The following is a 115,343-nucleotide window of genomic DNA, read 5'->3' on the forward strand; positions in this document are numbered from 1 at the left end:
ACAACCCGAACTGTTCGCTCACTGGACCATTGGCGCATTGCCATCGGTTGGATAATAGGAGCCGGATGATGCGTGAGCATCACGTCCGGTTCTGTGAGAACTTCAGGCTGAAATACCTGGATTTACTCGTTGAGTTCGTCACGCTTACCCTTTGAATTTGTCGCGTGCCGAACTCAATACGCTATGCGTTGCGGAACAGCCGGAAATGATGGGACCATGCGCCTATTTAAAATTTGTCGCACCGGGATAGGCATCACGATTAGTAAAACAAATATAAAAGCAAAACGGATTACGAATTAGTAAAGACAAAATTTATGAAGATGAAAAAAATGATTGTTAGCGTAGCCATGATGATGGCGGTGTTTGGCCTGCATGCGCAGGCAGGCAAGAAGACAGGAAAGGTCGTGATCGAAGGCACGATGACAGGAGATTTGAAAGGACATAATCTCATGTATACCTATAACCGCATGGGCCAGGATTCCGCCGTAATCAAGGACGGGCATTACCGTTTTGAATTTCCATTTAACGGGATCGTCCAGAAAATGCTATTGCCGGAATATATAACGAAGGAAGGGCAAATGTACCGCCCTTTCGGTATCCTGATCGACGGGCCCGGTACCTACTATATCACTTCGGATATCAGCAAAGGAATGCATGAATCCATTTTGAAAGGACAGGAGGGGATGATGTTGTTTAGTAATTATGAAAATGAGCAGGATGCCGCCAATCTTAAAATAAACAAGGTCCTGGGAGAACGCTTCGGGCAGGATTGGTGGCAGATGGAAGAAAAAGATCCCCGCTATGCAAAGAAACAGGAATTGAATGATTCCCTGCAGGAAGCTTTTGTGCTACCCCTCCTTGAAACCCTGCTGAGAGAACACCCGGATGCAAATGCAAGTGTTTATGTATTGTCGGTCAATGCCCGGGGCATTAATTCCGTAGATCGGCAGCTACAGCTATACAATATGCTCTCCGAGGGTATGAAGAAATCCGATGAGGGGATGAAATTCTATAATTTCATTCAGGGGGAGAAAAACTCCGGTATCGGGAAAATGGTTGCCAATTTCATCTTGCCCGATCCCCAGGACAAGCCGGTCTCCTTTGATCAGTTCAAGGGCAAATATGTCATGATCGATTTCTGGGCGAGCTGGTGTGTTCCCTGTCGCGCATCATTCCCGACCATGCGGAAGATCTACCATCAATACAAGAACAAGGGCTTTGAGATCTATAGCATTTCTATCGATGAGAATAAAAAATCCTGGCTGAAAGCGGTCAAGGAAGAAAATAATCCCTGGTCACAGGCCTTGGATACAAAGGACATTAATCATATCGGTTTTGCCGTAACAGGGGTGCCTACCACCTATTTGATAGATCCGCAGGGTAGGATCGTAGCCAAGCAGGTTGGTTTTGACGAGGGTAGCAAAGGACCGGTAGAAGAGAAATTGGCATCGATGTTCGGCGAGTTAAGCAATGCATTAACACCAGGTGCCGGGAAACCAGGAGAGAAAAACGTGATCCCGGCCGCCACGATGGTGCCGATGGTGCCGATGCAATAAGGAAGAAGCAATTCATCATTAAAATCAAACATTATTAATCAGACGATGAAAAGAAGAAACGTTTTCTCAAGAATTTGGGCTCCGACTATACTATTAGTCTTGGGACCTATCCTGCTGCATGCACAAACTGCGGCCCTTCCAAAGACGATTACGGTAAAAGGAAGCCTCCAATTTATCGACCCAAAAGGAGACAAGAAGGTCCGGCTTTTTAAAGAAATGATGTCCGGAAAGCCCAAACTCATTGATTCGGTCACGGTCAGTGAGGATAAAAAATCATTCCGGTTCGTTCTCAAACAGGACCACCCAGGTATCTATCACGTGGAAGCCTTACAAGGCTGGGATCGGGCCAGTTTCTGGAGCGATGCGGATGTGAATATGGAGATGCGCGGGTATGATACCTCTTTGTATAAAGTAAAGATCCCTCATTATAATTTTGTGGATGGCTCCATGGATAATAATTTTATCAACCTGTTCGAACATATCGAACAGCTCAGCTATCTCCGGATGATCGATGAATACAATGAGGAATATTATGCGCAGGAATATAAGGCAAAAGACTCCACCTGGATAACCCACTTGAAAATCACGCCAAGGTACGACTCCATGACCAGGGACCTGCATGAGCGGACCGACCTGTTATTCAAGGTATATAAGGATCGCCCGGTAGTTTTGTATGGATTAAGGAGCATGACTGGTGCGGAAAGCACCGGTAAATACGATTATGCCCTGCAGTCATTGGATAGACTGATCGGAAAATATCCCTGGCTGACAGAAGCTAAAGAGGCCAAACAAACCATTATTACCAATCGCGAATTGGCCCGGAAAGTGAAACCGGGAAAGCCGATCCCTTCCATTTCTTATCCTGACGGTAATGGAAAAATGCAGGGGTTGAAAAAATATAAAGGCAAATACCTGCTGATCGATTTCTGGGCAAGCTGGTGCGGTCCCTGCCGGCAGGCGATCCCCAAGGTCAAGGAATTATATGGCAAGCAGCATCCCGATGGGTTTGAAATTGTGAGCATTTCCATCGATGCCGATAAAAATGCATGGAGAAAGGCCGTTGGTGAAGAGAAAATGCCCTGGGAGCAATTGTTAAGTCCTAATATGGACGAGACTATGAAGCAGTTCCAGTTCAGCGGGGTGCCTACCTTCTATATCGTTGATCCGAATGGGAAAATCATACGGACGTTTACCGGTTATGGCCCGGATTCGGAGGCAGACATCGAGGCCATCCTTAAGAACAAAACAATGGCCCCGTCGGAGGAGTCCATAGCCATGCCTGCCATGGGTTTTTAAAGGAATAGCGCGGGATCCTTCCAGATAATTTTTAATGCATAATCTTTAATCGGAAAAAATGAAACAATTTATTTTTTGTTTTGTCTGTTTTTTTACTATTACCGGCGCTAAAGCGCAGATGGGCTCGGCCCAGGTAATAGTTTACGCCGTAGAAAAAGCGGTTGTCGTTAACGGAACCATGGATAAGGTATGGGCGCAGATGAGTAATTTGAAAGAGTTGCCGAAATATGCGAATGGGTATGTCACTGCTGTATCATTAGGTAGTGAGGGATCCGGCGGATACCACGAATTTGTACTTACCCTGAAAGACGGGTCAGAACGGAAAGGAAAAGTTCAATTGCTTAACCCGGCGGGCGAGACGCCAGGGGTCTGTGTTATCGAACTGGCGGCTCCTTTTCCTGCCGGTATAGAAGGAATTCTCCTGGTAATGAAAACAACGAATGGGGAAAGCCCCAATACGATAAAGGTAAGTTGGAACGCTTCCATTGGTGGAACTCCTGAAGCAAAGGCCAAACTGGTGAAACAATTTGAGGAAGAATTCGATGGATATCTGAAAGGAATAACGGAGCTGTTCAAATCATAACCAGGGATGAAAGAGCTCTTCAAAGGAAGGGCTCTTTCATCTTATTTCCTTATACCTCTTAATATCGCGAAGAGCATATTCTACATCGATCTTATCTTTCAGGCGACAAAGGAGAATGCCAATTGAAGGATTGTCTATGGGCTTTTTTAATTGGGTATCTACTGCGGAAAGGTAATAATTTAGTTTGCCAGCATATTCAGGTTTGAATTTACCTGCTTTCAGTTCAATAACAACATAGCATCGGAGATGGAGATGATAAAACAGTAAATCGAGAAAGTAGTCTGATTCACTTATTTCCAATTTGTACTGCCTGCCGACGAACGCAAATCCCTTTCCAAGCTCCAGCATAAACTCCGTAATTCTTTGGGTCAACTCATTCTCAATTTCTCTTTCCTTAGATTGATCATTAAGTCCTAGAAAATCAAAGTGATAAGGATCCTTAATTGTTTCTACCGCCAAATCAGATTGAGGCTTTGGCAAGGTTAATTGGAAATTATGGTCCGCCTTCCCGGCCCTTAAATGGTACCCATTTTTAATATTTACTTCGAGTGAATCTCGTGACCAGCTATTTTTGTGGACAGCATTGGCATATAATAAAATGATTTCCAGTTCTTTAAATTTCTGAATCAGCAATAACTGGTGCCTCCATGGAAGTTGTGCAACGGGCTGGTGCACAACTTCTCCAAAGTTGGAAAAGAACAAATACCATTGTCGGATCGCATAAAGATTTCTTCGGGAAAAACCTTTTATTCCAGGGAATTCACGTTTCAAATCAGTAGCAACCTGCCCAATAAAATTTTCACCAAAAGAGAAATCTTTTTCCCTTAAAGTTATCTCCTTTCCCAGATCCCAATATATTTCAATTAAGACATTATTAACGCTTGCTGCAGCTTTTAATTGGGCCTGTTGCACTTTCCTCTTTATCTCTAGTAGCCAATACCGATATTCATTATCGGTGAGCACCTTACTCGATTCCATTATCTTCAATTTTAATAAAATAATCCTAGGAAAATGAGTATTTAATTACGAAAGCGGGATGCCTAAAAACGGCATGCGAGAAGAAGGTTAAGACTTTGCAAATTTTAGCTATTGCAGGTGGCAAAGCTAAGTAAAATAATCATCCAATGAAATTTAAATAATCAGATTCGCTACCCGACAAAAGGCAAGATGGTTCGGTCATGGGGTAGGGGATCTCATTTTTTTTCTCGAAAAGCCGCGTAAAAGAATTTGACTGCCTACCTGGATTTTTCTTTTTCTTTTAAAAGCTCCTTAAAAATATTTGCGTAACTCAGAAGTTACTTATATATTTGCGTAACTATAAAGTTACTCATCATGAAACGATCAATTAACCAGCAATTGTCCTCAGCAACGCTTGAAACAATCCGGATGATCGGAGATAAATCACCATCAAAAAAATAGAACAATGACAGCAATCAAAACAGCAATGACAACACAACAGGTAGCAACGCGATTCAATGAACTTGCACAGCAGGAAAAATGGTTCGACATACAGGATGAGCTTTTTGCAGATAATGTAAAAAGCATCGATCCGCCCAACTCTCCTTATTTCGGTAATGCGGAAGGCAAAGCTGCGGTTCGAAAAAAAGGTGAGGATTTTGTAAAAAAGATCGAAGGCGCTCACAAATTGTATACGTCCGAACCCCTTGTAACCGGCAATCATTTTACGGTGGCAAGGGAGAAAGATATTACTGTGAAAGGATTCGGAAGAATACTGATCAAGGAGATCATGCTGTATGAAGTGAAAGATGGCCAGATCGTATTGGAACAGTTCTTCTATTAGAATGTGTTGACAACAAACTACTCAGAAACAATTTCGAGGCAGTCAGAAAATTCAGGAGACATAATACCAAAAGTCAATTCTGGCTTTAAAAAACAACCTCTGTTATTATCAACCGGAACAGGTCCGCATTTTTTGCGGACCTGTTCCTTTCTATAACCATTCAACAACCCGTTAAAAGCTATCTTTGCCCCTGATTTAAATGGGAGGGCGATAATTTTTAACCTCCAAAAATGTATATAAATTGAATCGTTTAGAAAAGAGAGATTTTGACGCAGTGGTAGTAGGATCGGGACCAAACGGTCTGGCTGCCGCCATCACGCTTCAACGCGCCGGTCTTTCGGTCCTGTTGCTGGAGGCAAAAACAACTATCGGAGGAGGCATGCGCACCGAAGAGCTGACCTTGCCCGGTTTTCGGCATGATGTGTGTTCGGCGATCCATCCCATGGCGGCCGTTTCTCCTTTCCTGCGCACCCTGCCCCTTGACAAACACGGTCTGCAGTTCGTCCTTCCGCCTGTTTGTGCCGCACATCCTTTGGATAACGGTCACGCTGCCTGTCTGTATCCTTCGTTGGAAAAGACGGCTTTATCCCTGGGGGACGATGAATCTGCCTGGCTCAACTTATTCCGCCCGCTCCTAAAAGACTGGCCCGGGCTGGAAACCGATGCCCTTGGGCCGCTTCGGTTTCCCCGTCACCCCCTGGACATGGCCAGATTCGGTCTGAAAGCCTTATCCCCGGCGCTCACCCTTGCCCGTCGTTTCGGTACACCCGAAGCGAGGGCTCTTTGGAGTGGCATGGCGGCGCATTCCATTCTCCCGTTGTCCAAATTGGGGACTTCTGCGATAGGCCTGGTGCTCTCCATTGCCGGACATCTTCATGGATGGCCCATGGCAAAAGGTGGTTCTGCCTCCATCGCCGGGGCTATGGCCAGCTATTTTTTATCGCTGGGAGGAAAAATCGAAACGAATTTTCCTGTTACCAGCCTGGCGCAGCTACCTTCCAGTCAATGTGTCCTCTTTGACACAAGTCCCCGGCAGTTGCTGAATATAGCGGGTCATCGGTTTTCGGCGCTGTATAAGGCACAATTACAACGATTCCGGTATGGAATGGGCATTTTCAAAGTCGATTGGGCCCTGGATGGCCCCATCCCTTTTACCAACGAAGATTGCAGACAGGCTGCAACGATTCACCTCGGCGGCACGCTGGAGGAGATTGCCGAAAGCGAGGCACAAACCTGGAAAGGGAGGCACCCGGAGAAACCCTTTGTCCTGCTGGCCCAGCAAAGCCAGTTCGATCCGACAAGGGTGCCGCTCGGAAAACATACCGCCTGGGCTTACTGTCATGTACCGAACGGATCAGAGACCGACTGCACGCAAATTATCGAAGCGCAGGTAGAGCGTTTCGCTCCCGGTTTCCGGGACAGGATCCTTGCCCGGCATGTTTTCGATACTGTAGGATTGGAGGCCTATAATGCCAATTATATAGGAGGTGATATCAACGGAGGTGCTATTGATATCAGTCAACTTTTCACCAGGCCGGCACTGAGAGCCAGCCCTTACCGCACCTCTGCAAAAGGGATATATATCTGTTCATCCTCTACTCCCCCGGGCGGCGGAGTACATGGCTTGTGCGGGTATCATGCGGCAAAACGGGCGGTTAAAGATATTTTCCCCTCAAATTCAAATCATTTTCGCCAGAGTTCCCAGTTGTTTTAATTTAAACCTTATTTCCTCTGACCAGGGCAGGCCAATACAAAGTCTCATACAATTTTCAAATTGATTTTGCAGGGTAAACATTCGCCCCGGCGCAATGCTGATACCTTGTTTAATCGCCAGATCATAAAGTTCCACCGTATCGGTTCCTTTGCTGAATTCAACCCAAAGAGCGAGACCGCCCTGAGGTCTGCTTGTTTTGGTTCCCTCCGGAAAATATTGGGCTATGGCATGGACATAATTTTGATAATTTTCCATCAAGGTCCGGCGTAACTGTCGCAAATGATTATCATACTTACCCATTTTCAGAAAATTGCCAACCGCTTCCTGTACGATAGTAGCGGAAGATATGGAATGGACCAGTTTCAGCTTTAGCAGCTTTTCTTTGTATTTGCCCGGTGCGACCCAGCCCACCCGATAACCTGGCGCCAGGGTTTTTGAGACGGAACCGCACCATAAAACATTGCCACCTTTATCAAATGATTTGCAGCATTTTGGACGTATCGTACCGAAATAGAGGTCGCCATATATGTCATCTTCAATCAGTGGAATATTATGTTTGGACAAAAGGTCAACGACTTCCTTTTTATGTTCATCGGGCATACAACTGCCGAGCGGAGTGTTGAAATTAGGAACCAGCAGGCAAAGATCAATTTTGGGAAGGGCTTTTTTTAAGGCATCCATCTCTATGCCCGTGACAGGGTGGGTTGGCAGTTCCAGTATTTTAAGACCGAGACTTCTCGCCAGCTGTAAAATACCGGGATAACAGGGGCTTTCCATGGCGATGGTGTCTCCCGGTTTTCCCAGGGCCATCAGGCAAAAAGAGAGAGCGTTCATACCCCCGTTGGTCGTTATCAGCTCATTTTCCTGCAAGTTTCCTCCCCACCCTATGGAGCGGGCAGCGATCATCCTCCGCAATTTTACATTGCCCTGCAAGGGTTCGTATTCTGTTCCGCCTTCTCTGAGTTCCCGGGTTGCCTGCACTATTTCCTTTTTCAATTTTGCCAATGGCAGCAGATCTCCGGAGGGAACTCCGATGGAAAAAAGGGTGAGATGATCATTGGCCATATTGGCATAGACTTTACTGATCAGTTCATCCGGCTCGTTATTTTTAGCTAAAGAGGATGGCCGGCTTACTGTCGGAAGGGGAAGTTTTAGGTAAGGCAGCCGGTTTACAAAATAACCCGACTGCGGTTTGGAGACGATCAGGGATAAAGCTTCCAGTTCCAGGAACACCCTCTTTGCGGTATTCATACTAATACCATGTTCGGCACATAACCTCCTTACAGAAGGCAATCTGTCTCCGGATTTTAACACCCCACCGGTGATCTGTCCGGCAATTCCCCGGGAAATTTCAGTATACAGATAATCTTTACTCATACTGCAAAATTAACTGTGTCCATTGAAATACACAAAACTGAGACTGTTTTAGTGTCTATTCCTTCTTTATTTTGCATCCATAAAAAAATGATCACCCTATCATGACTGGAAGTAAAATTAATACAGGCAAAACAACAGAGAACAATAACAAAGGTTGGATAAATGGGTTCATCGGCGTATTGATATTCAGCGGCTCCCTACCTGCAACCAGAACGGCTGTCCTGGATTTCGCACCGGTTTTTTTAACGGTTGCCCGGGCAACCATTGCAGGACTGCTTGCTCTTTTCCTCCTTCTGATTTTTAAGGCGAAGCGGCCTGCAAGGGGACAGGTTTTCCCGCTGGCGATTGTTGCTTTAGGTGTCGTTGTTGGATTTCCGATGCTGACAGCGCTGGCCTTGCAGTATGTGACGTCTGCTCATTCCATTGTATTCGTGGGCTTGTTACCGCTTATGACGGCAATATTCGGTGTCATTCGCGGAGCAGAGCGTCCCCGTCCTGCATTCTGGTTATTCTCGGTTTTAGGAAGTTTATTGGTTATAGGTTTTGCCATTGCCCGGGGCCTCTCCGCTTCACCTGTCGGAGATGTCCTGATGTTGCTGGCCATAATTTTGTGCGGCCTCGGTTATGCCGAAGGAGCAAAATTGTCAAAAACACTGGGAGGATGGCAGGTGATCTCCTGGGCATTGGTTCTGTCCTTACCATTTATGGCGCCTATAATGTTATTGCAGCTTCCGGTGTCATTCGCGGCAATTGGTGCGCCGGCCTGGATCGGCCTGGCTTATGTTTCCCTGTTCAGTATGCTGATTGGTTTTATATTCTGGTATCGCGGGTTAGCCCAGGGCGGTATTGCAGCCGTGGGGCAACTGCAGCTCTTGCAGCCATTTTTTGGACTGACCCTGGCCGCTACCATACTTCACGAAAAAGTGAGCATGGGGATGTTAAGTATCACCGTTGGCGTAATTCTTTGTGTGGCCGGTTCAAGGAAATTCGGCTCCTCCCGGAGAATAAAAGAAATGGGCTGAGGATATTTTGAGAACAACGGATGAACCATACATGCTGCAGCTTTCCGTTGATCATCCGATCCTGTTGGCTGACGGACGGGACCTCACCTTTGTCACTGTACGGGTGGCTGATAAGAATGGGTTAACCGTGCCGGATGCAAAAAATTCCCTTAAATTTTCGATGGAAGGTCCGGGGAGGATCGTCGCAACAGATAACGGCAATGCAGCGGATCTTGTATCCTTCCTTTCGCCGGAACGTGCGGCATTCAACGGTTTATGCCTCGTGATCGTTAGAAGTAAAGCTGGCCGGCCAGGAACGATCAGATTGAACGCGGAGTCCAAAGGACTTAAAACCGCGAACATCTCATGGGAAAGTGTAAAAGGCTATTAAACCTGGTTAAATTTCTCTATATTAATCAAAATTGATTATTTATGAAGAATAGAAGGAATTTCCTGCATACCGCAGCATTGGGATTTCTGGCCCCCTCCATACTTTCATTCGCTAAATCAAATGTTGAGAATAATTTGCCTGGAAAGGGAATTGTACGGCAAGCTGAAGAAGGAGAAACCTATTTTGTAAGGGAAAATACGCCAATTACCATTACAGTTTCAAAGACAGTTGACAACATTGATACGATTTCCATTTGTACGGAAGAGATATTGCCCGGAAATGGTATATCCATTCACAAACACCTGAATGAAGATGAAATATTCTTTTTTCAAAAGGGTAGTGGCATTTTCCTTTTAGAAGATGAAGAAATCCCTATTAAAGGGGGAGCCACTGCATTTGTACCGAAAGGCACATGGCATGGGCTTAAAAATACCGGTACGGAATCAATGGTATTTACATTCGGTTATACTCCTGCCGGATTTGAAGATTTTTTTAGGCATATCGGGACATTGAAGGGAACAACTTTTAAGGCAAAATCGAAGGATGAAATTTCATTATTAGCCCGTAAATATGGCATGGTATATAAGTGAAAACCTTTATGTTGTTTCAGTCCCGTTTCTGGGCAAACAGCCAATCCCACAAACCTGGTGTGATACTTACCTGGTACCAGATGTTATGGCCTTCATTGGGAAACTCGGTATATTTTGGATTTCCGCCTGCTTTCCGGATCGCGCTTATCATATCCCTTGAGCCCTTGACCGGGACGTGTTTATCCTTTTCGCCATGGAAGGCCCATACAGGTATATTTACAATAGCAGGAGCGCGTTTGGGGTCGACTCCGCCACAGACAGGTATAGCCGCGGCAAATAGATCCGGCCGGGTACAGATAAAATTCCAGGTTCCATACCCGCCTCTTGAAATTCCTGTTACGTATCGTCTTTTTGCATCTATGGCAAACTGGGTATCCAATGAAGCAATAGCTTGATATACCAGGGAATCTACTGACGGATAATTCGGAATACCTCCCCAGCCTGAACCCGGCGGGCAGTTGGGGATAAAAAGAAAGGCAGGGTATGTTTTTCTTTCCATCTCACCGGATAAGATTTCAGCCGCAGCCGCTCCTTCGATTTGTCTTATTTTATCCGTTCCTGGTTGACCTCCATAGGGCAGGGATACGACAAGCGGATATTTTCTGGTGGAATCGTAGTTCAAAGGTTTTAGTAATCGGTAAAGAAGGGTATCACCTTTAGGGTTAACAAATATCCTGGCTTCAAAAAGTGCTGCCAACTCTTTAGTCTTTTCAAAATTCCGTTTATCCCAGTATAAGGACGAATAACTTTCTGAAGTTATCATTATGCCGAAAGTCAGCATTCCTATAAAACCTGCTATTCCCACAAAACCCATTGTATTTTCAAAAGATTCCTGAACAGGCATATCCCTGTTTTCCTTCTTTACCAGTCTGCTTTCACTTATGAAATGGAAGATAAACAGGAGGGGAATCAGGCAAGTGGCCAGGGATGTCCATTGCGAAATCTTTCCCAGGGTATTGTTTATTTGGGAAACGGGGGAAACCAGGCTCCAGATAAAAATTGATCCTAAAATGGACGAAAGAAAGAGGATTAAAAATCCGGATGCCTTTAGCCAGGGTCTTTTTCCTGTGCTCGAAAATATAAGACTTACTCCATATACGATAGAGGCCATTATGAGAAAAACTACCACCGGGGTTCTTAATGTTCCCAGTTTCCCTGATGCGATTATCATATAGGTGACAAAAGCATTACAGGCGTTTGCGATGGCTAAAATTGTTCCGGTAGAAAAGGCAAACCAATACTTTCGGGCGTAATAGTACTTTAAAAGAAGTATTGCTCCTGCGAGGGAGACTACATTTACTAACCAAAACCACGGAACAAAGGAGTCCAGAAAATAAAATTTTGCGCCGATCAACAAACCGGTTATCCCCTGCCATAGGCTACATGCGACAGAAAGCCCTGAAAAAGAAATGATTAATATGTAAATTTTTTTATTCATTCCAAGCATATTTTTACGTTTCCTGATGAAAGGGAACTTTATAGCGGTTCTGCTTTTATCAAATTATTGAAATTTTTTGGATGAAACAATATGATTGAAAGTTAACGCTGGCTTATTCAGCTTTTGAACGCCGCATTGGATCGCTGAACACCAGGAGAACAGTGATCAGCCCAATGACAAAAAAACTCAGGACAAGGGGAGCAACTCCATTGACCATCAAGCGACTAATGACGGATCCCAATGTTGCCCCAATAAAAAAGAAAGAAGTCCCGTAAATAGCTGAGGCCATACCTGCCATATTTCCCATTGGCTCCAGGGCCAAAGCACTGCTGTTTGGCTCGACGGCAATATTAATAGCCATTAGCAGGGCTACGGCAATGAAGAAGGGGAGCATGCCCGGCGGATCACCGAAAAAGAAGGTGAACAGCAGCAGGAGGCTTCCTATAAGGGCATAGACGAGAAGAAGCCCTCTTAAGGTTCGTCGTGCACCATACCTTGATGAAAGACGGGAGTTCAGAAAGGAGCAAAGAGACATCAGCAACCCGATGCCAGCAAAAATCCAGGCAAATAGTTCCGGTCTGCCGTAGATTCCTCCTACAATATGTTCGGAGCTGGCGACATACGAACTTAATGTCGTGAAAAGAAGGGTGGTAATACCGGTATACCGGAGAAAGGTCCGGTTACCCAGGACCTGACGGATAGAATGACTAATATTTTTCCAGTTCAGAGCGATGCGTTTGTCGCTGGGAAGGGATTCCTCGAGTCTGAGGGACCAGAGAAATATGATAACCGCAAACAGAGGAGGAGTGAGGAATACCATCTGCCAGGATGAAACGGACAGAATAGCCAAACCTAAAAAGGGAGCAAGGATTGGAGTGAACAGGAATAGGGTAAAGATCAGGGACATGATACGTGCCATCTGATCACCGACAAAACGATCACGAACACCCGCCATAGTAGTCATAAAGACTGCTGACGCCCCCATCCCGGCCACAAAACGCGCAACAAGCATGAGTTCCAGGCTAGGGGCAAATGCCGCGGTTATCCCACCGGCGATATAGAGGGGGAACCCGACTTTTAAGATCGCCAGTCTTCCGAAACGATCAGAGAATGCACCAAAAATGATCTGTGCAACCTGACCCATGAAAAAGAACGAGATGATCTGTGCTGTTGCAGTTGATCCCGGCCTCAGCCCAAAGTGTTCGCGTAGCTGTCCAAATGCAGGTAGCATGATATCGATTCCCAAAGCCGTCAGGGTCATAGTGCAGGCTGATAGGGCAATAAATTCGGTTGTTTTCATTTTCATCTGCTGATACTTAGTATATTTTTACAGTTGTTCCTTTTTGCAAACAGTTGTTACTTTTCGCATACAGTTGTTCTTTTTCGCAAAGTAATTTAAGGCTTCCCCTCAATGTGGGTTTCATTTTTCATGCCGACCGTCCGCAAAAATTACCATTTAAAGAATAATAAACCAAAAGGCGAACTTATGGCGCTTATTCGGCAATAAATAGTATTTTTAATTTCTGCATTCTGATATACATCCGGGGAGTACCCCGGTTATACTCCTGTATACGTTCAATGGTATTTAATTTTAAAAGATAAACTAACTACGCCGTTTATGAAAAGGATCACTACATCCGTTTTATTCCTTGTTTTTCCAGTCTGTTTGTTGTTTGCCCAGATAGATGAGCAATTAAAAGAGGACATTCGTAATACCGGTTATATACATAGTCCGTTGCGCTTGGATTATACAAAATCCTTTGAATCTTTCGGGCTTACTAAAAAAGTACTGGTTTCCAATATGCTTTGTAATATGGAAGATCTTGGTAAATGGTCTCATAAAGGAATTGGCGGTATGAGCGTGACGACGGAACGAAGCATAGAAGGGAGAAACAGCCTTCGGTTGGTTGCGCCAACCACTTACCCCCAGTTTCTGGACTGGGGCCTGGGTTTTGGTACCTCCCTTGCCAGTTATACTGTGGGAGGGGCCAACTGGGAGAAATACAACCGCATCCGGGTGTTTATATATCCTCATTGTGAAGGAGCCCGTACTATTTATCTTAATTTGATCGTAGAAAATGAGGGTAAAATCAAAGTGCCGGACAGGTATGGCCGTGAGGGGATACATGAAATCAATCTGATCAATGGTCAATGGAATGAATGTTTTGTCGAGATGTCCGAACTCGCCCGGGATAAGGTGACGAAACTTTCGTTTGGTATTGAAGTTTTTGGAAAAGAACGGACCATGGGCGATTCATTGAAATTCGATATCGATGCAGTATCGCTGGAAACGGTCGAAAACCCCGAAGTGGTCAGCGGCTGGGTTCCGGCGGCAAACAGGATCATATACTCTACTACGGGATATGGGGTGGAAAGCGAGAAGTCGGCAATCGTGCGGGTAAATAAACATAACGGGAGTTTCCAGCTATTGGATAATATAACTTCGGGTGTAGTATATCAGGGGAAAATCAATTCCGGAAAAACTGCACTCGGCACTTTTGAAACCATTGATTTCAGTGATTTTAAGAAGGAGGGGCAATACAAGATCAGGGTAGGAGAGGTTACCACCCAACCTTTTTATATCAATCGCAATATCTGGGATAATTCCGCCTGGCGGGTATTGAATTTTATATTTTGTGAACGCTGCGGCTACCCGGTTCCCGGAAAACATGGGGCTTGTCATACTGATCTCAACGGAAAATATAACGGGAAACTGTTTGCCCTGAATGGCGGCTGGCATGATGCCGCCGATATGTCACAGCAGACCGTACAGACCGGCGAAATAGCCTATTCGCTTTTAGAAATGGCCAACAAGGCAAAGGAGAAGGGCAATATCGATCTATCCCTCCGGTTATCCGAGGAAGCGCAATGGGGTATTGATTTTATTCTTAAAACCAGGTTTGATGGCGGTTACCGGATGCAGGACTGGGGCACCAACTTGTGGACCGATGGTTTTATCGGCACTAAGGACGATACCAGCGGATGGCGTCCGGAAGTGGTACATAACAGTGGTTTTGAAAATTTTCTTTACTCGGCAATCGAAGCCTATGCATCTTTGACCATGGATAAGGATCCCATGTTAAAAGCACATCTCGGCAAGGTCGCCAAAGAAGATTTTGCCTTTGCGCTCGAACGGTTCGAAAAATTGGGGTATAATGAACGCATAAACAGGGGAGGGCATGCTTATATGGCCTCTCAGAGCCAATATATGGCAACGGTATCCTGGGCGGCCAGTATGTTGTACAAATTAACCAAAGAGAAATATTACGCAGATAAGGCCGCTGACTTTATAAAGTACACCCTTTCCTGTCAGCGTACGGAGCCCCTGAAGGATCAACACAAAACAAGAGGCTTTTTTTACCGCGATCAGAACAGGAAATCGATCGTGCATTTTACCCATCAGTCCCGCGACTACGCCTACATGCAGGCTTTGACGGCACTTTGTGAAACGCAGCCAGAGAATCCCGACTATAAAAAATGGGAGGAATCCATCCGGATGTATGGCGAATACCTGAAAAATATTATGCATTATGTCGAACCCTATGGATTAGTGCCGAGCGGAGTATATAATGTGGATGAAGTAAAGGATTCGGTTAATTTTTATGCGGTACAGGTTGGGGTCAGAAGCGGGGCTACTCAGGATTATAAAGAGCAATTGGAGAACGGGTTCAAACTGGATGACGAGCATTATCTCCGGGTTTTCCCTGTTTGGTTCTCGTTCCGGGGGAATGCGGCTGTTCATCTTTCTACCGGTAAGGCAGCAGCACTCTGCGGTAAATTCTTAAAGGATAAAGAGCTGATGAATATAGCCGAACAACAACTGTTCTGGATAGTGGGAAAAAACCCATTCGGCCAGTCGTTGATATGGGGAGAGGGCAGCAATTATCCTCAGTTATATACTGCCTTGCCCGGGGAAACGGTGGGTGCAATTCCGGTGGGTATGCAATCCCGGTATAATGAGGATACCCCTTACTGGCCGCAGATCAATACGGCTACCTATAAGGAAGTTTGGGGAGCCTCGGCAGCTCGTTGGCTATCCCTGATCTCCGAATTTTAAAGGGAGGAAAAGGGAAGGTTTGACGCTTGCTTAGATCCGGTTCGTTGCTAAATTCCGGTGTTTACCGCCCCATTCACTTAATTGTTTAAATATTGGTCCGAATGCTAAAGCCATCTCCGTGAGTTCATATTCTACCCGTGGAGGAACTTCTGCAAAGACGGTTCGTTTAACCAGCCCATCTTTTTCCAGGGCCCGTAACTGCAAGGTCAGCATCCGTTCCGTTATATAGGAGAACTCTTTTTTCAGCTCGCTGTACCGGAGTTTTTTGTACTCTTCCAGCTTGCTTATGATAAGTATTTTCCATCTGCCCCCGATTTTGTTGACGGCATACGTAAGATCACATTCAACAATGTGTTTTTCGTTCCGCGTATAAGTCGAATTACTCTTTCTGGCTGCCATTACATACAAATTTGTATGTACCATACAATTGGTGGTACTACCTGTAAAATTAGATGCTGCCTGTTAATTTTGCAAAAAAGAAAAATCATGGATCTCTATTTAAAAGGGCAAACGGCCGTAGTGACAGGGGCCAGCCAGGGAATTGGCCGGGCCATCGTAAAAGAATTGGCTATGGAAGGCGTAAAAGTCTTTGCCACTGCCAGAAACGTAGAATTCCTGAACAGCCTCAAAGATGAAGTTATTGCTGCAGGCGGCGTGGAACCAGTTACGTTTGTCCAGGATTTCGTCGCGCCCGAAGGGCCGCAAAAGATTGCGGCTGCGGCGTTGGCAAGCCTGGGGCATGTGGATATTTTGATTAACAATGCGGGCCGTAGCCAGCCAATGGATGTTGTCGGAAAAGAGGACGGGTGGGTCGGTTCCATGACACTGGATTTTGATCGTCCCCGGCAATTGGCCCAACAGCTTTTGCCCCATTTTATAGCGCGTAGGCAGGGTTCCATTCTGAACCTGGCCAGTACCTATGAGTTACGCATGATCAATGCTTCGGCAGTTGCCAAAGCGGCCCTGGTCTCCTGGTCCAAAGGACTTGCCGGACAGGTGGGACAGTATGGCATCAGGGTCAACTGTCTGCAGCCCGGCCTTATAGATACGGAGAATATCCGCCCTTACTTCCCCGGAGAAGAGCGTAGGAAATTCGCCGAAAGCGAGATCCCTCTGGGTGATTTCGGTGACCCGCAGGACATGGCCAATATGGCCGTTTTCCTGGTGTCGTCCCGGGCGCGGTATATCACTGGCACTGTTGCCGTAGTCGATGGGGGAATGCGCCGCTATGCGTTCTGAACATTACGCCAAAATCCTATACATGTTTCATTAGGCTACTAATGAATATTCCGGATAAATGTGGATAAAAGAATCGCAGATGCCTAGTTCTATTTTACGGCAATAGTGTTTCTATATACTATTATGCCGTTACCCATAAATATAGAAGATTTACTTTCTCCCAGGGCTATTGAATCCGATCGAATCGAATTTAAAGCGGGCTGGAATCCGGATGCCATTTACCGGTCCATTTGTGCTTTTGCAAACGATTTTGATAATACCGGAGGAGGATATATTGTGGTTGGTGTTGAAGAGGAGTATGGACGCCCAAAAAGACCGGTAAAAGGAGTGCCGGCTGCAGAACTTGCGGAAATTCAGAAAAAGATGATTGGGTTTAACAACCTGATAAACCCGGTTTATCACCCCAGGCTCTTCATGGAAGAAATTGACGGTGTGCAACTATTGATCATATGGGTAACAGGAGGGAAAAACAGACCGTATCAGGTGCCGGACCAAGTTACTTCCAAAGAAAAGCGCCATTACTATTTCATCAGGCAATATGCCAATTCAATTAAGGCAAATACGGAACAATCCCAGGAATTGATCAGCCTGACCAATCAGATTCCATTTGATGACAGGCCGAACCGGCAGGCAAAGCCGGATGATATTTCCCCGGTACAACTACAGGATTATTTACGAATTTCTGGAAGCAGATTAGGCCAATGGATCGGTCAGCGTCCGGTTTTGGAAATTTTAGAGCAGATGGCCTTATTGGATGGGCCGCCCGAACATGTTTCATTACGAAATGTAGCCTTGCTATTATTTTCGGAACATCCTGAAAAGTTTTTTCCTTATACCTATATAGACCTTGTACATTTTCCCAAGGGAGTTACGGACAAACAATTCATAGAAAAAAAATTTAAAGGCCCGGTTCAGCAACAGGTTCGGCAGGCATTGGATTATATACAAGGTAATTTGCTGCATCAGTTGATTACCAAGGTAGACGGACGGGCTGAAGCCGTTCGGGTTTGGAATTATCCGTACAAGGCGCTGGAAGAGTTATTGGCCAATTGTATTTATCACCGTAATTATCAGGAAAGAGAACCGGTAACCATTCGTATAGAGCCAGAGTTTATTCTTATTTATAACCTGGGAGGCCCGGACCGATCAATCCGGATGGAAGATTTTCAAAAAGGCCAGGTTTTCCCTAAACGCTACAGAAATAGCCGCCTGGGAGATTTTTTGAAAGAATTGGAACTTACAGAGGGGAGGGCGACAGGAATACGGGTCATTTGGGAGGTATTAAGACATAATGGTTCTCCGGATCCGGTTTTTGAAACGGATGAAGATCGATCCTGGTTCCAGGTCAAATTGCCTATTCATAGTGCTTTTATAGATTTGGTTGATCAAAGCATTGGCAATGATGTTTTTGCGGCTACTTCAGTTATAGAAGAACTGTCCTGTAGGCTTAAGGCCCTCCACTTAAACACCAACTTAGACACTAACTTAGACACTAGCTTGGTCACTGACCAGAAATGGGCTGATTTTGCAAGGGTTCTCATTTTTATCCAAACAGGGCCTCAAAAGCGGGAACATATTCTAAGAAATATAGGTCTAACCAACCATAGTAAAAATTACCTGGCCTATATTGAACCTCTGGAAAAAATGCAGTTGGTGGTCAAAATGATACCTGATAAACCTCAAAGTCCCAGACAAAGATATTGTTTAACGGAAAAGGGTACTGCATTGTTATTCTAAATTGGAAAACGGAAGTTGTGAACCAGCTTGGTGCACGAATTGTTAAAACACTGTCCTACATTTGCGGACTATGAAAAAACCACATTTTTACTTACGTTTGCCTTACTAAGCACCCTCATTTACGCACAAACAGTACCTAATATGAAATGGAACAATAAGCCATCCCAATCAATCGTAGACGGGCAGTCCTTAGAAATGACCGTTGACCCGGGAACCGATTACTGGAGAATTACCCATTACGGATTTATCAGGGACAACGGACCGTTTTATTATACCGAACAAACCGGCGATTTTGAGGCTACAGTGAAGATCACGGGAGCATATCGCGAACTTTTCCACCAGGCGGGTCTTATGATCAGAACAGACGAAAAGAACTGGATCAAAACCGGGATTGAATATGTTGATGGTGTTCAAAATGTCAGCGCGGTGGTAACGCATGAAGTGTCGGACTGGTCGGTTGTTCCCAGACACGATAGCCCAAAATCCGTTTGGCTAAAACTATTGCGGAAAGGAGATTTTGTAGAGATCAGTTATTCATTCGATGGTATTAAGTTCGATATGCTTCGCCTGGCCTATTTTCAGCCTGCCGTTAAGGTTATGATAGGTATGGTGGCGGCAGCGCCGGGTAAAGAAAGTTTCGAGGCGACATTTGACGATTTTAAAATCACTCCGATCTCAACCCATTAACCGGGTTCCTTAGGGCCGCTTTTATCGCCTGAAAACTGACGGTTGCCATGGCAATAAACAGCACGATGCCTCCAGCCAGGGCAAATATCCACCAGCTCATCGTAATCCGGTAGGGATAATTTTCCAGCCATTTGTTGGCTGCTATCCAGGAAATTGGGATAGAAACTGATAGCGCCAAAAGAACCAATTTTAAGAAATCCCCTGACAGGATCGTTACTACACCCCTGACGGAAGCGCCCAGTACCTTCCGGATGCCGATCTCCTTCGCCCTTTTTTCAGCAGACAATACCGATAGACCGAACAGCCCTATACAGGAGATGAAAATAGTAAGCAAAGCGCCGAACAACACTATTTCCTTCCATTTTTTCTCCGCATCATAATTTTTTGCATTCACCTGTTCTTTAAAGTCGTAGGAATAAGGTGCCAGGGGAAAGACCTTTTTGAATACCGTTTCAATAGCAGCCAGGCTTTTCCCTTCAGTATGGGGTGCGATTTTTATATATAACAGACCCACTCCATTTCCGGAATTCATTTTAAATAATTGTGGCGCGATCTTTTCCGTCAGGGCCTTAAAATGATGATCTTTTACAACGCCCTCTACGGTATAAACACCTGCCGGTTCATAAATCCTTACCTTTTGGCCGATAGGGTTTTTCCAGCCTGCTTCTTTAACAAAGGTCTCATTCACCAGGACTGTATGAGAAGGATCAGCCGGGAAATCAGGCGAAAAATTCCTGCCTTGTAAAACAGGGATTTTGAACATGGGTAAGTAAGATTCATCTATGATCTCGAAAGCTACATTAATATTGGCCCCCATTTTTGCCATACCCGGACCCTCATTTACCATGACTGTAGTTCCGGAAGTGCCGGGGTTCTTTGGTGCCACGCCCAGGATAGCCGGGTTCCGGAGTAGCTCTCCTTTGAACAATCCGATTTCCTGCGGGCTCATGCTCCAATTGCTCACCATGACCAGATTGCTGTCATCATACCCTAATTGTTGGGAAGACAGATAATTCAACTGGAAGAAAAGGGTAAGGGTTCCTACTATCAAAAAAGAGGCTAGTACAAACTGAAATACAACCAGGGATTTCTGGAGCCAATTCTTACCGGCTCCCATAAACCGGCCGTAAAGTGTCTGCACAGGCTTATAATTAGACAATACCAGGGCAGGGTACAAACCTGCCAATAAACCGGTAATCACAAAAAGGATGATATAACCCGCAATCAATTTTATATCCAGCAGATAGGAGAAGGCAAGCGCCTTATCCGACAACTGGTTAAATACGGGTAACAGGGAGTAGGCGATTAAGAGAGCAAGAAGAAAGGCCACCAGGCAAAGCAGCAATGACTCGCCCAGGAATTGCAGGATCAATTGGTTTCTCCCGCTGCCGATCACTTTTCGGATGCCGATCTCTTTGGCCCGTTTTAAGGACCTGGCTAAGGTCAGATTGACGAAATTGATACAGGCGATCAATAAGATAAAAAGAGCGATTCCCGACAGGACGTAAGAATAAATGGGGTCGCTGCCATCGGAAAGACCCTCGTTGGCGCCGGCTTCCTTGCTGAGATGAATGTCTGTGAGAGGTTGCAGGAAATAAGAGAGGCCAATATTTTTTAGAGAGTATTTTTCTTTGATTATTTTGATCGTTTCTTTTGCCTCAGTTTCGAATACTGCCTGCATTTTTGCATCGACAGCTTTTGCATTCGCATGAGGATGGAGAACGACGAAAGTATTGAGGAAGAAGCTAAACCAATTTTCCTTATTTTTCCCTTCCTCCGGCGACATAGTAATGGGCAGAAGGACCTGGAATTTGATGGAAGAATTTTCCGGGCAATTGGCGGCAACAGCCTTGACCACATAAGGCACAAAAACATCTTCCTTCAGGTACATTATTTTGCCAACTGCATCCGTGGTCCCGAACTGGGCTTTAGCTACATTTTCCGTGATAACTACTGAGCGCGGTTCCTTTAACGCATTCATGGAGCCTTTTAACAAGGGAAAATTAAACACGGAGAAGAAATTGGTATCGACCCGGCTCACAGCCTGTGATTGAATAGTTGTTCCTCTCCGGATATCTACATACGATTCCTGCACCCGGACAAAGGCGGAGATCTCCGGAACGCTGGCCTTAAAGCGCGGTCCTTGAAAATAGCCCGAATATCCGCCCTTTACTTTGTTGCCATTTTCCCGGGTAATTTCCCTGTCGATCCGGAAGATCTGTCCAACCTGGTGATGGAAACGGTCATAGCTGACCTCATCCTTTACGTATAAAATGATCAGTATAGCACAGGCGAGCCCCAGGCTCAGGCCACCTATATTGATAAAGGCATAGGCCTTATTGCGAAACAGATTCCTTAACGCAGTCTTGAAATAATTGATGAGCATATTGGTATTTCTTTTCTGGCTCTTTCTCTACCAAAAAAATGCCGAAGTGTAATTATGTGAATGTCAATATTTTGTAATAGGGTTGGCAAATGAACCGTTCGTTTTTGATACGGTCACTGTCCGCACCTGCTAACCTTTATATTACATTTACCCCAATAAAAAGGTTAATTCATGAATATCGGGAGATTAACGCAAAAGGACCTGGAAGAAATAAAGGGGTTACAGCCTCAGGACTGGCCGGATATTCATCCGCATTACGCGTTTTATGTGAACGCTCCCTTTTGCACTCCGATAGGGGTGAATATTGATGGCCGTATCGTTGGCATTGGTACATCGATAAGATTCGATGATACGGCCTGGATCGCCCATATCATCGTCGATAGTCATTTTCGAAACAGGGGGATCGGGAATCGAATCGTCAGTGAATTAGTTTCAGCACTTCAAAAAGAGGGTGTCGAAACTTGTTCGCTGATTGCTACAGAGCTGGGGTATTCCGTATACAAAAAGATTGGTTTCAGGGTCGTTTCGGAATATTCTTTCCTGACCAGGATAACCCCTTGGGCGTTTTCTAACGCCAGCACAGACAACAACAAAATATTTCCTTTTGAGGAGAAATATCGCCGGGCTATCTACGCGATGGATCAGCAGGTATCCGGAGAAAACAGGGAAAAAATGATCGAAGGGCACTTGGAAGGGGCACAGGTTTTCTTGGAGAATAATACCGTCAGGGGATATTTATTACCCGCGCTTAATGAAGGTTTGATCATTGCCGACACGGTGGAGGCAGGAACGACATTGATGAAAATGAAATATGTGACAGGAGATAGAGCCGTACTTCCATCGGATAACCTGGCTGGAATGAATTTCCTATTGCAAAATGGCTTTACGATGATAGAAAGGAAAGGGGTAAGAATGGTTCTGGGAAAAGAGATTCATTGGCAGCCATCTGCCATTTATAGCAGGATAGGGGGGAACCTTGGATGAAAATTGCGGAGCGCAAGGATGTATGGCAGCAAATCGGTTTTTAAACTATAGTTTCTTTAGCAATATGTTCCTGTACTCGACTTTCATTGGCGGACCGACATGCACCTGTACGCCAAGTAGCCCTTTAAATTTTTGGTTCACGCTATCATTATCTGTTACATCGCTCATCAAAATGCCATTGATAAAATGTTGCAAATGGTTACCCTTGATAATCAAATGATATTCATTCCAATCTTCGTTTTTTATATGAGCCAGTAAGGAATCCTGGCTTCCAAGGGATCCTGTTAGCTTTGCCCCGGTCCAGGCATTGTTTTTAATATTGGAGGATAATGAGCCGGCAAGGGTCGGTATCATTACTATTTGCCCCCGGTAGGCTAATGTCGTCCGGACCCGTTCTTCATAATTTTGCCCGGTGTATCTGTTCTCCCCGTCGATATCGGCCTGGTATCCTTTTAAGGCATGCGGCAGGTTTTCGACCATGTCACTCCGGTAATTTATGCCGCTGTTTCCGCTCCTGGTAATACGGAACTCCGCTTTCAGCTCGAAGTCTGCGGGTTGCCCTTTCTGCCAGATAATAAACGTGTTTGCCTTCAACAGGGTGGAAGGAGTTACCTGACCTACCAGACAACCGTTCTCCACTTTCCAGTAAGTGGAGTCGCCTTCCCATCCTTGCAGCGTTTTGCCATCGAATATTTGCACAAACCCTTCCTTTTTATTAGGGCTCATGCCGTGTTGGCAACTGCCGGTTATTAATGCGGCAAGTATAATAAGTGTAAACGGCTGTTTCAAATTCTTTACGGTCATTTTTGGGGCGATTAGAAACGATCTCCGATCACAGATCGAATGCCATCCATGATCGAAGATCGTTAAATAAAGGACAGGGCTGCCTGTATATCCTGAAAAATTAAAAGTAAGGGCTGAGGGATCCTTCATCTGCAGGCAAAGGATACCTTGCCGTGATGACCGAAAATGCATTGTTCGGAGGCACTGCTCCGGGTGGATAGTAGTATGCCTGTGGATTTGTTTTAATGCGGTTACCGTAATCGGTAATCACTGTTGAAAAACTGTTCGAACGAACCAGGTCGAACCAGCGTTTGCATTCAAAGGCAAGCTCTACTCTTCTTTCCTGTAGGATGGCTGCGCGCAAATCGGCCTGAGCGGTAGCCGTGGTGCCGCCAAGACCTGCACGTGTCCGGACCTTGTCGATATAGGGGATGGCTTCTGAGCCCTTACCCCCCTCGTTCAACACTTCAGCCAGCATTAACAATACTTCCGAATAACGATAAGCAGGTACATTATTTCCTGTATTGTTCCAGATAGCGTGTGGTTTCGCGTACTTCAAACAGTAAGGATAGGTTTTGTTTGTATTGGCACTTCCACCTGCAAATACATAACCAATAGTCGCATCCTTTCTTTTGTCGCCCACTTCATAGGCAGCGATCAGATCCGGCGTTGGCGCATTGTTGCCCTCACCGGAAAGATCCTGTGGGTTTGAAACCTGTACGATCGGCTCTATTTCCGTGGAGGACAAAGGCATCGGGAGCATATTGTATATCAGGGAGCCGTTCAGCCCATCGGACCCCTCCATAAATTGTATTTCAAAAACCGACTCGGCGTTGTTTTTATTATCTGTAGTTCCTGAAAATACATTGTTGTATTCCGGGATGAGCGAGTAGTCACCACTGGTTACAACATCTTTTAGTACGGGTTCTGCATCCGACCATTTCTTATGTTCCATGTAAGAGTCAGCCAGGAGCGTCTTGGCCGCGCCTGAAGTGGCTCTGCCTGGTTCTTGCGCAGCTTTGTTAGGCAGCAGCTTGCTGGCAGCCAGCGCATCGCTTTCTACCTGCAACAATACTGAATCAGCGGTGGAAAGCGGAAGTGCAGCCTGTTGTCTGGTCAACACGGGTGTGAGATGCAAGGGTACGGAGCCAAAGTATCTTTCGAGCGCGAAATAGGAGAAAGCCCTCATATACAAAGTCTGACCTTTCAGATTGTCTTTCACGCTGGCATCGAAATCGATCGCATCGATCGTCGCGAGAATCTGGTTACAACGCGAAATAATCACATAATAATCCCTATACTGCTGGGTCACATGTCTATTGGTCATAAGATTATTGGACACCGTAATAGCAAAATCCGCCAGGTTTTCCTGTTGTTCGGTAGCGCCGAATTGTGGGTTCCGGTAATAATAAGCATTGTCGGAGTGCATTTCGGTGGTGTAGAAAATCTGGTTATTATAGATTTCCCGGAGCGGATTGTAGGTGGCATTTACAGCCTGTTGGAAGTCCGCCTGCGTTTTAAAGAATGTTTCTGAGGTCAGAGAGGTTTGCGGCGCAATGTCCAAAAATTTATGACATCCCGTTAAGCTGTAACCCGCCAGCACTATTGTCAATATTTTCCTATAGTTCATTGTAATGGATTAAAATGTTTGGAAAGTAGTTTGTTTCATTTTCTGCCTTAGAAATTGATGTTGGCACCAATCGTGTAGGTACGCGGAACCGGATAGTTCGATAGGTCTATGCCCTGATCAAGATTATCCCCCGAACCATTTCCATCTCCCTGGGCACTTGTTTCAGGATTCGGACCACCCCAGTATTTAGTGAACGTATAAACCTGCTGAACAGAAGCATACAATCTGGCAGATTTGAACACCTTATTTTTGACGTTAACATTGTAGCCAAGGGTAATATTCCTGATGGTGAAGTAAGAGGCGTCGGCGATGAAGCGGCTGTTAGGCCAGTCTCTTTCGATACCAGTCACATTCCCACCACCTACGGTCGTTCCGTAAAATCCCTTACCAGGATTTGCCACAGAGCGGAAACGATATTTTACTTCTTCTACCAGGTTGAACACGCCGTCGAGATTGGCAGTACTATATAGGTGGCGAACAAGCAGCGAGTTGCCATGTGAACCGGAACCGGTGATCGAAAAATCCCAGGGGCCCAACTGGAAGTTATTTACTACTCCGTAGGTGAATTTGGGGAAAGGGCTTCCTGTAATCACACGATCATCGTTGTCTCCGCCATAGGTTATTACCCCGTCTTTATTCTTGTCAAGCAGTTTGATGCTGCCCACCGTGGAACGACCGGGGATTTGCGGAGATTTGTCAAGATCCTCCTGATTTTTGTAAACACCATCTGCCACCAATCCATAGAATTGGCCGAAGGGTTTGCCCACCTGTGTAATATGGAGACCGTCGCTGCCGTATACGCGATCAATCCCAGGGGCGAGCTTTTCAACAATATTTTGGTTGAAAGAGATGTTTGCAATGGTGGTCCATTTCAGACGCCCTTCCAGGTTACGGGTATTGACAGCAAACTCATGACCCCAGAATCTGATCTGGCCGATATTGTCGGTATAATTGCTGAACCCCGATTCCTGTGGCACCTGAACACCATACAACAAATTTGTGGTACGTTTTGTATAATAGTCGTAGGTAAACTGGATACGGTCGTTTAAGAGGCCCAGATCGACACCAAAGTCAAACTGTTTGGTTGTTTCCCAGCTCAAAACTCTGTTCTGAAGCGAGGTAACGGCAGCTCCTGTGGCAATCGTATTGCCGAATACGCTGTTTAAACCCGATCCTCCTATATTAACGAGGGCGTAGGGCGTGTAGTTTCCGATATTATTGTTGCCGATCACTCCATAACTTGTGCGCAGTTTAGCGAAAGATATTTTGGCACCCCTTGCAATACCCTCAAAGAAATTTTCGTCGGATACTACCCATCCCAGCGATGCGGAAGGGAATGTTCCATAACGTTTGTCAGCACCGAAGCGTGAAGATCCATCACGACGGAAGGCGGCTGATGCGAGATACTTTCCTTTGTAATTATAAGTTAACCGCGCCAGTTGCGAAGATAGTGCCCATTCCTGCACATCGCTGTAAGTTCCGTTGCGATCGATATTTACGGCGCCCTGTACTGTTAACAGACGGTCATCTGTATAGGTATTTGTCGCAATAATTGAGCCTTCTCCATGAAACTTCTGGTTGGTATAACCACCGAGCAATTCGAAATTGTGGTCTCCAAAGCTCCTGGTATAGGTGGCCAGATTTTCGTTCAGCCAGGTGATCCCTGTACCGTCTATCCGGTAGGAACGGGCTGTTGTCGGTACCGGAACGTTGATGAAATTTGTAGCTGTCGATGGAGAAAAGAAGAAAAACTTTCGGCCATTGTATTCTACATTAATAGTAGACCGGATGTTAAGCCCCTTTATAGGAGTATAAGAAACAAACCCGTTCGCGATCAGGTTGGTCTGTTTGTTCTTATTCACGATTTCCTGAGCCGCCCGGACCCAGTTGGGATAATTAAAGATATTATTGGTACTGGCCGGAAATTTATTGTAAAGGGTGAGCTGGCCTGTGGAATCACGGATAGGCATCACTGGCCAGGTATGCAAGGCATTGAACAGCACGCCGGTGCCTCGATCTCCATCTGTAAGCGGCGTATTGTCTTCAATATACTGTGGAGCAATATTAAAACCCATCTTTACCTTGTCGGAGATATTGAACGAATTGTTCATACGCAGCGAATATCTCGTATAGGCATTGTTAAGTACTACCCCCTGTTGGCTGAAATATCCCGCAACGATCGAGGTGGTTGTCTTTTCGGTATTGGAAGTAATGGTTAAATTATAGGAACTCAGTGGAGCCTTTCTGATTAATGCTCCATACCAATCGTTGTTTTTATTCCTGTAGGATGCAGGGTCCTGAAATTCCACAGGAACCGGCTGGCCTGCGTCCTCATAATATTCCTTTTTGAATTCTGCAAATTCTTCTGCATTCATCATTTTGATACGACCATGCATAGGTAATTGCTGAACGCCTCCATAGACATTCAAACTGGCAGCGGTCTGGCCTTTCTTTCCCTGCTTGGTGGTAATCAGAACAACGCCGTTGGCCGCGCGTGATCCATACAGAGAGGTAGACGCAGCGTCTTTCAACACACTTAGATTTTCGATCTCATCCGGATTCAGGTTGCTGATATTTCCTGTGATTGGGAAGCCGTCGATAACATATAACGGATCACTGCCTGCAGATACCGACAACTGTCCACGGATTCTCACCGACATCCCCTGACCCGGTTTTCCCGTGGTCTGGTTGATTTGCACACCCGCGAGCCGTCCCTGCAGCTTCTGTGTGATCTGGGAGACAGGGATGTCTTTTACTTCTTTTTCCGAAATTGTTTGCACCGAGCCTGTCACCGCTTTTCTGACCTGGCTGCCATAGCCTATTACCACGACTTCGCCCAATCCTTTGGAATCGAGTGCGAGAATAACATTCATGACAGCATGGCCGGAGATGGATAATTCCTGAGAGATATACCCTATAGAAGTTATTACCAATTTCGATTTATTACCGGGCGCCATGATGGAAAAGGAGCCATCTGTATTGGTCGTAGTGGCTGTCTGCGTACCTTTAACCGTGACGGTGACTCCCGCCAGTCCGGCTTGTTTTTCATCTGTGATTTTTCCAGTGACGGAAACTTGTGCCCATGCTCCTGTAGCACTGAATAAAAGAAGATAAAGCATAGCTGCATACCTTACCCTTTTTCGGTTAAATTTTCTCATAAGCTTAATCGTTAATTGTTAGTGTATAGTTTTTATAATCAGAAAATGTTTGCCTTGAATTATTTTGGGATGGGGTGCCGGATAGTAACGAAACCCGGAAATTTTTTGCGTTTTCATCGTCAATAGATGGGTAATAAAAAATAGTAGAGGGGGTAAATACGGAGCCTGTTTGATTGGGATTACGCCGGATGGCAGAATCAGTTTATTCATGTGACAAGCATTTTAAAGTTTTATAAAAATAGATACTCTGTTTTGAACAACCGTCATGCACTGTCCCGTTTGATAAAAGTAAAATGTAAAATATAGTGTCATCTATACGGATATTTTAGAGGCAGGACACTACAGGATGGACAGTCATATTATATTTGATAGGTTTAAAAACTATTAACTTATAAATCTTCCATATGAATAAATATTTTCTAACCTTTCCGTTTTTTATTTTTTCAATTATTGCCGCATTTTGTCAATCGAAGAGTAGTGGTTCTAACCATAAAGTCGGCTTGCTAAAGTTTAGTAAACAACAAATTTCGTCCGAAAGCTTTGAATCGGTCAGCGTGTTCGACGTAAACAATGATAAAATCCCGGACATTGTTTCGGGTGCGTTTTGGTACGAAGGTCCGGCCTACTTCAATCGCCATTACATTGGCCCTGTTAAACAATATGGAGAATACTGGGATGATTTCTCCACCATACCGCTGGATGTTAATGGAGATGGCCGTATAGATTTTATAACCGGAGGATGGTTCGGGAAGAGCCTGATATGGAAAGAAAATCCGGGGAAGGATGTGGAATGGAAGGAGCATATCATTGCGGAGCCCGGTAATATCGAGACTACCCGTGCCTGGGATATCGACGGTGATGGCGTTGCCGAGATAGTACCCAATACCCCAGGGGATCCGTTAATTGTATACCGGCTTGTGCGGGATAGCCAGGGAAAAGGTACCGGAGTATTCGAACGATATAAAATCCTGGACAAACAGGGCCATGATATCATAGCTAAGCAAGGGCATGGTTTGGGGTTTGGCGATATAAATGGTGATGGTCGTGGAGATTTCATTTTAAATAACGGTTGGATTGAGGCTCCGGCAAACCCCTATAAAGATCCCTGGATTTTCCACCGGGAATTTGACCTGGGGACGGCAAGCGTTCCGATCATCGTTGCCGATATCAATAAAGATGGCCTTGCCGATCTGATCGTAGGGCAGGCCCATGATTATGGATTGGATTGGTACGAACAAAAACAAGATAAAGGAACAAAACAAACTACCTGGATCAAACATCCGATCGACCCGTTTAATTCGCAATTTCATACTATGGAATGGATTGATCTGGATGGTGACGGGCAGCAAGAGCTGATTACCGGCAAACGTTACCGGGCTCACAATGGCCATGACCCGGGTGAGAGCGATCCCCTGGGAATTTATTATTATAAATGGAATGGGGAAGGCTTTACCAAACAAATTATCAGCTATGGCCCTTTTGGCGAAGGGAAAGGAGTAGGAATTTATTTCAGCGTCAGCGACCTGACAGGATCCGGAAAAAAAGACATTATCGCGGCGGGAAAAGACGGCCTATATATATATTTCAACAAGGGCTACGAGTAAATCTTTTATTCCTTCAGCAATTTCAACGCTTCCTTACCACCATGCACATGATCCGTTATTGACAATATATATATGCCTCTTGCCAATTTACTCAGGGAAAGAGTCGCATCATTATATCCCTGAAGGAAAGATATTCGGCTAACGAGTAAAACCCTGCCTTGTATATCCATCAACCGTAAGTCAAGATCTTCTGCCTGGTCGGAATATCCATGAATAAATAACTTATCATGCACAGGATTGGGATACATGTCAGGAGATTCCACGAAGGAATGGGAAAGGGTTTTATTGGCGGGGTCCAGCGGGTGGTCGATTTTAAAACTGCCGGCAGCTTTTGACAAGGTACCGCCGACATATACATTGCCACTGAATACCCCGGCCCAGGAATTTGCACCCAATGCTGATCCCATTATTCCATAAGTTCCGGCCCCAAAGCCGACTCCCCAAACTCCTTTGCCGGTTCCTGCGCCGTTTGCTTGTCCCAGAACCCCCACAGAATTCGCATTGGTAGAATTGTTTTGAGCGTATATACATGGTGACTGGCTGTTGGTATTGAGCACGTATACCGACATGGCCGCCGAGTTAAAGCCGGTGGCAGCGCTCTGCACGTATAAGGCAGGTGCATCCGTGGAATTGATCAGGCCAAGGGCTGGAGATGCATTATTAGATGTCCAGTACTGGCCGACATGGTCATGATCGGAACGGGATAAAGTGTTGGAACTACCATCTCCGCCATAATTGGCGGTCAGGCTAACATTGCCTGTCGATCCGCCGCCAGTGAGTCCGTTCCCGGGAGTTACTCCGGTGATCGTACCAGGGGCCCCGGTGATGGTGATGGCATTGCCGGTAATGCTGAGGTTCGTGCCACCGGCCCCAACGAGGACCATATTGTCGGTTAGACCATTGATACTTTTGACGACCTGCCCTGCAGCGATATGTGTGGCCGCAACGGCACCTGACGCGATCTTGGCCGGGGTGACTACTCCGTCCTGGAGATGAGTTGCCTTTTGCAAGCCCGCCACATCTCCCGCGAGGGTACCCGAAAAGGAAGCTGTACTATCGGCTACCAATGCATGAACCGCCTGAACTGCGTAAGGCACAGTTATCAGTTCAACGGTTGCCAGGGAAATATAATTAGCACTCCCAGTGGTATCGATTTCCACCTGGAGGAATTTATTCCCGGTACTCCAGGTGATGGCGGGGAAAGTTCCGGACGCCACCGTGCCTGCGCCTACCTGCAGGTTCACCAAACCATAGGCATTACTGGTAGTCAATTGAGTCTCACTGTATTGCACCGTACCTGTTGCCGAACCATCCCGTATGCTGAATCGGAGGCCCAACGGTTTGTTGGCTATGACCGTTCCGGCATTGCCTCTGACAATCGCCTGATAATTAAATTTTTGCGGTATCTGTGCCCGGATAGATAAGGTGGCGGACAGAACGACCGCCAAAAGGATAAAAAGTTTCATGCAGTTGCTAGGGGGTTAAGAGTAATTCTTCGATTCAAGAATAAATATAGAATTTAATTCTATGGTAAGGATAAAATCCTTTGATAACAAATCCCTCAAAACAAGTAAATTCGTTTTAACGGGTACAGGTAATAAATCCCGGAAAAGGTTAAGGACAAATAATAATAGTATGGGCTTGAAAGCATCAGCGATCATTATCAATGCTCTACGCCGAAAGCAGGGTTAGCAATCAATATATTCCGCATAAGTTTTAAAGGAAGTATGATGAACCAAATATTAAAGGGTGTCAATTTTGACACCCTTTAATATTTTCAATATTTTTGAGAGATATTCTTTAAACAGTCTTAATTTTTGCCTTTTTGAGGTATTCCTTGGCATCTTCCAATTTTTCTGGAAATAAAGCAACGTCTTTAAGTTGATTGGCTACCAAAGCCAGGAGTGCGTTTTCAGGTATAGCTACCATTTTTTTGCTATCTTCTGCATTATTCATATTACAAATTTAAGTTTTTTTTCTTAATGTCTTCCTCCCTGAAACTTTAAGAATGAAAGAATTTATCTTATTTTGCTTCAATGAATTTTCCGGAGATTAAAAATATAACTGGAATGTTAAAAAAGTCAACCTGTTTAGCCCTGTTTCTTTTGTCAGCTTCCCTCTGTTTTGCCCAATTCAACCTCGGTACGATGGACACGACAAGGGCAGCCCGGGAGAATCCCCAGTCACGTAAAGCCATTACGGTAGCTTCGGAATTTATGAAAAAATTGATCGAAGGGGCGCCATCCGATAGTCTGGTCAATCTTTGCGGTATCCCCTTTTGTCACGACGACTCTGTCGTAATAGGAACTCGCGTCGAATTAAAAAAAGCATTGGAAGAAGTTCTCAGCGCAAATGCACCGGGCGCCAAAAAAAATCATCCACGGGTCGATACCGCTTATGTTTTTGGTGTGGAAAAGGGTATCTTGTATAATATAGTGCCGTTAAATATCTATCTGACCATCGTTAATATCAGATTCACTATTAATGGTCAGCAGCCTGTAAAACAAACGTTGTTTGCCATTCAAATGGGTGACGAGCCCAAAATAGTAGGAATGTCAAATTGAACACTTTTATCAAACCGTGATCCTGTCGATACCAGGGGCAAAATGATTTAATAACATGATAACCGTTCAGGAATTGGTTGATAACTATGAAGGAAATTCAAATGAAGAACTCCTGGGTATCCACGGGCAGATCGATAATTACACGGTTGAAGCAAAAGAGGCGCTGGAAATTGTAATTAAGAAAAGAGGAGGCATAGAGAATTTAAGTAAGGAGTTGACAGCGCGGATTGAAATAGATGCAGAGAAGAGTAGGATTCGAAACGAGAGCATGAAGTTCTTTTCGCAAAATCTACAAGCAGAGGAAATAAGCATAAAACTGAGTTCCCGGCTTCTTTCTCAGGAACAAGTTCAACGTATAGTTGAATCGGCCTTACATGATAACAAATTAGAAAAAGAAGATTTGTCCATCAAACCAAGAACGATTTTTGGAAGTGTCGCAGGAGGATTTATCGGAGGTACGATAGGCGGTATTTTTTGGGGTGCACAGATGATTTATATGAAAAGGATGTTTGTTATATATGCCCTTGGATTAGTGATCCTTAATTATGGATTAATACGACTTTTTACAAAACAATCGAAAAAAAACAGGGCCGTTTTTGTAGCCACTATTTTGTCTGTTATTTATGCCTTGTTACTTGGACAGATATTATATGAAATGATTGGCTATCGTGGAACCCAATAAAATAACTTTACAGACGGAGTATTTAAAAAAAAGTCGGTTGTAAAATTTCACAACCGACTTTTTTGTTTTCATTGATACCCACCAAAGTAAAACACCCCGAAATAGCCTTTTCCCTGCTGTCGGAACGAACATTACTAATAAGCTGTCATGCTACCCCCTGTTTAACGGATTTCCTTAATTCCTTCGCAGCGTTGACCATTTCCACCAGGGCTGCCTTTGTTTCCGGCCATTGTCTGGTCTTCAGCCCGCAATCCGGGTTCACCCAAAGCTGGTCCACGGGAATAACGGCTTTCGCTTTTTCCATTAAGGCAATCATTTCCGTTTTTGAAGGGACTCTTGGGGAATGGATATCGTATACGCCCGGTCCGATCTCATTCGGATAATTGAAGTCGGCGAAGGCATCCAGCAGCTCCATTTGGGAACGGGAACATTCGATCGTGATGACATCGGCATCCATATCGGCTATGTTCTGAATGATATCGTTGAATTCGGAATAACACATATGGGTATGGATCTGGGTTTCGTCCTTTACACCACTGGCGGAGATGCGGAATGCCGTCACCGCCCATTTCAGATATTCCGGCCAGTTTTCTTTCCGTAGGGGCAAACCTTCCCGGATAGCCGGCTCATCGATCTGTATGATTTTTATACCAGCCTTTTCAAGATCAACTACTTCATCCCTGATGGCCAGGGCAATTTGTGTACAGGTCTCGCTACGCGGCTGGTCATTGCGTACAAAGGACCATTGAAGGATCGTCACTGGCCCGGTCAGCATTCCTTTTACCCATTTATCGGTTAAGGACTGGGCAAAGGCCGACCATCTGACCGTCATGGGAAATGGCCTGGATACGTCGCCATAGATTACAGGAGGTTTCACGCACCGGCTTCCGTAGCTCTGCACCCATCCGTTTTTGGTAAAGACAAATCCTTCCAGTTGTTCCCCAAAATATTCCACCATGTCATTTCTTTCAAATTCTCCATGAACTAGCACATCGATGCCGGTTTCTTCCTGCCAGCGGATCGCTTCTTCGGTTTCTTTTTCGATGAGCGAATCATATTGTTCAGCAGTCAGGTCTCCTTTTTTAAGCCTGGCTCTTATATTCCGTACTTCCGCGGTTTGCGGGAAGGAACCGATCGTGGTTGTTGGGAACAAGGGTAGATGAAGGGCCTCCCGCTGTTGGATTTTGCGCAGGGAAAAATCATGCTGCCGAATTGCATCCTTTTCGGTAATACCGGCCGTTCTTTTTTTTACGGAAGGTTTGTGGATCAGGGAAGAGGTTTTACGGCTGATATTAGCGCTGATATTACGCTTCCATTTTTCGTTGGCAATAATCTTGTTTTCATCGGAGGCCAGTTGTTTTAACGTAACCACCTCATCGATTTTTTGTTTGGCAAAGGCCAGCCATTGTTTTAATTCCGGGATCAGCACCGTATCGTTCGTTTCCAGATCCAGGTCGCAGGGTGAATGGAGCAGGGAGCAGGAAGGGGCGATCCAGATCCTATCTTTACCGATCTTTTCTACTGCCTTGTCGATATAAGATAACGATTGCTGATAATCATTGATCCAGATATTCCTGCCATCGACAACGCCCAAAGATAGATTGGTTTTTGATTTTTGGAAGCCGCCGCTCAGCACATCCTCCAGTTGCGAAGGGCATCGTACCAGGTCGAGGTGAATGGTTTGTACGGGCAGGCTTAGTACAGTAGGCAGGTTTTTACCGTAACATTCAAAATAACTGGCTAAAATGATATGCAGACCGGGGAATTTACCCTTTATCTCCTGGTAAGTTTTGACAACAACGTCCAGTTCGGCCTTCGTCAGATCAAGAGCCAGGCAGGGTTCGTCGAATTGTATATAATGGGCCTTGCTATCGTCCAATTTTTTCAGCACTTCCAGGTAAACCGGCAGTAGATTTTTCATCAGTTCCAGCCGGTGAAACCCCGGTTCTTTTTCTTTGCCCAATAACAAATAGGATACTGGTCCCAAAAGGACAGGTTTTACATTGAATCCTTCGCGTTTTCCTTCATTGAATTCATGGATGACCTTATTGGAAAAAGAAGTAAAAGTCTGGTTGGCCGTGAACTCCGGGACGATATAATGATAATTGGTATCGAACCATTTGGTCATTTCCATGGCGGTAATATCGAAACCATCTTTCTGGTATCCCCTGGCCATGGCGAAAAGCAGGTCGATATCCGTCAATTGTTTTTTTTCCATCAGGGTATGATATCTTTCCGGGATCGCACCCACCATCAGACTGGTATCCAACACCTGGTCATAAAAAGAGAAGTCATTACAGGGGATCAGGTCAATCCCGGCGCCCCTCTGTAATTGCCAGTTATGGCGCCGGATGTTTTGCCCGGTAAACATTAGTTGTTCCGCGGGAAGGTTGCCGGACCAATACAATTCCGATGCTTTTTTGAGCTCACGTTGACTACCTATCCTCGGATAGCCTAAGTTGTGTGTTTGCATGTTTTTGCTTTTTAAATGATTAATGATCAGTTAAAAGCCTTTGCTAAACCTCACAATGCTTACGTAGGAATAAAATGTAAAAGAAAGAGAAAATGTAAGGATTGGCCTGGGTGTGTACTACATCCCACAAGATCCTGGACTCCGGGAAAATCCGGGAATCCGGTAAAGACCTGTCCATACACCAATCTGACGTTCTGCTTCATTCCACGAAAGCATTGTCAATACGGTAAGGCAGGTCTCCTGGCTTGTAACATTTTTGCCGTCCTTCCCATCCCGGAATTACGGGACAGTGGACAACGTGGGCAAAAATCGTTTACGTTACTTACAGTTGCGGGACAGCTTGTGATTTACACACAATTCCCTTTTAACCCCGGGGCTACCCGGGGACCATTTCCGCTTGATGAAGAAATATAGAAAAGAACTTTAAGGTGCAAAAATACTTGATTTGAGTCCGTATTGCAAATAAATTGACAAACCGGCAGAGATTATTAATTTTTCAGGTAACTTAAGGGGGTATATTACTAATGCCATATTCGAAAACAAGGAAATCAAAACCGCGCTTACCAATACCAGGTAGAACACCCATCTCATTTTAATAATATCAAACTCTAACGACCATGAATCAGTACCTTTTAACGCTTGCTTTTTTGGGGATTCTTTTCACATCCCAAGGCCAGAATCAAGTAAAACATCCATCGGAAGAACCCTTGCCAGCCGGGCTTCAGACCTATCTTCAAACCATTCAATTTGGTTCGATCGGCAGCAACAAACCGACAGTTCATTACCAGGTACAATCAAAAAACCTGGTCCGGGTAAAGGTGCAATGGGAGCTAAGGGATTCGGTCAGACAGGACGATCTTCAGGTCAATCTGACTCCTTCCTTCAAACCGACGTTTAACTGGGCGCCGCATCTCACGCCTACCGATGATCATATCATTGCCCAGCATGTCTTCAGATCGCCGGCACTTATAGTATCATCGGGCCAAAAACAGATCATCCTGATTCCCGATCTGGACCTGTTACAAAAAAAGCATGCCGTGGATTGGTATATGGATATGAATGCCCCCGCCAATAAACTAACGATCGGGTGCAGCAGATCGAAAGTAAAGGAACATGTCTTATTTGTACGGGAAAAAGGTGCAATCTATCCGCCGGGCAAAATTGAATTAGGTTTTTATCTGATGACTGCGGATGATCAGGAGAGCATCTTTGACCCCTGGAAAAATGTCTTATCCTTTTTCTGGAAAAACTGGGGCAATCCTTTATATCAGGCCGGGGAACCCTTACTCAATAAGGATCTGGGAGCATACGTCGGCCAAACCTATAACTGGGCATTTAACTCCTGGAAGAAAAATGTATGGCAGGATTTTACCCTGAACGGAAAAGAGGTAGGAGCGCCGGTCTTTATCGTCAATGTCAGCCAAAGCCCGAATTTCCCGGGCAAACCGGATGAACGGGAATTCCGTTCCATCTGGAACCAGGCCTGGTTTTGTTCTTTACGTTCTGCACAGGGTCTGTACCGGTATGCCCGCAAGAAGGATGACAGCAGCCTGCTTAATTATGCCTTACGGACAAAAGAACTGGCCCTTTCTTTCCCACAGACCAATGGCTTTTTTTACAGCGTGATCGGGACAGAAATGGAAAAGGTGCAGGAGGGAGGCAAAACCTATAACCGTTCAAAGGGTTGGGATACCCATTATTTCGGCAATTCCAACCGTAACCCGTATACGAGAAAGGCGGAAGCGTCTCCTTTCCATATTCTGGATATGAGTGTTACCGCCAACCTCATGCTGAGCTGGTATGATGAACTGGAAAAGGATCAACGTTTATTGGATTATGCTGTCCGCTATGGTGACGCCTTGATCGCCATACAGCAGGAAGATGGTTTTTTCCCCGGCTGGTTGTCCCTGGAAACCCAAAAGCCAATGGATCATCTTAATCAATCCCCCGAATCGGCGATGTCGGTTACCTTTTTATTAAAATTATACGAGCTTACCAAGGACGAAAAATATCTTAAGCCAGCCTTGAAGGCAATAAATGCCTTAATGGATAAAATAATACCGGTGGGTCAATGGGAAGATTTCGAGACCTACTGGTCTTGCAGCAGCTATGGATCGACCGACCTGGTGGGGAAAAAAGTGGTTCGTAATAATATGTTCAAACAAAACAATCTTTCGATGTACTGGACAGCCGAGGCTCTGTTCAATGGATATAAGCTAACGCATACGGACAAATACCTGCAATATGGCAGAAGGGCATTGGATGAAATGCTGATGTCACAGGCTTCCTGGCAACCGCCCTATATTTATGTACATGCACTCGGTGGTTTTGGAGTAATGAATGGGGATGGGGAATGGAACGATTCGAGACAAAGCCTTTTTGCCGAACTGATCGTAAAATATGGACAGGAATGTAAAGAAGTAGAATATATTCAACGGGGCCTGGCCGCGTTACGGGCTTCGTTTGTCATGATGTATAGTCCGCAAAATCCAACGACAAAAGTACAATGGGAGAACAAATGGCCATTCTTTGCCAAAGAGGATTATGGCTTTATGATGGAAAACTATGGTCATGGTGGTGTAACCAGCCCGAAAGGAGTGGGAATAGGAGAATTCACGATCTATGATTGGGGGAATGGAGCGGCCTCCGAAACTTATAGCCGGATGCTGGATCATTATGGGGAGACGTTCATAAATGCAAAATAGTTGTTATATTTAGGCTAAAACCCTTATTTTATGGACACAATTCATGTACAGCTATATTCCCACGAAGAATACAAAAAGGACGAAGCGGCCAATCTCATTTTCGAGGTCAGCAACCCTTCTAAAAAACCGATCCGGTTGTTGAAATGGAACACGCCGTTGGAAGGCCTGCGGAGCGATTGCCTGGATGTCAAAAGAAATGGCAAATCCGTTCATTATGACGGGATCATGGTTAAGAGGGGAGCGCCAACACCTGATGATTTTATTACCATCGAGCCAGGCCAATCCGTGAGCAAAAAGGTAGACCTGGGGGAAGCATATGATATGTCCACTCCTGGTCATGTAAAAGTGGATTACAAAAAAGAAGGCCTGCGGGTGACGGGCGATGCCGATAAAAAAATCCCTGCAAACCAAAAAATGGGCGCAGCCGGAAAAATGACTGCCATGGCTTTTACGGCTTCCCTGAAGCGGCCCGGTAGCCAGGTAAAGGTCGTTACCAAAAAAGCTGATTTCAAAATCACGGGAGGAACAACCAAACGTCTTCCGGCAGGCGCACGTGAGAGGGCCCTGCAGGCCAGCAAAAAACCCCCGTCAGCAAATTTGAAAACAACCTTATCAAAAACAGCCTTATCAAAAAAAGCTAAGGCCGCCGTCACTGGCCCTTATCCCTGCCTGCTCACCGGCGGAACGGCGGCCCAGAAACTGATTGTAAAAAAAGCGCATGAAAATGGTTATCAGCTTGTCCTTGACGTCCTGACAAGCATGAAAAATAACAGGCCCTATAAGACCTGGTTCGGGGCCTATTCAAAAGGCCGTTTCGGAAAGGTAAAAACCGACTACCAGAAGATCCGGTCTGAATATGAGAACAAACAATTCACCTATGACCTGACCGGGACATCCAAGGACTGCCGGGGTAATACCTATGCCTTTACGTATCAGGGGGGAGACACCATTTCGCTTTGCAGCGCCTTCTGGGCGGCTCCTGACACCGGTGATGATTCCCGGGCCGGCACGCTGGTACATGAACGCAGCCATGCCTCGGCCTTTACCGATGACCTGGCCTATGGAAAACCTGATTGTCTCACGCTTGCCAAAAAGACGCCGGCAAAAGCAATAAATAATGCGGATACGCATGAGTATTATGCGAAAGGTTGAATTAACTGCCTTTTATATTTTTTCATTCGTGATACTCGTATCCTGCAAAGGAAATGATGCGGGTCCTTCAAAAGAGGCCATTAATGAAATTCACCTTAAAAGAGGCGGGCTAATTTCCTGCGGAACAGGTGGCAAACAATTCGGTACAGTTGTCTTTGATGTTTCCTGCAGCGAAAAAGAAAAAAAACAATTTAACCTTGCCATAGAACTCCTGCATTCCTTTGAGTATGATGAAGCGGAAAAGGCTTTTTCAAAAATTATTGATGAAGAGCCGGGATGTGCCATGGCATACTGGGGGGTAGCCATGTGTAATTATCATCCATTATGGACAGCCCCTGCCGGGGAAGAATATCAGAAAGGGGCCAAAGTTATTGAAATAGCACGGGCGATCCCCAAAAAATCAAAAAAGGAGGCGGATTATATCGAGGCCATAGCTACGATTTATTCGGCCTGGGATAAAGTAGATCTTCACACCCGGAGTGTTCATTTTGAAAAGGCAATGGAAAAAATCCATGTGGCTTATCCGGACGATCAGGAATCTGCGATATTTTATGCCCTGGCGCTTGACGCAGCAGCCGATCCGGCAGATAAATCGTTTGCGAATCAAAAAAAAGCCGGATCTATTCTAAATGCCCTGGCTCTCCTTGCACCTGATCACCCGGGAATTGCGCACTATATCATTCACACTTACGATTTCCCCGAACTGGCGGAATTAGCCCTGCCTGCCGCAAGAAAATATGCGACCCTGGCTCCTTCATCCGCACATGCCCGGCATATGCCTTCACATATTTTTACCAGACTGGGGCTTTGGGATGAATGTATTACGGCTAATCTGGCTTCTATCGCTTCTGCCCAATGTTATGCGGAAACGGCTGGTATTAAAGGGCATTGGGATGAAGAGCTTCACGGCATGGACTATCTTGTTTATGCCTATCTTCAAAAAGGAGAAAATGATCTTGCCAGGCGGCAATGCGATTCGCTGCTGACCTTTACCCGGGTTTTTCCGGTCAACTTTAAAGTAGCTTATGCCTTTGCTGCCATTCCGGCAAGGTACGCGCTCGAAAATAAAATGTGGAAAGAAGCAGCTGCTCTTCAACTCTATCCGCAAAGGTTTCCCTGGGAAAAATTTCCCTGGCAAAAAGCGATCAACTGTTTTGCCCATGTTCTTGGTTCTGTTCAGATGGGTAAAATGGATTCAGCCCGTTACCTGTATAAAGAACTAAAGGCAATCTTTGATACACTAACCGTACAAAAAGATGCTTATAAAGCAGGGCAGGTACAAATTCAATTATTAACCTCGGAAGCCTGGATCCATTTTAAGGAAGGCCAAAATGAGGAAGCGTTGGAAAAAATGAATTTAGCTGCTGATATGGAAGACAGGACAGAAAAACATCCCGTTACGCCCTGTGAAATAATACCTTCCAGGGAATTGCTGGGAGATATGTTACTACAAATGAATAAGCCTGAAATGGCCTTGAGCTCCTATGAGGCAGACCTGAAAAAACATCCCAACCGGTTTAATGGACTTTATGGTGCGGGTCAGGCCGCGGAAAGATCGGGGAATCCCGAAAAAGCCGTATTATATTACCGGCAATTATTAACTGTTTGCCATTCGTCACCAAATAGCCGCGCAGAACTGGCTATCGCAAAGAAGTACTTAAAAAAACAATAGTAAATGTATCTCCTTTCTTTCTTTTTATTTTTCCTCCCGGTTCAGAGCTATTCTCAGGAGAAAAGGGAACCAGATACCGTTCCGGTAAAAATCCGTGTGGATTTTGCAGTGGAAAAGGGAAGCATGAAACCTATCTGGGCCTGGTTTGGTTATGACGAGCCCAACTACACCTACATGAAAGACGGGAGAAAATTATTGTCTGAATTGGCTGCCCTGAGTCCCGTACCCGTGTTTGTGCGTACTCATAGCTTGTTGGTGACCGGTGATGGAACGCCTGCCTTAAAATGGGGCTCGACCAATGCCTATACCGAAGATGTTCAGGGCAACCCGGTTTATAACTGGCGACTTATAGACAGTATATTCGACACGTATGTTCAGCGGGGTATGAAGCCGCTGGCGCAAATTGGTTTTATGCCCGAAGCCTTATCAACAGGGCCGGCTCCTTACCGGCATGACTGGAAACCGGGAGAACCATATTCCAGGATCTTTACCGGCTGGGCTTATCCGCCGAAAGACTATAATAAATGGCGGGAATTGATATACCAGTGGGTTAAGCATGCTGTTGGACGTTATGGGCAAAAAGAAGTGGAAAGCTGGTATTGGGAAGTATGGAATGAACCGAACGGTTATTGGAAAGGAACCCGGGAAGAATATTTTAAATTGTATGATTATGCGGCCGATGGTTTAAAAAGGGCATTGCCAACTGCAAGAATAGGAGGGCTTGATATTGCGGGGACCTCAAGCGAAGGCGCGGTACAATGGATGAATACCTTTATTCGGCATTGCCTGTACGAAATCAATTATGCTACGGGCAAAAAGGGCTCGCCCCTGGAGGCGCTGCTTTTTCATGCAAAGGGCAACCCAACCTTAAAAGATGGGGTAGTATGGATGAACATGTCGCCGCAGTTACGGGATATTGCTATGGGATTTAAAATAGCCCGCTCGTACCCGGAAACAAAAGATCTTCCGCTTATTGTCGGTGAATCGGATCCTGAAGGCTGTGCCGCCTGTGGCATGGCTACCAACCCTTCCAATGCCTACCGGAATGGTACGATGTATTCCAGTTATACTGCCGCCAGCTTTGCCCGTAAATATCAATTAGGAGATGAAGCGGGTGCCAATCTTGCCGGTGCAGTTTCCTGGTCCTTCGAATTTGAAGATCAACCCTGGTTCTATGGTTTTCGGGATCTGGCTACGAACGGGGTGGACAAACCTGTATTGAATGTTTTCAGGATGTTTGGAAAGATGTCCGGGCAGCGGGTGCAGGTAGAATGCGACCGGATGTACCCGTTAAAGGTGATAATAGATTCTGGCGTCCGGGGGCAAACGGATATTGGAGCACTGGCTTCAATCGATAAAAATACGGCCGCGATCATGGTATGGAATTATCATGACCAGGACAAACAGGCTTCGGGAGATTCCATCGAAATAGAGCTTGCCAACTTACCGGTTATGGGAAACGCGGCAAACCCGGCAAACCCTGCAAACCCTGCAAACCCGGCAAACCCTGCAAACCCTGCAAACCCGGCAAACCCTGCCAGCGCTGTAAATTTGAACAACCTTAGCGTGAAAAATATCCGGGTAACTGAATACCGGATCGATAACCAGCACAGTAATTCCTATGAAGCCTGGAAGAGAATGGGATCACCTCAAAAACCTTCTCCGGAACAGATCTTACTGCTTGAGAAAACAGGCCAATTGCAGGTAATGGAGACCGGTAAAAAGTTAGCCATAAAGGATGGTAAGGCGGTTCTTCATCTGACCCTGCCCCGCCAGGCGGTAAGCTTGTTTACCTTGTATTGGTAAAAAAATCCTGGGTTAAAAATTTCTTTTGAGGCAAACCAATTCCGGTGTGGACAATTATTTTGTTCCCACTTTTGGCAGGCTTTGTAGCATCTCCTTTTCCAAAACGGATTTTCCCCATTATTTTCGAATTATTTACAAGATAATATAATTTATCCTCTGGCTTATTAACAATTATCCCTGGGTTTTCCATGTGGATTACTGTCATAAACATACGATGGTTGTAACAAGAAAAACAGGCAATGAACGATATATCTAAGTTTGGATATTGAAGTTGCCATTATGAATTATGAAAATTACCCAGTTATTGCGAGTAATAATTATCAGAAATATTTATTTTTTAGCGAAGGTCCGCAAGGGATAATCGCAAAGGGTGTTATTTATTCTCAGATTGTAGGAGATTTATTTAATCTTAGTTTCGGAGATTGGAATGAAGGGTTTCAGCAGATGGATGATTTCACGAGAACAAATAATGGAGATCGAAATAAAGTTTTGGCAACGGTAGCATTTACTGTAATCGATTTTTCCAGAATATATCCTGATGCCAGGTTATATATTAGAGGGAGTACTATTGGGAGAACTAGATTATATCAAATAGGAATTAGTGTTAATTTTTTGATAATCAGTGAATTATTTAATATTCTTGGTTTGTTTATGGATAATTGGGAGACCTTTGAAAAAGGAAGGAACTATGAAGCCTTTTTGATTACTAAAAAATAAGTTCTTAAATTTGAAATAAGATCATTATATGAAAAAAGCAAAGTCTAAAATAGCATACGAACACGTTGTTACCATCGATCCGAATATCCCGGATTTTAGTAAATCTCCCTTTGTTATAAAAAAGGTAGAAAATGCAAAAGCATTTTTTGCTAAACACGGATTGCCCAATATAGAGGAGATAATAAAGAAAAGCAAGTAACCTGTTTTTGAGGGTTTTCAAAGTTTATATGAAAATAACCGAACAAAAGAAACATCATCCATCCATTACAGTAGATCCGAATGTACCGGATTTTAGTAAATCTCCTTTTGTCATAAAAAAGGTAGAAAGAGCCCGTGCGCGCATAGCAAAATATGGTTTGCCCAAAATAGAAGGAGACAAGAAAAGCAAGTAATCGATTGCGAGAAAATTTCAAAGCCTATATGAAAAATACTGAACAAAAGAAACATCATCCATCCATTACAGTAGATCCCCATATTCCGGACTTTAGTAAATCTCCTTTTGTCATAAAAAAGGTAGAAAATGCAAAAGCGTTCATTGCTAAACACGGCCTGCCCAATATAGAAGAAATTAAAAAACGTAAATAGCGGATAAGCTACCAGTATAAAAATATTCCAAAAAAAGACGGCGACCTAAAGTCGTTCCGAAGCGTCGTCGGCTTTAAATTTGATCCGAAATATAGGTCAGCACTTTCCTATCCGCTTATATCCAAAATCCCCCTGAACGTCTATCTGCGTTATAGCTTTTTGTTGGGCGGCTGTATCGGGAGTCGCACGTTTAATGGAACCATCAACCACTCTCTGTTCATGGTCGAAAGCCAATTCCTAGTCCTATTTGTATTTATCAAAACTCAGTAAGCATTCAGTGTACCACGTCCTCTTACTCTTGTTTGGCTGGTGTTTTTGACCGCTGATTATTCTACTTTCGCCACTCAATTATTTTAAAGTCTTGAACAATAGTGTCCTGATTAAACTTTAAACTCAATGTTTTGGTATGGTTAAGAGTTCTGTCCTTTCCGAATTCAATTTCAACACCGTAAAGTATTTCTGAAGTGTTATTGAATTTCAATGGTGTTACAACAGGTTGTCCTAGTAGTTCGGCAATTTGACTATATGATTTCCCTTTTAGTTGATAATTATTCAAAAGATCTTCAATCATATATTTGCGATTTGGAAATCTCAAAAGATCAGATTGTTCAGCCCATCCTTTTTTGTCAAACTTATGGTTTGAGTTACAAGATGTTAAAAGAATACTAAATAAAATAAAGAATAAGTATCTCATTTTTTTGTCTTTTTTTAAGTTTATTGTCACATTTTTATAGCAAAACTATCCTAGCCTAAAGGAAGAGCCTGGACGTGGTTGGGTGAATGCTTACAAAACTCAGACCCATTGCGGAGATTAGGTGATTACCTGCCATCTTTCCGGAATATGCTCTTTATTGAAAAGAGCCAGTTTCACTTTACCATCGGGTTCAACGATGTTTACCTGTTCTGCCGTCAGTAGTTTAAAATGAACTTCCCCGGAGGAATGAACCGGTTTCAGTGCCAGCCACATAATGACCAAGGTCAGGGTCAGCGCGTATAGGATAAGCAAACGCACCTGTGTTTTTATGATGCGTAATTCGGCTGTAAGTTGTTGTTCCATTTCTATAAGGTTATTAAAACGCTAAATAAGCGATAATTCTCTATTTTGTAAAGGAAACCCCCATTTAAAAGGCCCATCCCTAATAATAATAACTAATGTCTGAAAACAGGACTTTTACGTTAAAAACCTCCCTTTTCGATCGTCACAGGCAACTGATCATTGATTCTGAATACCTTGAATTTGAGGATACTAACTTAGTTTCCTCCCTCCCAACTAAATTTGTAAAAGAGGAGATCGAGTCAATACGTTACGGTATCAAGGGGATTCGTGGTTACCGATTTTATATTGGAAAAATATTCTGTATTGATATTAAAAGTACTTCAGGGCAGGTCATCAAACTCAGACTTAAATCCCTTTACCGGGTTAGAAGAAAACAATTAAGCAGTAAATATGTGGAAATAGCTAATTCCATCCTTCGCTGTTATTTTGATGAAAAATCGAATCATTATCTTGCTTTATTCAGTGACAATAAAACTTTTGAAATTATTGGGATTCAATTTAACCCTGAAGGAATCATATTCGATGAGAAGGTAGGAATTGTTCCCTGGGAATTTTTGGGAACCAGGCGATATTATCGTTATTATAGCATCTATTCTGAAATGAATACGAATCAGTATAAAATATTTTATTATATCGAACAATGGAATACAGCGGTACTTCAGCATGTGGTGGAAAATATTCTGAAAATGAAATTCCCGCTTAAAAAAATACCTACATGAACAACCGGTTCCACGTCAAATCAAAAATTATAGTACCCATACTGTTAGCATTGCTAACGCTACTTTATGTTTATTGGCATATTGACAGAGCCGATTACCGGTCTCTGGAATTATCCATTGTTATTATTGGAGGTTTGGGATTGTCCGGGCTAATATCCTTGATCCTTTTGTTGGTTTATTTATTCAGGCATGAGTGGTTCCTTTTTTTGACGATTTATGTCACTGCCCTGTTCAGCAGTTTTTTGGCCTCTGCATCGTTTCTGGCGGTATCAGGCGAAATCCCGGTTTGGGCCTTTTGGGGTTTTATCATTCCGGGGCTCTTGTTGATAGGTGCAAACCCCAATCCCATAAACAAAAAAAAGCAGCGACGATCTGCTCAAAATCCGAGCTGTCGCCGCTGCTTACAATTTGATCCCAACTATGGTTTCCACCATTCAGTTTGCAGATCGGTTCCTCCTGTTTTCCCTAGGGTTTTTTCATTCAATGTTATTTTTCGATCGTTACCGCATTTCCCAGTTTTTTCCGGATACTAAGAATGCCTCCCTTATCGAGCGGAAGCCAGTACCAGCCTTCTTTATTCCTGTCTGTCACTTCCGGTAATTTTTTACCGTCGACATTAATGCTCCCGGGTTTGTATGTCAACCTGAATAGGTCTCTGGAAGCCTTGTCGTACGTTTTATAAACGATCTTTCCCGGGGCATATGTAATTTGTTTTACGACCGAAGAAGTCCTCAGCATATGATCGGCATCCGAGGGAGCCAGCTCCGGGGCGGCAGCCATGGCCCTGATATAATGACGGACAAAATCACCATAACCATCCGTCATCCAGACATCGTTCGTAGGGTAATAATTCTTTCCGTCGTTATCGACTGCATAAGTGGCCCAGATCAATTCCCGTACCGCATTACGCGTAAGCGTCGTGTCTCCGGTGAGTGCCCAGTAGAGTAGTTCCATGGAACCCTGACGGGCGGTATGACTGTTACCCGGAACCGGGTAAGCCGTTTGTTCATTGGTGATCGTTACGCCATATTTTGACCAATCCTTATTGTTAAAGGTCCTGTGCACCCAATCGAAAATACCGGTAACTGTTTTTTTCCAATCGGTATACAGCTCCGGGTTTTCCATGACATACATGGCATAGGTAGTGGCATTGATCTGTGTCTTGGAATAGCCGGGTACATCCTCGAAGAAAGGACCCCAGTCATTCGTAACTTCCGGATAGGTCTTCATCCAGTTAAGGGCCACGGCGAATGCTTTTTTATGGGAAACCGTATTCCCTTTTTGCAGTTTGATCAGTTCGCTGAATAACTCCAGCGTACCCACCCAGTTTGTCGTGTAGATCGCTTTGCGGGGGTCTTTGTAGAAATCATTCACGCCCAGATCGGGTATCTCGCCGGTTACCGCGTTTACCTTAAAAGGCCAGGGCGAATGACGGATGTCTCCCGCTTTTACATTGGCCGCCATCGTATTTGCGATCTTTACCGCAGCTTCCAGGTATTTGGTTTCCCCGGTCTTTTTGTACAAACGCACCAGTTCAAAACCCAGGGACCCTGCTTTATCCGGTTGCAGCACGCCAATAGGTGCCTTCATATCCCCATCGTAAATCCCGGATTCCACATGGGTATTATAGGGGTAAGGAATATTCGGCCATTTGGTGGATGGGGCTGCCAGCGAATGCGCCAGGTAATAATCCGCCTGGTATTTCGCATTGTCGATCAGGGCCTGATTCCCGGTATAGTTATAATAAAGATCCCAGGAGGAAAGACCCATGGCTACCTGGTCTCCACCGATCCCGCGGCCATCGTGTTCCGCTTTCCATACCTGGTGGTTCATATAATACTTGACGCCATTGGTATCGATCTCCATATTGTCCCAAAACTTCCATACCAGTTTCAGCATCTGATCGAAAGACTCTCCATAATTGGTGGAATTCCAGGGTAGGAGCGTTCCGGCTCCATTCACACGTACCCGGTGATAGATGATCGTATCGGCTATTGTATGATCGTTGTCCGCCTGAAATATGTCCTTGTTCAATGTCCTGAATTGCGCCGCTGCGGGACCAGCCTGCATGATCAACGCCGAAAGGGACAAGGCCGAAACAAACAAGCGAACCGGGTGTTTATATTTCATATTCATAATCGTTGCAATTTAACGAGATAGCTTTAAAGTGTGATCCTTTTAACAAGCGACTTAATAATTCAACCGCCTTAATAATTAGGATTTTGCACCAGCAAATTATTCTTGTTCATTTCGTCCCGGGTAATAGGGAAAAAATAGGCCTTGTCCAGCCATGCGCTCTTCTGCACGGTATACGGGGTGATCACCGGAACGGTGGCCGTGGTATGATCCGGGTTTAACGTATAAACTACAGTAACACCGCTGAATTGCTGATAGGCAGAAGGAGCGATCAGCCAGCGCCGTACATCATAAAACCGGTTTTCTTCAAAGGCCAGCTCCACACTTCTTTCGTTGCGGTATCTGTCGCGCAGGGCAGTCCCGGATTCAGTGATATCGGGCATACCGGCTCTTTTCCTTACCTGGTTGATCGCGTTTCTCGCATCACCGTCCTGGCCCAATTCCATACAGGCTTCCGCATAATTCAGCAGCACTTCTGCATAACGCATATAACGCCAGGGGGTGCCATTCGTACTGAACTGACCGTCAACGGCAGGATCGATGAACTTACGCAAATAATAGCCGGTATAACAACCGTTAAAACCTTCCACCGGACCTTTTCTGCTATCCAATCCATAAGTCTCTTCCATTTCACCCGTCGTGCTGTTCCAGGTTTGCCAGGTGCCTACCTGTATGGTACCTGTGGGCTCCAGACTGATCAGATCCACGGGTCTTTGTTTGAATTTGGCTCCTTCGTAAAGGATGCTGGCATAAAAACGGGGGTCCCTGTTTTTATAGGGCTCATAGGCCTTGGCCGGATCGGTCCAGCTAAAGGGAGTGCCATCCCTCATTTCAAAACGGTCGACCATTTCACCGGAAGGTGCATCCTGGCCATACAAATGATAACCATTGGAGCCGGATAGGAGCGAAAGTTGATTTTTCTCCGGGGAACCGTATTGGCCAACCTTAAAATACCGTACCCAGATATCTTCTTCCGTTCCATTCACCAGGAACAGATCGGCAAAACTCTTGGCAATGGAATCTCCCGGTGCCGGAGTGGCTTTATACAGGGAATAGGCGTTCATATCGATAACGGCTTTGGCGGCATCTTTTGCGGCCTGCCAACGGGAAGTACGGTCTCCGTTCGTATAACCCAACAGTTCCGGATTGGCATATCCTCCGAATACAGTGGTGTTATGCAGATCGCTGGCAGCAAATAAAAGTGCTCTTGATTTCAGCATAAGCGCAGCTCCCTTGGTAGCTCTTCCCATATTGCTCCCGCTTTGTACAACCGGTAATAAAAGCGCAGCCGAATCACATTCCTTGCTGACAAAACTGATCACGTCGGCATAAGGATCACGCTTAACCGCAAACTCGTCGTTCAGCCCGTATGCTTTGGTGATAATGGGCACACCGCCGTAAAGAGTGGCCAACTGATGATACATATAGGCCCGCAGGAAATGAACCTCACCGATCAGCCTGTTCTTTTGGGTGACATCATCTACTTTGGTGGAGTCGAATGTCGTTGCCTGGTTGATCCGGTCAAAAAAGATGTTACAGGCCCTGATATTCTTATAGAGAATAGCCCATGTCTCATGAGGCCAGGAAGCCATGTCATCCGCAGTGATCAGACAGTTATTGAATTCAAAAAAACTAAACCACTGGTCATGCATCTCATCCACGAACTCCGCCTTCAGCAGACCGCCGCCTCCGTTGGTAGGGTTGTCTATGTTCAGATAAATGCCATTTACAAAAGCCTGGATTAGATTAGGATCATTCCAGGTATCGTCCGGAGAGAACTCCGTCAACGGTTTTTTATTTAAAAAATCTTTATTACAGGATACCGCCAGTACCAGGGCACTGAGCAGGATGGCGGATTTACAGAAAATATTTTTCATGGTGGCTAGTATTAAAAAGTTAAATTAAGACCAACGTTCACGACTTTGTTGGAAGGGTAGGGATTGTCTGAATTGGATTCCGGATCATAATTCTTCAGTTTGGTGACCGTTGCCAGATTCAAACCGCTTACATAAGTCCTTAATCCCTTTATGCCCGCACGGGTCAGGAAGGGAGCCGGGAAATTATAACCGAACTCTATATTCTTCAACCGTAAATAATTATTGTTCCGCAGAAAATACGTGTTGTTGACGTCATACTGGGTCATCCAGTATTCATCCGCAAAATTCCAGGCCCTTGGTTTGGAAGCATCTATATTGGTGGGTGTCCAACGGCCGATGGCATCGGCTTGCAGGTAGTTGCCGCTTTCCCCGGAAAAGGTAAATTGTTTCCGGATCGCGCCGCTGGCTCCCTGTAACAATACCGTGGCATAAAAATTCTTATACTGCAGATCGATGCTGATGCCGCCTGTGAAGGTCGGAACATCATTTTTGTCGTTGCGGACCTGGTCGAGACCATTGATCTGCCCATCCTTATTAACGTCCCTGAAGATAATATCCCCGGGTTTTGCATTGGCCCAATGCGGATACTTGTCGATCGCGTCCTGGTCCCTGAAAATCCCCACCGCTTCATAATAAAGCGTGGTATTCATGGGATGCCCGGTCGATAGCTGATAGGCGGGTGCTCCTGGTACTTCGTCCCAGAACTTAATCTTATTTTTCTGATAACCTCCGTTAACCGACACTGTATACGTCAACTGACCGACTTTTCCGGTCGTTCCGACCTGGAACTCAAAACCCTGGTTGACCACCTTTCCGATATTCTGACGGGGCAGCGTAAGCCCGGTCGAACTTGGAACAGAAGCGTTACGGTAAGCAAGTATATTGGTACGCAGGTTATAAAAATAATCCATGGAAAAGAAAACCTTTCCATCCAGCAGCTGGCCATCCACACCGATATTCGATTGATTGGCGATCTCCCAGGTTACATTGGGATTGGCGATACGGATCTCATTGATCGCCTTATTCTCTTCGTTTACATTAAACACATAGGTCGTTGGAGTAGAGCCATCCCCTGCATAAGCATAACCTTGCAGGTATTGGTAGGGGTCGATACGGTCATTACCCGTCTGGCCCCAGGAACCGCGGATCTTCAGGTTATTGATCACCCGCACATTCTTTTTCCAGAAATCTTCTTCTGAGATCACATAACCGAGGGAAACACCCGGGAAAAAACCGAATTGGTTGCTGCCGGATGGGAAAATATAGGACCCGTCATAGCGGAACACGAACTCAGCCAGGTATTTTTCTTTATAGTTATAATTCAAACGGCCGAAATAATCCAGACGGGCATTGACGCTCGCGCCACCGCCATTGGTCTGGTTCAGTCCATCGCCGCCGGCAAACAACTGATCGGCTGCCGAGGAGATATAATTCCTCCGGGCTGCATAAAAATTCATAGAATCACCGGTGATCCTTTCCATACCGACAAGCGCCTTGATATTGTGTACCCCGGCGATCGTCGTACGGTAATTGATCAACCCGTTAAGCGTTGTCCTGTTCCCGTTATTAAAGTCCTGGCTTAACTGGGGCGTCGCATATCCGCGCAAAGACTTGGTCAGCTGTGGCTCGTTATTGGCATTATAGCTCTGGCCATCCCAGTAGTACAGATACCAGGGCGTTTGCCAGAGTTTGTGATTGTCCACGAATTTATCGATAGAGGCATTACTGGTAACCGACAGCCCTTTTACCCAGGGGATATTGATATCCAGTTTGGTATTGCTTTCCAGCACATAACGGATATCCTTATCGTAACCGGTGGCACTTGTCGCCATGACTACGGGATTGGCTCCGCGTTCGATATCCGGACCGGGCAGACCATTGGGCCATCTGGCCGCGATATTGGGTTTGCCGCGCATGGTGGACGAGTAGATATTATCGGAACTTTGAGTAGGATAATTCCTGTTCTCCTGACGGCCGGACAGATCAAAACTCACCTTGATATTGGAATTGACCTTGGCGTCCAGATTGGCCCTGAAATTCCCCTGCGAATAATTGGTTGCGCTGTTCCGGTAAATCCCGTCCTGGAACCGGTAACCGGCGGACAACAGGTAATGAACGGATTCGTTTCCACCTCTTAATGAAACGTGGGCATTTCGTTGCACGGATACCGGCTTATATACTGCTTTGAACCAGTCGGTATTCGGGTGGCCCCAGGGATCGGAGCCGTCCTGGTATTTCTGAATGTCTTCTTCGGAATAGACCGGGTCCATGCTCCGGTATTCCTTGATCTCGTTGACCATCTTTGCCCAGGTAGCGGCATCTGCCATTTTCGGGATCACGGAAGGACTAACGAAACCCTGATCATAAGACAGGTTCATAGTCGGTTTACCTGAGTTTCCTCTTTTCGTAGTGACCATGATAACGCCGTTGGCGGCACGGGCGCCGTAAATGGCGGCAGAGGCATCTTTGAGTACAGTAACGCTTTCGATGTCGGAAGGATCGATCCTTTCCAATTGACGGCCGGGAACTCCATCGACCACGACTAATGGCGTGTTGTCGTTGAGCGTATTCGAACCGCGGATGAGTAAAGTACTTCCGTCATTGCCCGGTTCACCGCTTCGGGTGACCGCTGTCAGACCGGGGATACGACCCGCCAGACTATTGCTCAGGTTCGTAGCGGGGGACTTGGCCAGATCGGCCCCTTTGACCGAAACTACTGCGCCCGTCAGTGTGGCTTTTTTTGTCGTTCCATAACCGACGACCACTACCTGGCTGAGCGATTCCGCCTCACTGGTCAGCCGTACATCGATATTTTTGTGTCCGCCCACGGGTATTTCCCGGGCGATAAAACCTACCGAGGAAAATACAAGAATGTCGGTCGGACCGGCATTGATCCGGAATTTTCCGTAGTCGTCCGTGGTTGTGGCCACTGCGGTTCCTTTCACGGTAACCGTTACCGCCGAAAGCGCCGAATCACCGGAGGTGACGACGCCTTTCACGCTTTGCTGTGCAAAGACGGCTGTTGTACAACCTAATAAACAAATGATCAAAACAAACTTACCCAATTGAGAAATCATGGCCGTCAGGTTTTGGATGAAAGGAATAAACAAATTTTTTTGTATACAGTAAATTTTCTTCAACTCAGTAATGCCTGAACATTGTATACAGGATTACCAATGCACCAACCATAGGAAGGATTCGATAGGAAAGGTGTAATAAAGGAAAGACTATTGATAGGATAGCGTTCGTACCACTACATACAGCCTAATACTTTTTTATTCGCTTCCAGCGTCCGGCAGATGTCTTCTTCCGTATGCGCAAAACTTACCGAACTTTGTTTGCAGGCGAGCGGGATAAGATAAATACCTTCTTCAATCAGCGCTCTGCGGTAGTTGACATCGAACGTGAAATCATGATTCTTCAGGATATCGTGCAGATCATGCGGCGCTTCCTGCATAAAATAGGAGCAGGAGGCCGATCTGTTGCGCGACACCACGGAGGGAATCCCTTTTTCCATGAAAAGTTTCTCCAGCCCTTCATATAACAGCAGGCTCATCGCATCGATATGTTCATACACCGACGGATCCTGCAGGATCTCCAGTGTGGCGATAGCCGCCGCCGTATTAAAGGGATGGGCATTATAGGTACCGGCAATCAGGACCCGTTGGTCGGGATTGGGAGCATCGAACAACTGCATGATCTCTTTTTTTCCGCCAACCACTCCGAGTGGATAACCGTTGGCGATCGCCTTGCCGAAAACAGATAGGTGAGGGCTTACCCCTGCCACCTCCTGGTATCCTCCCAGACCGGACCGGAAACCGGTCTTAACCTCATCGAAAATGCAGACGGCGCCATATTGTTCGCACAGATCCTTCAAACCCTGCAGGTATCCGGCCAAGGGAAGTACCACCCCAACATTCTGCATGACCGGTTCGGCCAGGATACAAGCCACCGGATAAGTTTTTAAAACATATTCCACCGAGTCCAGATCATTAAAATTGATACAGTGTACTTTTTCTTTGACAGATCGGGGAATTCCTGCAGAAGAAGGCAGGAATTTATATTCACCCGGTGAGACCCGCGGGCCGATATTACCCAGCGTCGGCATCACCTGCCTGGCTACATCATTGTGCCATCCATTATACCCTCCGGTCATTAGAATAATATGTTCCTTGCCGGTGTAGGCCCGGCTCAACCGAATGGCATGAGCAGTGGCCTCGCTTCCGGTATTGGTGATCTGAACCAGGTCGAGGGATGGGATTAGCTGGCACATTAGTTTGGCCAGTTTTACTTCCAGGCAGTTCGTTCCGCTGCCGATCAGGGATAGACCATCCTTAATGACAGCGATCACCGCGTCATTGACCTCATCGTTATTATGGCCCAGGATATGGGGCGCGAAAGCGGCGTGGTAATCTATATATTCCTTGTTGTTGAGATCGTAGATATGGCTTCCTTTGCCTTTATTAAAGACAATATGGGGATTCACTTTCCGGTTCAACGAAACTACTCCGCCGGCAATATACCGGTTTGCTTCCCGGAGTACGGTTTCGAACAGGTCAGTCCTTTGTTCAGCCCTTTGCTCAGCAGTCATATAACAAGTTGAATGATGGAATACTCCATAAATGTAAACAAAATATTCATTTTTTGTTTACAAATTTAAATAAATCTTGTTAACGAAGAATTTGTTTTAATCTAAATCTTCCCTGTCAATGCCAGCCCTGGTTTTTGTCCCGCAAGCTGTCCGCCATCGGCTACAAAGACCTGTCCGGTGATAAAACTGCTTTCCTCGCTGGCCAGAAAAAGGAAAAGGGGAGCAATTTCGTTGGGTTTACCGGCTCTGTTGAGGGGGATGAAAGTCCTGACAAAATTTTCGGTGAATTCCCGGGAATCGATGGCTTCGGAGAGAGGAGTTTGAATATAGCCCGGGCAAACGGCATTGACCCTTATGTTCAGATAGGCGAGTTCCAGCGCCATAGTTTTTGTCAACATGATCACGCCGGCTTTTGAGGCATTATAATGAGCATATCCGAATTCCCCATCCATACCGTTCTTGCTGCTCATATTAACCACGACGCCTTTTTTGCGGGCGGCCATCAGCCGGCAAACGCTTTGGGAGACAAAGAACATTCCGGTGAGATTAACATCCAGGATTTTTTTCCATTCCTGTTCCTGGATATGCAGAAATGGTGTTTCAAAGGCGATACCGGCATTATTGATCAGGATGTCGATAGGCTGTAGGTTATCCGCCTCAGCAACCACCCGATCGACTTCCGGCCTTACCGAGATATCGGCAAAATAACTATGAACAATCGGTGTCAGCCGTAGCAGCCGTTCCACCGCAACGGCCAGTTGCTCTTTATTAAAATCCAGGATGGAAAGGACCGCTCCTTCCTTCGCAAATTGGCAGGCGATCTCGAAACCCAGGCCTCTGGCGCCACCCGTGATCAATACATGTTTGTTTTCGAATCGTTTCCCTGTATTCATAAAGGTACCTTTTGCGCTAATCCTGTTGGCTAATCCTGTGCGCTAATCCAGCCCCAGCACCGAAGCCGCCCCACGGGTCAGATGGCTGGTCAGCGCTTCTTCGGCTTGCTTCGGTTTTTTTTCTTTGATATACTGCAGGATTTTCCGGTGTTCCAGGTCGGTCTGCGAAAAGTCATCCAGATAAGTATGCGTCTTTCCTAATTTTAAATGGAAAAAAACGATAGGACTGGTATGGTAGGCCTGGTACAATCGTTCATTCCCGGCAATTTCGAACAGTGTTTCATGAAATTTCATATCCGCTTCCATGGCCCCGCTGAAATAACCTTGTTTATACATAGACGTAAAGTCATCACAAATCTTTTGCAGCCTGGATAGATTGGCGGCATTCATCGTGGTGAAACAAAGTCGTAAAGCGCCTACTTCGAGGATGATCCGCAGCTCCCGGATCTGGTGGATATCTTCCTCCGTGATCGAGGTGACAAAATAACCTCCTTTTTCACCGAAGGTCACCAGACGCTCGCCCAGCAGACGGTTCAGCGCTTCCCGGACGGCCATGCGGCTCACCTCCAATCTTTTAGCCCAGGCATCTTCTTTGAGCCGGGTACCGGGCATCAGGATGTTCATCAGGACCTGTCTCCTGATCTCGTTATAGACTTTTATGGCTTGCGAATCGGATTTCATGTTTTGGTTATCGTTTTTTCATTTTCAGGCTCAATATCGTGCAACGGGCTCAATATCGTCAAACGGGGTCAATTGATCGTATCGGGTTCAAATTACATCATTAAGACCGGCCAACGATAGGTTGTATAAAAACAAGATCTTCGTCACTGGCTGGTTTTAAAAAATCAAAATCACAACCCTTATCGGCCTGCAATACTTCCCGTATATATAAGGCGGGGTATCCTCTTTTATGTCTGTTTTCAGGAGGGCTCCATGCCTCTCTTCGTTTTTGTAATTCGGAATCGTCCACCAGGAGGGTGACAGACCTGGCCGCCGTGTCTAAAGCGATCTGATCTCCGTCCTTTACCAGTGCCAGCGGACCGCCCTGGGCGGCTTCCGGGGCCACATGCAGAATCACCGTTCCAAAACTGGTTCCGCTCATACGGGCATCGCTTATCCGCACCATATCTTTTACGCCTTGCATTTGCAATTTTTTGGGAACAGGGATCATTCCCCATTCCGGCATACCGGGAACACCTTTCGGCCCTGCATTTCTTAACACCAGGACCGTACCCGCACTGACCGGTAAAGCCTCGTCATCGATGCGGTTGAGCATATCGTAATAAGAGTCGAATACTAAAGCCGGTCCGGTATGTTTTAATAATTCCGGGGAGGCTGCCGCAACCTTCAGCACTGCGCCATCCGGGGCCAGGTTGCCCGAAAGAATGGCCAGGGTAGGCAGCGGACTAACAGCGTCGGTGAGAGGCCGGATAATATCGGGGTTATGAACTCCATTTTTTCCTGGCTCTTTTCTTTCTGCGATCAGACTCCCCAATGACCGCCCCGTATAGGTTATGGCAGCAACATCCAACAGATGGCCCAATGTTTTCAGAACGGCCGGTATGCCTCCCGCACCATGAAACTCATCGATCAGATATGTTCCCGCTGGCTGGACATTAGCCAGACAAGGGACAATGCCAGCGACTTCGTTAAACATAGCGGGGTATAAAGAAATATTCAGGCGTCCGGCAATGGCCGTTAGGTGGATCAGTGCGTTGGTTGATCCCCCGAGAGCCATCAACAAGGCAACGGCATTGCGGAAGGCAGCCTTGGTCAGAATATCGGATGGCTTCAGATCGTCGACTACCATCTGCACGATACGTTTGCCGGCTTCGCGGTTAGCGGCAGACCGGTCAGGACTATCGACAGGCATGGTACTCAGGCCAAGAGGCATAATGCCCAGCCCTTCCAGCAGACCATTCATCGTAGAGGCGGTTCCCATCGTATTACAGGATCCGGCTCCGCAACTTAGCGCGACCCCTATATCTTCCCATTCCTGGTCATTAATGACACCTTTTCTCAGCTCATCCCAGTATTTCCAGAGATCGGTGCCGCTTCCCAAACGTTTGCCTTTATGAATACCCACTTTTTTGGGTCCCGCATTTAATTGAAGGGCAGGTAAATTCGCACTGACGGCGCCCATCAATAAGCCAGGTACCGTTTTATCACAATTGCCCAGCAGCACAACGCCGTCGAGCGGGTAGGAGCGTAAATTCTCCTCCACATCCATGGATAATAAATTGCGGTATAACATGGCGCTGGGTTTCATCAGCTCTTCACCCAGGGTAATGACCGGGAACTCCAGCGGAATCCCTCCCGCTTCGTAAATTCCTTCTTTTACCTGCCGGGCCACTTCCCGTAACGATATATTGCAATTATTCAGTTCACCCCAGGTATTGGCAATGCCGATGATGGGCTGACCGTGATACTTGTCTATGTCGATACCGCCTGATCGTAATGCACCCTTATGCAAAAGACCGGTCTCATTTGCTCCATAGAACCATTCGTGGCTTCGTAACCTCGTTTTCATTTTTCACTGATTTATCCGTTAACATTGGCATCGGCTACAAGGGGAGCAGTTCCCCCGGCAGCAGCGGCATTTTGTTTATATTCCCAGACCGTAATGACGATGGTGCTGACAAGGACCAGCAAACCGCCGGCGACGGACATCAGACTTAGTTTTTCATGCAGGAAGATGACGGCGATGGGTAATCCGAAAAAAGCGATCAGGAAATTCGAAAGAGCGACCTGTATGGCTTCCAGATTTTTCAGGGCGGTAAAAAAAAGGATCATCGATAAAAAATTATGGAAGACCGTCAGTAAGGCCAGTCCGATCCAGGTATTCGTTGTAAAAGAGGCAAACCCCTTCATTACATTGCCCTCATAGTGCCAGACAAAAGGCAGCAACAGGACCACCATAAATATATAGGTATAAAACAGCATTTCCATTTCGGTATAGTCATTCGCGATCTTTTTACAAACGGTATTATAGAAACCGCTGCCCAATACGCCGGAGAAAATAAGCAGATTGCCGATGATATATTGCATGCTCAGACTAAAGCCGAGAATATCCTTCATCGAGCAAAGGGCCACCCCGGCCAGCGCGATGATAAAACTTACCCAACGAAGTGTGTTCATCTTTTCTTTTAACAGCACAACGGCGAGCAAAGCCGAAACGACAGGCAGCAGCAGATTGATAATGGATGCATTACTGGCCGTAGATTGCTGGGTGCCGAAGGTCATCAGGACCTGGGCCGGGAATTGTCCTACCAGCGCAAGCAGGGCAAAAATTTTCAGATCGCTGAATTTCCTGTTTTTATTTGCTTTTACATCCTTATAAACAAAGGGGAGCATAAAGAGGGTAGCCAGCAACATCGGAATAAATACCGTGCTGAATGCTCCAACCTGGTCCTGCACCAGCTTGATACAGGTAAATTGAAGGGACCACATCAGGTTACAGGCGAACAGGGCGCTCCAGGAAATCATTGATCGTTTCATGGCTACTAATGTAAACAGTTTTTGCGAATAATTGTTAACATTTTTATACCGGAATAGCCCCCGGGACAGATCGGAATCAAAAAATTTGCGGGATAGGATAGGGGATTAGCCCCGATTGGATTACTTTTAAGGCAGATAAAATTATCCCTCTTTATGCCCTCAGCAATTCTACACCCTGTGAATATTCTACCCCCTGTAAAAGAAACGATCCGTATCGGCGCGCTGCAACTGAACTTTTTGCTGGATGGAGACGATACCGGTAATACCCTGGTCTTATTCGAACTGATCGTTCCGCCAAATGCAAAAGTTCCCGCTCCTCATTTTCATGTGGCGGTAGATGAAACGCTCTACGGATTAGAAGGAACACTCACCCAGACTATAGATGGCCAAACCCGGGAATTAAAACCCGGTGATAAATGTTTTATTCAGCGGGGGAAGATCCATGGCTTCACCAACTTACAGGATGTTCCCGCTAAAGCCCTTTGTGTGCTCACTCCGGCCTCTATCGGTCCTGCTTATTTCCGGGAAATTGGAGAAGTGATCAATGCGGGCGGCCCTCCCGATATGCAAAAGGTATTGGCTATAATGCAGCGTCACGGGCTTGAACCGGTTAATTCGGCTTAATATCTTGGTTGTTCAACCTCATCCTACCAAAATTTTAACGGAAGCTTCCCTATTGGCAGCGAAGGTCAATGCTGCGAAAATATCTTGTTCTTTCAGGGCTGGATAATCCTCAATAATTTCTTTATTTGTCATACCAGAGGCTAACCAGGAAAGAATATCTCCTACCGCAATCCGTGTATTCTTTATACATGGCTTTCCAAAACGAATTTGGGAATCAATTGCAATAAATTGTGAAATGTCCATTATAAAAAGAAATACTATCAGTTAATCTATTTTTCCTTCGCACCGTTTCGGTCCGACAGCCTAAACCATTCCTTAGCGTAAGGTTTCAACAGGGTATCGGCTGCCGATGGCCCCCAGGTTCCGGTTTGGTATTCATGTAATTGTTTGCGGGGGCTTTTCTTCCAGGCCTCCAGGATAGGCATGACCACTTTCCAGGCTGCTTCGATCTGGTCGGCCCGCATAAACTGGGTAGCATCTCCTTCCAGCACGTCCAGCAAGAGTGCCTCGTATGCCTCGGGAAGAGATTCTGTATAGGTGTCCTGGTACATAAAATCCATTTCCACGGGCAGCAATTTCATATGCAGACCCGGCACCTTGCTTTCGAAAAGGAGGCTGATTTCAAGCTCCGGCTGGATACTGATGATAAGCTGATTAGGTACGATATCATCCTTGAAGATCTTGTGCGGCGAATCCTTGAACCGGATCGTAATAACCGAGGATTGCCGGGGCATGGACTTGCCTGTCCGTAAAAAGAAGGGAACTCCCTGCCAGCGTTTGTTATCGATATAGAGCCGGGCTGCCACGAAAGTTTCGGTAGTCGAATCCGGAGCAACCTGTTCTTCCTGGCGATAGCCGATCCTGGGAATTTCGTTGATCTCTCCAGCCGTATATTGCCCGCGAACCACATCTTTGTACACCTGGTTCGCAGAAAAGGGCCGGACATTTTTTAATACACGCGTTTTGGCATCCCGGATCGCTTCGGCTTCATAAGCCTTAGGGCAATCCATGGCAATGATACACAAGAGCTGCAGGAGATGGTTCTGGATCATATCCCGTAAGGCTCCGCTGCTGTCGTAATAACCGCCGCGTTTCCCCACGCCAACTTCCTCAGCCACGCTGATCTGTATATGATCGATGTATTTGTTGTTCCAGAGAGGCTCGAAGACATAATTGGCAAAACGGAAAGCCAGAATATTCTGGACCATTTCCTTACCCAGGTAATGGTCGATATGATAGATCTGTTTTTCCTTAAACCGGGAGCTTAAATAGCTGTTGAGCTTTCTGGCTGAAGCCAGATCGACGCCGAACGGTTTTTCTACGACAATACGGTCAAGGGTATCCCTGTTGCAAAGTTTTGCCTGACAAAGTGAGTCGGCGATGGGCTCTATGAAACGGGGAGCTACGGCAAAGTAGAACATACGGACCCCTCTTTGCTGCTCGAAAGTTTTAATGTTGTCTTTCAGGGTAGTATAAGTCTCCTTTTTCATGAAGTCACCCTGGACATAACGGATCCGTTCTGCAAAAACAGCCCATTTCTCCTGATCGGCCTTTCCCTTGCGGCTGAATTCATTAACCCCGGCGAGCAGATCGTTTCGGTAAGTTTCCTGGTCAACCGGTAAAAAGTCGACGCAAAAGATGACAAAATTGGAGGGCAGGTGACCGTCTGTGTATAAATTATAGAGGGCCGGAATGAGTTTCCGTTTGGTCAGATCGCCTTTAGCCCCGAAAATGGTAATAGCCGATGAGGTTAACTTATGAACTTTGCTCATATTGTTGAATTTTTGCCGATTTATTATTTCAATTCTTTTTTTTATTTCAATGCCAATGGTTGTCAAATCTACCAATTTATCCATTGCCTTATCAATGATCCGCCAGGATCTTTACCGGGATTTTTTGTTTATTCCTGTTGTTCACCAGCAATAACAAGGGAAGGGTTAACAAAAACAGCAGGCCCACCAGTAAATAGGAATCCAGGTAACTGAGCAGGGTGGATTGTTTTACTACCGTTTGTTCGAGAACACCAAGGGCCTGTTGATGTGCTTCCGATAGCGTTCCTCCTTTAGCCTGAAAATAACCGGTATAGGTATTTAATCTTTCCATGGTTAACGGATCGTCCGGGGTAATATGACTAATAAGGGAGAGACGATGAAAGGCCAGACGCCGGGCAGAAAAGGTGTTGACCAGGGAAATGCCAAACGATCCTCCCAATTGACGCATCATATTATTTAAGGAGGCACCCTGCGGCATATCTTTGGGTTCCAGGGTCGAAACCGCCAGCATGGTTAACGGAACCGTCAACAGGGCGATCCCCACGGCCCGGAATACAAGATAAAAACTGAGCGTATTGGCTGACACATCGGGGTTTATTTGGGCAATTGACCAGCTGAAATAAATAAACAATAAGAAACCGGTTACAATGATCAGGATAGGGGAGAACCCTTTCTGCAGGAGCCTGCCGGATAGTAAAAGAGCGAATAAGGCCAGGATGGCGCCCGGTAATAATAAAAGACCCGTTTGGGTGGGCGTGAAATTCAGCAAACGCTGAGCCACGACCGGGGTCAGGAAAACCGAATTGAACAAACCGATTCCCGTAACAAAGGTTAGCAGCGCGGAAATCGTCAGGGTCCTGCTTTTCAGGACACGGAGATTCACTACGGGATTGGGGATCCTCAATTCCCACATTACAAAAGAGACGAGGGCGATAATGGCAATAACCGTAAAGACGGTAATATATCCGGTATCGAACCAGTCTTCGGTCTGCCCTCTTTCAAGCACAGTTTGCAGCGTACTGACCCCTATGATCAGCAGGAATATTCCCGTCCAGTCTATCGCTTTAACGGCCGGTTTAATAACAGGTTCGGTTAGGAGATAAGAACAGGAAATGGCTGCTGCAATGCCGACCGGGATATTTATATAGAAGATCCAGGGCCAGGAATAATTTTCCGTAATAAATCCGCCTAAGGTTGGACCGATCGTAGGACCGATAAAAACGCCGAGCCCGAACAAGGCACTGGCAATACCTTGTTTTTCTTTAGGGAAGAGCTCGAAAACGACAGCCTGCGAAACAGACAACAATGCGCCGCCGCCAATGCCTTGCATAAACCGGAAGGCATCCAATTCCCAGATATTCCCGGCGTTCCCGCACATAAAAGAACAGAACGTAAACAAAATAATAGATCCGATATAATAGGTGCGGCGACCAAGTCTTGCCGTTAAGAAACTGGTAATGGGAATGATGATGACATTAGCGATGGCGTAGGAAGTGATCACCCAACCTCTTGAGAGGGGTCATACAGATAGTGTTATTTATTTACGCTGGCAGCAATCGGTTATTTTAAAAAGACCGATCGGTCTTTTTTAGGGCAAAAAAAATCACAAACAAAAAGACCCGATTTCCTTTTTCAGAATATCTGTTATTATTTTCATTTGAGCATTGCTTCCCAGTACGCGGCTGGTTAAAATAGCCCCTTCGATCAGGGTAAACATTTTTATGGCAAATTCTTTATCGTTCCAGGTTGGCACAAATTCGCCGTATTTAATGCCTTGTCTTACGATATGGCTGATATTATTTTGCAGCGTTCTTATGGCTTCGGCAACATGAGTTTTTACCAGGGGATCCGTATCATCCGCTTCAATCCCGAAATTCAGGATGGGACAACCACCGATTTCGTTAAGAACCAGCCGGTCACGGTAAAAATCCAGTAAGGCAAACAATTTTCCTTTCGATGTGGTTTCTTTTTTTAAAAGGTCAGTAAGATTGGCGTAAAGTCTTTTGTACAGAAAATCGAATACTTCCACACAGATCTCTTCCTTATTCTTAAAATTACCATAAATGCCCCCCTTGGCCAGCTTGGTAACTTCCATTATATCACTGATGGACGTTCCCGCCATCCCCTTCTTATTTATTACCGGGGCGGCTTGCGTCACAATGAACTGTCTTGTTTTTTCTGCTTTAGTCATCCGGTCTGTTTTGGCCTGATTTAATGGTCTGTTCCGTACGTCAGTTCCCTATCCCGATACAAAGATAAGACCGATCGGTCTTGTTGTCAACTATTTTTTCTTCTCCACCAATCCTGCGTTCTCATCGCCCCGGAGACGAGCTTTGGATCATTGCTTTCCAGACAGCCGGTAAGGAACTCCCTGGCTTGTTCATTATCAGAAAAATCCTGCAAGGCCAGGAAAAGATCATAGGCATAAAGAGCCCCTGTTTTTAAAAAAAATTGGTTCACTTTATCAAAACTCAATGGATATTTAAATAATTTCCATAAGGTACCGGCAAATACCAGTTGTGGAATACCGCCCGAATCCTCTGTCTCCTCCAACTTTTTCAATAACAGGGCCTGTAAATGTGGATATTGATGATACCTCAGCGTTTCAACGGCTCCGGATAAAACAGAATAATCATGCTCCGTATCCAATCTTTTAATATCCCTGGCTATTATTTCTTCCTGCCATTCCTTTTCTTCGTTTGGCGTGGCATTATAGATATCGCCAAATCCATCCGTATAGATATAGATCTTTTTCCCGCCATTCATCATATACAAATCCCTGGAAGTAAACTGTGGCATTTTCTGAATTAAATTTTAGGCGTTTTCCTTTAAGGTCAAAAGTACAGGTAAATACCCCAAAAAAGGCAATAGGGCACCTAATATAACAGGAGCAGGATGGCCGTGGCCAGAACGATGAACAGACCGGTAATGGATAAGGGTGTATACCAGGCAAGCGCCCATATACAGGAGAGAGGCAGTGGCTAAAACCGTAGGTTTGATGGCCATTAATTTTTTTTCTTTTTTACAGCTTTTACGTGTGCCTTCAATTCAGCATTGACTATATTTTCCTTTACCCTGTACTTTACAATTTTGTTGATCAGGGCAATCGGAAGGGGTTTGTCCATGGGGAATTGTATCGAACCTTTGGAGCATTGGTAAGGTGAAAGTTCCTTTTTAAATACTTCGATTGCTTTAGGCCCGGGGTAAAATCCAATATGTTCTTTCCATCCCCCATACCATACGAGCATTCCGAATAGTTTAAAAGATGGCAGGCTATAGCTGATCACTTCTTCTGCCTTGGGCACTATTTTTTTGATGGCTATTCTTAGCTCCTGCAATTTTGCCTTCGCAGGGCCTGGCAAAGTAGAAAAGTACGCATCCACAGTTTTACCTTTTATTGAGGAGGTTGTTTCCATCTTTCTGGTTTTTAGTTCTATCTGATAGTAACAAACCTACAAAGAGTAATCCATTTTAATGCGGTGTAAACGGGACTTTCGAAAGGGGTAATCAGGACAATTTTTATCTTATATAACAATCCAGACTGTGGCTCAGGTAACGGGTATTTTTATTTCCCGGCCCTCGTCTTAGCCCCTTTTTGAGCAGCTTTGGATCTTTCCGCCGGTCCCTTGGTCTTAGCCGCTTTCCGTGCACTGGCCGAACGCTCGGAAGGACTTCTTTTGGCCGCTGCCGAACGGGCATGCCGGGACAAGGCGGTTGGTGAAGCTGCATCGCTACTTTCCTTTTGTAAGGCTTTTTTGCTTGCCTGTGACCGCGTAGCGTTGACCGGTTCATGGCGCTGGCCCTTCTCCGATGCTCTTTTGGCATTGGCCCGGGTTTTTTCGGAGACGGTCCCTTTTTTTGGAACAGGAAGCTTCACCCCGGCGCGCCGCGCTTCGGAGAGGCCGATCGCGATTGCTTGTTTGGCCGATCTGGCTCCATGTTTCCCTTCCCGGATATTTTCTATCTCCTGGTGAACGAATTCACCCGCCTGAGTTCCGGCAGATTTCCCTTCTTTCTTATCACGTTTTGCACGATCGATTGTCTTTTTATCTGGCATAAAATACGTTTTACAAGGTATAACGCAATTGATATGCCAGCGGATAACGGTTAACGACCGTTAACCTGGAAGGGTCTGCAAGATAGCACAGGACAGTAGTCCGGTCTTTTTTTTGTAGTATTGTGGGCCGAGCCGTCAAGGCCCCAAAAGTCAAATGCCCTGAATCAACTAAACGATTGTAATTCCAGATAAGAATGGTTAAGAATGCCCATAAAAAGCCCGGCCCCTTTCTGGCGAAATTTGTCCGCATTGGTCTTGTATCCGTCTTTATACTATTGACCGTTTTTGTAAATCCCCTATATGCCAATGGCCCTGAAAAATCGGCCGGCAACGGGTTTTGGCTCTGGTCCTTTTTGGGAAGACTGCATCCTATGATCGTGCATTTTCCTGTCGGCCTTTTATATGTAGCCTTCCTGTTTGAAATAATAGCCCGCAAACAAAAGACAGTCAGGTATCAAAGTTCCATTAAAATTCTAACGATCACCGGAGCCCTTTCCGCCATGGTAGCTGTTGTATTGGGGCTGCTGCTTTCCAATGCCGAAACCTATGGCAGCGACGCTCTTCCCCTCCATCAATGGAGCGGCATTGCCACCATGCTCCTGGCCTGTGCCACCGCCTGGCTCTATAAAAAAAATTATCGCAAAATGCCGGCCGTGTTACTGGGTTTCACTGTAGTTGGTGTTACTTTCGCAGGACATTTTGGAGGGCAATTGACCCATGGCGAAGATTATTTTAGCAGCGTTTTGCCTTTTGGAAAACATGACCAGGCGGAGACAGGAACGGGTGGGGAAGGAGAATTGGGGAGCAATTTTACCTTAGCCAGCGTAAAAGGGCCCCTGACTGCAGACCAGGTGCAGGATCTTAATATTCAGGTCAGGACGATACTCGCCCATAACTGTTATAGCTGTCATGGTCCTGCAAAAGTAAAAGGAGAACTTCGCGTCGATAGTCGTCAGAATCTGTTTAAAGGGGGAAAGAACGGCGTTATCCTTACCCCGGAGCACCCCGAAAAAAGCGAACTGATCCGGCGGATCAAACTTTCCCGGAGCGATAAGGAAGCCATGCCTTCCAAAGGTAAAGGCCTTACTCCAACGGAAATTGCCACGCTCGAATTCTGGATCAAACAAGGTGCCCCCTGGCCGGCAGGCCCCGAAAAAAGCCTGTACCGGGTGGCAGCCCTTGAGCCGCGTTTACCGGAATTACCGGCAGCAACGGGGGATCTGACCAACCCGGTAGACCTTTTCGTCAATGTATATTTTCAACGACATAAAGTGGAATGGAAAACTTCTGTAGATGACAGGATCTATATCCGGCGTGTTTACCTGGATGTGATCGGTCTGCTGCCTCCTCCGGATAGTATCCTGGCTTTTGAAAAAGATCCCCGTCCGGACAAACGGCCTTTGCTGGTTAAGCGCCTTCTCAGCCGTGATCAGGACTATGCCCAGCACTGGCTGAGTTTCTGGAATGATGCCCTTCGTAATGATTATAGCGGTACCGGGTATATTACAAAGGGAAGAAAAGGGATCACGAAATGGCTGTATACCTCCCTGCAGGATAACAAGCCCTATAACAACTTCGTCAGAGAATTGGTTAGCTCCGATCAGGGTTCCGAGGGTTTTGTCACAGGCATTAAATGGCGGGGTGTTGTCAACGCAAGTCAGCGAACCGAAATGCAGGCTGCCCAGAACATTTCCCAGGTGTTTATGGGACTCAACCTGAAATGCGCTTCCTGTCACGATAGTTTTGTCAGTGACTGGAAACTGGATGATGCCTATGCCTTCGCCAATTTATTCTCCGACAGCACCCTTGAAATTAACCGTTGTGACAAGCCAACCGGAAAAATGGCAGGCAGACGTATTCTCTATAAGGCACTGGGAGAGATCGATCCGAACGCTCCCAGGAAGGAGCGGTTGCGACAGCTCGCCGATAACCTGGTTCAACCCAAAGATGGCCGTTTATACAGGACCCTGGTCAATCGTATCTGGACACAATTATTGGGGCGCGGGATTGTGGAACCGGTGGATGTGATGGATAACGAACCCTGGAGCCAGGATCTGCTCGATTGGATGGCTTATGACTTTGTAGCCTCCGGATACGATATTAAGCGACTCCTCTTTACGATCCTCAGTTCCAAAACCTATCAATTGCCATCCATGACCGTTAAGGAACCGGCATTGATCACCGCTCCTGGATATGTTTTCCAGGGAATGTTGCGCAGAAGACTAACCGCGGAAGAGTTTACTGATGCCGTCAGCCAGGCGCTGCAGCCAATTTACGCGGATAGTATGATCGTATACAAACTTCTTCCCGGCGATAGCAATACGATCCGCATCCCTTTTGCCAGGGCTTCCTTGGTGAAAAACGATGCCTTTCTAACCGCCCTGGGCAGGCCAAACAGGGAGACGGTTTCGACAAGCCGGATATCCCAGGCAAATTTGCTGCAGGCATTGGAATTGACGAATGGAACTGTCTTTAATGAAGCTATGAAACGGGCTGCTGTAAAATGGAAACGACAATATCCTGATCCGGCGGTTATGATCAGGGAGATCTATCGCAACGCTTTGGGGAGGGGACCGGATAAAGAAGAGGAAACCTTGGCCCAAAAGGCCTTGGGAAGTTCTCCCTCGGTGGATGCCGTGCAGGACTTTTGTTGGGCCATGGCCCTGCATCCGGAATTTCAATTGATCTTTTGAATACCTTTATCATAACCGTTTAACTATGACCAATCATTGGAACCGGAGGGATTTTATCAAAAAATCAAGTGCAGCCACCCTGGCGGCCCTGGCCGCAGGTGCGCCAATGGCCAGCCTCCTGACCGGTTGCGGCAAAAAGTCGAGGCTGGCTGGTTCCACGGCCGACAGCGTTATCCTGCTTTGGATGGCCGGAGGAATGGCTCATACGGAGACCTTCGATCCCAAACGGTATACCCCCTATGAAAAGGGCATGGAAGGTAACAGGGTACTAAGCACCTTTCCCTCTCATCCAACCGTTCTGGACGGGATCCAGTTTTCCGAAGGGCTGCAGTCGATTGGCGGGGTGATGGACAAAGGCACGCTGATCCGTTCTTATGTAGCGGCGGATATGGGTTTTATCCTTCATTCCCGGCATCAGTATCACTGGCATACCTGTTACGAACCCCCTCAGACAGTGGCGGCACCGCATATAGGGGCATGGATTGCCAATCAACTGGGGCCAAAAAATCCCGTCATTCCGGCATTTATCGATATCGGCCAACGGTTTACTGTAGGCGAAGCAGAAGAGCTGAAGGCATTCCATACGGCCGGTTTTTTGGGCAATGAATTCGGCCCTTTTCTTATTCCCGATCCCAGCCAGGGACTCGAAAGCGTTCGACCTCCGGTGGGCATGGACGCCAAACGTTTCGAAGCGCGTAATAAACTATATAATGATCTGATCAGCAAAAGCCCGGTGGGCGATCTGGGCAGCGACTATCAGAAAGAATCGTTGAAACGCTCCATGGAACAGGCCTATATGCTGTTAAATTCCCCGGAAGCAAAGGCCTTCGATCTCAGCCTGGAGCCCAAAGCCTCATATGATATTTATAATACCGGCCGTTTTGGATTAGGCTGCCTTCTGGCCAAACGCCTGACCGAACAAGGCGCCCGGTTTATCAGTGTCACGACGGAATACGAACCCTTCCTGGGTTTCGATACCCATGAGAATGGGCATACCCGGATGGTCAATATGAAAAAGATGATCGATGGTCCGGTCGCACAATTGATAAAGGACCTCGATAAGAGCGGCAGACTGGACCGTACCCTGGTGATCCTGGCCAGCGAATTCAGCCGGGACATGATGGTAGAAGGGCGGCCCGATGCCAAAGTGAAGGAGCAGGTGAAACAGCCCGATATCCTGAACGATCTTAAGTTCTACGGCATGCATCGGCATTTTACCGACGGAGGCTCCATGCTTATGTTTGGCGGCGGTATCAAAAAAGGTTTCGTTTACGGTAAAACGGCAGATGAACGTCCTTGTAAATCCATCGAGAACCCCGTAAAGATCGACCAGATCCACCAGACTATCTATCACGCTTTAGGTATCCCGGAGGACACACAATATGAAGTCGAAAAACGTCCGTTCTATACCACTCCGGATGGTAAAGGCAAAGCAATTAAGGAGCTGATAGGATAGCTCCCATTTGTTGTTATTAAATTAATACCCCTCCTGCATAATAAATATAGATAAACCCTTTCTTTGTTGCCGTTCCTTTCCCTTTAAAAATTATTCTGCATATTCAACTCTTCATCCTGCCTGGCAGGAGTCAGTCTACTATCGGTAAATACTTAGGAGAACCCTATTGCCCATTATCAAAACCCCAGTTTATGAAGATAAATTTACCCCGGTTGAGTATTGCCAAATTCCTGATCCGAAAATTTTCTGTGTTTGTCTTTCTTTTTATTTGTAGTCATGCGAATGCTCAGATACGTATTACGGAATACATGTATTCCGGTGCCAATGGGGAATTTGTTGAATTCACGAATGTCGGAAACAGCCCTGTCGATATGACGGGCTGGAGTTTTGACGATGCCACCCGTAACTTAGGTGTGCACTACCTGACGGCATTTGGCGTCGTGCAGCCCGGAGAATCGGTGATAGTCACTGAAACCACTCCGGTGAGTGCCTTTCGTGCAGCCTGGGGTTTGTGTGCAGGTGTAAAAATAACCGGAGGTTATACGAATGATAATCTGGGCAGGGCCGATGAAATAAATCTTTATGATTCAACGAATACCCTGGTCGACCGGTTAACCTATAATGACCAAACGCTGGGTGGTCCGCGGACGCAAAACAAAAGCGCCTGGGTAAGTGCTGCGGGTTTAGGTGCGAATACACCTGCTCAATGGACTCTTTCTGCGGCAGGCGATGCTGAAGGTTCATTCGTTTCCAGTGGTGGCGATATCGGTAGTCCGGGGAAAAGCACCCGGGCAACCGTGCCGTTTAATCCTTGTATAGTGGTGGATGGAGCCCCAACCATAATCATGAATGTGGCTTCGACTACCAATTACCTGGATGGCGGTGTTACGGCATCACCTGCCAGCCCCTTTTTTATCAGCGGTGCGGCGGATGATTCAACGGACCCTGCCCGGTTTTCGGGAATCGATTTTATTATCGGAGATGATCTGACTCCTGTGGAGCAATTGACGGTTACTGTTGCCAGCAACAACCTGACAGTTGTTCCTATTGCCAACATTCAGCTGACAGGTACCGGAACTTCGCGCAATATAAAAATTAAACCATCTGCCGTAGGATATGCCACCATAACCATTTCCGTAAATGACGGGGTGAGTACGACACCTTTTGTATTATTGTATGCAGCCTCGGCGGCAGCGGCCATGCCGGCCGATACCCGTTGGCATACGGGTATATCGGATGCTTCGGATGCCGTAGCCCTGGACAGCAGTTGTTTTATAACCGGAGATGATGAACAAAATGTATTGAATGTATATTCAAGATCGAATTCAGGCCTGCCTCTCGTTTCCTATAACTACACGGCTAATCTGAACCTGCCCGATCCCGCCAAACCTGAAGTGGATGTGGAAGCCGCAGCCCCAAGCTTAAAAACGACAAACAGGATCTACTGGCTGGGCTCGATGAGCAATGGTAAATCGCCTTTTGACAACAAGCCAAATCGTAACCGGCTTTTTGCGACCGATGTGAGTGGGACGGAAGCCGCAACTTCTTTTTCATTTGCCGGCTATTACGGTAATTTAAGGACTGTCTTATTGGCCTGGGGGGATGCCCATGGATATGGATTTTCAGCCAGTGCGGCGGCAGGAATCGATTCAAAATCGCCTGCAGGTTTTGCCGCAGAAGGAATGGTTTTTGGCCCGGACAGTACGACCCTTTATATTGGTTTGCGTGCTCCGCTGGTACCCACCGCGAACCGGACAAAAGCGGTGATCGTTCCCCTGTTAAATTTTGAGACATGGTTCAATAATGGCGCCCCGGCAGGTGATCCGCAGCTGGCCCTTCCCATCGAATTGTCGTTGGGGGGTAGGGGAATCCGTGATCTTATCCGGTTGCCGAACGGAACCTATATCGTTCTGGCCGGGAACCCTGGCGAAGCGCCTTTACTGCCAGCCATTTATAAATGGAGTGGTTTACCGGGCGACTCCGTTATTCTGGTCAGTACACTCGATTCCACCCAACTGAATATGGAAGGAGCGATGGCGATATATGAAAATGGCCAATTGTCATTATCAAAACTACAGTTGATCACGGACAAAGGCGGTGATGTTCTGTATAATGATGGTATAGAAGCAAAAAGCCTGGGCGACAATAAGTTAAAGAAATTCAGATCGGATCGTATCGGAGGTCTTGATCTGTTGATCCATCAGCCTCCTGCGGATACTCAACATATCGTTATCACCTCACCTACGGACAATTCCACTTTTGATGCGGGAACTCCCATTCATTTGCAGGCACTGGTAACACCCGGTGACAGCAATGTGGTTAGAGTGGCCTTCTTTTCGGGTTCCAATAAATTTGCAGAGGATAGCGTTGCGCCCTATGCCTTTACCGGTGTGGATATAGCGCCGGGAAACTATCCCGTCAGCGCCCGGGCTTATACCAGTCAGGGTGACAGCTTGGTTTCCGACACGATACATATCCTGATAGCGGGTTGTACGGCAACAGGCAGTATTCTGGGTGAAGGATATACCGGCATTCCCGGCAATACCCTTATCAACCTGGCCAGCAGTGCCAAATATCCCAATCATCCCGATATAACCGCACAACTCAATAAATTTGAATACGGTCCTCAGATCGGTGATAATTATGGCGCCCGGGTAAGGGGTTATATATGTGCGCCGCTAACGGGCAACTATGTCTTTTATTTAGCCAGCGATGAACAAAGTGAGCTTTGGTTAAGTACGGACGAATCTCCTTCCCATGGCAGTAGGATTGCTTTTGTTGAAAAGGCCGTAGGGTTCAGGGCATGGCTTTCGACTTCCAGTCAGCAGTCGGCTCCGGTTAGATTGGTCAAAGGAGTACGCTATTACGTAGAAACTGTCCACAAAGAAGGCACCGGAAACGACCATTTATCCGTGGGTTGGGTATTGCCGGGAGGTGTCTTTGAAGGCCCTATCGGTGGGTATGTCTTGTCTCCTTTCGAAATAACCGAACCTCAACCCCAAACAGCAGCGGCTGATTTTGCAGCTGCCATGCGGGTGGCGAGTGCAGGCCTGAATGACATCCGGCAAACTCCTTCTGCAGAAGGAAAGGAATTAACAGTTACCGTTTCACCGAATCCTTCATCCGGTTATTTTACCATCAGCACGCATAGCGGCAGTGAGGCTCCGGTTTCTTTTAACGTAGCAGACCTGACAGGAAGACGGGTAGAAAGTAGAGATCGGTTACCGGCAAATGGAACGATTCAGCTGGGTGGAACTTATCCCAAGGGTATTTATATCCTGGAAATAGCACAGGGTGGAAAAACAATCAGACTGAAATTGTTGAAACTGTAAAATAAGAAAGATCAATTCGCAGTTGTTAATAGTCGCATAACCGCTACATGTATATGTGCGGTTTTTGCGTAAAAGAAACCTATTTATTCAAAAGCCCATAAAAGAAAAACAGACATGTTAGCACAACTTATCCGAAGTATGCGAAATCCTTCCTTTGTTTTAGACCGTCAGGCCCTTGCGGAGCAATATATTTCCGGAACGGGTATCGAAATCGGAGCCCTGCATCATCCTTTGGTTGTCAACCGGAAAAAAGCGACGGTTAAATATGTAGACCGGATGAGTGAAGGGGAGCTTAGGATCCAGTATCCGGAGTTAAAGGATTGTAAACTCGTTGCCGTGGATTATATCGCGGATGGGGAACAGCTCGAAGTAATAGAGGATCATACACAGGATTTTATAATAGCCAATCATTTTATCGAGCATTGCCAGAATACTATACTGGCTATCCGTAACATGCTTAGGGTACTTAAGCCAGGCGGTATCGTATTTTTTGCCGTACCCGATAAGCGGTTCACTTTTGACAGGAACAGAACCGTAACCTCCATCAGCCATATGGTAAAAGACTACGAGAAGGGGCCAGAGCAATCCAGGGAACAGCATTTTAAAGAGTGGGTAGAGGCAGTTGGTGATAATAAAGAAGAGAACTTTGTAAAGACAGAAGCCAGGAAATTAATGGAAATGGATTACTCGATTCATTTCCATGTTTGGGAAAAGACAGACATGGACGAGTTCCTGATCTTTTTGATAAAAACGTTGGAATTTCCTTTTGAAATAGAATTTTCCTGGAGAAATAAGGATTCGATAGAGAACATCTATATTTTGAGAAAAACCAATTCCGGCCCTTTTTAAAATTCAAAAGTCAACCGGTGAGGTTGACTTTTGAACGGGAAGAAATTAAATGACTTATTCGAAAATAAAAATTCAGAACTAATACTAATTAATACTAATTGGTGGCAGTCGAAATCCAGGTTCCAGTAGTGGTCCAGGGGTCTGTAGAAAGAACCGCGCCGCGTTGGGTGGTTCCGACAAATCCAAGAGAAGATAAATTGGCTCCGCCGGTCAATGCAGGAGAGCCAGGTAAAGGTTTCAGACCACCATCTAATTTGAAAGCGGCCATATTGGCAAGAGGAGTATTGTTAAGACCGCCTAATTTGCTGAGTACGACATTGTCATCAGTTGGTTGTACGGGATTTCCTTCAACTGCTGAAGTTACTACAGGGTGGGCAGAATTGGTCTGGAAAAGATTGAATGCGATCAGGACAGAATCAGACAGGGAAATAGTGCTGGCTACTAAACCACGGGTAGTTGGAGTAGATACTACTGCAAAAGGCTGAGCCTGAGCGATGATCAAAGAATTTACCAGGCGTAATCTGCTATTCCTTCTGAAGAAAATCTCTCCATCGTAATAATTGCGCAGGCCATCGTGAACAGCGCTGATCGTATCGACCGGTCCGATGAAGGTAGCATTGGCGATGAAAGGAGTCGTGTGTGGGTTTGCTGCCGTTCCGCTGGCGTCATTATCCGTTTCGATACCATGCGATCCTGAGTTGTCATTGATGTTCAGTCTGTAGGCAATGATGAATTGCAGTCTGCCGCTGTAGCCTTCATCGAAATCATATTCGTCGTCTTTAGGATTGAAATCGATACAATGGTCGATATTGACGGTACCGCCAAACCATTCAAAACCATCGTCTCCGGAATTGGTAACTTCATTATAGCTGAAACGGGTTCCGCTGCCTACACCGCAGAACGTAAATCCATTAACTTCCTGATTTACTTTGATAACGACTCCGCCACCAAATTCAAAACGGTTGTAAGTGATGGATCCCGAATTGTCCGTAGGAATGTTTCCACCATAGGTATTGCGGGGATCGGATGAGGGAAGCGCTTCAAAAGTATTGGTAGTGGCTCCGGTCGCTGTATGGATCGGGGCTTTTCCTAACAATACGATACCGCCCCAATCACCAAACTTACGGCTGCCAGCGGGTTTGCTGGATGTCCATACGATAGGAGAGTTGGGTAATCCGTTTGCGATCAGCTTTGCGCCTTGTTCGATAACCAGGGTTCCTTTATTGTTTTCCAGGTTTATGGTATCCGGAGCGATAGAGCCAGGGCTGCCGATGATGGTTACTCCGGCATTGACCGTTAGGGTAACATTTGGAGCTACATACACGATCCCTTTTAAATAGGTTGTCCTTGAAACGATCGTATCATGCGTGATCACACCGACCAATGTGTCTACTAATGTTCCGTGAATCAATTCTTTTTGTGTAACATCAGCATTGTTTTTTTTACAGGAGATGGCGAAAAGGACAGCCACACTCATTGCGCCGAAAATAAGTTTTTTCATTGTTTTTTAATTTTTAATTAATTTAAGAAAACAGAGTCCGGGGGATTACTACAACAGCAGGGAATTCTAATTTCGAATAAGGATACAAACATAGACCCTGAACATTATGAGAAAATTAACGGCTCGTTAACTAAATAAAAAGTTAATGTTACCAGTTAGGTTTTAGGGTAAAAATAAAAAAATTTAAAGTGCAAATAGGCATATAGGTGAGTAAGAAAAAAGAAATTAGTTATTGTAGCTCGTCCTTAACGGGAAAAAATTTGTCCAGCCTATTAACCAGTTGTCTGTGCCAAACGCTCCCAGGTAACTGACATTTTTGAAAAAAGGATCGCTGAATACCGGTCCCTCGAAATTAGCTCCGCTCAACAGAGGTGAACCAATATTCGGTAAAGGGTTGGGATTCATATCATAATTGTAAGGATCCGTTAGTTTAAATCTGGAGGAGTTGATAAAGAGTTGATTTTCAAATGAGGGTTGAAGCATGTAATCCTTAAAATCCTTTGGACCGCGATCCAGGTAGACATGCGGCGCTAAATAAAACGCACGGCTGCTGTCATTGCTGTGTACGAACGAATACGTGAAATCTGAAATGCCATTGATTATGGAAAGGGCGGTATTCGGGTCATCCAGGTACCAGCCGCCTTTGGGAAAACCAAGCAATACGGAATTCCGGATATGGAACTGCGCTCCTTTTGTAGTGACAAGTGCAGCCAATTCATATAAGGATCCAAAACGCGGACCATAGGTATCCTTGGTTCCGGGTTGATTATCAGGACCCAGGACGGTAAGATTGGAAATGGCGGGAAAGGTGGCTGCATCTTCCAGCACAAGACCTCCCAGGTTATTGCTGACAGAAAGCCCGGCGAAATAAGGATGGCGGTAGGCCAGCAGGTTCTGTAATTTGCCCTGGTATCCTCCATGGATATAAAAATCAGAGTTGCCCGCGGCATAGGACACCAGGTTGCCTGCGTTGGCATTTCCTCCGGAAAATTCGAATGACGGGCTTTCAAAGGAATAGCTGACCTGTATATTTTCGAGCGTGGTCAGGTTACTGACATTATCCAATAACAGGCTTGGGTATTGGGTACTGAATTGTATGCCGCCTGCAAATTCGATCCGGGTGTAAGTAAGGACTCCGGACCCCTGATCGTTTGCAAGCGATGGATTTCCATGGATCTGTATTCCATACCAGAAACTTTGGCCGGAAGGATCCGTAGCGGCAACCGAACCCGCAGCTCCGGTGGGGGCCGAACTGGTGAAAACGACCGGTTCTCCGGTAGTACCTTTTGAATCGAGACGTCCTCCGGGGTTTATGATAACAGAAAGATTATTATTCACTTTGATAAGCGTCCCGGGTTCGATCGTCATTGTTTGCCCGCTATCTCTTACCAGGTTAGTAGCCAGGACATAAACGGTGTCTTTTGAAAAATGAATGATTGGGGCAGACAATCGGGAATCCCCTGGTCCCAGAACGATTTCCGGTTTTATTTTTTTGGTGAAGAACGAAGATTTTTTACAGGCCATTCCAGCCAGGATGCTCAGGATTAGCCCCGGAAGGAGCAGCTTTTTATAAGAAAGAGTAATAATGGCGGAAGACATAAAATATAGGTTAGAAAGTATATGAAAATGAAAAAGAATAGGTTCGTTGCGGGCGGATACTGGAGGCTGTATTGTCGATGCCATCCAGGTAATTATTCGTTCTGTCACCGATTTTTTTAATCCTGACGGGTGTATCGAACTTCCCGTTTCCATTCAGATCCTGGTAAAGAATGTATCGCTGGTTCAATAGATTAGTGACATTAAATTTAAATTTTGCTTTATTGTGTAAAAAGGATTGACTGATCACCAGGTCCATCAGATCCCTGGCTTTTACCCAATAATGAGGTCTTCTGGGAATCAACTTTCCATTGGCGAGATGGACATCGAGATCGGAAGACCCAAGCTCATTGATATAATCTCCGGTACGGTTGAAAGAAACAGTAGCTTCGAAGGTTTCATGGATCAACAACAAACTTGCTCCTGCATTAAGGATATAGGGCGGCTGGCCGGTGAGGGAATGTTCGCTGAACGAGCTGATTACATTACTGTTAATGAATTTTCCGTTTACCCTGGATTTTAACAGGGCCCCGTTCCCAAAAAGGGTCAGATGGCTTAGCCAGGATGCGAAGGGGATAAAATCGATCTTCTTACGGATCTCCGCTTCTATTCCTCTTACAAAGGCCGATCCCGTATTGACGGCGTATCTTGAATTCAGGTTATTATCCTGGGTGGAGAAGGCATATTCGATGGGATCCTGCAGATTTTTATAAAAAAGGGCGATCGATGCGATCTCACCGGATGACGGGAACCATTCGAACTTAAGATCGTAATTCTGAATATTGGTACTTTTTAAATTGCTGTTTCCACTGGTCAGGGCAAACGTCTGGAGATCATAACGCTGATATTCGGCAAGATCCTTTAGTTCCGGACGGATCACCGTGTTGGAGTAGGCAGCTCTTATGTTTATTGCCGGGGTGGGGCTATAGACCATATTTACCGAAGGCAAAAAATTAAACGTAGTCCGGGAAGCGAATTTTGCGGAAGTCAGTACCGGTTCCTGGAAATCCGGGTAAAAGGCAGGGATGTATAAATTAACCGTCTGCTGATAATCCTCGATACGAAGCCCCCAGATAACTCTGAATTTTTTTCCGATTTTATTTTCCAGGCTTTCATAGGCAGCCAGCAGACTACTGCCTGCATTATAATTACCGCTGCCCTGTGACAGGGCTGTCGTGGCCAGATCCACTCTTACCCCGGACGGGGAATAGGCGGAAGGAGCAAAAAGGCTATCCAGCGTACCGTAGCCATGCCCGATAGGTAATATGGTGCCGGTTGCCTTTCTTTCCCTGTTCTGGAAAAGGATACCGCCTTTAAGCAATTGTTTGGCCTTTAATAAAAGGAAGGGAGTGGTAATATTGAATGCCCCCCCTGCAATAAAATCCTTATTCTGCGTCCATATCCGGCTAAACCCATAAAGCGACTCCGACAGGCCGCTGTTATCACTTTTAACCGCATATATCTTTCGGGCGGAATCGGTTCCTAATAAATAATTTCTGGAATCCGGAGTGTTGGTATAATTCGAAGTGGCATTTACATTCCATTCCAGACGGGTCTCATTTGTTTTTCCCGTCCTGTGTTCCCCTGCCAGCGTACTGTTCAGTATGGTCCGGGATTCTGTAAAATAATTGATCCCGACCAGGATAGGGGAGCCGGTAAAAGCCTGAAGATCGGCGAGTATATCCGGTCTGTCGATGAAGGTATTATTAAAGACCCTTGTATACAGGTTCTTCAGGGAAATTTTATTATTCCCGAAGCGGTAAGCAACATTGACCACTCCTCCGAAATCCACGCTATACCGGTATCGGGTATTTTCTGAATAATAGCCCAGACCCCTAAGCCTGTCTACCGGTAGCTCTTTCGCCGTCAGGTCTACCTCCCTGGCGGTGACCTCCTGTTCGGTGAGTTCCGTTTTACGTTGATTAAAGGCCGCCACAATTCCCAATTGGGTCTCGTTTTTAAATTTGATAGTCTTTCCGTAACCCAGTTGCAGATTTTCGTTCAGACCCGATGGGCCATTATTTACAGGTTCAAAATTGTTTTTAAGCATACGCAAATACCGGAATTGTTCCTGTGCGTTTAAGGTGGTAAAGGGCACCCGGCTGGTTGAGGTCGGGAAGCCTTTGGGCAGATCTCTTATTCCCCCGTCGAAACTAAGCCATTCGTATTTTCCTCTTTTATCCGAATAAAAATCCTTGCCATAGGTTTGATCCGAGTAACCGGCCTGGACAAGGACTGAAAAAAAATCGGAAGCAGGAAAATCTTTCGTATTGATCTGAACGATGCCCCCGGCAAAATTGCCAGGCATATCGGGGGTTGCCGTTTTGTTGATGGTAATATTATCGATGACCGCGGCCGGGATCAGATCGAAGGCAAAAGCGTTCCGGTTTGTTTCCGTACTGGTCATGGGCACCCCGTTCAGCATCGTTTGGTTATATTGCTCCCCCAAACCCCTGACCACCACAAAGCGGTTATCCTGGACGTTGACCCCCGTTACCCGTTTCAGGATCTGGCCGGCATTATTATCCGGGGTTTTACGGATGGCCTCCAGTGAAATACCGTCCGAAACGGCTGCGCTTCGTTTTTGAGCCGAATAAACGGAAGATTGTGTTTCTCTTTTGACACCGGCTGTGACGACCACACTTTCCAGTTGTTTGGTCGTTGCCTCCAGAAGGATATCCAGGAAACTGCTTTCTCCGGCTTTAATGATCACACCCGTGATCTCCTTTTTCTTATGACCCGAGTAGGAAAAATCGATGGTGTAGGTTCCGGCCGGAAGGCTCAGGATATAAGTGCCATCCGTGATCGTAGAGACGCCGGTCTTTGTATTCTTCGCGCTTATACTTACCCCGGCAAGAGGCTCATTGGTAGAGCCATCCGAAACTTTACCCGTTAGTTTTCCCGGCCCTTTCTGGGCAATCGCCATTGCGGCAGGCAGGAGCAGGAGCAGGGACAGGAAAATGAACAGACAAGTTGCCCGTTTATCATACCCGTATTTTCTGAAAAAGAAGAGGTTTACAGGAACCATGATCTGGTAATATTAATAGGTCAGCTAATCAGGAGATCCGGTTATTGGGGAAAATTGTAATTGGTATGAAGAGGCGTAAAATTTGTCCATCCTTTCAGCCAGTTATCTGTTCCAAACGCTCCCCTGTATTTAACCTTGTTAAAAAATGCATTATTGAAAAAAGGCCCGTCGAAATTTGCCCCTTTTAAAAAGAATTGGGTCGTATCCTTTGGCATAATATCGGGTGATTCATAATTGTATGGCGCACCGAAGAGCTGGTCGGCTCCTCCACCGTCGAACTGATTGTTGAATACAGGGCGAAGGATATACTCATAGAATTCCGCATTCCCGTTTGGAGGAAAGGCTCCCGGCTCCAAAAAGAAGGGGTGGGAACTGTCCCTGCTCATAAAAATGGAAAAGACCATTTCGGAATTATGGTTAAGGACGTTATGAGCCATTACAGAATCGTCGACATACCAGGCCGCAAATGGAAAACCAAGAAATAACGAATTCCGAATGCCAAAATGTGCATTTCGCGTAGTGATCAAACCCGCCGTCCTTGGGTTGGGGCTTGTATTGCTGTAATCGGGTACGGATCCCGGCTGGCCATCAGGGCCCAGGACGGTCAGGTTGGAGATTAGCGGTAAGGTATAGGGCTTTAAGGAGGTATCGGAAGGGTTGTTTTCAATGAACAAGCCGGTAAGTGCCCTTTCGGGAATGTTACCTGCTTTGCCAAAAAATGGATGCCGGTAGGCCAGCAAATGCTGCATTTTCCCGGAATAGCCCTTCGTGATATAAAAATCAGCCGGCCCCCCGCATGCATAAGAAACCAGGTAACGGGCAGGAAAACTGCCGCCGTCGATCTCAAAAGAAGACTGTCTGGAATAACTTACCTGGACATTTTCTACGATAGTCCCGTTTCCCACCCCGTCGAGGACCAACCCGGCAAATTCTATCCGGACATAATTCAGGGATCCTGATTGATCCGTCGGATCACCATAAGGATTCGATTCATTCGAATAGGATTTTCCCTGGATGGATATCCCGTCCCAATTGGCATTTTGAATCCCCGCCGGATCGAGACTCGTAAATACGATGGGATGGGAGGGAGATCCGTTGGCAATGATAAGCCCTCCCGGTCGAATCCGGATAATGCCTTTATCGGCACCTGCTGCGGAAACCTTGATAAGGGTGCCTTCCTCGATAACTAATTGTTCGCCGGCCTCCCTGGTAAAAGAATTTCTTAAGGTATAGACGGTATCCCTGGACAGGTGGATGATCTTATACCGGTCATATGTACCTGTCAATGGGTTCTGGGATTCTGCCTGATCCAATAATTTTTTTTCCGGCTTCCCGGCCGACGCCTTGATGTTCTCCTCTTTTTTGCAGCCTGCTGCTGAGTATAGCAGCACACAGACATAAACCGCATAATAGAGGGAAATTATATTTTTTTGCATGGATTAGTAAGATTTCATGGCTTATTTAAAAAGGTAGGAAATGCTGAAATAAAAGCTTCGTTGTTCTTTAACCCTGATGATCGTATTGTCCACACCGGATTGGAAAAATCCCGCCTGGCCGTTTTTCAGCGTAAGGGATAAAGGGGCATCGAGCTTTTTATTCCCATTCAGATCCTGGTATACGATATACTCCCCGTTCAATAAATTACTCACCCCCGCAATGATCTGTATGGCCTGGGAGAATAACTTTTGTGATAGCTGGATATCAAGCCTTTCCCTTCCTTTCACCCGGAAATCGGGCACCGACCGGACGGTATGGCCATCCGGTAAAGGGAAAGTTGCGCCCGAACCGAGCGCCGAAATATAATCTCCCGTCCGGTTGTACAGGACTGCTATCATCGGAAGGCGCGGATATTGCAGCATGAGTCCCGCATTCAGCGTATAATCAGGGCTTCCGCTCAAAGAATGCCCGGTTACATATGGGGTAGCGGAACTCCGCACCGGACCTGCATCCACCTTGGTATTTAGCCAGCTTCCATTGGCAAAAACGGAAAGCCGGGAGAACCAGGGGGCAGGAAATAAGGTACCGAAATTAAACGTGAATGAGCCGTTCAATCCCCTGATCGTGGCAGGAGGGCTATTGTGTGGAGTGCTAAGCAGGTTGCCTTTTGAGCTGGAATAATTGGATAGAATATATTCGATCGGCTGATCGATTTCCTTGAAAAAACCGGAAACAGAGAAATGAGTGCCGGAATCGGCGAACCAATCTATCCCTGCATCGTAATTGGTTATATAACTATTGAACAGATTAGGGTTGCCGGTTTTAATGAGGAAGGAGGAAGCATCATAATACCGGTAATCCGCTAGTTCCTGTAATTCCGGCCTGTTCAGGGACCTAAACCAGGACGTATGGATCCGAAGGGAAGATACGGGTTGATAGGACAACCGGACAGAGGGGAGAATATCCGTCTTGCCGACATTCAGGTTTTCATTGTTGGTGGAAATTTGCGGATAGCGGAAGCCGGTAGCATAAGAATACCGGGTATCGGAAACCAGCTGACTGTTGGATTCCATCCTGACACCCCAATTGACAGAGAAGGTCCGGGAAAGGTGGTTTTGCCAAAAAATATAGGCTGAGCCTAAATTGGCGGAAGCGACATAATTAGCTCTGTTATTAACCTGGAGATGATTCAGATCACTGGGATTGACAAAATAATTTTGAACGGACGCGCCGCCCGGGTAAAAACGTTCCGCAGCCAGCAAACCGTCCAATGGAAAAAAGCCCGGACCGCCGATCAGGAAAAGATCGCTATGGAAGACCCGGTACCTGGTACTTACTGCGATTCCCCCGGATAAGACCTGCGGCTGGTCAAAGACATTGAAGGGAATAAGCAGGTTCACTGATCCGGAGAAGTTCTGGTCCTTGAGTTCCCGCCAGGCTCTTCCGGAATTCGTGAAACTGGATTCCAGGGTGGCCGTATTGCCATAATCGAGGGAAGAAACAGGAACTGCCAAAGAAAATAGCTGAGGATGTGAAGAATCCTGACGAAGAAGAAAATTCCGTTCATCCGGATTACGGAGCCGCTGCCAGCTATAGGTGGCCTGCCAGTCCAGCCGTAATTTCCCCTGGGGCCCCAAGGCATGTTCTCCGGCCAATTGTGTAAGCAGGGATCGCCGTTCCTCCGTTATATACCTGATGCCCGTATGGGCAAGGGTGTCCTCGTCCGGTTTGAAGATACCGGTTCTTTGCGTATAGGTATTGGTAAATGTATTTGCGAATAGATTCCGGAAGGAGATCTTGCTCCGCCCATAAACGATGGAGGCATTCAGCGCCCCATTCATCCCTGACGAATACCGGTAATTTCTGTCGGCCGATTGCGAGGCGACTACAGGCTTGCCAGGATCGAAAGGGAAAGGATTGGCAGCAACTGCAGGGCTTCCCTGCACGGTAGACAAGTCGGTGAGCTCCGTGTGTCCGTGCTGAAGGTAGGCCGTGATCCCTATTTTTTCTCCTTTTTTTAACCGAAAGATCCTTCCGAAACCCACCAGGATTTTATCATCTGGCAAAGACGCCCCATGATTGACGGGAGCCAGGTTATTCTTTAATTGTTGAGCCAGGAATACCTGTTCCTGCGGATTTTTTTGGTTTAAGAAATAGGGGGACCGGGAAGTCGGAAAAGACGGAGGCAGGTTGCGGATACCTCCCGGAAAACCAAGCCATTCCATGCTTCCGCGTTTGTCTCCGTAAAAATCTTTTCCGGTGGTCCCTTCGGAGTACCCACCCTGGACGCGGATGAAAAAGAAATTGCTATCCGGTTGATCACGGGTGCTTATATTCAGGGAGCCTCCTGTAAAATCTGCCGGTAAGGAGGGATTACCTGTCTTTTGCAGGCTTATCGTTTCAATGGAAGAGGATGGGAGCAGTGAAAATGCGTACGCCTTGCTGGTAGGATCAGGGCTGTAAAATGGGGCGCCATTGAACAATACCTGGTTATATCTTTCCCCCATGCCGGATATAGTGAGTATTTGCAATCCTCTTTGTGCGGGGTTATCCTGCACGATTATGCCATTCAGCCTTTTCAGGAGCTGAGCCGCATCCTTGTCCGTACCTTCCATAATATTTTTTTTCAGCAGGAGTCCGTCAAAGACGGAATCATAGCCTGAAGCCACAGGGACGGTCAGCCGATGTACGGCAGGAGCCGGAGTTTCCGGCGCGTATTGGGCGATGCCGGACAAAGGGGAAATTAGAAAAATGAATACGGATAAAATAAAGAAGGACTTCAACCCCAAACGGGTTTTGCGTTTTAATAAGGGCATAAGCTTTGGTTCAATTTGGATTGGTTAACGTTCCATCCTGACCTTTGATCCTGACAGGCCGACAAAGCTATCTTTTGTAGGACAGAGTCATGTTAAGGAACTATTACGTTCTTATTATTATTTCGGAGAAGGTAAAACCGAAGATGATAAAATCGATAATGATAATTTAGAAATGATAAAACCGAAAATGATAATTTCGAAGATAATTTTTTCGAATCGGTTCATTGAAGGGACTGAAATGCTTTTTCTAAAATAGGATCCCTTCCGTTGATCTCATCCTGCGGAGAAATCCCTGTCTGAATAGCAGGTTGTATCCCGTTTTCAATGCTCAATCCGGATGGGGACAGGGTTTTTGTTGCTGAATATTGCAGCTTCCATCCATTCGCCATCAGATAGTTATGCGGAAATGAGCCTCCTCCTCCGGTTTGGTCACCCATTATTTTTACATTGGAGAGTCCTGACATATATAATACAAAATCATTGCAGGCGCTGAAACAGGCACGGTTTGTCAATACCACCACCGGATTCTTATAAGGTATTCCCGAAGGCGCGACCGAATAGGGCTGCGGATCAAAAAAAGAATCGTGACCCGGTCCTTTTTTTATCAACTCATATTTAACCAGTTTTTCGGTGACCAGGAACCTGCTGAAAAGCCTGTCCACATTCGGAGATCCTCCGCCGGAATTATTTCGCACATCGATGATAAGTCCCTTGGTCCCACTCATTTGAGCAAGAATACTGTCTACCTGCCCGGGGGTGATCGGATCCTCGAAAGAATGGTAATAAATATATCCGATATTGCTGACGATTTTATAGATCACCGGTCCTGTGGAACGATAATCATTTTGAAGATAGGTAGTAAGAAGATTGTTATAATTGAAATTGGCCGGGTAATCCTTATAGAAACCTTCATAGGTTGCTGTATCCGTTGCGGAGAGCAGGGTTACATGACCGTCTTTCAGCGTATTGAGCATATCGTTCAACACCCTGAATAAGTCATTATCCGTCATTCCCTTATCCGTCTTTGTTTCATATTCCCGATATACGGCGTTCCAGTCTGCTTCTTTTACGGAGAACAGGGCATACTGCTGGTCCATAACCGTCCAGCATTCCCGCAGGATCGCCTGAGGATCATGGGGAGCTTTCTTCAGATCCAGCGCCTTTTCGCATCCGGACAGGAAAATAAGCATGGTTATCATCAAGGTCAGACAGGTAATCCTGTGTCTGCTAATCCTGTGTCTGATAGATATATTCGATATGGTCATGACCTGAGATTAATGATCAAAGATTAAAATGATAGCTCAAAGCCAAACGGTTAGCTGCTTGTTTTACTTCCCTGACAACAGTTATCCTATAAAAGTCCCAGGTATATCCGATAGAAATTTTTTGGTGGGCGGTAATATTTTTTTCCAGCGTAAGCCCATTATAAAATTGTAAGAGCGATGAATAACTTACCAACCGGCTGTCCTCGGGCGCATTGTCTCCACCAAACCCGGGTTGGCGGAGACACGAAACTACCGGCAGGATCAGCTTATCCGAAAGGGAAAAGCCTTCCAGGACCCCGCTGAATACATAGTTTATTTCCAAAGCAGCACCTATCGAAGCCGCAAACTCATTTGAAACGGTATTATTAAGGAATCCCTGATAATCCCTGGAAGCGTAAAGTAAATGCAAATTTCCTCCTGCCTTTAATTCCAACGGATTAGACATTCCCTGAGGCCCGATATGATAAAGATGGGTATACCCTGCAGTAAGATAAGTTTGGGTCAAACTCGCCACAGGATTGACGTTCGTCTTAAGCGTACCACTGGAAAAATAAGCGTCCCACTCGTGCGAAGCTCTGCCATTGTCCCATTTTAATCCTGCACAGAGGCCTATGTTATATCCTTCGTAAGGGATGGAACTGAATGTTTTATCTATGACGGATAAATGTGTTGTAGTAACTCCTGCGTATATACGCCAATTGCCGGAAGTGGGAACTGGGGGCTCCTGGGATTTGGCTGACAGGTCCATCAGTAATAAAACGAATAGGCTAACGATCATCCTCATCAGGTAGTATTTTATTCCGGTTTCTGCGTGTGCGGTACAAATAAAAGCTTTCTTCAAGTATAGTTTTCCACAATCGCAATAAAAAATATATTATTAATAGTGCGGTAACAATTAGGTAAAGACAAACATTGATCTTACGGATCTATTCAAGTGAATCCGCGTTGACGACCCCACTGATTACCAAAGATTAATTAATGCCAATACATTGAGTAAGAAAGAAATTTCCATTGCGGTTAATGGGTCCATGCTGGATGATCAGCCAACAGGGGTAGGCGTATATTCCTTTAATGTGATCAACAACCTTTCTCAGTTATACTGGAAGGAGCAATGGCAGGTATTGACGGTCTTCACGCCTACTGGTTCTTTGTTGGATAAGAACCTGAAGATCATCAAACTGCCCGGTCTTCTCCTGTCTTCCCGTTATGGAAAAATCGCAGCCATCTGCCGGTTTATCTGGAATACATGCTATTATCCGCTGCAGGCCTGGCATTATGATCTGCTGATCAGTCCGACCACCCATGGGAGTTTTTTCCTGAATAACCAGGTTATCACTATCCATGATCTGCTCTCCCTGCGCTACCGGAACATCAGCCTTCATCAGCGTTTTTATTTTAAATACTTATTGCCTTTACTGGTATCCAGGGCAAAAATGGTTATTGCGGTGTCTGAAACTACCCGCCAGGATATCCTACATTTTCTTAAATGCCCGGAAGAAAAAGTGCGGGTCATCTATAATGGATATGATGATACCCGCTATTTCCCGGTACAAGACAACGAGCTTCCTGTCCTGGAGCAATATGGAGTTAAAAATTATTTTCTGGCCGTAGGGCCCACCTATCCGCATAAGAATTTTGAAAGACTGATCCTTGCCTTTAATGAATTGACAGAAGACGAAAAAAAAGAACACCCACTGGTCATAGCCGGCGGAAAAAAGAAATATACGATGCAGTTGAAAGAGCTGGTAACCCAATTGGGGATCGGAGAGCATGTACATTTTCTGGGTTATGTTCCAGCCGGATTAATGCCTTCTCTTTACCGGGAAGCCTTTGCCCTTGTTTTTCCGAGTCTTTTTGAAGGGTTTGGTATTCCCTTGCTGGAAGCAATGGCCAGCGGATGTCCGGTGATCGTTTCCGGAACATCTTCGATGCCTGAAGTTTGCGGGCAAGCTGCATTATATATTGACCCCCTGGATGAAACTTCTATTCATGCCTCCATGAAAGAATTGATCTGTAATAAGGTATTACGTGACCGGTTAATAGAAGATGGGCTTGCACAGGCAAAAAAATTTTCCTGGATGCAAACAGCTGCTGCCTTAAAGGAATGGATAGAAACAAAGTTTCCTTCCCGGAAACCAGTTCTTCCTGATTCACCCGGGGGGGCGGATGGAGCCGGGACTTTTTTTGTCCCCGCTGCCTGGACGAATCCCGGTCCGGAACAAACCTGATAGTCGAATAAACCTAATGCTCAATAAAACCTAACGCAATGACCCAAATTACCTGTTCCATCGTTTTGTTTAATGACCCGGTCGATGAGATCCGGAAGCCCATCGAAAGCTTTCTAAATTGTTCGAAGAACGTTAAATTATACCTGGTGGATAATTCCGCCGAGGATATCTTCCGGTACCAGTTTATCTCACCGCAGATAGAGTATATATTCAACGGCCAAAACCTTGGTTTTGGAGCAGGGCATAACCTGGCCATCGAAAAGGCCCAGGGCGAGTCCTTATATCACCTGATCCTGAATCCGGATGTTCAATTCGACCCGGCTATCCTGGATGGTCTTTTTTCTTTCATGCAACATAATCTCGATGTAGGGCTGGTGATGCCCAAAGTATTATACAAAAATGGAGATCTTCAGTATCTCTGCAAGAAACTACCTTCCCCCACCGATCTTTTCCTGAGAAGATTTTTCCCCGGCCCCCTGAAATATTTTATTAAGAATATGCTGGCTGCCTATGAATTGAGACATAAGGATTATAATTCCATCATGGAGGTTCCCAACCTATCCGGTTGTTTTATGTTTGTCCGAACAGAAGCCTTTGCCAAAGTAGGTTTGTTCGATGAACGATATTTTCTCTATCTGGAAGATATCGACCTGTGCAGAAGGATCAATGAATACTACAGGACTGTTTATTATCCACGGGAAAGTATTGTCCATGCCTACCGTAAGGCCTCTTACAAAAGCCTTAAACTAATGCTGCATCATCTCCAGTCTTCCATCCGGTATTTTAACAAATGGGGATGGTTTAACGACAGGAGCAGGGATCTGATCAACAGGGCATTGGTCAATAATTCGTTCAGACCCAAACCGCAGCCCTGGGCACAAACGCCTTCGAAACCGGGAATCCTGTCTACTATACAGATCGATGAATTGATAACTTCAGCTTCCTGATGATGGGACAACATGGTGTATCGGTGATTCTTTGCTGTTATAACAGTGCCGGACGGATCAGAGAAACCCTGGAAGCATTGGCCAAACAGGAATGCGAGCCGGCCCTGACCTGGGAGATCATTCTTGTTGATAATGCCTCAACGGATCAAACATCCGTATTTTCTCTTTCGGTATGGGAGGGACTGGATACCGGCATTCCCCTCCGGATCGTATATGAAGAGTTACAGGGTTTAAAGAATGCCCGTAACCGGGGAATCCGGGAAGCCTCCTATCCGATCCTTCTGTTCTGTGATGATGATAATTGGCTGTTCCCCGATTATATACAGCGGGTGACGGATATTCTGTCCTGCGACCCGGCCCTTGCCGCTTGCGGAGGGAAGGGACTCCCTGTTTTTGAGACAACACAGCCGGTTTGGTTTAATGACTATGCGGAAGCCTTTGCCCTGGGTTCCCAACTGATCAATGAGGAGAAGGGGCGGGTACTTAATCTATATGGAGCGGGGCTGGCGGTCCGCAAACAATATGTGGACGAATTGCAGGCGGTTGGTTTTGAACCGGTCCTGCAAGGCAGGGTAGGCAGTACCCTTAGTTCTTCCGAAGATGTGGAATTAAGCTATGCTTTCGTTTTAAGAGGATACCGTCTGCACTATTCGGATGAATTACAATTTTTTCATTATTTGCCGAAAGGACGGTTGACCCTTGATTATCTGGAAAGGCTTTTTTGTGCGTTCGGCGGAGATGGGCCGATCAGAAATCTTTATTATGCCCAGATCAGCGACCGTTTTTTTCACAAAAAGATCAGTAACTGGAATTTCCATTTTGCCCTTAGCCTATTACGGCTGATAAAATATATGATCAAACCGCCTAAAAAGAAGGGGAGACGCATCTATTTTTTATGGAGCCGGGCCTACATAAAAGAACTTATAATAATAAGGAGTGGATATGGGGAAATCGTGGATCGGATAACCAGGATCAAACGACAGCCAGGCCGTAATCAAACGATAAAAGAGAATTGTATTACCCATTAGCTAAGAAAAAATCATGGTACCAATTGAAATACCCATTAAGCGTTATTATATAAGTTCAATGGATGGCATGTCAGGGATTTGTAAATATTCCAGGGATTTTTACCGGTTAGTGCTAAGGGATAGGGGCTATATTTTTATGGATAGCGCCAGGAGCCTTACCTCTATATTCACGGCCATCTCTTCCCGTGATCATATCCATATTGAAATAGGCATATTTCAGAAAAAAGAGATCGAAATTTTATTTGCTATGCTAAGGGCCAATTATAAAAATATTTCCGTAACGCTTCATGATGCCCCGCTTATCAGGTATCCGTTCCACGAATTCAGGACACCCTTCCTGAACAAAATTTCAAAATTTTTTGACCGGTTTATCAATAACCATGGAATGGTGGAGCAATACATAAAAAAAATTAAATCCATTTATGTGCTGTCGAAGAAAGGGGTATTGTCGGTAAAAAAAAGATATGGCATCGAAAATGTACAATACCTCCCGCACATAGTCGATACGGCCGAGATCATAAAGAGCGATACGGATAATGACAATTTTATTTATTTTGGTTTTATCGGCAGGAATAAGGGCTTGGAATACGCCTTGCAGCTTCATCGCCAACTATTGGCCAGTCAGCCCGGCATAAATTTTTATGTAGTAGGCAGACCCCTGGGTAAAGAAAAAAAGTTTTATGACCAATTGAAAGAAAAGTATAAAAAGAACGTCCATTATTTAGGGTATATCCCTGAAGAGCAATTACATGCCATTTTTGAGAAAGCATTATTCGCTGTGCTGCTTTTTAAGGACTATCGTTTTTTCTGGCCATTGAATGGTAGTATCCTGTACAGTTTGAAAAAAGGAAAAATTGTACTGACCAATAAGGTCAATACCATTCCTGAGATCATTGGTGACGGGGAAAACGGTTTCTATTTGTCCGGGAATCTAAAAGAGGACAGTAATAAAATAATAAAGATCCTCGGTGACAAACCGGCGCTGAATAACATGAAAGAAGTTTCTTATCGATACCTTTTGCAAAATCACTCAGGAAAAATAGTGAATGAACAATTTAATGATTAGCGGTTTATGCTTATTTCCATCCTGATAGCCAACTTTAATAATTCGAGGTTCCTGGGGATTGCCCTGGACAGCGTATTATGCCAGACTTATCAGGATTGGGAGGTTATCCTTGTGGATGATGGCTCTACGGATGAATTTGAACGGGTGGCTACAAAATTCGGCGATGATCCCCGGATTAAAATTTTCCGGAATGAAAAAAATCAGGGATGCGGATTTACCAAAAGAAGATGCACCGGGCTGGCAACCGGATCTATACTGGCTTTTCTCGATCCGGATGATTCCCTGGACCGCGAGGCCTTGCGAATCATGGAACGGGCCCACCGGGAAAATCCGAACTGCAGTTTGATCCACTCTACCCATTATATATGTGATAGATCGTTAATGGTCATCCGGATGGCCGGATACCCGCGTGCGCTCCCAACCGGTATTCCTTATTTACTGCTGAGTGATGGACGAATTCATCATTTTGCCACTTTCAAAAAAAGCGCCTATGTCCTGACCGGCGGTATTTCCCCCTTGAATAAAAAAGCGGTGGATCAGGATCTTTATTATCAGCTGGAAGAGACAGGAGCCGTGCTTTTCATTGATATGCCCTTATATAATTACAGGATCCATGAAGGAGCTATTTCCAATGCCGGCAAAGAGGCCGAAGCCACCTTATGGCATTATGCCGTTATCCGGGACGCCTGTTTGCGTAGGATCGGTAAACTACGTAAGGTCAGGGGGAAGGATCACGCGGCGCCAACCTGGCTGACCATGGGGCGCGAACCTGCTTACTGGATAAAAAGATACAGAACGCGTTATTATAAAATACAGGTATTCCTGAATTTTCGAAAAAAGGATTGGGCAGGGTTTATCCGTTACCTGATATTGTTTTCAATTATGGGCGGAATGAACAATCTGATGGGTTATATCCGGAAATTTCCAAAGGAAGGAATCTCCCTGATCAGGAGATCATTTGTCGATAATTACGAAATCAAATAAACTATATTTTTTTTTTGTAGACCCTGACATAATCGACAGTAAAATATTGCGGATCACCGGTCAACTGAAGGGGGCCGGCTACCTTACTGTCCGCCTCCATGCTCAGGATCATGAATTCCGGAACCTTTGAAATAAGACTATGACCCTTGTAGGTCTGTACTCCGTCAACAAAGGTAGAATAACCTTCCGGAGTCCATTCCAAACCGAAGGTATGATAGTCGTCCACTGTTTTTTTCAGGAAAACGCGAACAGGCCCGGAACTTTTATGGGTGGCGCCATATCCGCCCCAATGAAGCATATGTGTAACCGAGTTCGTATCCAAATTGGGGAAATATTCAAAAATATCGATCTCGGCGCCATTTTTTTCCGGTGTGCCATTATCCTGATTAGCTGAGGATTGCAACCAGAAAGCAACCCAACTGCCCTTAAGACGGAGAAGTTTGGCCTTACATTCAAAATAGCCGTACCGTGTTTCGAACAGGTTTTCGGTAGCGATCATGCCTGTGAAAACCGAATCGTTTTTTTTCGTGATACTTAGTAGCAGGTGCCCCTTGCCGTCTAATTGTGCGGCAGATTCGCAATTGTAGGCATCTCCTCTTTTTCCGGGAGACCGCAAAGCCCATTTTGTTTTATCCAGGAGATTCCCTTCGAATTCATCGTGCCAGACTAAACGGTATCCGATAACGGGGATGTCTCTTTTTGTAGCTGCAGGCAGCAGGAAAAACAAAAAAAAGATGGTTTGGGCAATACGCATATATATAACTAGTTGCTCTTTTCGGTGAAAAACCAATTTATAAAACAATTGTTGGAATGTGGAAAAGATAAATAAAATTAATCTTATGATAACGATCAGTTAAAAGACTTTATAGGAATAACGGGTACATTTAAAATGTTAATACCTCAGAAGATTATGCCTTTTCATCCTATGTTCATATTCGTCATTACTTTTATGGTGGTTTGTTATACTATCCGGAAGGTCATTTATATATCCCACAGGAAACATCTTTTCGATGAACCTTCGGAAGACCGGAAAATCCACAGGACCCGTACCCCTAATCTTGGGGGTGTGGCTATTTTTGCCGCTATGGCCATTGCCATTGTTTTTTTCCTGCCTGAAAACAGCATCGGCCATCTGAATTATTTGATTGCTTCCGCACTGATTTTATGCTGGCTTGGTCTGACGGATGATTTGATCGGTGTAAATCCCCTAAAAAAATTTTTCGCCCAACTGATTGTTTCATTGATCGTAACCCTACTCGCAGGTATCCGTCTTACCAGTTTTCATGGATTTTGCGGATGGTATGAGATGCCCTATGCCATAAGCGTATTGATCACCGTTGCTTTTATCCTTTTACTTACCAATGCCTTTAATCTGATAGATGGGATCAATTGCCTGGCAGGAAGTATTGGGTTGCTTTCCTGTCTGTGCTTCGCTATTTATTTCCGGCAAATGCAGGACTCCGGCTATTTTTTTATGGCAGTAGCCATGTGCGGCTGTCTTTCCGGATTTCTTATTTACAACCGGACACCGGCGAAGATCTTTATGGGGGATACGGGTTCTTTATTACTTGGATTTCTGATTGCTTTGTTTGCGATTAATTTTATAGAAATGAACAAACTGGGACCATTCAGGAATACCGCGCTTCTTTTTCCGGCGGCCCCTGCCATTGTCTTTGCTCTTTTAATCATTCCGGTCTTCGATACAGCAAGGGCTTTTTGGCTTAGGGTGCTAAAAGGCAGGTCCCCATTCAAAGCCGACCGGAATCATATTCACCACCTTTTGCTGGAGCTGAATTTATCCCATTTACAGGCCACCGGAATTCTTTTGCTGGTTAACCTGTCCTGCATAGCCTTGGTTGTTTTATTAAAAAGTCTGAGATTGGAGATCTTATTTTTTCTTATCCTTTCTTTTATGCTGGTCATGAATAGTATTTTGGGGATTCTGGTCAGGGCAAATAAAAAGAATATCAGTCTGCTTTCCCTTCTGGAAAAAGAAAAGGAAAAAGAAAAGGAATTCCTTACCCTTAAAATGTTCAGAGGAGGCCAGAACGTAATAAGCAAAAAGGATAACCTGATGAAAACATAAAGTAAACAATCACCTAAAAATAAATGCTGATGATACGAAGGTTACTGAGGTTTGTAAAGAGAAAAATTTTTCCTGTAAAAGAGACCGCGAGTAACGAAGCTCCGAATTTTGGGATCCGAACGGGAACAGGTACCACCATTTGCCGCCCCAGAAGACCAGTCGAGGGCAAACAATATATAAGCTTTGGGAACAATTCTTATTTAGGGCCGGAGGCATGGATCTCGGCATATGATGCTTACCCTTATTCCAACCAGAAATTCGATCCCCGGATCATCATAGGTAATGATGTTCATATAGGAAGTTTTGCCATGATCACGGCTATCAATAAGATTATTCTGGAGGATGGTGTAGAAACCGCAGATTTTATTTTTATCTCCGATCATACGCATAGCAATGTCCCGGAAGAAGGTGTTTCTGTTAGAAAAAGACGCCTGGTGTCAAGGGGTTATGTCAAAATTGGAGCCTATACGGCTATCGGTTACAATGCTGTTATTTTACCCGGGGTCACCCTTGGGAAATATTGTCTGGTAGGCGCTAAGTCAGTCGTTACCCATTCCTTTCCGGATTATAGTATGATCTTCGGAAATCCAGCCGTACTGGTCAAGACCTATTCGGTTGAATTGAAGAAATGGATCACTCCACCGGGCAGGAAAGATCATATGACCGAAGAGAATTTTGATGAGAGTATCGGAGAGAACACCGTCGACCATCGCTAACAACCCGATATGAAAATAGCGTTTACCCTTTGCTCCAATAATTATTATTCCCAGGCGCTTGTCCTGGGACGGTCCTTTTTATTACATAATCCAGGGTTTTCTTTTTACATCGGCCTGGTGGATAAAAAAAGAGATACCATCGATTATGGGTATCCGGGCATCACCGTACTGGAAGCCGGCGAGATTGAATCCGGCATTTATAGCCTGGCCAGAAAGTATACTATTGTGGAATTAAATACGGCGGTAAAACCACAATTTTTTCTTCATTTTTTTTCCACGCTTAAGGCGGATGAGGTTTATTACCTGGATCCGGATATCTGTGTATACCGGGATTTTGCTGAGCTTTCGTCTATTTTGACAACGAACGATATTATCCTGACCCCGCATATATTGACACCGATCCCTGTCGATGATAAAACTCCGATGGAATCCGATTTTTTAAATTATGGCATATACAATCTGGGTTTCCTGGGATTAAAACATACCCCCAATACCATAGATATGCTGAAATGGTGGAAGGAACGGACCTATTTGTTTGGGTATCATGATCTCTCCAAAGGCTTATTCGTGGACCAATTATGGATGAACCTGGTCCCGGTGCTTTTCCAAAAAACCTATATATCCCATCATCCGGGGTTGAATATGGGCCCCTGGAATTTTCATGAACGATCCTTGAGCAGGGATGAGGGAAGTTTTCGGGTTAATAAACAATTTCCTCTGGTTTTCTTCCATTTCAGTACATTCAAGCCCTTTGAAAAAATCGTATTTCATCCTGTTTTCAACCGGTTTACGGCCGCCGACAGGGAGGACCTGGCGGAAATTTACCGCGAATACAGAGAAAAGTTACAACAATCCGGGTTTTCAGCCCTGAGCAAAATTCCTTGTCATTATGTGGAATGGAGACAAGAGCAACTGGCCAAACAAAAGCTGGTGACCGATGCTGGTTTATCAAGCCGGACGTTGATGATCCGGAAAATAAAAAAGCGTATTCCTTCCGGAATACGAAAGTTAATCCTGCAACTTGTTCAAACCTAGCCTTATGCAGGATCCGATACTTACGATAATCATTCCCACCTTCAACTCTTCCGCAACGCTGAAAGCGACATTGGACAGCATTCTCCAACAGCGGTTTGAAAGGGTGGAATGTTGGATAATAGACGGTGGATCATCCGATACGACCATTGCACTGATCGAAAAATTCAGCGCTGCCCATTCTTTCATAAAGTATATTTCGGAACCGGATAAAGGAATTTATGATGCCATGAACAAAGGAATTCTTTTGGCAAAAGGTGATTACTTGTATTTTATGGGGAGCGATGATGTGTTTTATCAGGAAAACGTTTTATCAGGGATCTTCAGCTTGCCTGATTTTGAAACATATGATCTTATTTACGGTAATATTATTTTCAAGCATAGCGGACTGAAAGAAGGAGAGGAAAAGAATTATTTGAAGCTTATACGAAATCTGGAGAACATCAACCACCAGGCAATATTCTATTCGAGACGGGTATTTAACAAAATAGGATTGTATGATCTTAATTTTCCCATCTATGCTGATTTTAATCTGAATGTAAAATGTTTTAAGGAAAAGACCCTGTCTGCTAAATATGTGGATATGGTTATTTGCGTGTTTAACGAACGGGGGGCCAGTTATTTTCAACGAAACAGGGATTCTTATATACACGATCTCCATGAACTGTATGTAGCCGAATATGAGGATAAGGTAGCGTTATACGCGACTTCCCGGTTCCTGGAAAAAAGATTGGACGAGCTGTTGAATTCCAGGGATTACCGGGTGGGAAAAAAGGTCGGTAATGTTTTCAGAGTGCTGCGCAGGGCCTTTAAAAGGATCAGTAAATGAATCGAATAAATCTTAATTAAATGAACTCCCTAAAGACACCTGTCCTTTTTATTGTTTTCAACAGAACGGATACCAGCTCCCGCGTATTTTCAGCGATACGGGAGGCGAGACCGGAGCGTTTGTATATTGCTGCGGATGGCCCGCGTCCCGGAGTGCCGGAAGATACGGACTCCTGCGCTTTGACCCGGAAGATTGCGGAGGCGGTAGATTGGGATTGCCAGGTTCATACGCTGTTCCGGGAAGAAAACCTGGGAACGAAATATGGGATTATTGCCGCGGTGAACTGGTTCTTTGAGCAGGAGGAAGAGGGGATCATTCTGGAACATGATTGTTTGCCGGCAAAGGATTTTTTTGGTTTCTGCTCTTCCTTACTGGAGCGGTACCGGAACGATCCCCGCATCATGCATATTACCGGGTCGAATTTGCAATTCGGTCGTAAAAGAGGGAATGCCTCCTATTATTATTCCGGGATAGCGGCCATCTGGGGTTGGGCAAGCTGGAGAAGAGTATGGCGGCAGTGCGACCCGGACATGAAAGTATTTACTCAATTCGCGGCAGAGGACAGGATGATCGATGTTTTTCCTGACCGGAGAACGGCGGATTGGGTCACCGGGATGGCTCAACAGGTCTATGAAAAAAAGATCATTACCTGGGATTACCCGATGGCCTTTTCTATCCTGGTCAATAATGGGCTTTGCATCACCCCGAACGAAAACCTGGTATCCAATATTGGTTTTGGAGATAAGGCCATTCATACCAGGAATGCCGGCCATGCCCATGCAGATATTCCCCTCGGAGAGATAAAGGAGATCGTACACCCGCTCTTTTTTATCACTGATAAAAAAGCCGATATCTTTCAACTTTCCTTATCGATCGATAATATAAAAAAGGAGGACGTCCATTCCGGGCCTACGCATTCCGGGTCTACGCATGCCGGGCCTGCCCAGACCGGCCGGCTCAGCCGGTTTTTCCGGAAAAATTTTTGACCTCTCTTTTTGGCCGGGAATTTTCCTTTTTGCTGATTAATTGCAGGATCACATATTTTCCCATGGAAAAGAATTGCCGGAAGGTAAAGAATCGCGTAAACGAAAAATTCAGGTAATGGCGCAGGATGACAGGAAATTCATAATTCAGCTGGATCAATTTATGGAGAAATACCTGGAGCGATTGCCAGTGATGAATATTGTAGGCAGACCAGGGAAGATCGTAAACGGAGACCGGTAATTTATTTTTCCATTTTTTACTTACTAAAATTGCGCTTTCCACCCATTTTCTATCCGGTTTGCCGTCTGAATAATGATGGACCACCAGATCGAAGATCACATATACCTTGTACAGGGTATTCACCTGGAGGGAATAATCGATATCATACCCGTGAAACCCGCCGAAAGTTCTTTCGTCGAAGGTAAATTGACAAAATATTTCCTTTTTTGTACATAACCAGACGCCGTCGAGGGAAACCACTCTTTCTTTTGAACCTAAAGTGTCCGGGCTTCTGACTACGATATGGCGGGATGGCTCGGTAACGGACCGGTAATGTTGAAAAATATTGATCTCATTGGAGACCACCGGGATAGACCAGGAAGAAGGAACGAGGCTTTTGGCATCTCCCCCCGCAAGACCCAGTAATCCGGTCTTTGGATCGGAGAAATGAGCGCAAACCAGGCGACCCCAATCGTTCGTGACAAAGGATATATCTTCGTGGGCGAAACAAAGAATAGGGTAAGTTGCTTTTTCCGCGCCCTGGTTATATACTTTGCAAATTCCCCAATTATTTATGGAATTATCGATAGCAATGATCTCATATGGCATTCCAATAGTCTCGGCTATGTTCCTTTTCAGATTAGAAAGAAGGTTGGGATTGATGGAACAAATGATAATGGATATCATTCCATTTGTTTTTTTAGGGCTGAAGCAGTAATAACACTGAAACTGGTTTTAATATTCAACATACCGGCATAACTATCATCCTGCTGGCCTTCGAAATGGTCGAGGACCCTGAGCCGGGTGCTGGTTGCCCAGGAATCGATCAGTTTACCGCCTGCTACTAAACCGGCTTCCAACTCATAATTTCCTTTTTTTATGGGTAAGGACACCTGGAAGCTCAGTTCGTGAATGCCGGGGACAAGAAAGAAATTTTTCCCGGAAAACCCCAGGCTGTCTGCATGCAGGACAATGAAACCGTCTGTGGAGCGGATCAGCAGATGGAATTGGCATCCGGACATTTCGACCAAGGATTGGAACCGGAATACCAGTTGAATATATTCACCGGTAAAACAGCTATGGGCATCAGCCGCTCTTTGCCCTTCCAGACGCCAATCCAGGAAAAAGCCGGATCCGGTCTCCGGTAATTTACGTCTTTTGCCTTTCTGCGTGTCGGTTTCAGAGAATTGATAGATTTCCAGCACTTTTTCCAGGGACCCGGTAATCTTTGCCTGACCATTTTCCAGTAATAAAGCGCGGGTGCATAATTGTTTGATGGCAACGATATTATGGCTTACAAAAATGATGGTTCGTCCTTGTTTTTTGGAAACATCCTGCATTTTACCCATACATTTTTGCTGAAATTCGGCATCTCCCACAGCCAGCACTTCATCGATGATCAGGATATCGGGCTCCAGATGTGCCGCCACGGCAAAGGCAAGCCGGACGAACATACCCGAGCTGTAACGTTTGACCGGCGTATCTATATACCTTTCTATTCCGGAAAAATCCACGATCTCGTCAAACCTGTTTCTTATCTCTTGTTTTTTCATGCCAAGAATCGCTCCGTTCAGGAAAATATTCTCTCTCCCGCTCAGATCGGGATGGAAACCAGTACCGACTTCGAGAAGGGAAGCGATCCGGCCGTCGATCCTTATACATCCTTTGGTAGGTTTAGTTATCTTGGATAAAAGTTTTAACAGGGTTGACTTCCCGGCCCCGTTTTTTCCGATGATCCCGAATACCTCTCCTTCCCGGACGGAAAAATTGATATCCTTCAAAGACCATACATAACCGGAATTCCCTTTTACCTGGCGAAAATTTGTCTCTGCTATCAATTGATAGGGATCTTCTTTACCCTGCATCCTGGACCACCACCGGGTCAGGTCATGGCTCAGGGAGCCGGTATTGATTTCACCCAGTCTGTACATCTTCGAAAGCCCTTCTACTTCTATGATATCGTTTGCCATTCGGTTGCGTTAGATATTGTCTGCAAAATTTTTTTCAACAGTATTGAAAATGAGGAGGCCAAGGACCAGGAAAATAACGGCACATCCCGTATCATACCCTAATAAGGAAAGATTCAAGGTTCCTTTCCCGAAAAACCCGTACCGGAAGCCTTCGATGATTCCCGTCATGGGATTGGCCATAATGAGTATTTTGAATTTGCTATGGTCAAAACTGGATAAGGGAAAGATTACAGGAGACATGAACATCAGCAATTGGATCCCGAAGGTCAGTAAATGCATCAGGTCTTTATATTTGGTTGTCAGGGAGGAAACGATCATTCCTAATCCCAATCCCAACAATGCGGTCAGCAGAACGAGGAATGGTAAAAAAAAAGTAAAGGAATTAGGTTCCAGGCGGGTACCCCTCACAAAGAAATAGACATAGATAATAAAAAAGAGGACAAGCTGTATGGAAAAACGAAGCAGGTTTGTCAATACCAGGGAGAGCGGAACAATAAGGCGGGGAAAATAAACCTTGGTAAGGATCTGGCTGTTGTCTCTGAAAAAACCGGATGTTTTTATAATACATTCGGAAAAATAGGACCATAAAATAAGCCCGCTCAGATAAAAAAGAACGGGTGGCAGGTTAGATGTAGGTAATTTGGCGACATTGGAAAATACGATAGTATAAGTAAGGGTAGTCAGGACCGGTTGGAGAAAGAACCAAAGGGGGCCAAAGATCGTTTGTTTGTAAATAGCCAGAATATCCCTGCGCATTAAAATGGACAAAAGATCCCTGTACTCCCAGATCTCCTTCAGATTCAGCGATAAAATAGTATTACGGGAAGTAATGACTTCCTTCCATTTCCTTTGTTGTGTACTTTCACTCATGGGGATCAAGGCTGTTAAGAAATTCTTTGATACCGGCATTAATGCCAGCTGCAACAATAAATATACAGCCCTTTTTAAGAACCGGATTTAAAGATATTGTGAACAATTTTCTGCCTGCGACCTGCTGCGGCTTCTGTGTATCCGGGGAATGGAAAAGAGAATTTTTTTAGCCATGCCGTAATTGTACAGGAGCCGGGTTTTATTAAAGTATAATATATGCAGACCGGTTAACAGGGAATACCGTAAAAAACGCCGGAAGATCAGCGACTTATATCCTGGCCTTCGAATGTCGCATACCTGGTTTAAAAAATGTTCCCATTCCTTTTTAAAGTGGTATTGTTTGTCCGCCACCGTATCAGAAACCCTGTTCCCGTCAGTATCCGAAATTCGGTCCTCGCTAATTCGGTCTTCCCTGATTCGGTCTTCCCTGTCGTGGCAGATCCTTGAATAGAGGTGGATCCCGATCTTAAACCCTTTAAACAAAACTCTTTGGGTATAATTCCTGTCTTCCCCATAATGGAAAAAAATGGGATCGAATCCCCCGACCTTTTGAAGACATTCCCTCGTGATAAGCCAGGCGGCGGCATTAACGAATGTCGTATCTATCAAAAGATTATCCTCTGCCTGCTCACGACTAGCCCCGGCCTGCTCACATCTACTTTCATCCTTTAAGCGAAGGATCATTTTATTCAGGTATCCATTAATCCCTGATTGGCGGAAATATTCCAGAAAGTAACGATCCATCGCGACCCCTTTGCCATTTAAATGGGTGGGGCTCACAATTCCATAGGCTGGGTTTTTTAGTTGAGCCGCAACGAGAGAAGAAAGCGTATCGGATTCCACCCAGGCATCCTGGTTTAACAGGAATATATACTCCGCCTGCATATCCAACGCTATCTTTAATCCCCTGTTATTGGCCTGCCCAAATCCCAGATTCTTACCGGTTTCGATCAAGGTTACCCCGGGGAATTCCCTTTTGATAAAAGACGTGGTCGTATCGGTCGAACCGTTATCGACAACAATGATCTGGCATGGGTAAGAGCTTTCTGTCAGGCTTCTCAGACACCTTTCGATCCAGTGAAGGCCGTTGTAGGTAACAATGATACCAATGATTCGTTTCATGCCTTTACCCTCCTTTTTACCAGGAATGGTCTTTCCACAAAAAACCAGGAAAGTACCGCTAAAAGAACCGAGATCACCAGGCTCCATACCAGACCTGTAAAGGGTAAGTGATTGAACAACCCATAATGGACCATTACCTGGATCACCGGAAAATGGCAGATATACAGACCATAGGAAAAATCTTCCCGTTTAAAGGGATAAGGGATGGCCGGAATACAAAAGGCAACAAAAAAAACTGCCCCGCCAAGAGCCAGCGCTTCGGCTCCCAGTCCTGATATGTCTATGGCAAGTTCCTGGATATTCCCGGCAAGTCCCCGGATATTCCCAGCCAGTCCCCATTTCTCTCCGGATGCCAATCCGGATGGCACCACTTGTCCGCCGGCTATAGCCAGATGCCCCGCAGCCTTTCCGGGCAGAAAGAACAGGGCTGCCAGACAGGGCAGACCTATATAGGACAGTATACGTTTAAAAGAGGGAAGATGATCGATTCCGGCGACACCTGCACCCAAAATGAAATATAACAATTCGCCTGGCAACTGTCTGGCCAGGAACAAATATATCTCCTGGGAAGAATGATGATAAAGCCCCATCATCAGGGTATAAAACCCTGCTGATAATACGAACAGCATGGCGCATAAAAAAGATCTGTTTATTTTGGACCATAGATATACGAGGAAGGGGACGAGGATATAATAACCCACTTCGATCTTCAGGGTCCATAAGGAACCATTTACCGCTGTAAAGGGATTACTTTCAAAGACCCCGGGAAGGTCGGGTTGAATAAAATTGAGGAACAGGGCGTTGAAAAAAATATATTTATACAAGGCCGGAGCGTTGAAGTAAACAGCTGTCGGGAACCTGGAAATCAAAAACCCCAACAAGCCGCAGAGCAGGATCAGGAAAATATAGGCAGGATAGATCCTACGCCATCGTTTGCCAAAAAAATCTTTTGGCGACGAACTGCGCTCATAACTCTTAATAACCAGGTATCCGCTGATGATAAAAAAAGCTTCCACGGCCCTGTCGACATTGACATACCGGGTTAAAAAACCTAAGGCTGGATTACCGCTCAGCTCGAAGATATGATACAAAACCACGCTCAGGGAAAGATAGATCCGGACAAGATTAAAATTATTATTTTTCCTGAAATCGTCCTTTAGGGTATTCGTACCGGTTTTAATTAAGGCAGTGCCGATTCTCATCCGTTAGGAGTTGTATTAATAAGTAAGGGTGAGGTTGTTTTTTTAGGGGTGGGACTCAGGAGCCTGATAAAAAAAGTATATGAAGGTCGTTCGATCCAACGATTCCCCAGGAAGGAATAGAAAATGACTGTCCCCAAAATGACTGGCATGACTAAAAGATTATCAAGCATCGAATCGGGTTTTTGAAAAAAAGCGGCCCAGATTTTTCCGATCAGCCCCATGATCAGCACATGCGAAAGATAGATCGTATAAGAGATATCCCCCAGCCGGATGAGGAACCTGGGAAACCGGATGCCTGTTTTCTGTTCGATGGAAACACAGGAGATCAACAAAAGGGCGAAAATGATCCCGAACAGGATCGATTGCAGGAAAAGACCACTGCGTTCTGTGCTATAGAAAGAAAAAAAGAAAAAAGGATAAAGGACAAACAGCAGGATAATAAACAATACGAAGATCTTAACCGGTACCTTTTTCAGCAGGTTATGCGAAATGGTAATTGCGGCAAGAGCCCCTGCAATAAATTCAATCGAATATGGACTGGTCAATAAGGCGACCACAGGATTTGCAGAAGGATTGGCATATGAAGGTAGCCAGGTATTGATAAGGAGCAGACCTGCCAGCCAACAGACCAGTCCAAAGAAAAAGAGCGGACCTTTCCCTTTCCGTAAAAAGGAGAAGATAAGGTAAAAGTAGAGTTCGAAGATCAATGACCAGGCTACCAGCACCAACGGCAGATTTCTGGAAGGGAGCAAGAGGAAGGAGGTAAAAAAGTTGGTGGAATTGCCTTGTGAGGAATTGACCAGGGACGGGTTGATCAGGAACACAGAAAGAGTAATTAAAAAGTAGAACCAGTAATTGGGGTAGATCCTTGCCGCCCGGTGTAACAGGAAATTCCCGGTACTCACTTTACTTCCTTCCCCCGTTATCGTAACCATAATAAAACCGCTGATCACAAAAAAAAGGTCCACCCCCGATTGCCCCATTTTGAACAAAAAAGGTAAATAAAGATCTCCGCCTGAATATTTTTTTTCTATGATCAGCATATGATATAGAACGATACTTATCGCCGCCATGCCTCTTAAAACCTGGATCGAATAAATTTTTTTCACAATTTTTTGTTTTATTTAATGCCCGCTACCCTGGCAGAATAGGATTCAAGGGAATTTTGGAACCAGTTAATAAGTCTGATTAGAAAAAGGATCACCCCGGGAAGGAAAAGGAAATTGAAAAAAAGTTCTTTATTGAGGATAAAGAACCCCGTTCTGAAGAATTCGAAGGGCAGCATGGCGCAAACCAGGATATAATACACGGACCAAAACCGGTTATTTTCGGAAAGATGCCTTAAGAAATTCAACATAAACCCGGTGATAAAAACAAATAAGAATGAACCCCAAGCTCCAAAATTAATAACCAGGTTTGTCCACAAGCTATCTGCACCGAAGGGGTTCTCATAAGTATAGCCCATGGCCGGTACGGACACCACGAATTGACGGGCATGGAACAAGGTATTGGGAACCAGGTTAAAAAAAGAGGTCATAAAATTGAAGGGCATATTGAATAGGGGTATGGCATTGGAAGCCAGGAAAGTATTCGTACTGAACCAGGTAAAAAGAGGTTCGGCCGCCAGGGAAAAAAACGCCCGTTCAAAACTGAATCCGGCCCCAACCCTTGATATTCCTATAAAGCTGCCTACCAGGAATCCTGCCAGGGCAAAGGCCAGAATAGACAGACCGGTCCATCTTTTGGGTGCGAAGGAAGTCTTATATAATAAAAAGACGAGACAACATTGAAGTGCGGTCAATCTTCCTCCTGCGAGCAGCAGGAATAGCGCATTCAGGATCGTTCCTGATGCCAGCAAAAAGGAAATCTTTTGTTTGCTGACCAACTGGTAGATCAGAAAAAAATCATACAGGATAACCAGCGTGGATAACTTTCCCCGTTGCCCCACATCATAGGTTTCGAATGATCCGAACAAGGAACCTCTCGAAACATACACAAATAAAACTAGCACGAAAAAAAGGGGGATGGCCAGATAAGTTACGGCCCGGGTCGTAAAATCAGCAGGGTACAGACGGAGCGCTCTTTTCCCGGGGATAAAAAATTTGAAAAAGAAATGGCCCAGGAAAAAAGCAGGGATCCAGGATAACGTGATCAGCATATAGGATTGCAGCCTGTCTGGTGGAATCCGTTGAAAGGATTGCTGGAAAAGCCCGACTCCCGGGTAGTCCGAAAAGGCGCCATTGATCCCAAGGATATAGGGGCAGATAAGGTAAAAAAAGAAACCAGTTAAAAAAAGCACCTTATGATCAATGAGATAATATCTGTTAAACGGTCTTTTTTGTCCTGTTTTTGAATATAAAAATTGATCCATTAGGAAAGTTTCACGGCGATGTCCCGGATCAAAGGAATAACATTTTTTACAGCAGGGTTGGCCCGGGCAAAGGATTAATACAATGATAACCTGGGGGAGTCATAATATATATCATTTTTGCTGGTCAGGTAAAAATTCCCCTGAATGGATTTTTAAAAAATTGATTTATACAAGTGTTTGATAATCAATTTTTTTACCTAAAATTTTTTTGATGACTTTCATTAATTCAACCTTTTTTGCCTGGCGTACCCTCCTTAAACGGGGCATTTTGTTATTTCCGCTCCTGTTATTTTTCCAGGTAACCATCCTGGCGCAAACGGGCGGGGATCTAAGTAATGTAAGGGTGGAAGAGCTTACGGATGAGCAGATCAGGAAATTTATCATTGAGTCTGACCGGTTGAGTCTTAAGGATGACCAGATCGAACAACTGGCCTTTCAAAAAGGGATGAGCCCTGTGGAGGTAGTCAAATTAAAGGCCAGGGTGGAATCTATGCGTAAATCGCTGACTGCATCCAATTACCAGTCCTTTCAGCCACCTTCCAGACCTGCCGGCGCAGACCGGCAGCAGGATTCGATCAGCGCTCTGGAACAAAAGCCGGTCAGCGATTTCAGCAGCGCTTTTGCAGAACTGACCACCAGGAATTTTGGTTTCGATGTATTCAATAATAAACGACTGACCTTTGAGCCGAACCTGAGGATACCTACTCCCAAAAATTATATCCTGGCCGCCGATGATGAACTATTGATCGATGTCTCCGGTTATTCTGAGGCCAACTACAAACTAAAAGTCTCTCCGGAGGGCACCATAAGAATACCCGTGGTTGGACTGGTTACCGTGAGCGGTCAGACGATCGAGCAGGCAAAAAAAAGCATAACCCGACGATTGGCGTCTACTGTCTTTTCAGATATAAAGACAGGACATACCCTGGTGGAGGTGACGCTGGGTACGATCCGCAGCATAAGGGTCACCATCATCGGAGAAGCTGCACTCCCGGGTGTATATACCCTTCCGTCGCTGGCCACCGCGTATAATGCGCTGTATGCCTGCGGAGGGCCCAATCAGAATGGATCTTTCCGGAATATCCAGGTGATCCGGAACAATTCCTTGTTAGCTACTATCGACATTTATCAATACCTGGTGAATGGGACTAAAAAAAATGATATTCACCTGATGGACCAGGATGTAATAAGGATTAACACCTATGCCATCCGTATTGCCCTCAAGGGAGAGGTAAAAAAGCCAGGCCTTTACGATGTCGCTCAGGGAGAAACGCTTGGCCAGATCATGCGTTATGCGGGAGGATTTACCGATAATGCCTATACGGCCCGGATACAGGTCTTTACCAATACATCCAAAGAAAGAAGAGTCACTACGATAACAGAGGAGGACGTGGAAACCGTCATACCCCGGAAAGGAGACAGTTATATCATCGGAAAAATATTGAACAGGTTTGTCAACCGTGTCAGTATCCGGGGAGCCGTTTACCGGCCCGGGGAATATGAATTAAAAGACGGGATGACCCTATTACAATTACTAAATGAGGCCGATGGGATCCGGGAGGATGCCTTTACCAGCAGGGCTTCCCTGCACCGGCTTAAGGACGATCTGAGCCCGGAGATCGTATCGTTCGATCCTGAACGACTGTTGAAGGGCGAGACGCCGGATATCGTGTTACGCAAAGAAGACAGGATCAATATCTTTTCAAAATTTGACCTCAAAGAAGGGTATTATGTGAGCATTGAAGGAGAGGTTTCGGCACCGGGGATATTTTTGTATGAGGAAGGGATCACCGTCAGGGATCTTGTATTGTTATCCGGCGGTCTAAAAGAAGCCGCTTCCGTAAAACGGGTGGAAATATCGCGAAGAATCAAAGACGCTGACCCTTTATCAAAAAACACCGTCACGGCCATAATCTACCAGGAAGATATCAACCTGGATCTGAGAGATAGTTCGAAGGCGGGAAAATTTGTACTCCTTCCTTTTGATGAGGTGGCTATTCGTCCTGCTCCGGGTTATTTTGTACAGAAAAATGCCGTCATTGAAGGAGAGATTATCTTTACCGGTAAGTATACCCTGGAAACAAAAAATGACCGGATCTCTGATCTGGTCAAACGTTCCGGAGGATTGACACCCCAGGCCTATTTAGCCGGCGCTGTCCTGGTAAGGACCAAGAATTTTACAAAGACCGAACAGAATAATAATGAACAGGGCTTGCGAAATCTGTTGAAACAGGATTTCCAGGCAGGATCATCTCCGGCCATCCTGCAGAACGATTTATCGGCCAGCATGCTTAAAAGATCGGAAAATGTGAATATCGATCTGCAAAAGATCCTGGAACATCCTGGATCCGAATACGATCTCCTGTTAAATGACGGAGACACCTTGCGCATCCCCAGACAGCTTCAGACCGTCCGGGTGAACGGGGAAGTATTATTTCCGGCACTTGTCCGATATGATAAGAGACTGGATTTTAAGGATTATATCATTGGGGCCGGTGGATTTAGTGAAAAGTCGTCCCGAAAGAAGTCCTATGTCGTTTACCCCAATGGCTCTGTAAAGGGCACCCGGTCCTTTCTCTTTTTTAAGAACTATCCAACCCTGAGTCCCGGCGCGGAGATCTTTGTTCCCGTTAAACGGGAAAGAGAACGGTTAAGACCCACAGAAATCTTATCGATCATAGTCAGCCTGGCTACTTTGGTCCTCCTATCCTATAATATCATTCACAAATAATATCGCTGACCAATAGTAGCATTCACAATTAATATCATTCACAAATTATATCATTGACCAATGACGGTTGTTTCTCCAGATCCGGATGCATCCAGAATATTTGATGAGTTTTCTCCCAGGCGTTTTATCCTCCTGATCAGAAAGGGGGGGAGGCATCTCCTTTCCCGGTGGAAAATAATTTTGGCAGTGGCTATCCTTACAAGTATCGGAGGCGGGATATACAGTTTTTTTAAAAAACCGCTCTATAGCGCGGAGATCACTTTTGCCCTGGATGAAGAAGCAACCCAAAGCCCTGCCAGGAGCGGATTGTCAGTATTAAGCGAACAGTTGGGGATAGGACCCACCCCGGATGCCGGTGGGGTATTCAGCAGCATGACCAATATTGTCGAATTAATGCAATCCCGGTTGTTGGTGGAAAAAACGCTGCGCAGATCTGTTGACGTAAATGGGCATCGTCTGATCCTCGCCAATTTTTTCCTGGATTCATTGGACTTCCGCGAAAAATGGTTGAAGGAATTTAAAGGCAAACCTTATTTCCATCAAACCTTTCTGCCAGCTAATTCGTCTGATCCGGCTGATCCGGCTGATTCTACTAATCCCTCCAATCCCGCTAATCCCACCAATCCCGTCAATCCTGCTGCTCAGCGAAAAATGCTGATCGAGAACCGTCTCCTGGAGAATATCTACAAAGATCTTACTTCCAGGAGCATTAAAATCGAAAGGAAGGGAAAAGGTACAACGATCCTGTCTGTAATTTGCAGTTCAGAACATGAGTTGTTCTCTAAAAAATTCCTGGAAACCTTACTCGATGAGGTTACAAATTATTATATCGAAACCAAGACCCTCAGGGCCAGGCTTAATTTATCCCTGATCCAAAAAAGAACGGATTCCGTCCGCAATGCTTATAATAACGCATTATCGGGAAGGGCAAGTTTTGGTGATGCGCACAGCAATCCCAGCCGGCAAATTGCCTATGTTTCCCGTGAACGTCTTCAGACGGATATCGATATTCTTCGTGCGAATTATATCGAGCTGGTTAAAAGCATGGAATCGGCCAAAACTTCCCTGATGCGGGAGACTCCCCTGATCCAGTATATCGATCTGCCCGTTCTTCCGTTAACTTCAAAAAAATCGGACCTGATCAGATTTTTGGGTATTTTTTTCCTGGCCGGTGGGTTTTTAGCAGCCGGCATTATCCTTCTCGTTAAGGCATACAGACATATTCTCGCTAATTAATTCCGCTTAACCTTTTTTCGTTATCCCAAAGACTTAATACCTCATGGTCTCCAACTTTACCGGCCCTAATAATCCAGAGGATTCATAAACACTTTTGGAATTATAAATATTGATACTCGTCCAGGTCTTTCGTTGTTCCTCCGGTAATTGGGTATCTCCGATCAACCGGTTCACCCAGGTATTCACCACTTCGATTTCCAGTTTGTTTTCGCCGGTCTTCAGCGCAGGGGTTATGTCTACCCGGTAGGGAGGGGTCCAGGCGCCCCCCACATAAACTCCGTTCACTTTTACTTTCGCCATGGCTTTGACCATGCCCAGGTCGAGAAAAACCGTTTCGCCTTTCCTGGTTACCGTTTCGCCTTTCCCGGTTTTTTGCAGGGTAAAACTTTTCCGGTAAACGGCTGTGCCAGAATAGTTCCGGATATTCTCCTCCGGTCTTTTCGTCCAGTCCACGAGCCGGTCAAAGGCCACCGGTTGAAGAGGACCGCGTTGGGCCGTGTCGAAGGTGACGGACCAGGGACCGGAGATAGCTGTCACCCGCAAGGGTTCAGGGAAATTCAGGGCCAAATTCGGAGCTGATTGCAAGACCTGTGCTGATCTTTCCTTCTTCCCCTTTTCTCCATTTGGACTGTCAACAGTAGTCTTTTCCCCGGTAGTTTCTTTCGACCTGGCCAGTACGATAAAGGCACTTTGATAACCTTCCAGCCGTATAGGAACAGTAGTCGTTCCCCCCTGCTGCACATAACCCGGCAAATCACGAATGGCTCCCGTCACGGCGTCCCATAACTGAATAGCGGTATATTGCGTCCGGAAAGTTGGGGCTATGGAAAGGGCCTTATCCGATTGATTACTCAGGAAATAAATTTCCCGGTCTGCCGTAGTCCGGTGAATAAAAAGCAGAGGTGCATCCCCTGTCGTTCCACAGTCCGCAACCACCTTGACAAGATCGAGGGCAGCCTGCATGTCCAGGCCGTCTATCACCATCCCTTTTCCATATACATGCGTAGTAACTGTCCTCCCATTAATATTGCCCCATAGATCGCCCGCCAGGGATTTTACTTCCTGATCGGCTGCGCCGTAATCCTGCAAGCTGGGGGAGCGTTCAGGTGAAGGCCCTGACAGGATGCCGCCTTCCCTGACGAGGTCACGGATCCTGCGAAGCAGGGCAGGACGCATGGTTTTCAGCGGTGGAAGAACAAGGAGACGATAGGACAATCCATCGGGAAGCACCCATTTTCCGTCTTTTACCGTGAGACGGTTTTCGATAACCTCCGCATTGATATAATCGAAGGAATACCCTTTCGGCAATTCGGGGTCGCGTATACCCGTCATTTTTGGCGCATCCTCCCCGATAAAATAAGCGACATCGGCCACATAGATCCCTTGCTGCAAAAGCATATTACATCGTTTGGTATACTGTGTGAACAGATCCAATTGATGGAACCAGGTATTATGCCGGTTAAATTCATTGCCGAAAGGGGCATTGATCCCGGGAGCCCGATCGTCCGGCTGCTGGATATAAAGATGCAGAAGGGTATTATTGATGCCTTCTGTAAAAAAACGGTCACCCCGTTGTTTCATCATCGCCGGGTAACGGGCAAATGCCTTTCCGCCTGCCGTAAAGGATTCAGCGGAGACTTTGGTTTTACCATAGATATGTGCACTGGAAGAAGCGGCACGATTCTCGATATTGCCTAATTCGCCTTCACTCCAGAATTCTCCGGCTACTTCATCGGACTGACCGCCGTATTGCAGGAACTCGCCAGGGAATCCCCAATGACCATAGTTTTCCAGCCAGGTAGTCAGGCCATGTTGATGGCTCACTTCCCGAAGCCCCCCTACATAATCATAGGATACCCTGTCGGCAATGAAGCGTCGGACGTCCCAGAGGAAACGATCGGAGGCATCTTCACTCCCGACGACTTTACCCGTAAATACCGGCAGGTAGGGCAGGGCATCATAACCATATTGCTGATTGAATTTTTCTATAAATCCATCCGTCCAGTTCTGACCGCCTGTTTCATAACTGTCTTCTACGACGATCTTCCAGGTCTTGCGGTCCTGCGCGGGTATACGTCTTTGTATTTCTCCCAGAAAAGCATTAAAATGTTCCGCAACATGTTCTCTGCTCATTTTATCGACCTCCAGCCCTCTGCCTTCCGGAGTAGCAGGACCATTCGTAACCTTGGTGGGTGTCATACCTGTACGCAGGATCACCCAATCGCCTTCAGGCACCTGCCAATGAAGAACCCCTTCCGTTGACAAAGACGAAGAAATATCGCTTACTCCTTTCGGATCGATCACCAGACCGGGCTCCTTCACTTCCGGTTGGGCCGGCCACTGGTATTCCTTCCAGTAGGGAAGGGGGGTCGGGTACATTTTGCCCAGGGTCTTTTCGATATAATTTTCAACAACCGGCGAGGCCCTTATTTTTAATTTCGTTATACCGCTTCCTTTGGTGCTATGGTGAAAAACGATCCGGAAACTATTTCCTTTGGTAGCAGGCAGAGAAATAGCGCCTGGCCCATAGGGATCGAAGCCGGTATTTAATTCATCATTGCTGCGGTCGATAACAAAATTCCGGATAGTGCGATACTGATTTCCATCCTTTACCTGTATCTCGCCCTCTAATTTCATCCTGTGCTGTCCGGGCCAGATCACCAGGCTCCTGGCTGTAAAAGTGTTTTTCCTTTCGAGTGTCAGGGTAAGATCCCCGCCTTCCGGAAAAATAATGGCTGTAGTATCGAGGCCATCCATAGTATAATCCTTGGGTGCACGAAAAGCAAGCACCCGTACATCCTGGAAATTTTCCGCCGGTTGGACAAGTTGTTGATCGATTTGCCTGGGGCCGGTTACCATCCATTCCGAAGAGCTGAGATAACGCATGGCCTGAGCTGGTTTGATCCAGGGGCCGCCGGACTGGCTCCAGCCGGGGCTATTAAAAATGCCAATTTCAATATGGAGATCCGTTGCCGTTTTCAGCGCCGTATGCATTACTTCCCACCACTCGTCAGAAAATAATTTCACCTTTCCATAGGGTGTTTCCGGAATTCCTATATTCCCGATGAAGGCACGATTGATGCCCACGCTTTTCATCGCCTGCAGATCCTTTATCACCCCTTCGGTGGAAATATTATCCGATATCCAGTACCAGTATACGCTGGTTTGAAGAGAGTCCGGCGGAAGCCGGAATCCTTCAGCCAATTTTATATCGGATACCCGGGTAAAGGAAGTCTGTGCCTGGCTGAACTGAAAGAAGGAAGCCAGCGCAAAAGTGCTGACTCCCTGTAAAAAAAATCGTTGAATGATCGATACTTTCATTTTTGTGGTATCAGGGTTTAAATTCATTCGTGGGGACCGGGAAATAATCCCAGGCTCCTTTAATATATTTACTCGCCGGATTGGCAATGCCGCTTACGATAGTGGGCGATTTAGCCGCCATCTGGTGTAACCGGTCTGCGGCTATCCCCCAGCGGCGCAAGTTTTCATAACGCCAGTCTTCCCCTGCCAGTTCCACGCGGGACTCATGCTGAATGGCTGTCCGCATGTCTGTTTGAGACAAACCCGGGCTGACCATCGGTAAGGTGCCGGTGACGATCGTCTTCTGATAGATTCGTCTCGGGTCGATTGACTGGCTGTTATTGGCCCTGGTCCTTACCTCATTAACATAGGTGGCGGCATCTGCCGTATGGCCTGTTTCGTTCAGGCATTCCGCATAATTGAGGATGGCATCCGAAAAACGCATCCATTTCATATTCAGGTCTTCTCCGAAAAGGCCGGCATTGTTCAGATAGCCCGTTCTTTCCCTGGCATTCCGAAGATATTTATAATTCGGATACCATTGTTGATTTTTCCCTGGCCAGATGGTGCCGGTAAACGCATTGTCCGAACTTTTCAGGTCATAGGAAAGGGAGTTGTTGGAATGATCCACTTTTACATTTTGGATCACCATTCTGCTGGTCGAATTGTGCAGCATGGTATCTCCCTTGGAGGTCACATAAAAGACATCTCCCGGTTCCAGCATGGTATAGGTATATCTTTTATCGATGATTTGGCCACTGCCATCTGTTTCGAATTCATCATAAAGATCGGCGGTATGGCAGTCCCTGCCACCATAACCTTCATACATATCTGGCTGTTCGAAAACCTGGAAAAAATTACCCGGCGCTCCGACCTCCAGGCTGATGCCTGCTCCGGCTGGATAATACATTTCGTTGACTTCAAAAATGGATTCAATACCCTGGTCGTGTTTTTTATCATATACGTTTTGATAATCGGGCAGGAGGTCCAGGTTAAAACCTGCTCTTTTATCCTTGGGAACAAAATCGGCAAGCACATCGGCGGCCTTTTGCCAGTTCTCGGTTTTATTGATCGGATAACCGGCCAGCTGCATATAGGTCCTGGCCAGCATAAACTTAGCGGCTGATTGGCTGAGCCGGCCTTTATTGGCCGCATCCCAGCTGGCAGGCAGGTTGGGGATGGCTTCCGTGAAATCTTTGATCACCTGGGCATATACCTCTTCTGCATTGGCGAATTTAACTGTATAATATTGAGTGATCGGCAAGACATCTGTAATGACAGGGGTGGTTCCCCACCGGGTGGCCACCGTATAATACATCAGTCCCCGGATGGCCTTGAGTTCCGCAGACAGACCGTCCTTGGTGGCCTGTGGAATAGGGGCATCTTTTAGTTTGTCCAGGGAATAATTACACAGATAGATTCCCTGAAAACAATATTTCCAGCCCCACAGGAACTGTACATTATCCGGGCTGAAATTATTCCAGACGGTGAAATCATCCGTGTAATTACGGAGCAGATCGTCCCCGGCGTATTCATTCAGGCCATGGCGGATAAACAAATAGATCGGGCCCAGGTGTACGGTCCGGTTGTAGGCCTGCATAACCGCTCCGGTGCATTGATCCGCCGTCAGATAAAAATTCTTGTCTGTCACGACGGCATAGGGTGCGGAATCCAGGAACGATTTTTTGCAGGAAGTACCTGCCGCCAAAAGCAGTAAAAAAAGAAATACGCGTATCGTATAGGTAAACTGTTTCATTTTTTTTCATTTTATATGTTAACTATCCATCATCGTTATATCAGAACCGGACACTCAGCCCTACGGTAAGGGTTTTTTGTATCGGGTAACGATCTCCATAATCGAGGCCCATGATATAACTCGGGCTGTTGCCCTGGCCGCCTTCATTGACATTCAGACGTACTCCGTTGGCGATCTCGGGGTCATCGCCTTTATATTTGGTAAGGATAAAAAGATTCTCTGCAGAAACATAGATACGCAAACCGGACATGCCTGCGTTTCGAAGAAATTTATCGGGCAGGGTATAGCCGAATTGCAGATTTTTTAACCGGAAATATGAACCGCTTTGTATACTGGTGGTGACAGGCCCTTTTTCGAAATTTCGTTTGGTGCCCCCAGGACTTACTTTCGGATAAATGGCATTGTTGTGCGTCGCTGTCCAGGAATTAGGAGCTACATCCGCCCAGACATTCTGCGGGCCGCCTTCGTCCCAGCCGGACAGGTAGATGTCGCCGATCGAATAGATCTTATTGCCATAGGAGCCTGTCCAAAGGGTTTTGAGATCGAATCCTCCGTAGGATAAATTCAGGTTAAGCGCATAGGTGAATTTTGGATTGGGATCGCCGATCACCGATTTGTCCTTGTCATTGATGATATCATCGTTGTTGAGATCTGCGAATTTAAAATCACCCACCTGTGCAGCAGCCTGCCTTTCATTACCAGACTTATTTTTCAGGTCATCGGTGGTATTGTAAAAACCTTGTACGACATAACCGTAAAAGGCCCCAAGGGGATCCCCTTTTCTCATTTGGATAACGGTCGGTATACGTTCGTCATTTACCTGGATAGGGATATTGTCCGCCAACTTAGCGACTCTTGCCTTATACATCGAGATATTGAATCCAAGATCCAAACCTAATTTACCAATGGTGCTGGTATAACCCGCCGTAATATCCAGGCCCCGGTTATTTATTTCTGCGCCGTTAACCCATTGGGTCACGGGTGAAATGCCATCTGAGGCAGGAATACCTGAATAGAGCGGAAGTGTTTTCTGGTAAAGCACATTTTTGGTATACCGGTAAAAATAATCGATGCTGAGGTGGATCTTATCGTTTAACAGAC

At 45.7% G+C, this 115,343-nt stretch carries 90 protein-coding genes and 1 riboswitch (1 of these 91 running past the window's edge); of the genes, 42 read left to right on the forward strand and 48 right to left on the reverse strand.

Features of this window, described 5'->3' with window-relative positions:
- Positions 1 to 320: 320 nt before the first annotated feature.
- The 3 genes from ACX0G9_RS04640 (at position 321) to ACX0G9_RS04650 (ending at position 3,435) form a co-directional block, all read left to right on the forward strand.
- The gene (locus tag ACX0G9_RS04640) at positions 321 to 1,556 is read left to right on the forward strand and encodes a TlpA family protein disulfide reductase (RefSeq protein WP_459063687.1); all 1,236 of its coding nucleotides are present in this window, start codon (positions 321 to 323) and stop codon (positions 1,554 to 1,556) included.
- A gap of 99 nt (positions 1,557 to 1,655) precedes the next feature.
- The gene (locus ACX0G9_RS04645; protein ID WP_459063688.1) at positions 1,656 to 2,852 is read left to right on the forward strand and encodes a TlpA family protein disulfide reductase; all 1,197 of its coding nucleotides are present in this window, start codon (positions 1,656 to 1,658) and stop codon (positions 2,850 to 2,852) included.
- 58 nt (positions 2,853 to 2,910) lie between these two features.
- A complete protein-coding gene (locus tag ACX0G9_RS04650) occupies positions 2,911 to 3,435 on the forward strand; it encodes a hypothetical protein (protein WP_459063689.1) in 525 nt (174 codons plus the stop codon).
- A 36-nt stretch (positions 3,436 to 3,471) separates the two neighbouring features.
- On the opposite strand, the gene ACX0G9_RS04655 is transcribed toward ACX0G9_RS04650, so the two are convergent.
- A complete protein-coding gene (locus ACX0G9_RS04655) occupies positions 3,472 to 4,413 on the reverse strand; it encodes a PDDEXK nuclease domain-containing protein (protein ID WP_459063690.1) in 942 nt (313 codons plus the stop codon).
- A gap of 445 nt (positions 4,414 to 4,858) precedes the next feature.
- Here ACX0G9_RS04655 and ACX0G9_RS04660 point away from each other — a divergent pair, with 445 nt between their 5' ends.
- Positions 4,859 to 5,236: a SnoaL-like domain-containing protein gene (locus ACX0G9_RS04660; RefSeq protein ID WP_459063691.1), complete on the forward strand. Its 378-nt coding sequence runs from the start codon at positions 4,859 to 4,861 to the stop codon at positions 5,234 to 5,236.
- A 241-nt stretch (positions 5,237 to 5,477) separates the two neighbouring features.
- Positions 5,478 to 6,950: a phytoene desaturase family protein gene (locus ACX0G9_RS04665; protein WP_459063692.1), complete on the forward strand. Its 1,473-nt coding sequence runs from the start codon at positions 5,478 to 5,480 to the stop codon at positions 6,948 to 6,950.
- Here the strand turns inward: ACX0G9_RS04665 and ACX0G9_RS04670 are convergent.
- Entirely contained in the window at positions 6,915 to 8,327 is a 1,413-nt protein-coding gene (locus ACX0G9_RS04670) for an aminotransferase-like domain-containing protein (RefSeq protein ID WP_459063693.1), read from the reverse strand. The genes ACX0G9_RS04665 and ACX0G9_RS04670 overlap by 36 nt on opposite strands.
- Before the next feature lie 101 nt (positions 8,328 to 8,428).
- Here ACX0G9_RS04670 and ACX0G9_RS04675 point away from each other — a divergent pair, with 101 nt between their 5' ends.
- The 3 genes from ACX0G9_RS04675 (at position 8,429) to ACX0G9_RS04685 (ending at position 10,309) form a co-directional block, all read left to right on the forward strand.
- On the forward strand, positions 8,429 to 9,349 hold the full coding sequence (locus ACX0G9_RS04675; RefSeq protein ID WP_459063694.1) for a DMT family transporter: 921 nt from the start codon (positions 8,429 to 8,431) through the stop codon (positions 9,347 to 9,349).
- 7 nt (positions 9,350 to 9,356) lie between these two features.
- Positions 9,357 to 9,719: a hypothetical protein gene (locus tag ACX0G9_RS04680; RefSeq protein WP_459063695.1), complete on the forward strand. Its 363-nt coding sequence runs from the start codon at positions 9,357 to 9,359 to the stop codon at positions 9,717 to 9,719.
- A 77-nt stretch (positions 9,720 to 9,796) separates the two neighbouring features.
- On the forward strand, positions 9,797 to 10,309 hold the full coding sequence (locus tag ACX0G9_RS04685; RefSeq protein ID WP_459063696.1) for a cupin domain-containing protein: 513 nt from the start codon (positions 9,797 to 9,799) through the stop codon (positions 10,307 to 10,309).
- 16 nt (positions 10,310 to 10,325) lie between these two features.
- Here the strand turns inward: ACX0G9_RS04685 and ACX0G9_RS04690 are convergent, their stop codons facing one another.
- Both ACX0G9_RS04690 and ACX0G9_RS04695 read right to left on the reverse strand, forming a co-directional pair.
- Positions 10,326 to 11,747 (reverse strand): carboxylesterase family protein, encoded by a 1,422-nt coding sequence (locus tag ACX0G9_RS04690; RefSeq protein ID WP_459063697.1) that lies wholly within the window; start codon positions 11,745 to 11,747, stop codon positions 10,326 to 10,328.
- 112 nt (positions 11,748 to 11,859) lie between these two features.
- Positions 11,860 to 13,047, reverse strand: a complete 1,188-nt coding sequence (locus ACX0G9_RS04695) for an MFS transporter (RefSeq protein ID WP_459063698.1) — start codon at positions 13,045 to 13,047, stop codon at positions 11,860 to 11,862.
- A 318-nt stretch (positions 13,048 to 13,365) separates the two neighbouring features.
- Between ACX0G9_RS04695 and ACX0G9_RS04700 the strand changes: the two genes are divergently transcribed.
- Positions 13,366 to 15,804, forward strand: a complete 2,439-nt coding sequence (locus ACX0G9_RS04700; protein WP_459063699.1) for a glycoside hydrolase family 9 protein — start codon at positions 13,366 to 13,368, stop codon at positions 15,802 to 15,804.
- Positions 15,805 to 15,834: 30 nt separating this feature from the next.
- Here the strand turns inward: ACX0G9_RS04700 and ACX0G9_RS04705 are convergent, their stop codons facing one another.
- Complete coding sequence (locus ACX0G9_RS04705) at positions 15,835 to 16,203, reverse strand: winged helix-turn-helix transcriptional regulator (RefSeq protein WP_459063700.1); 369 nt, start codon at positions 16,201 to 16,203, stop codon at positions 15,835 to 15,837.
- Positions 16,204 to 16,290: 87 nt separating this feature from the next.
- Between ACX0G9_RS04705 and ACX0G9_RS04710 the strand changes: the two genes are divergently transcribed.
- The 3 genes from ACX0G9_RS04710 (at position 16,291) to ACX0G9_RS04720 (ending at position 19,467) form a co-directional block, all read left to right on the forward strand.
- Complete coding sequence (locus ACX0G9_RS04710) at positions 16,291 to 17,043, forward strand: SDR family NAD(P)-dependent oxidoreductase (RefSeq protein ID WP_459063701.1); 753 nt, start codon at positions 16,291 to 16,293, stop codon at positions 17,041 to 17,043.
- 123 nt (positions 17,044 to 17,166) lie between these two features.
- Complete coding sequence (locus ACX0G9_RS04715; RefSeq protein ID WP_459063702.1) at positions 17,167 to 18,780, forward strand: RNA-binding domain-containing protein; 1,614 nt, start codon at positions 17,167 to 17,169, stop codon at positions 18,778 to 18,780.
- Positions 18,781 to 18,921: 141 nt separating this feature from the next.
- Complete coding sequence (locus tag ACX0G9_RS04720; protein ID WP_459063703.1) at positions 18,922 to 19,467, forward strand: DUF1349 domain-containing protein; 546 nt, start codon at positions 18,922 to 18,924, stop codon at positions 19,465 to 19,467.
- On the opposite strand, the gene ACX0G9_RS04725 is transcribed toward ACX0G9_RS04720, so the two are convergent.
- Positions 19,445 to 21,853 (reverse strand): ABC transporter permease, encoded by a 2,409-nt coding sequence (locus ACX0G9_RS04725; RefSeq protein ID WP_459063704.1) that lies wholly within the window; start codon positions 21,851 to 21,853, stop codon positions 19,445 to 19,447. The two genes, ACX0G9_RS04720 and ACX0G9_RS04725, sit on opposite strands and share 23 nt — an antisense overlap.
- A 171-nt stretch (positions 21,854 to 22,024) precedes the next feature.
- Between ACX0G9_RS04725 and ACX0G9_RS04730 the strand changes: the two genes are divergently transcribed.
- Positions 22,025 to 22,837: a GNAT family N-acetyltransferase gene (locus ACX0G9_RS04730; protein ID WP_459063705.1), complete on the forward strand. Its 813-nt coding sequence runs from the start codon at positions 22,025 to 22,027 to the stop codon at positions 22,835 to 22,837.
- Between the two features lie 45 nt (positions 22,838 to 22,882).
- Here ACX0G9_RS04730 and ACX0G9_RS04735 read toward each other — a convergent pair whose 3' ends face one another.
- The 3 genes from ACX0G9_RS04735 to ACX0G9_RS04745 are packed head-to-tail and all read right to left on the reverse strand — an operon-like array spanning position 22,883 to position 28,408.
- Positions 22,883 to 23,770, reverse strand: a complete 888-nt coding sequence (locus ACX0G9_RS04735) for a 3-keto-disaccharide hydrolase (RefSeq protein WP_459063706.1) — start codon at positions 23,768 to 23,770, stop codon at positions 22,883 to 22,885.
- On the reverse strand, positions 23,742 to 25,250 hold the full coding sequence (locus tag ACX0G9_RS04740) for a RagB/SusD family nutrient uptake outer membrane protein (protein WP_459063707.1): 1,509 nt from the start codon (positions 25,248 to 25,250) through the stop codon (positions 23,742 to 23,744). The genes ACX0G9_RS04735 and ACX0G9_RS04740 overlap by 29 nt, the downstream gene beginning before the upstream one ends.
- Before the next feature lie 47 nt (positions 25,251 to 25,297).
- The gene (locus tag ACX0G9_RS04745) at positions 25,298 to 28,408 is read right to left on the reverse strand and encodes a SusC/RagA family TonB-linked outer membrane protein (RefSeq protein WP_459063708.1); all 3,111 of its coding nucleotides are present in this window, start codon (positions 28,406 to 28,408) and stop codon (positions 25,298 to 25,300) included.
- Positions 28,409 to 28,962: 554 nt separating this feature from the next.
- Between ACX0G9_RS04745 and ACX0G9_RS04750 the strand changes: the two genes are divergently transcribed.
- The gene (locus ACX0G9_RS04750; protein WP_459063709.1) at positions 28,963 to 30,012 is read left to right on the forward strand and encodes an FG-GAP repeat domain-containing protein; all 1,050 of its coding nucleotides are present in this window, start codon (positions 28,963 to 28,965) and stop codon (positions 30,010 to 30,012) included.
- A gap of 5 nt (positions 30,013 to 30,017) precedes the next feature.
- Here the strand turns inward: ACX0G9_RS04750 and ACX0G9_RS04755 are convergent, their stop codons facing one another.
- Together ACX0G9_RS04755 and ACX0G9_RS04760 are read right to left on the reverse strand one after the other, a co-directional pair.
- On the reverse strand, positions 30,018 to 31,478 hold the full coding sequence (locus tag ACX0G9_RS04755; RefSeq protein WP_459063710.1) for a T9SS type A sorting domain-containing protein: 1,461 nt from the start codon (positions 31,476 to 31,478) through the stop codon (positions 30,018 to 30,020).
- A 334-nt stretch (positions 31,479 to 31,812) separates the two neighbouring features.
- The gene (locus ACX0G9_RS04760) at positions 31,813 to 31,968 is read right to left on the reverse strand and encodes a hypothetical protein (protein WP_459063711.1); all 156 of its coding nucleotides are present in this window, start codon (positions 31,966 to 31,968) and stop codon (positions 31,813 to 31,815) included.
- 113 nt (positions 31,969 to 32,081) lie between these two features.
- Between ACX0G9_RS04760 and ACX0G9_RS04765 the strand changes: the two genes are divergently transcribed.
- Both ACX0G9_RS04765 and ACX0G9_RS04770 read left to right on the forward strand, forming a co-directional pair.
- Positions 32,082 to 32,576 carry a hypothetical protein gene (locus ACX0G9_RS04765; protein ID WP_459063712.1) on the forward strand — a complete coding sequence of 165 codons (495 nt, stop codon included), beginning with the start codon at positions 32,082 to 32,084 and terminating at the stop codon, positions 32,574 to 32,576.
- A gap of 55 nt (positions 32,577 to 32,631) precedes the next feature.
- A complete protein-coding gene (locus tag ACX0G9_RS04770; RefSeq protein WP_459063713.1) occupies positions 32,632 to 33,258 on the forward strand; it encodes a hypothetical protein in 627 nt (208 codons plus the stop codon).
- 145 nt (positions 33,259 to 33,403) lie between these two features.
- Here ACX0G9_RS04770 and metE read toward each other — a convergent pair whose 3' ends face one another.
- Positions 33,404 to 35,731, reverse strand: coding sequence for a 5-methyltetrahydropteroyltriglutamate--homocysteine S-methyltransferase (gene metE, locus ACX0G9_RS04775; protein ID WP_459063714.1), 2,328 nt, complete (start codon positions 35,729 to 35,731; stop codon positions 33,404 to 33,406).
- 213 nt (positions 35,732 to 35,944) lie between these two features.
- A riboswitch (cobalamin riboswitch) is annotated at positions 35,945 to 36,138 on the reverse strand.
- Between the two features lie 210 nt (positions 36,139 to 36,348).
- Between metE and ACX0G9_RS04780 the strand changes: the two genes are divergently transcribed.
- Genes ACX0G9_RS04780 through ACX0G9_RS04795 form a run of 4 tightly spaced genes read left to right on the forward strand, consistent with a single transcriptional unit; the run spans position 36,349 to position 43,066 of the window.
- Complete coding sequence (locus ACX0G9_RS04780) at positions 36,349 to 38,436, forward strand: hypothetical protein (protein ID WP_459063715.1); 2,088 nt, start codon at positions 36,349 to 36,351, stop codon at positions 38,434 to 38,436.
- A 30-nt stretch (positions 38,437 to 38,466) separates the two neighbouring features.
- On the forward strand, positions 38,467 to 39,588 hold the full coding sequence (locus tag ACX0G9_RS04785; RefSeq protein WP_459063716.1) for a M35 family metallopeptidase: 1,122 nt from the start codon (positions 38,467 to 38,469) through the stop codon (positions 39,586 to 39,588).
- Positions 39,566 to 41,260, forward strand: a complete 1,695-nt coding sequence (locus ACX0G9_RS04790) for a tetratricopeptide repeat protein (protein WP_459063717.1) — start codon at positions 39,566 to 39,568, stop codon at positions 41,258 to 41,260. The genes ACX0G9_RS04785 and ACX0G9_RS04790 overlap by 23 nt, the downstream gene beginning before the upstream one ends.
- Positions 41,261 to 41,263: 3 nt before the next feature.
- Complete coding sequence (locus tag ACX0G9_RS04795; protein ID WP_459063718.1) at positions 41,264 to 43,066, forward strand: GH39 family glycosyl hydrolase; 1,803 nt, start codon at positions 41,264 to 41,266, stop codon at positions 43,064 to 43,066.
- Here ACX0G9_RS04795 and ACX0G9_RS04800 read toward each other — a convergent pair.
- Positions 43,050 to 43,271, reverse strand: a complete 222-nt coding sequence (locus tag ACX0G9_RS04800) for a hypothetical protein (RefSeq protein WP_459063719.1) — start codon at positions 43,269 to 43,271, stop codon at positions 43,050 to 43,052. The two genes, ACX0G9_RS04795 and ACX0G9_RS04800, sit on opposite strands and share 17 nt — an antisense overlap.
- Positions 43,272 to 43,324: 53 nt before the next feature.
- On the opposite strand from ACX0G9_RS04800, the gene ACX0G9_RS04805 reads away from it, so the two are divergent.
- The 4 genes from ACX0G9_RS04805 to ACX0G9_RS04820 are packed head-to-tail and all read left to right on the forward strand — an operon-like array spanning position 43,325 to position 44,368.
- Complete coding sequence (locus ACX0G9_RS04805; RefSeq protein WP_459063720.1) at positions 43,325 to 43,783, forward strand: DUF6934 family protein; 459 nt, start codon at positions 43,325 to 43,327, stop codon at positions 43,781 to 43,783.
- A 28-nt stretch (positions 43,784 to 43,811) separates the two neighbouring features.
- On the forward strand, positions 43,812 to 43,982 hold the full coding sequence (locus tag ACX0G9_RS04810) for a hypothetical protein (RefSeq protein WP_459063721.1): 171 nt from the start codon (positions 43,812 to 43,814) through the stop codon (positions 43,980 to 43,982).
- A gap of 28 nt (positions 43,983 to 44,010) precedes the next feature.
- Positions 44,011 to 44,175: a hypothetical protein gene (locus tag ACX0G9_RS04815; protein ID WP_459063722.1), complete on the forward strand. Its 165-nt coding sequence runs from the start codon at positions 44,011 to 44,013 to the stop codon at positions 44,173 to 44,175.
- A gap of 28 nt (positions 44,176 to 44,203) precedes the next feature.
- Positions 44,204 to 44,368: a hypothetical protein gene (locus ACX0G9_RS04820; RefSeq protein ID WP_459063723.1), complete on the forward strand. Its 165-nt coding sequence runs from the start codon at positions 44,204 to 44,206 to the stop codon at positions 44,366 to 44,368.
- A gap of 331 nt (positions 44,369 to 44,699) precedes the next feature.
- On the opposite strand, the gene ACX0G9_RS04825 is transcribed toward ACX0G9_RS04820, so the two are convergent.
- Both ACX0G9_RS04825 and ACX0G9_RS04830 read right to left on the reverse strand, forming a co-directional pair.
- Positions 44,700 to 45,062 (reverse strand): hypothetical protein, encoded by a 363-nt coding sequence (locus tag ACX0G9_RS04825; RefSeq protein ID WP_459063724.1) that lies wholly within the window; start codon positions 45,060 to 45,062, stop codon positions 44,700 to 44,702.
- Between the two features lie 117 nt (positions 45,063 to 45,179).
- Positions 45,180 to 45,425, reverse strand: a complete 246-nt coding sequence (locus ACX0G9_RS04830) for a hypothetical protein (RefSeq protein ID WP_459063725.1) — start codon at positions 45,423 to 45,425, stop codon at positions 45,180 to 45,182.
- 95 nt (positions 45,426 to 45,520) lie between these two features.
- Between ACX0G9_RS04830 and ACX0G9_RS04835 the strand changes: the two genes are divergently transcribed.
- The gene (locus ACX0G9_RS04835; RefSeq protein WP_459063726.1) at positions 45,521 to 46,144 is read left to right on the forward strand and encodes a hypothetical protein; all 624 of its coding nucleotides are present in this window, start codon (positions 45,521 to 45,523) and stop codon (positions 46,142 to 46,144) included.
- A 486-nt stretch (positions 46,145 to 46,630) separates the two neighbouring features.
- On the opposite strand, the gene ACX0G9_RS04840 is transcribed toward ACX0G9_RS04835, so the two are convergent.
- The 8 genes from ACX0G9_RS04840 to ACX0G9_RS04875 all read right to left on the reverse strand — a co-directional run bounded on the left by ACX0G9_RS04840 (position 46,631) and on the right by ACX0G9_RS04875 (position 59,139).
- Positions 46,631 to 48,280, reverse strand: a complete 1,650-nt coding sequence (locus ACX0G9_RS04840; RefSeq protein WP_459063727.1) for a hypothetical protein — start codon at positions 48,278 to 48,280, stop codon at positions 46,631 to 46,633.
- A gap of 71 nt (positions 48,281 to 48,351) precedes the next feature.
- Complete coding sequence (locus ACX0G9_RS04845) at positions 48,352 to 50,157, reverse strand: RagB/SusD family nutrient uptake outer membrane protein (protein ID WP_459063728.1); 1,806 nt, start codon at positions 50,155 to 50,157, stop codon at positions 48,352 to 48,354.
- A gap of 11 nt (positions 50,158 to 50,168) precedes the next feature.
- Entirely contained in the window at positions 50,169 to 53,234 is a 3,066-nt protein-coding gene (locus ACX0G9_RS04850; protein WP_459063729.1) for a SusC/RagA family TonB-linked outer membrane protein, read from the reverse strand.
- Between the two features lie 176 nt (positions 53,235 to 53,410).
- The gene (locus ACX0G9_RS04855; RefSeq protein ID WP_459063730.1) at positions 53,411 to 54,748 is read right to left on the reverse strand and encodes an aspartate aminotransferase family protein; all 1,338 of its coding nucleotides are present in this window, start codon (positions 54,746 to 54,748) and stop codon (positions 53,411 to 53,413) included.
- A 101-nt stretch (positions 54,749 to 54,849) separates the two neighbouring features.
- Complete coding sequence (locus ACX0G9_RS04860) at positions 54,850 to 55,641, reverse strand: SDR family NAD(P)-dependent oxidoreductase (protein WP_459063731.1); 792 nt, start codon at positions 55,639 to 55,641, stop codon at positions 54,850 to 54,852.
- Positions 55,642 to 55,683: 42 nt separating this feature from the next.
- The gene (locus ACX0G9_RS04865) at positions 55,684 to 56,322 is read right to left on the reverse strand and encodes a GntR family transcriptional regulator (RefSeq protein ID WP_459063732.1); all 639 of its coding nucleotides are present in this window, start codon (positions 56,320 to 56,322) and stop codon (positions 55,684 to 55,686) included.
- 100 nt (positions 56,323 to 56,422) lie between these two features.
- Positions 56,423 to 58,171, reverse strand: a complete 1,749-nt coding sequence (locus tag ACX0G9_RS04870) for a dihydroxy-acid dehydratase (RefSeq protein ID WP_459063733.1) — start codon at positions 58,169 to 58,171, stop codon at positions 56,423 to 56,425.
- Positions 58,172 to 58,182: 11 nt separating this feature from the next.
- Positions 58,183 to 59,139, reverse strand: coding sequence for a DMT family transporter (locus tag ACX0G9_RS04875; RefSeq protein WP_459063734.1), 957 nt, complete (start codon positions 59,137 to 59,139; stop codon positions 58,183 to 58,185).
- Positions 59,140 to 59,316: 177 nt separating this feature from the next.
- Here ACX0G9_RS04875 and ACX0G9_RS04880 point away from each other — a divergent pair, with 177 nt between their 5' ends.
- Positions 59,317 to 59,763 (forward strand): cupin domain-containing protein, encoded by a 447-nt coding sequence (locus ACX0G9_RS04880; RefSeq protein WP_459063735.1) that lies wholly within the window; start codon positions 59,317 to 59,319, stop codon positions 59,761 to 59,763.
- Positions 59,764 to 59,781: 18 nt separating this feature from the next.
- Here the strand turns inward: ACX0G9_RS04880 and ACX0G9_RS04885 are convergent, their stop codons facing one another.
- From ACX0G9_RS04885 to ACX0G9_RS04915, 7 genes are all read right to left on the reverse strand, one after another.
- The gene (locus ACX0G9_RS04885) at positions 59,782 to 60,006 is read right to left on the reverse strand and encodes a DUF433 domain-containing protein (RefSeq protein WP_459063736.1); all 225 of its coding nucleotides are present in this window, start codon (positions 60,004 to 60,006) and stop codon (positions 59,782 to 59,784) included.
- Between the two features lie 26 nt (positions 60,007 to 60,032).
- Positions 60,033 to 61,535: a glucose-6-phosphate dehydrogenase gene (gene zwf, locus ACX0G9_RS04890; RefSeq protein ID WP_459063737.1), complete on the reverse strand. Its 1,503-nt coding sequence runs from the start codon at positions 61,533 to 61,535 to the stop codon at positions 60,033 to 60,035.
- Between the two features lie 91 nt (positions 61,536 to 61,626).
- Entirely contained in the window at positions 61,627 to 63,036 is a 1,410-nt protein-coding gene (locus ACX0G9_RS04895; protein WP_459063738.1) for a DHA2 family efflux MFS transporter permease subunit, read from the reverse strand.
- A 102-nt stretch (positions 63,037 to 63,138) separates the two neighbouring features.
- Complete coding sequence (locus ACX0G9_RS04900) at positions 63,139 to 63,726, reverse strand: TetR/AcrR family transcriptional regulator (protein ID WP_459063739.1); 588 nt, start codon at positions 63,724 to 63,726, stop codon at positions 63,139 to 63,141.
- Between the two features lie 86 nt (positions 63,727 to 63,812).
- Entirely contained in the window at positions 63,813 to 64,334 is a 522-nt protein-coding gene (locus ACX0G9_RS04905) for a hypothetical protein (protein ID WP_459063740.1), read from the reverse strand.
- Positions 64,335 to 64,540: 206 nt separating this feature from the next.
- A complete protein-coding gene (locus tag ACX0G9_RS04910) occupies positions 64,541 to 64,951 on the reverse strand; it encodes an iron chaperone (protein WP_459063741.1) in 411 nt (136 codons plus the stop codon).
- A 149-nt stretch (positions 64,952 to 65,100) separates the two neighbouring features.
- The gene (locus tag ACX0G9_RS04915) at positions 65,101 to 65,592 is read right to left on the reverse strand and encodes a DUF6496 domain-containing protein (RefSeq protein WP_459063742.1); all 492 of its coding nucleotides are present in this window, start codon (positions 65,590 to 65,592) and stop codon (positions 65,101 to 65,103) included.
- A 194-nt stretch (positions 65,593 to 65,786) separates the two neighbouring features.
- Here ACX0G9_RS04915 and ACX0G9_RS04920 point away from each other — a divergent pair, with 194 nt between their 5' ends.
- The 4 genes from ACX0G9_RS04920 (at position 65,787) to ACX0G9_RS04935 (ending at position 73,922) form a co-directional block, all read left to right on the forward strand.
- Complete coding sequence (locus ACX0G9_RS04920; RefSeq protein ID WP_459063743.1) at positions 65,787 to 68,285, forward strand: DUF1549 domain-containing protein; 2,499 nt, start codon at positions 65,787 to 65,789, stop codon at positions 68,283 to 68,285.
- A gap of 25 nt (positions 68,286 to 68,310) precedes the next feature.
- Positions 68,311 to 69,741 carry a DUF1501 domain-containing protein gene (locus tag ACX0G9_RS04925; protein ID WP_459063744.1) on the forward strand — a complete coding sequence of 477 codons (1,431 nt, stop codon included), beginning with the start codon at positions 68,311 to 68,313 and terminating at the stop codon, positions 69,739 to 69,741.
- A 191-nt stretch (positions 69,742 to 69,932) separates the two neighbouring features.
- A complete protein-coding gene (locus ACX0G9_RS04930) occupies positions 69,933 to 73,073 on the forward strand; it encodes a lamin tail domain-containing protein (protein WP_459063745.1) in 3,141 nt (1,046 codons plus the stop codon).
- 114 nt (positions 73,074 to 73,187) lie between these two features.
- On the forward strand, positions 73,188 to 73,922 hold the full coding sequence (locus ACX0G9_RS04935) for a methyltransferase domain-containing protein (RefSeq protein ID WP_459063746.1): 735 nt from the start codon (positions 73,188 to 73,190) through the stop codon (positions 73,920 to 73,922).
- A gap of 94 nt (positions 73,923 to 74,016) precedes the next feature.
- On the opposite strand, the gene ACX0G9_RS04940 is transcribed toward ACX0G9_RS04935, so the two are convergent.
- The 7 genes from ACX0G9_RS04940 to ACX0G9_RS04970 all read right to left on the reverse strand — a co-directional run bounded on the left by ACX0G9_RS04940 (position 74,017) and on the right by ACX0G9_RS04970 (position 86,349).
- Positions 74,017 to 75,423 carry a hypothetical protein gene (locus ACX0G9_RS04940; protein ID WP_459063747.1) on the reverse strand — a complete coding sequence of 469 codons (1,407 nt, stop codon included), beginning with the start codon at positions 75,421 to 75,423 and terminating at the stop codon, positions 74,017 to 74,019.
- 225 nt (positions 75,424 to 75,648) lie between these two features.
- Entirely contained in the window at positions 75,649 to 77,022 is a 1,374-nt protein-coding gene (locus ACX0G9_RS04945) for a hypothetical protein (RefSeq protein ID WP_459063748.1), read from the reverse strand.
- A 10-nt stretch (positions 77,023 to 77,032) separates the two neighbouring features.
- Positions 77,033 to 80,047 (reverse strand): TonB-dependent receptor, encoded by a 3,015-nt coding sequence (locus ACX0G9_RS04950; protein WP_459063749.1) that lies wholly within the window; start codon positions 80,045 to 80,047, stop codon positions 77,033 to 77,035.
- Positions 80,048 to 80,088: 41 nt separating this feature from the next.
- Entirely contained in the window at positions 80,089 to 81,483 is a 1,395-nt protein-coding gene (locus tag ACX0G9_RS04955) for a hypothetical protein (protein WP_459063750.1), read from the reverse strand.
- A gap of 21 nt (positions 81,484 to 81,504) precedes the next feature.
- The gene (locus ACX0G9_RS04960; protein ID WP_459063751.1) at positions 81,505 to 84,300 is read right to left on the reverse strand and encodes a TonB-dependent receptor domain-containing protein; all 2,796 of its coding nucleotides are present in this window, start codon (positions 84,298 to 84,300) and stop codon (positions 81,505 to 81,507) included.
- Between the two features lie 221 nt (positions 84,301 to 84,521).
- Entirely contained in the window at positions 84,522 to 85,565 is a 1,044-nt protein-coding gene (locus ACX0G9_RS04965) for a S41 family peptidase (protein ID WP_459063752.1), read from the reverse strand.
- Positions 85,566 to 85,581: 16 nt separating this feature from the next.
- Positions 85,582 to 86,349, reverse strand: a complete 768-nt coding sequence (locus ACX0G9_RS04970) for a hypothetical protein (protein WP_459063753.1) — start codon at positions 86,347 to 86,349, stop codon at positions 85,582 to 85,584.
- Positions 86,350 to 86,554: 205 nt separating this feature from the next.
- Between ACX0G9_RS04970 and ACX0G9_RS04975 the strand changes: the two genes are divergently transcribed.
- Genes ACX0G9_RS04975 through ACX0G9_RS04995 form a run of 5 tightly spaced genes read left to right on the forward strand, consistent with a single transcriptional unit; the run spans position 86,555 to position 91,818 of the window.
- Positions 86,555 to 87,793 (forward strand): glycosyltransferase family 4 protein, encoded by a 1,239-nt coding sequence (locus ACX0G9_RS04975; RefSeq protein WP_459063754.1) that lies wholly within the window; start codon positions 86,555 to 86,557, stop codon positions 87,791 to 87,793.
- A 38-nt stretch (positions 87,794 to 87,831) separates the two neighbouring features.
- Complete coding sequence (locus ACX0G9_RS04980; protein ID WP_459063755.1) at positions 87,832 to 88,740, forward strand: glycosyltransferase family 2 protein; 909 nt, start codon at positions 87,832 to 87,834, stop codon at positions 88,738 to 88,740.
- The gene (locus ACX0G9_RS04985) at positions 88,740 to 89,768 is read left to right on the forward strand and encodes a glycosyltransferase (RefSeq protein WP_459063756.1); all 1,029 of its coding nucleotides are present in this window, start codon (positions 88,740 to 88,742) and stop codon (positions 89,766 to 89,768) included. Before ACX0G9_RS04980 ends, ACX0G9_RS04985 begins: the two co-directional genes overlap by 1 nt.
- Before the next feature lie 13 nt (positions 89,769 to 89,781).
- Complete coding sequence (locus tag ACX0G9_RS04990) at positions 89,782 to 90,834, forward strand: glycosyltransferase family 4 protein (protein ID WP_459063757.1); 1,053 nt, start codon at positions 89,782 to 89,784, stop codon at positions 90,832 to 90,834.
- Between the two features lie 6 nt (positions 90,835 to 90,840).
- Complete coding sequence (locus ACX0G9_RS04995) at positions 90,841 to 91,818, forward strand: glycosyltransferase family 2 protein (RefSeq protein ID WP_459063758.1); 978 nt, start codon at positions 90,841 to 90,843, stop codon at positions 91,816 to 91,818.
- A 1-nt stretch (position 91,819) separates the two neighbouring features.
- Here the strand turns inward: ACX0G9_RS04995 and ACX0G9_RS05000 are convergent, their stop codons facing one another.
- A complete protein-coding gene (locus ACX0G9_RS05000) occupies positions 91,820 to 92,572 on the reverse strand; it encodes a glycoside hydrolase family 16 protein (protein WP_459063759.1) in 753 nt (250 codons plus the stop codon).
- 156 nt (positions 92,573 to 92,728) lie between these two features.
- On the opposite strand from ACX0G9_RS05000, the gene ACX0G9_RS05005 reads away from it, so the two are divergent.
- Genes ACX0G9_RS05005 through ACX0G9_RS05025 form a run of 5 tightly spaced genes read left to right on the forward strand, consistent with a single transcriptional unit; the run spans position 92,729 to position 97,467 of the window.
- The gene (locus ACX0G9_RS05005; protein ID WP_459063760.1) at positions 92,729 to 93,904 is read left to right on the forward strand and encodes an MraY family glycosyltransferase; all 1,176 of its coding nucleotides are present in this window, start codon (positions 92,729 to 92,731) and stop codon (positions 93,902 to 93,904) included.
- A gap of 29 nt (positions 93,905 to 93,933) precedes the next feature.
- Complete coding sequence (locus tag ACX0G9_RS05010) at positions 93,934 to 94,620, forward strand: acyltransferase (protein WP_459063761.1); 687 nt, start codon at positions 93,934 to 93,936, stop codon at positions 94,618 to 94,620.
- A 9-nt stretch (positions 94,621 to 94,629) separates the two neighbouring features.
- Positions 94,630 to 95,655: a hypothetical protein gene (locus tag ACX0G9_RS05015; protein ID WP_459063762.1), complete on the forward strand. Its 1,026-nt coding sequence runs from the start codon at positions 94,630 to 94,632 to the stop codon at positions 95,653 to 95,655.
- A gap of 4 nt (positions 95,656 to 95,659) precedes the next feature.
- A complete protein-coding gene (locus ACX0G9_RS05020; RefSeq protein WP_459063763.1) occupies positions 95,660 to 96,481 on the forward strand; it encodes a glycosyltransferase family 2 protein in 822 nt (273 codons plus the stop codon).
- Between the two features lie 20 nt (positions 96,482 to 96,501).
- Positions 96,502 to 97,467 (forward strand): hypothetical protein, encoded by a 966-nt coding sequence (locus ACX0G9_RS05025; protein WP_459063764.1) that lies wholly within the window; start codon positions 96,502 to 96,504, stop codon positions 97,465 to 97,467.
- On the opposite strand, the gene ACX0G9_RS05030 is transcribed toward ACX0G9_RS05025, so the two are convergent.
- From ACX0G9_RS05030 to ACX0G9_RS05060, 7 genes are all read right to left on the reverse strand, one after another.
- Complete coding sequence (locus ACX0G9_RS05030) at positions 97,439 to 98,371, reverse strand: glycosyltransferase (RefSeq protein WP_459063765.1); 933 nt, start codon at positions 98,369 to 98,371, stop codon at positions 97,439 to 97,441. The two genes, ACX0G9_RS05025 and ACX0G9_RS05030, sit on opposite strands and share 29 nt — an antisense overlap.
- The gene (locus ACX0G9_RS05035; protein ID WP_459063766.1) at positions 98,368 to 99,654 is read right to left on the reverse strand and encodes an ABC transporter ATP-binding protein; all 1,287 of its coding nucleotides are present in this window, start codon (positions 99,652 to 99,654) and stop codon (positions 98,368 to 98,370) included. The genes ACX0G9_RS05030 and ACX0G9_RS05035 overlap by 4 nt, the downstream gene beginning before the upstream one ends.
- A gap of 9 nt (positions 99,655 to 99,663) precedes the next feature.
- Entirely contained in the window at positions 99,664 to 100,524 is an 861-nt protein-coding gene (locus ACX0G9_RS05040; protein WP_459063767.1) for an ABC transporter permease, read from the reverse strand.
- 87 nt (positions 100,525 to 100,611) lie between these two features.
- On the reverse strand, positions 100,612 to 101,646 hold the full coding sequence (locus ACX0G9_RS05045) for a glycosyltransferase family 2 protein (RefSeq protein ID WP_459063768.1): 1,035 nt from the start codon (positions 101,644 to 101,646) through the stop codon (positions 100,612 to 100,614).
- Complete coding sequence (locus ACX0G9_RS05050) at positions 101,643 to 102,848, reverse strand: acyltransferase family protein (protein ID WP_459063769.1); 1,206 nt, start codon at positions 102,846 to 102,848, stop codon at positions 101,643 to 101,645. The genes ACX0G9_RS05045 and ACX0G9_RS05050 overlap by 4 nt, the downstream gene beginning before the upstream one ends.
- Positions 102,845 to 103,957 carry an acyltransferase family protein gene (locus ACX0G9_RS05055; RefSeq protein WP_459063770.1) on the reverse strand — a complete coding sequence of 371 codons (1,113 nt, stop codon included), beginning with the start codon at positions 103,955 to 103,957 and terminating at the stop codon, positions 102,845 to 102,847. Before ACX0G9_RS05055 ends, ACX0G9_RS05050 begins: the two co-directional genes overlap by 4 nt.
- 11 nt (positions 103,958 to 103,968) lie before the next feature.
- Positions 103,969 to 105,219, reverse strand: a complete 1,251-nt coding sequence (locus ACX0G9_RS05060) for an O-antigen polymerase (RefSeq protein ID WP_459063771.1) — start codon at positions 105,217 to 105,219, stop codon at positions 103,969 to 103,971.
- Positions 105,220 to 105,430: 211 nt separating this feature from the next.
- On the opposite strand from ACX0G9_RS05060, the gene ACX0G9_RS05065 reads away from it, so the two are divergent.
- Positions 105,431 to 107,950 (forward strand): SLBB domain-containing protein, encoded by a 2,520-nt coding sequence (locus ACX0G9_RS05065; protein WP_459063772.1) that lies wholly within the window; start codon positions 105,431 to 105,433, stop codon positions 107,948 to 107,950.
- Between the two features lie 60 nt (positions 107,951 to 108,010).
- Complete coding sequence (locus tag ACX0G9_RS05070) at positions 108,011 to 109,186, forward strand: Wzz/FepE/Etk N-terminal domain-containing protein (protein WP_459063773.1); 1,176 nt, start codon at positions 108,011 to 108,013, stop codon at positions 109,184 to 109,186.
- Between the two features lie 33 nt (positions 109,187 to 109,219).
- On the opposite strand, the gene ACX0G9_RS05075 is transcribed toward ACX0G9_RS05070, so the two are convergent.
- The 3 genes in view from ACX0G9_RS05075 to ACX0G9_RS05085 are tightly spaced (at most 40 nt apart) and all read right to left on the reverse strand, a layout consistent with a single transcriptional unit that may run on beyond the window.
- Entirely contained in the window at positions 109,220 to 112,507 is a 3,288-nt protein-coding gene (locus tag ACX0G9_RS05075; protein ID WP_459063774.1) for a glycosyl hydrolase, read from the reverse strand.
- Between the two features lie 10 nt (positions 112,508 to 112,517).
- Positions 112,518 to 114,242, reverse strand: a complete 1,725-nt coding sequence (locus ACX0G9_RS05080) for a RagB/SusD family nutrient uptake outer membrane protein (RefSeq protein ID WP_459063775.1) — start codon at positions 114,240 to 114,242, stop codon at positions 112,518 to 112,520.
- A 40-nt stretch (positions 114,243 to 114,282) separates the two neighbouring features.
- Positions 114,283 to 115,343, reverse strand: partial view of a SusC/RagA family TonB-linked outer membrane protein gene (locus tag ACX0G9_RS05085; protein ID WP_459063776.1) — the final stretch only. 2,122 nt of this gene lie beyond the right edge of the window; only the last 1,061 of its 3,183 coding nucleotides appear in the window; the start codon falls outside the window, past its right edge; it ends in the stop codon at positions 114,283 to 114,285.

This window comes from Flavitalea flava, assembly GCF_054461575.1.

What these genes read in the sequence shown, in the direction of transcription:
- ACX0G9_RS04640 (WP_459063687.1), top strand. Translation starts at nt 321, where the DNA reads ATGAAAAAAATGATTGTTAGCGTAGCCATGATGATGGCGGTGTTTGGC.
- ACX0G9_RS04650 (WP_459063689.1), top strand. Translation starts at nt 2,911, where the DNA reads ATGAAACAATTTATTTTTTGTTTTGTCTGTTTTTTTACTATTACCGGC.
- ACX0G9_RS04655 (WP_459063690.1), bottom strand. Translation starts at nt 4,413, where the DNA reads ATGGAATCGAGTAAGGTGCTCACCGATAATGAATATCGGTATTGGCTA.
- ACX0G9_RS04660 (WP_459063691.1), top strand. Translation starts at nt 4,859, where the DNA reads ATGACAGCAATCAAAACAGCAATGACAACACAACAGGTAGCAACGCGA.
- ACX0G9_RS04670 (WP_459063693.1), bottom strand. Translation starts at nt 8,327, where the DNA reads ATGAGTAAAGATTATCTGTATACTGAAATTTCCCGGGGAATTGCCGGA.
- ACX0G9_RS04675 (WP_459063694.1), top strand. Translation starts at nt 8,429, where the DNA reads ATGACTGGAAGTAAAATTAATACAGGCAAAACAACAGAGAACAATAAC.
- ACX0G9_RS04690 (WP_459063697.1), bottom strand. Translation starts at nt 11,747, where the DNA reads ATGAATAAAAAAATTTACATATTAATCATTTCTTTTTCAGGGCTTTCT.
- ACX0G9_RS04695 (WP_459063698.1), bottom strand. Translation starts at nt 13,047, where the DNA reads ATGAAAACAACCGAATTTATTGCCCTATCAGCCTGCACTATGACCCTG.
- ACX0G9_RS04700 (WP_459063699.1), top strand. Translation starts at nt 13,366, where the DNA reads ATGAAAAGGATCACTACATCCGTTTTATTCCTTGTTTTTCCAGTCTGT.
- ACX0G9_RS04705 (WP_459063700.1), bottom strand. Translation starts at nt 16,203, where the DNA reads ATGGCAGCCAGAAAGAGTAATTCGACTTATACGCGGAACGAAAAACAC.
- ACX0G9_RS04710 (WP_459063701.1), top strand. Translation starts at nt 16,291, where the DNA reads ATGGATCTCTATTTAAAAGGGCAAACGGCCGTAGTGACAGGGGCCAGC.
- ACX0G9_RS04715 (WP_459063702.1), top strand. Translation starts at nt 17,167, where the DNA reads ATGCCGTTACCCATAAATATAGAAGATTTACTTTCTCCCAGGGCTATT.
- ACX0G9_RS04720 (WP_459063703.1), top strand. Translation starts at nt 18,922, where the DNA reads ATGAAATGGAACAATAAGCCATCCCAATCAATCGTAGACGGGCAGTCC.
- ACX0G9_RS04725 (WP_459063704.1), bottom strand. Translation starts at nt 21,853, where the DNA reads ATGCTCATCAATTATTTCAAGACTGCGTTAAGGAATCTGTTTCGCAAT.
- ACX0G9_RS04730 (WP_459063705.1), top strand. Translation starts at nt 22,025, where the DNA reads ATGAATATCGGGAGATTAACGCAAAAGGACCTGGAAGAAATAAAGGGG.
- ACX0G9_RS04735 (WP_459063706.1), bottom strand. Translation starts at nt 23,770, where the DNA reads ATGAAGGATCCCTCAGCCCTTACTTTTAATTTTTCAGGATATACAGGC.
- ACX0G9_RS04740 (WP_459063707.1), bottom strand. Translation starts at nt 25,250, where the DNA reads ATGAACTATAGGAAAATATTGACAATAGTGCTGGCGGGTTACAGCTTA.
- ACX0G9_RS04745 (WP_459063708.1), bottom strand. Translation starts at nt 28,408, where the DNA reads ATGAGAAAATTTAACCGAAAAAGGGTAAGGTATGCAGCTATGCTTTAT.
- ACX0G9_RS04755 (WP_459063710.1), bottom strand. Translation starts at nt 31,478, where the DNA reads ATGAAACTTTTTATCCTTTTGGCGGTCGTTCTGTCCGCCACCTTATCT.
- ACX0G9_RS04760 (WP_459063711.1), bottom strand. Translation starts at nt 31,968, where the DNA reads ATGAATAATGCAGAAGATAGCAAAAAAATGGTAGCTATACCTGAAAAC.
- ACX0G9_RS04765 (WP_459063712.1), top strand. Translation starts at nt 32,082, where the DNA reads ATGTTAAAAAAGTCAACCTGTTTAGCCCTGTTTCTTTTGTCAGCTTCC.
- ACX0G9_RS04770 (WP_459063713.1), top strand. Translation starts at nt 32,632, where the DNA reads ATGATAACCGTTCAGGAATTGGTTGATAACTATGAAGGAAATTCAAAT.
- metE (WP_459063714.1), bottom strand. Translation starts at nt 35,731, where the DNA reads ATGCAAACACACAACTTAGGCTATCCGAGGATAGGTAGTCAACGTGAG.
- ACX0G9_RS04780 (WP_459063715.1), top strand. Translation starts at nt 36,349, where the DNA reads ATGAATCAGTACCTTTTAACGCTTGCTTTTTTGGGGATTCTTTTCACA.
- ACX0G9_RS04785 (WP_459063716.1), top strand. Translation starts at nt 38,467, where the DNA reads ATGGACACAATTCATGTACAGCTATATTCCCACGAAGAATACAAAAAG.
- ACX0G9_RS04790 (WP_459063717.1), top strand. Translation starts at nt 39,566, where the DNA reads ATGAGTATTATGCGAAAGGTTGAATTAACTGCCTTTTATATTTTTTCA.
- ACX0G9_RS04795 (WP_459063718.1), top strand. Translation starts at nt 41,264, where the DNA reads ATGTATCTCCTTTCTTTCTTTTTATTTTTCCTCCCGGTTCAGAGCTAT.
- ACX0G9_RS04800 (WP_459063719.1), bottom strand. Translation starts at nt 43,271, where the DNA reads ATGACAGTAATCCACATGGAAAACCCAGGGATAATTGTTAATAAGCCA.
- ACX0G9_RS04810 (WP_459063721.1), top strand. Translation starts at nt 43,812, where the DNA reads ATGAAAAAAGCAAAGTCTAAAATAGCATACGAACACGTTGTTACCATC.
- ACX0G9_RS04815 (WP_459063722.1), top strand. Translation starts at nt 44,011, where the DNA reads ATGAAAATAACCGAACAAAAGAAACATCATCCATCCATTACAGTAGAT.
- ACX0G9_RS04820 (WP_459063723.1), top strand. Translation starts at nt 44,204, where the DNA reads ATGAAAAATACTGAACAAAAGAAACATCATCCATCCATTACAGTAGAT.
- ACX0G9_RS04825 (WP_459063724.1), bottom strand. Translation starts at nt 45,062, where the DNA reads ATGAGATACTTATTCTTTATTTTATTTAGTATTCTTTTAACATCTTGT.
- ACX0G9_RS04830 (WP_459063725.1), bottom strand. Translation starts at nt 45,425, where the DNA reads ATGGAACAACAACTTACAGCCGAATTACGCATCATAAAAACACAGGTG.
- ACX0G9_RS04835 (WP_459063726.1), top strand. Translation starts at nt 45,521, where the DNA reads ATGTCTGAAAACAGGACTTTTACGTTAAAAACCTCCCTTTTCGATCGT.
- ACX0G9_RS04840 (WP_459063727.1), bottom strand. Translation starts at nt 48,280, where the DNA reads ATGAATATGAAATATAAACACCCGGTTCGCTTGTTTGTTTCGGCCTTG.
- ACX0G9_RS04845 (WP_459063728.1), bottom strand. Translation starts at nt 50,157, where the DNA reads ATGAAAAATATTTTCTGTAAATCCGCCATCCTGCTCAGTGCCCTGGTA.
- ACX0G9_RS04850 (WP_459063729.1), bottom strand. Translation starts at nt 53,234, where the DNA reads ATGATTTCTCAATTGGGTAAGTTTGTTTTGATCATTTGTTTATTAGGT.
- ACX0G9_RS04855 (WP_459063730.1), bottom strand. Translation starts at nt 54,748, where the DNA reads ATGACTGCTGAGCAAAGGGCTGAACAAAGGACTGACCTGTTCGAAACC.
- ACX0G9_RS04860 (WP_459063731.1), bottom strand. Translation starts at nt 55,641, where the DNA reads ATGAATACAGGGAAACGATTCGAAAACAAACATGTATTGATCACGGGT.
- ACX0G9_RS04865 (WP_459063732.1), bottom strand. Translation starts at nt 56,322, where the DNA reads ATGAAATCCGATTCGCAAGCCATAAAAGTCTATAACGAGATCAGGAGA.
- ACX0G9_RS04870 (WP_459063733.1), bottom strand. Translation starts at nt 58,171, where the DNA reads ATGAAAACGAGGTTACGAAGCCACGAATGGTTCTATGGAGCAAATGAG.
- ACX0G9_RS04875 (WP_459063734.1), bottom strand. Translation starts at nt 59,139, where the DNA reads ATGAAACGATCAATGATTTCCTGGAGCGCCCTGTTCGCCTGTAACCTG.
- ACX0G9_RS04885 (WP_459063736.1), bottom strand. Translation starts at nt 60,006, where the DNA reads ATGGACATTTCACAATTTATTGCAATTGATTCCCAAATTCGTTTTGGA.
- zwf (WP_459063737.1), bottom strand. Translation starts at nt 61,535, where the DNA reads ATGAGCAAAGTTCATAAGTTAACCTCATCGGCTATTACCATTTTCGGG.
- ACX0G9_RS04900 (WP_459063739.1), bottom strand. Translation starts at nt 63,726, where the DNA reads ATGACTAAAGCAGAAAAAACAAGACAGTTCATTGTGACGCAAGCCGCC.
- ACX0G9_RS04905 (WP_459063740.1), bottom strand. Translation starts at nt 64,334, where the DNA reads ATGCCACAGTTTACTTCCAGGGATTTGTATATGATGAATGGCGGGAAA.
- ACX0G9_RS04910 (WP_459063741.1), bottom strand. Translation starts at nt 64,951, where the DNA reads ATGGAAACAACCTCCTCAATAAAAGGTAAAACTGTGGATGCGTACTTT.
- ACX0G9_RS04915 (WP_459063742.1), bottom strand. Translation starts at nt 65,592, where the DNA reads ATGCCAGATAAAAAGACAATCGATCGTGCAAAACGTGATAAGAAAGAA.
- ACX0G9_RS04920 (WP_459063743.1), top strand. Translation starts at nt 65,787, where the DNA reads ATGGTTAAGAATGCCCATAAAAAGCCCGGCCCCTTTCTGGCGAAATTT.
- ACX0G9_RS04925 (WP_459063744.1), top strand. Translation starts at nt 68,311, where the DNA reads ATGACCAATCATTGGAACCGGAGGGATTTTATCAAAAAATCAAGTGCA.
- ACX0G9_RS04930 (WP_459063745.1), top strand. Translation starts at nt 69,933, where the DNA reads ATGAAGATAAATTTACCCCGGTTGAGTATTGCCAAATTCCTGATCCGA.
- ACX0G9_RS04935 (WP_459063746.1), top strand. Translation starts at nt 73,188, where the DNA reads ATGTTAGCACAACTTATCCGAAGTATGCGAAATCCTTCCTTTGTTTTA.
- ACX0G9_RS04940 (WP_459063747.1), bottom strand. Translation starts at nt 75,423, where the DNA reads ATGAAAAAACTTATTTTCGGCGCAATGAGTGTGGCTGTCCTTTTCGCC.
- ACX0G9_RS04945 (WP_459063748.1), bottom strand. Translation starts at nt 77,022, where the DNA reads ATGTCTTCCGCCATTATTACTCTTTCTTATAAAAAGCTGCTCCTTCCG.
- ACX0G9_RS04950 (WP_459063749.1), bottom strand. Translation starts at nt 80,047, where the DNA reads ATGGTTCCTGTAAACCTCTTCTTTTTCAGAAAATACGGGTATGATAAA.
- ACX0G9_RS04955 (WP_459063750.1), bottom strand. Translation starts at nt 81,483, where the DNA reads ATGCAAAAAAATATAATTTCCCTCTATTATGCGGTTTATGTCTGTGTG.
- ACX0G9_RS04960 (WP_459063751.1), bottom strand. Translation starts at nt 84,300, where the DNA reads ATGCCCTTATTAAAACGCAAAACCCGTTTGGGGTTGAAGTCCTTCTTT.
- ACX0G9_RS04965 (WP_459063752.1), bottom strand. Translation starts at nt 85,565, where the DNA reads ATGACCATATCGAATATATCTATCAGACACAGGATTAGCAGACACAGG.
- ACX0G9_RS04970 (WP_459063753.1), bottom strand. Translation starts at nt 86,349, where the DNA reads ATGAGGATGATCGTTAGCCTATTCGTTTTATTACTGATGGACCTGTCA.
- ACX0G9_RS04980 (WP_459063755.1), top strand. Translation starts at nt 87,832, where the DNA reads ATGACCCAAATTACCTGTTCCATCGTTTTGTTTAATGACCCGGTCGAT.
- ACX0G9_RS04985 (WP_459063756.1), top strand. Translation starts at nt 88,740, where the DNA reads ATGATGGGACAACATGGTGTATCGGTGATTCTTTGCTGTTATAACAGT.
- ACX0G9_RS04990 (WP_459063757.1), top strand. Translation starts at nt 89,782, where the DNA reads ATGGTACCAATTGAAATACCCATTAAGCGTTATTATATAAGTTCAATG.
- ACX0G9_RS04995 (WP_459063758.1), top strand. Translation starts at nt 90,841, where the DNA reads ATGCTTATTTCCATCCTGATAGCCAACTTTAATAATTCGAGGTTCCTG.
- ACX0G9_RS05000 (WP_459063759.1), bottom strand. Translation starts at nt 92,572, where the DNA reads ATGCGTATTGCCCAAACCATCTTTTTTTTGTTTTTCCTGCTGCCTGCA.
- ACX0G9_RS05005 (WP_459063760.1), top strand. Translation starts at nt 92,729, where the DNA reads ATGCCTTTTCATCCTATGTTCATATTCGTCATTACTTTTATGGTGGTT.
- ACX0G9_RS05010 (WP_459063761.1), top strand. Translation starts at nt 93,934, where the DNA reads ATGATACGAAGGTTACTGAGGTTTGTAAAGAGAAAAATTTTTCCTGTA.
- ACX0G9_RS05015 (WP_459063762.1), top strand. Translation starts at nt 94,630, where the DNA reads ATGAAAATAGCGTTTACCCTTTGCTCCAATAATTATTATTCCCAGGCG.
- ACX0G9_RS05020 (WP_459063763.1), top strand. Translation starts at nt 95,660, where the DNA reads ATGCAGGATCCGATACTTACGATAATCATTCCCACCTTCAACTCTTCC.
- ACX0G9_RS05025 (WP_459063764.1), top strand. Translation starts at nt 96,502, where the DNA reads ATGAACTCCCTAAAGACACCTGTCCTTTTTATTGTTTTCAACAGAACG.
- ACX0G9_RS05030 (WP_459063765.1), bottom strand. Translation starts at nt 98,371, where the DNA reads ATGATATCCATTATCATTTGTTCCATCAATCCCAACCTTCTTTCTAAT.
- ACX0G9_RS05035 (WP_459063766.1), bottom strand. Translation starts at nt 99,654, where the DNA reads ATGGCAAACGATATCATAGAAGTAGAAGGGCTTTCGAAGATGTACAGA.
- ACX0G9_RS05040 (WP_459063767.1), bottom strand. Translation starts at nt 100,524, where the DNA reads ATGAGTGAAAGTACACAACAAAGGAAATGGAAGGAAGTCATTACTTCC.
- ACX0G9_RS05045 (WP_459063768.1), bottom strand. Translation starts at nt 101,646, where the DNA reads ATGAAACGAATCATTGGTATCATTGTTACCTACAACGGCCTTCACTGG.
- ACX0G9_RS05050 (WP_459063769.1), bottom strand. Translation starts at nt 102,848, where the DNA reads ATGAGAATCGGCACTGCCTTAATTAAAACCGGTACGAATACCCTAAAG.
- ACX0G9_RS05060 (WP_459063771.1), bottom strand. Translation starts at nt 105,219, where the DNA reads ATGGATCAATTTTTATATTCAAAAACAGGACAAAAAAGACCGTTTAAC.
- ACX0G9_RS05065 (WP_459063772.1), top strand. Translation starts at nt 105,431, where the DNA reads ATGACTTTCATTAATTCAACCTTTTTTGCCTGGCGTACCCTCCTTAAA.
- ACX0G9_RS05070 (WP_459063773.1), top strand. Translation starts at nt 108,011, where the DNA reads ATGACGGTTGTTTCTCCAGATCCGGATGCATCCAGAATATTTGATGAG.
- ACX0G9_RS05075 (WP_459063774.1), bottom strand. Translation starts at nt 112,507, where the DNA reads ATGAAAGTATCGATCATTCAACGATTTTTTTTACAGGGAGTCAGCACT.
- ACX0G9_RS05080 (WP_459063775.1), bottom strand. Translation starts at nt 114,242, where the DNA reads ATGAAACAGTTTACCTATACGATACGCGTATTTCTTTTTTTACTGCTT.